Source organism: Phycisphaerae bacterium (assembly GCA_035384605.1).
Classification (GTDB): domain Bacteria; phylum Planctomycetota; class Phycisphaerae; order UBA1845; family PWPN01; genus JAUCQB01.
On record DAOOIV010000010.1, the window covers coordinates 1 to 81112 of the forward strand.

Here is an 81112-nt window from a genome sequence, read left to right on the forward strand (position 1 = left end):
GGTGGCTTTCAAAACTGGGATTCACGAGGGTCTGCCCGAACGATTGCGGCGCACCCGCGCTCAGCAGGGCCACGATCAGAACAGTCCGCCCAAGCCGCTCAATTGGCATGGTAGCCTCCATCTCGACTCCGATATGGTTCCCCACAACCGAATCCGGTAAATTAAGCAATCATCCGCTCTCAGGTTCCATTGTAAACAACTTTCCAGTCAGACAAAAGCCTTCGGCGGCGATCCGCTCTCGTGTACACGCGACGTTCCAATAAGGACTGGGGATGCAGACTCTTTCTGAACTCGCTCTCGGCTAGACGATTACCTCTGAGAGCCCAACTTTGGCCCATAGCCACCGGCCTGCCCGAGAACCGTTTGGCTCGGAGGTTTGCCACGGCCACCACGGCGACGTACGGGTAGCTTCCGCTGGCGCCAGAATCCACTCTGTGGCCTTCCGTGTGGAGGATTCCTATCCTCATGATCGACGAATGCCGAACGGATTCGGCAAGACTAGGCGGCCCGGAAGGGATTCCGGGCCGAGCGGAGAGGATTCCGGGCCGAGCGGGCCGAGTGGGAACGTGATCAGCCGCACAGAACCGGGGCGGGCTCGGGCGGTATCTCGACAACCGGTGATGGCCGGAGTTGAACACCAGGCGTGGTTTCGCGCGAGTTGATCCATTCGCGCACCTGCGGGCAGACGCGGGCGTAGATCGACTCGACCCGTCGCAAAACCACCGGCCAGGCATGGCGGCGGGCATGATCGCGGACTGTCTCGTGGTCAAATTGGATCCGGCCCGTGAAGAACTGTTCCAGGGCACGGGCAATGGCCTCGGGGCTGGCATCATCTGCGAAGAAGCCTGACTCGCCTTCCGCGATGGCGTCCGTCGTGCCGCCGAAGCGGGTGCCGAGAGACGGCGTTCCTGAGCCGGCCGCCTCCAGGTAGACCAGGCCGAAGCCCTCCACGTCGCCGGGCGTTGGACGCGGGGTCAGAACAAACAGACTGGCTGAGGCGTAGGCCGCGCGTAGTTCCTCCTGGGTCAGCCGTCCGAGGAAACGCACGCGATGCGAGACAGCCAAGTCCGCTGCAAGCTTCTCCAGTGCGGGCCGTCCGGTGCCGTCGCCGACGATACAATACTCAAGATCCAATCGGTCGCCGACCAGCGCCATCGCCCGAATCACGCCGTCGATGTTCTTGCGCTGCCAGCCATACAAGGCCGCGACCGACATCAGGCGATTGGGCCGCCGATCGACTCCCTCGCATCTTCCAGGTGTATCCCCGAACGAACGAACCTCGCCAAGCGCACCGCCGCAAGCCGCCCCGGCAGGGGCGAAGGTGTGTAGCCAGGGGCGCGAGCCCCCGGCAACCGTGTCACATTGGCTGGTCAGCCCCAGTGGGGCGGCAGATGCTCCTGAACGGATCGGGTCTTCTATTGCCCCTTCGGGGCACGAGGGCTGCCGGCACGGTGGAGGCACGGAAGAGTCGAGTAGCTGAAGGCGAGTGTCGCCCTCCTGAAGAAAAAACTCCTCGACGCCATTCGGCACGACCATCGGAGTCTGTCGCACCCGGCAGGTCCGCTGGAACAGGTCGCTTGTGAAGCGGCTGACGGCGATAATCTCATCCACGCGAGGCAGCGAAACCCAATCGACGAGCCGCTGGGTCCAGCCTCGCCCCCGCTCGCGTCGGGCCATACGCCACAGGAGCGGAGTCTTCTCGAACTTGAAACGCACCCAGGGGCTCAGAAAATCGTTTCCGTGCACCGTCAGGACCAGCGGTCGGCATCGCAGCGACAGCGGCGCATACCCGTAGTTCAGCGAGTGCCAGAGATCCAACTTGAAACTGGCCAGACGCGGCAGGTCGCGGGCCAGGTCGGTGGTCAGGATCGGGTATGTCGGAATGACCGGGTCGGGCTCGCATTGCTGGTTGGTGAACAGGTGCAGGTCGTACCCGCGGGCATACAGGTATTCGGCCGTCGCCCTCGCAACGGTTGACATGCCGCCGATCTGCTGCGAGTACTCGTTAACGACCAGTCCCAATCGCGGCCCGCGATTCACAGGCAACTCCTGCATGAATAGAGGCACTGGCGGCCCCGGCTTCGCACAAGGGCCCCGCGGGGGGCAAGCAAGCCGCCAGGGGCGCCCTCAAGGCCAGTGACGAACTCATGGCAGGTCTGCGTCGCCTTCGGCGACTTCGACCATGCGCTACCGTTTCTCAGACCATGGCCGGCTCTGGTACAGACGATCCGACCTCGCGCCCTCTGTGACCGCCGCCAGGTATCTTGCACGACTGCTCCAGCAGCAGCGCGTCGATGAAGAACTTGGCTCCCCAGTTGACTACCGATAGCGGCATGTAGTCTCCGGTTAGCGGGTACGAGCCTCGCACGCCGCCTCGCAACGCCGGTTCTGGGTTGTCCAGGTCGGCCAATCTTTCCAACACGCCCAGAGTCCGCTCAGCCGCCTGCTGCAGTATCGGTAATCCCGTCCGTTGGTAAATCCGCAGCCACAAAAAGGCCATCTGCGCGTATCCGGTCAGGCAAATCGACTTGCCCACCGGCTCGAAGCCCGGACCATATGCTCCGGACAGACGATCCTCGATAGCGTGCTCGGCCAATATCTCGACCGCGGGGAACACCGCCCGCCGATACGTTTCATCGTCGAGCAGTTCGCCCGATTCCCACATGCCGCCGAGCGTGTACTCGATCGGATGAAGAATCGGCGGCTGCCCGGGGGTCATCTCCATCTGGTCAAACCAACCATCCGAGCGGCGCTGAGCCAATACCCAGTCTAGATTGCGACGGGCTGCTTCCACGAAGTCCGTCCGCTCGGCTTGACGGCCCAGCTCGATCAACGGCCAGTCGACCCTCGAATGATAGGCATGCGGGAGCCCATGATACGAGGCGGTCCGCCACGCCCCGTCAGAATCCTGAACCTGGCACAACCACTCGCCTGCGGCAATTGCGGCGTCGAGATAGCGGGCCACGCCGAACTCGCGATAGCCGGCAACAAGTCCCTGGATAATCTGTCCGGTGTTGAAGATGCGAGGCTCGCGCGGCTGGCCATCGAGCGGCAGACCGGCCGGAAAAGCTCCGCTCTGCATTTGCGTGGTCAGCAGCCAATCCAGCATCCGACCGGCACGATCGCGCAGGTCTTGGCGGCCCAAATGCCTGGCCGCCTGCAGAAACGTCGGAACGATGTAGCCCGTCGTCTCCGGGTACGGCGGCGACCAGCCCTTGAGCAGGTCATAGAACCCCGCCACACCCCCGCTACCAGTTTGATCTTGTGCACGGCACAGCCAATCGATGGCGGCCTCCAGACACTGGCGGGCGGCGCGGCGATCCGCCTTGCGGCGTCGCAGGTCTTGCCACAAGAGCCGGGCATGTCCGGCCGGACGCTGCCGCAGCCACCACAGAAGCCGAAGATCCGATAACTTCACGTGCATCTGACGGGTACCTGAACAGCTTCAGGATTTATCGGAGTGCCGGCGACTCCCATGCAGCTATCGTCCGTCAGGAACCAAAACCAACTGCCTCTTCCCACTTCGTATGTGGCCCGCGTCGCCCGAGTGTCCGATAAGCAAGGGAGAACCGAGGCCGTTGCCCGGATTGAGGCGGGTTGCACGCGCAGAGACTCCAATGACGATGGTCGCTCCAGTAGCACAAGCGAAACGCACCGCAAAGCGGTGGGCCAGAACGTGCGCCGACGCCGTGGGACGGCTCGTTCGATCCACCACGCCGGCTGAGTTGACGGCAGCCCTGCGCGGCTTGGGCATCCGGCCCGGCCAAACCATGACCGTGCACAGTTCGTTCGACGGCATGCGGTATTTTAAGGGCACGCCGTTCCACGCCTTGCAGGCGATTCTCGATGTCGTTGGCCCCCAGGGCACCGTGGTGATGCCGACCTTTTCGTTCGACGGCCGAAGCTACGACTACCTCAGGAGCGGTCCCTCGTTTGACCTTCGCCGAACGCCGGCTCAGACCGGCCTGATCTGTGAGCTCCTGCGACGCCGCAAGGATGCGATTCGCAGCCTGAGTCCGACGCATTCGGTCGCGGCCGTGGGCCCGCTGGCCCGGATGATCGTCTCAGATCATGAAAACTCGCTGACCCCGTTTGACGAACACTCGCCCTGGCGATACCTGCTTGAACTCAATGCGTGGATGGTGTTCGTGGGCGTTCCAGACCGCCTTCTGCCGGTGTCGGCGTCTCCCCATTTCGATGAATTGCTGGAAGGCGAATTCGGGGTGCGGATTTACCACCCGGAACGTTTCGAGGTCCGCGTGCTCGATGGTGAAGGCCGCGAGCGATGCATCGGCACCTATGCCCACGACCCGGAGACCGGGCGGCACCGAGACTATGATCGAGTCTGCGAACACCAGGCGAGGATGGGTGTCTTGAAGCGATCGCGCGTCGGGGCAATCAGCTTGTGGGGGGGGCAGCTCCGGCCGTTGTTCGAATCCTACCGTGATCTGGCTCAAAAGGGCATCAAGGCGTATCGCTGAGACATGTCATCGCGATACCAGCTCTCGAGAAAGTGGGTCAGCCGAATGGAGGGCAGTGGGTTGCCGGTTGTCAGCGACGCACGAGAATCAGATCTTTCGTGTCCGTCCGACGGAACCCGTAGTGCTCGTATCGACGAATGGCGCTCTCATTCTCGGTACAGACCCACAGGACGATGCTCCTGCAGGTCCGACAGCGATTGAAGAAAACCTTGATCAGCTTCGCACCTATCCCCTGATCACGCCATGCCTCATCAACGCACCAGTATCGCAGTGTGGCCATCGCGCCGGCGGCCTCAAAGAACACCAGGCCCGCAATGGCGGCATCCCGCCGAACGATCAGGATTCTACCCGCCGATACGGCTTGCAGGATCTGATCCTGGTCCGGGATCTGCTTGGAATACGGGTCGAATGTCGTCTCGAGGAGACTGAGGATGGCAGGCGCATCGTCCGGCAAGGCGATTTCGACGTCCGGACTATCGCCGTGGCCCATCGGGTTGGGATCCATGCTTCGGACCATTCTCACCAGGACAGCCCGGTCGGCAAAGCCGTGCTTGCGGAACACGCGCGCCACCGGCGCCACGATGGCATCCTGGCCGACCAGATCGATCGCCAGCACGGCCCCCTCGGCAATCGCGTCAACACTTGCCAGCGACTCCTCGATCGCGTCCGCATCGGCAGCGAAATAGTAGAGATGGAAGAAGCCGCGGTCGCGGCGCCGGATCCAGACCCAGCGCTCGTCCTGCAGGAATGACAGCTCTCCACGGTTCACCCAGCTCTCGATCTGCTTGGGGCCGGCGAAGAAATTCGTCACAAAACCCCGACCGCCGTGCTTGACCTGCCGGACAGCCGCGGCAATCTGGTCGCCTTCGGTCACCTGAGCGACCGCAGGCAAATTCGCGGTTTCGGAAATGGTTTGCATCGGTTTTGCCCACGCTTTGCGAGGCCCAAGCCCGCGAACCGGACGGACGCCGCATTCATGCCGCACAGGGCGACACGACCGAAGCCACCAGGCCCCCCAAGGTAGTGAAGTTGTCCGAGCAGAACTGCCCGAAATCGACCTCGCAATTGAACCGTCTCTCGATGGCCGAGATCAGCTCCACAAATCCCATGGAGTCGACCAGGCCGCTCTCCAACAGGTCCGTATCGTCGGCAATGTCCGGCAGCGTCATCGCCCTGGCTTTCGCGTACTCCTCAAGTTGCTCGATGATGAATGCACGAACGTGTACCTGATCGGTCATCACACATTCTCCAGACTGCTTGCCAGCACGTCTCGATCGATCTTGCCGTTGGAGTTCAACGGCATCATGTCGCGGAACTGCACCGATCGCGGGATCATGTAGTCCGGCAGCCTTCGACCACATTCCGTCAGAACTCGTTTGCGCACGACGTCATCGGCCCGTCCGCAGATGAACACGTGAATGCCTTCCGCGCATCCGTCGCGAACCGGATAGGGGACAGCAACGGCCAGTTCCGTGCCGGCGGCCCGCCGAACCACGTGTTCGACTTCCTGCAGTTCCACACGGTACCCGCGGATCTGCACTTGGAGATCAATTCGCCCCAGGTAGTGAATGCATCCGTCCGGGTCGCGAATGACGCGGTCGCCCGTTCGATACCAGATTGCGTCGCCGCCGCCGGGGAGATGCACAAACTGAGAGGCGGTCTTCTCCGGTGCGTTCAAGTACCCCCGTGCTACCTGCGAGCCCGAAAGGCAAAGCTCACCGGGCCGGCCGTCCGGCACCGGTCGGAGATTCTCGTCTACGACCGCCGCCTTTTGCGTCGAGAACACCGTCCCGATCGGCACATTGCCGTTCAGACATCGGGCCATCGAGTCAGGTGTCCATCGATAATGTGTGATGGTGATCGTTGCTTCCGTCGGCCCGTACAGGTTCTCGACGATCGAATTCGGCGCAGCCGCCTGCCATTGCGAGGCCAGGCCGGCGGGCAGCACTTCCCCCGCAAAAAAGCTCATTCGTAGCGTCGGAAACATGCCCGGCTTGAGCATGCGCATCCGCGACAAGAACATGATCACCGACGGGACCGAATACCACAGCGTCAGGCGATTGTCCTGGATGAAACGGGCGGGAGCCATCAATTGCCGGTGCGGAATACTGCACAGGCATGCTCCGTGGCTCCAAGTCGTGAACAGGTCGTGGACGCTGACGTCAAAGGTCATCTGGAAAGCCTGGCTGGCGCGGTCTTCGGGGGTGATGTCATACCGCTTGGAGATGTACTCCAGGTACGAGCCCACGTTGCCGTGGCTGACCGGCACCCCCTTAGGTTGCCCGGTCGAACCCGAGGTAAACAACATGTAAGCACACGCATCGGTGTTGACCCTGTCGGGGACGACCAGCTTCCCAGATCGGACCAACTCACCGGCGCCGACAAATCGGTGCTTGTTCCACCGCTCTCGGAAAGGCGAGACATCCGTGGTATCCGGGCAAATCAGCAGCAGCTGCCGATCGATCCCCTCCAGTACCTGGTCCAGCTTGGCAGCCGCCTCAGCGCCGACGATAACCGTATCAGCTCCCGAAAGCATCAACATGTATCGGGTTCGCGCAGGCGGAAAGTGCGGATGAAGTGGAACGTAGCCCTTGCCGGACAGCAGAGTGCCGAGAACACCAGCGTAAGCGGCAACGCTTCGATAGCCATACACTGCCCCGACAGGCTGAGTGCCGGGCTTGAACGTCCGGATGGTTGCCGCCAGATCAGAGGCCCGCGCCGCCAGTTCCGCGTAGGTCAGAATAGACTCACCGACCTCCAGCGCCGGCCGCCGGTCGTGGGCTTCCACCGACTTGACGAAGCCCGTAACCAGGCCTCTATCAGTACTGGGCATTGCCAAATCCCCGATCCGTCGGGCTTGTTGGTCATGACGGGCGGGAGCGCGCCTTCTCGACGCGGACTACGAGACTCTCCTCGTCTCCGTCGCATACCGGGTTATCGGCACAAGCACCGGGCCGGTTAAGTAACCAGGCGCAGGCGGGAGCGACGGATCGTGCGGACCGAGAAAACACATAACGTGCACACTGATAAGTACTTGCGTGCATTCGTTCCCCCGGCAGATAGTCCGGCGACGGCATCGGTCGCGCCGGCGTTGCACTGGCAAGGGCGGAAGGTAAAACAGGCGATGTCGGCCGGCCGCCCGGACGCATCGAGCGCTCTGGCGCGGTCGAACGGCAGCCGGTGCCAGATTATGACCGCAGCGCATCGTGGAGTCCTGAATGGAAAGAGTCGGACCAAACCATGTAGTTCGCCGCGGGAGTCGCCGCAATCAGGCGGTCTTTTTCTGTATCCTCGGCCTTCCGGCCCTGTCTCTCGCGGCGTCGGCCGTCCCGGCAACGGAGCCGACGTGCAGTATCAGACCGGTACCGGCCATTGGCATGTGGTATACCGTGTGGTGGACAAAGGACGATCAGTTCAAGCACTGGGTCAACTGCCACGTGTTGCCCACGCGCGGCCCGTACACCGCCGGTGATCCACAGGTCATTGCCGCCTACTACGCTCAGCTTCGCGATCTCGGTGTTGACTTCCTGATCATGGACGACACCAACTGTGTCGGGAACGACGGCGGCCGAATCAACGACAACATCCGGGCATGGTTCGATTTCATGGACCGGCTTCCCTCCGCCGAGCGCATTCCCATCTGCATCGGCGGCGGGGGAGAGATGCGGGAGGAGGGAGTGAAGGGCCAGAGCCGGGCGGCGGATTTCTACTGGCAGGCATGGGCACAACGACCAAGCTACTTTCACCTCGACGGCAAGCCGCTGCTGTTGGTCGATACGGACGACAACTATGGGCCGGGCGACTGGGACGACTCGCGGTTCGCCGTTCGCTGGGCCTACAACGGCGACAACTACGAATCCATGGCCAAGCGCAAGACGTGGGGATGGGGATCATACGAACCGGCGCCGATCCTCGCCGAATCGATGAGCATCTGGCCCGGCCACCGCTTTCCCAAGCACGTGGCCGAGCAGGGACGGGATCCGCTGGAAGAGTCTCGCGAAGGCGGCCGGCTTTACGTCCGCATGTGGCTGCGCGTTCTCAAGGCGCGCCCTCGATTCGTTACCATCGCCGACTACAACAACTTCGAGGAAGAGACGGCCATCGAGCCCAGCTACACCTGGGAGGATCCCCATGGCCATGCGGTGCCCGACCTGTACCTTCGCATCACGCGGGCCTATGCCGCACTCCGAACCGAAACACCGGTGCGGGGCGAATACTATCGCGACGAGGCGAAACCGGAGGTGTTCCTTTTCGACGGCAACCGGTTCATCCATCAGCACGCCATGCCTCGGCGGGCCGTGATCATGCTCACGCCGACAGGTGTGCTCGAGCGCATGCGAAACAAACTCGGCGGCGGCTCGCCTTCGTCACAGCCGTCGTCCTGATAGGGTCGGGCCCGCCAATCAGGGACATCATCTTCACGGCGGCACGAGGAGGTGCCGGTGCGTCATGTGACAGGGGTCTCCGGTCGATAGAGACTATCGGTTTGAACCCGGGGGCAAACCGACGCACTGGCGTTGCGTAAAATACTCGGGTATGTTATCGGCCGCTTGAAGGGATCGGTCCGCAGTCGGAGGAAGCAGCAAACGGACATGGCACCAGTACTCCAGACCCCCGAAATGACAACCGGAGGCGCGCAGGTCAGGGTCGTGCTGCGCCCGGAAACCCTCAAGCCCGACGACAAGAGAGTCATCACGCGACTGTTTGATCCGCACAATCCTCGCCGGATACGGGCCATGTTCAACCGCGTCATGCGTCTGGACAAGCCGACGGTCGCAAGACTCCTCGCTTCGGTTATCGAGGACTTCGGCCCGCGACATCGCGACATCGAATCAGTCCTCCAGGAGAACTTCGAGGCCGTCATTCTGCCGCACTACCCGGACCTGAAGATCTCTCGCGAAAGGCAACTGCTCCTGGGTTCGTATTACACGATGGAGTACTCGATCGAATCGGCCGCTCTGTTCAACCCCGCCATCGTGCCGCATCCGGACCAGAGCGGTCTGCCGGCCGGCTCGGTCCGCTTCCTGATGAGCCTGCGGGCGACCGGCGAAGGACACGTGTCTTCCATCGTGTTTCGATGCGGCGTGCTCAGCGCCGACTGCGACATTCAATTCGACCCGCCGCCTCGATACGCCTATACGGCCAAGCCGACGCCGGATCGCTTCTTCGACAAGCACCTGTTCTTCCGTAAGTTGATGGAGATGGGCGTCTATGAGGAACTGGTCGCCCGGACGCTGGAAGGCCTGCCCGACCAGTTTATCCTCGACCAGTTGCGGGAAGCGATCAATCAGGTGCGCCAGCAGCCGGACACGCCGCGGGCTTACCGCAACGTGGCCGCCGACATGCTCTGGCTGGCGTATGCCAACTATGAGTTGGAGTTCCCGGCCGACTGCCCGGCCTCAGAGATCGTCATCTTCCCGGCCACCAAGAGCGAGAGCCACGGGATGGAGGATCTGCGCCTCACCTGCTTCACCGATGGGGACGGACAAACGCGTTATTGCGGCACCTACACCGCCTACGACGGCTTCCGGACCCTGCCGATGATGCTCGAAACCAGGGATTTCAGGCGATTCCAGGTCCATACGCTCAACGGTCAGCACGCCAAGAACAAGGGTATGGCCCTGTTTCCCAGGAAGGTCAACGACTGCTACATGATGATCGCCCGCCACGACGGCGAGAATCTTTTCCTGTTGACCTCCGACAACATTCATTTCTGGAACGAGGCCCGCAAGCTCCAGGGGCCGGTCGAGCCGTGGGAGTTGGTGCAGATCGGCAACTGCGGGTCGCCGCTTGAAACCGACGCCGGCTGGCTGCTGCTGACTCACGGTGTCGGACCGGTGCGGCAGTATTCCATCGGAGCACTGCTTCTCGACCGCGAAGACCCCGCCAAGGTTATTGGACGCCTCCGCACGCCGCTGCTGAGTCCGGTTCACGACCAGCGACAAGGCTACGTGCCGAATGTCGTGTACACCTGCGGTTCGATGATTCACCACGATCAGCTCGTGATTCCCTATGCCGTCGCCGATTCACGGACATCCTTCGCGATGGTCAACGTCCGCGAGCTGATCCGTGCCCTGTTGGACAGCGGCCCGTGATTCATGAGGAAACCTCACGATGAGCACCCGGAAGCTGACGAGACGAAAGGTTCTCAGGGCCGCCGCGGGAACCGCGATCGGTCTGCCGTACATGATCACCTCATCGGCGTTGGGCGACGCAGAAACGGCGCCGGCCGGCGAGCGGGTGACGCTGGGGCACATCGGCGTCGGAAACCGCGGAAAGGAGCTCTTGCGAGGCTTCATGACCTGCAAGGGCTGCCAGAGCGTGGCCGTCGCCGATGCTTACAGTGACCGGCGGGAAGCGGCGGCTCAGATGATCGGCGGGAAGGCTTATGCGGATTTCCGCGAGTTGTTGGCCCGTCCGGACATCGACGCGGTGGTGATCGCAACGCCCGACCACTGGCATGTGCCCATCGCGATGGCGGCCGCTCGGGCCGGCAAGGATGCCTATGTCGAAAAGCCCCTGGGCGTCAGCATCGAGCAGAACCTGGCCTGCCGGAAGCTCTTTCGCGAGAAGAAGCGGGTTTTCCAGTACGGCACGCAACAGCGGAGCCTCAAGCACTGCCGCTTCGGCTGCGAGCTGGTGCGCAGCGGGCGGATCGGCAAGGTCCACACGATCGAGGTGACCGCTCCGGACGGCAGCGCCGGCGGTTCCACGGAACCCGCGGACGTTCCCGACGAGCTGGACTACGACATGTGGATCGGTCCGGCTCCGATGAAACCCTACACCGAAGACCGCTGTGTCGTTCCCGGCACGTATTTCATCTATGACTACTCGATCGGCTATCTGGGCGGCTGGGGGGCTCATCCGCTGGACATCATGGTCTGGGGTTCGGATGCCGATCTGGCCGGGCCGGTGACGGTCGAGGGAACGGGGGTCATTCCGGACAAGGGCCTGTATGACACGGTGATTCATTGGGATCTCAAGGTTCAGATGGCCGACGGCGTCCGGATGACGTTCAAGCCAGGGGGCGATTCCACAAAATACATTGGCCCCGACGGCTGGGTGCGCATCTCGCGAGCAGGCATCGACGCGGAGCCGAAATCGCTGTTGGAATCCAAACTCGGCTCCGGCGACGTGCATCTTCCCGTAAGCGAGCGACAGGATCAGAACTTCATTGACGCGGTCAAGTCCCGCAAACCGGCGATCAGCACTCTCGACGATGCCGTTCGGTCCGACATCATCAGCCACCTCTGCGACATTGCCATCCGCACCAGAAGCAAGGTGACCTGGGATCCCAAGAAGGAAGTCATCGTCGATAACGAGGCCGCCTCGAAAATGCTGACCCGGCCGACGCGAGAGAAGTGGAGGCTTTGAACCAGGGTCTGTGCCAGTTCGGGCGGCTCTTTTAGAACCGCGACCGTCAGGGAGCAGCCCCCTGGAGCCGTTGCGGCTGCGAGAGAGGGTGCAAACGGGTCGGACCGAAGGTATAATACCAACAAGGAGGTACGCCATGACCTATCGCGGACGTGTCAAGAACGGCGTGGTCATCCTTGATCCGCCGGCCTGCTTGCCGGAAGGAGCCGAGGTGGAGGTCGTGCCTGCACAGCCGGAGCAGCCCCCGCCGACACTGGCGGAGCGTTACCGGGACATCATAGGCATCGCCGAGGGCCTGCCAGCCGATTCATCTCAGAATCACGATCACTACCTGTACGGTGCCCCTAAGCAATGAGCCCCTGCTTCGCCGACAGCTCGTACTTCCTTGGCCATACTCATTCCCGATGACGCGAATCATGAGGCGGCCATCAACCTCGCGGACCACATGACGCAGCCCGTCATAACAACTGAGTTCGTGGTGCTTGAGGTGGGCAATTTCTTGTCGGCAACGTCGGTACGAAGCAGGTTCGCCACTTTCCTTCGGGTCCTGCGTGAGGATCCGAACACCACCGTAGTCCCGGTGTCGGCCGAACTGCTTCGCCGAGCCATTGAGCTGTTTCTTGCCCGGCCCGACAAAGCCTGGTCGGTCACTGACTGCACATCGTTCGAGGTCATGCGAGAACACGGCATCACCGATGCTCTCACGGCCGATCACCATTTCGAGCAGGCGGGGTTCACGACCCTGCTCAAGTGATCTGCCGGGGCCCGGACAATCAGCGATGTCCCCTTTGGGGCCCCTCCGACGGCCGTCCTCCCGCGTGGCCATGAACGGACCGACCTTCTTGTTTAGTCCCTTCCGTCGCGACTGGTGCGCGTTTTGCGCGCATGTTTCTGGACCGCGGTACGCTTGGGTTGCGGCCCGCAAAAAGGCGGTCCGCCTTAGAGAATAGGACCGGGAGTACACTGTACCAGGGAACCGACCCGACAAGGACGAGGGCCGGGGGGATGACAGCCGCTGGATTGCCGATGGCCGTCAGGCGATCTCAACCGGAGAAGGAGAACAGCGATATGCCGACTATATCAATGTTTTACGGCATCGTTATTCGGCTCTATTTCGCGCCGGGCGAGCATAATCCCCCGCACTTTCACACGTTCTAGAACGAGTACAAGGCTTCCGTGGACATCCGCACGGGCGACATCATCGAGGGCTCCCTTCCCCCTCGGCAGCGCAAGCTTGTTGCAGCATGGGCCGAGCTGCACCAAGAGGATTTGATGGCAAACTGGAACCTGGTCATGAACGGTGATGAACCGTTCAGGATTCAGCCTCTGCAGTAGAGGACGCACCGATGCATCAGTCAATCGTGAGCGTTCGTCCGAACGAGGACTTCTCTCTCGCTGTCACTTTCGAGGATGGCACCGAGGGCGTTCTTGACATGAAACCCTATCTGGACTTCGGCGTGTTTAAGAAACTCCAGGACCTGGAGCAATTCAAACGGGTCCGCATCGCTTTCGACACGGTCCAGTGGGACTGCGGGGCGGATCTGGATCCCGAGTTCATCCGTGCGAGTTGCAGGGTGACCGAGAAGACGTGAACCCCGCCGCGAGCGCGGTCCGTCGCCGGCGACTGCTGAACCGCTGAATACGCGAACCACGCGAAAGAAGATACCATCCCCGGTCCCCTTTCGCGTATTGGGCGTATTTCGCGGTTGCAGGGTGCCCCATGCCGCGGGGGTGGGGAACCGAATCGTCAGGCTGGGCAATCGTAGAGATTACTGATCGATTTGGTAGTCGAGCAGATTGCGTTCCCACCGTTGCGTGACGAGGCACCCGCCGTAGTCTGCCGGTTGAGTGCCGCCGGGGCAAGCCCGGTGGCTCGCTTGTAGGGGAACTTGGCGCCCCGGGCCGATCAATAATCGTTCGGCAGCGTCTTGACCTGCTCGAGCGTGAAGACCGGGCCTTCCTTGCAGATGTAGACCGGGCCGGCGTTGCAGCGGCCGCACTTGCCGACGCCGCACTTCATGCGGTTTTCGAGGCTGGTGTAGATGTCCTTGTCGGTCAGGCCCATCTTGGCCAGGATCGGCAGCGTGAACTTGATCATGATCGGCGGGCCGATGACCAGGGCGGCGGCGTTCTTGGGAGTCAGACCGGCCTTCTCGACGACCGTCGGGACGAAGCCGATCTCGCCCTTCCAGTCGGGCGTCTCGCCGCCGGGGTCGACCGTCTGGATCACGCGCGTCTTGGGGCGCTTGGCCCACTCCGCCAGTTCGTCGCGAAAAACCAGATCCCCCACCGTGCGGGCGCCGTAGATGATGGTGATGTCGCCGTACTTCTCACGGTGTTCCAGCGCGTACCAGATGGCGCAGCGGATCGGCGGCATGGCGATGCCGCCGCCGATGAACATCAGGTCCTTGCCTTCCCACTCCTTCATCGGGTAGGCGTTGCCGTAGGGCCCGCGGAAACCGATGGTGTCGCCTTCCTCGAGCTGCCAGAATGCCTCGGTCACCCGTCCGGTGCGGCGGAAACAGAACTCGATGAAGTCCTTCCAGTCGGAGCTCGAACAGATGTTGAACGTCGACTCGCCGTGGCCGAACGCCGAGAAGATGCCGAATTGCCCCACCTTGAAGGAGAAGTTCTTGGCCCGCTCCGGATCGGCGAACTTCACTCGCATCGACTTGACGTCGCTGGTGTGCTGTTGAATCTGGATGATTTCCATCAGCTCCGGCTTGTAGATATTCTCCATGATCACGCTTTGGTCCCACCTGCAACGGAGAGGGTCTCAATGGTCTCCAGAACGGGGCGAACGCCCAGCTCCACGGGGCAGTTCCTCGTGCAGTTGCCGCAGCCCGTACACAGGATCTCGCCGAACTTGGTCGGGTAGATCTCGAACTTGTGATAGATCCGTTGGCGCTGGCGTTGGCCCTGGTTGGTTCGTGGGTTGTGGCCCGAGGCATGCGCGGTGAACATGCAGAACTGGCATGCGTCCCAGTTCTTGACCCGCGCCCCGCCGGCGGCGTTGCCTTCGTCGACGATGTCGAAACAGTGGCACGTCGGACAGGTGTACGCGCACGCCCCACACCCCAGGCAACGCAGGGTCATCTGCTGCCATTCGGGGTTATCATAACCGCCGGCGAAAAACGCGTCGATCGACTCCTTGGTGAAGATCTTCTTCGGACCGGGCGGAACCGTTCCGGTCTTGTCCGATGTCCCGGTCTTGCCCGCAAACAGGGCCTTGCCCTTCTCGGTCAGACAGCGAACCTCATAGCTGCCGTCGCCGAGATCCAGCAACATCGCATCCGAGCCCGACTCGGCGGCGGGTCCGAGCCCCACGGACGTGCAAAAGCAATTCCTGTCGTATTCCTTGCACGCCAAGGTGACAATCGTAGTCGCCTGCCGGCGACGGTTGTAGAACTCGTCCTTGTAGTCCCAGTTGAACACGTGGTCGAGAATCGGAAACGCTGCGGCATCGCAAGGCCGCGCGGCGATGATCAGTTGTTCGCCCACGGCCGGCTCTGCGTCAAAGAGCTGAATCTTGCGACCTTCCACCTTGTAGCCGTAGAGCTTCTCGTGGCGGGGAAAGATGAACTCCTTGATCGAGTTGCGGGGGCGGATGAACCCGTCCAACTGCACGTCGCTGGAAGAGCGGATCGGGGCATACAGAACCACGTCGGACTTGATCCGGGTCGGCCCGGCCGTCCGCTTGCCCTGCCCGATCCATTGATCGACCAGCCGCAATAGATCTTCTTTCGAGATGATCTCGCTCACCGGATGAAACTCTCCTTATCCTTGAGCGAGTACGAACCGATGATCGGCTCGGCCTCGCGGTCCACTCCAGCCCGGTAGCCGAACTCGTCCTCAGCCGCCTTGGCCAGGGACATATTCAGCAGCCGCAAATCGATGCCCGCCGGACAGACGCGCGTGCACTCATCGCACCCGACGCAACGGCCCGCCAGATGAAACGCCCGGGCGATGTGCCAGGCGAAATTGCCCTTGAGCGTCGGCGACGTATCGATGGCCTGGGGACGGTTCTTGTCCACGATGCATCGTTCACAGTAGCACATCGGGCAGGTCGCCCGGCAGGCATAGCACTTGAAGCATCGCGACAGCTCGTTCATCCAGTAGGCCATCCGCTCGGCCGGTGACCTCTTCATGAACGCCTCCAGGTCGGCATACCGGCGGTCGGCCTCGACCGGCGTATTCGCGGCCTGCCCAAGGACATGATCCGAAAACCTCGGCATGTGTACGTCGCAGGCGGCGCATTTGGGCTCGCGCGGTTGGCCGACGCCCTCGCAGGCCACGCCGATCACCACCATTTGCGTGCGGTCGATCTGCGATTCCTTCTCCAGCACCGCCAGGGCCCGCTCGTCGCAACCTTTGACAATGATCGCCGGCTTGCCCAGCGCCTTGACCTCCTTGCGTTTCAGATAAGTGGTCAGGTTGGCGAAACACTGATCGTTCCAGACCAGCCGGTCGACGTCAGCCGCGTCGGTGACGAATACCGGGTACGTTGGACCGTCGTCGGAGGACTGTCCGTACCCGATCACCACCTGGACGGTGCCGTCTTCAAGCAACCGGCGACAGAGTTGACGCAGTTCGTCCTGTATCACGACGCCTCACACACCTTCCGATAGTCCATGTAAGGACCCATTTGCCGGGTCTTCTCGGTAATCTCCGTAATGATCTGCTGGAACTTGCGACCCTCAGCCGCGGATATCCAGGTGAAGTGAATGCGGTTCATGTCGATGCCCATGGTTTCCAGCAGCTCGCGAAACAGCATCCAACGGCGGCGAGCGTGATAGTTGCCGGCGGTGTAGTGGCAATCTCCGGGGTGACACCCGGAAACCAGCACGGCGTCGGCCTTCATCTCGAACGCCTTGATGATCAGGTTGAAATCGATACGGCCGGTGCAGGGCAGGCGGATGATCCGCACGTTCGGCGGATATGCCAGCCGGTTGGTCCCCGCCAGGTCGGCGCCCAGGTAGGTGCACCAGTTGCACACGTAGGCGACGATCTTGGGCTCGAAGCCGTTTCCGTTGTCTCCAGCATGCTCACTCATACGAGGCTCCCGATCTGGGCGTAAATCTGCTGCTCGGTGAAGCCCTCCAGTTCAATGCTCTTCGACGGGCAGATCGCGACGCACGTGCCGCAACCCATGCACAGGCCGGGGTTCACGCGGGCCGTGCGTTTGACCAGGTTGCCCTTGCGGTCGCGAATCTCCGCGCGCTCGATGGCGTTGTACGGGCATGTTCGCACGCAGGCGAAACACGCCGCGCACGTCTGCTCGTTGACGATGGCAATTTCCGGCTCGCGGGTCAGTTCGGGCTTGCTGAACATGCCCAGGACCTTGCTGGCCGCCGCGGAGGCCTGAGCCACGGCCTCGGGAATGTCCTTGGGGGCCTGGCAGGCACCGCAGACGAACACGCCGGCGGCATTGGTCTCGACGGGGCGAAGCTTGGGGTGCGACTCGGACAGAAAGCCGTACTCGTCGTAGCCGACGTTGAGCTTCTGAGCCAGTTCCTCGACGCCGTCGGCCGGCCGCATGGCGCTGGCCAGCACCACCAGGTCCGCTTCGATCGTCACCGGTTCATTGGCCAGAGTGTCAACGCCGCGGACGATCAGCTTGCCGTCCTCTTCGGTGATCTTCGACACGCGGCCGCGATGATACTTGGCCCCGTCCTGTTCGATCGCCCGGCGGACGAACTCGTCGTAGTTCTTGCCGCCGGCCCGGATGTCCATGTAAAAAACGTGGGCCTCGCCATCGTGCACCTTGTGCTTGTAAAGCATGGTGTGCTTGGCGGTGTACATGCAACAGATCTTCGAGCAATAGGCCATGCCTTTGGCGTTGTCGCGCGAGCCCACGCACTGGATGAAAACGACGGTCTTGGGCGTCTTGCCGTCCGACGGCCGCTTGATTTCGCCGTTGGTCGGTCCCGACGCGGACACAATCCGCTCAAACTGCAGCGAGTCGATCACGTCCTTGTACTTGTCGTAGCCGTACTCGCCGTAGCCGGCCAGTTTGGCGCTGTCCTGCTGCTTGCCGATGCCGTAGAGCCTGTAACCGGTGGCGACCACGATCGCCCCGACCTCCTCGGTCACCACCTGGTCTTTGTCGTCGAACATGATCGCCTTGGCGGCGCATTTCTTTTCGCACAGGCCGCACTTGCCCTTGGTCAGCATGAGGCAGGCGTTGGCGTCGATCACCGGCCTCGCCGGCACCGCCTGCGGGAACGGCACATAGATCGCCGTCCGCGTGCCCATGCCGAAATCGAACTCGCTGAGCGTCTTCTTCGACGGACAGGCGTTCCAGCAGGCCCCGCAGCCCGTGCACTTCTTCATATCCACGTAGCGGGCCCGCTTGAGGATGTTCACCTTGAAGTTGCCGACGTAGCCTTCGACGCTCTGAACCTCCGAGTAGGTGTGCAGCCGGATCTTCGGATGCTGGCCCACTTCAACCATTCGAGGCGTGAGAATGCACTGTGAGCAGTCCAGCGTCGGAAAAGTCTCGGACAAACCGGCCATCTTGCCGCCAATGGACGGCTCGCGCTCGACCATCACCACTTCGTAACCGGCGTCGGCGATGTCCAGGGCCGCCTGAATGCCCGCCACGCCTCCGCCGATCACCAGGGCCCGCTTGGTCACCGGCACTCGGATCGGATCAAGAGGATGGTTGTACATCACTTTGGCGACGGCCATACGGACCAGTTCAATGGCCTTGGCCGTGGCTTTTTCCTTGTCATGGTGCACCCACGAGCAGTGCTCCCGGATGTTAGCCATCTCGACCAGATACGGATTCAGCCCCTCTTGCTCGGCCGCCTTGCGGAACGTCTTGAGGTGCATGTGCGGCGAACACGAAGCGACCACCACGCCGGTCAGCCTGTCCTTGATGATTCGTTCGCGGATCATCGCCTGGCCGGGATCCGAGCACATGTACTTGTAGTCCACGGAACAGACAACGCCCGGAAACCGGCTCGCGGCCTCGGAAACCTTGCCGCAGTCGACGTTCCGGGCGATGTTCTCGCCGCACCAGCAGACAAACACGCCTATTCTGGCCATAAGTCCCTACCGCTTTGAAACATAGTGCCGGTTGATGCCCAACGCCTCCTCATCCAGGCCCAGCGCCAGGCCGACCAGATCCGACAAGTAATAGATCATCATCCCATGCTGAACCCCGTAGCGTCGCTCGACGTCCGCCTGCTTCATGTCCAGGTTGACATGACACATCGGGCAGGCGACGACAACGCAGTTGGCTCCGTGTCGGGCCGCATTGCTGAGAATCTTGTGCGACAGGTTGAGCACCGTGTCTTCGTTGCACATGGTCATGCCGGCGCCGCAGCATTCCGTCTTGTAATTCCACTCGACCGGAGCGGCTCCCAGGGATGCCAGCAGCGTCTCCATGGAGCTCGGCTGTTCGCAGTCGTCGAATCGCAGAACCTCCGGCGGCCGCGTAAGCAGGCAGCCGTAGTAACAGGCCGGCTTGTAGCCCGACAGCGACACCTTCGCCGCCTCTTTCACCTTGTCATAGCCGATCCTTTGAAAAACCTGGATCAGATTAAGAACGCTGGTGCGGCCTTCAACGGGCAGTTCGACAACCTCGGACATCTCCTTCCGCAACGCCGCATCGCCCGAGATCAACATCTTCGCCTTGAGAAGTTCCATCGAGCACATCGGGCAGGGGGCCAGCAGATCGTCGTAACCGTCGCGTTCGGCGATTCCGAGGCTTCTGGCCGGTAACGCCACCGCCAGCTTCTGGTTGAGCGAGTGGGCGGCTGTAGCCCCGCAGCAGATCCAGTCGTCAAGTTCGCGAAGGTTCACGCCCAGCGCGTTCAAGCAGGCCCGAACCGACCTTTCATAGTCGTTCGACGAGCCGTGAAGCGCACATCCGGGGTAATAGCCAATCTCCATCGGTTCAACCCTTGTCATTCTTGCCCGACGAACTCATGCAGCGGTCAAAAATCCGACGCACAACGTCGCGGTCGTTCACACTTTCGCCGATCGGATGAAACTTGCCGCGGGCTATCATCTTCGGGGCCAGAAGCGAATCCTTGAAGAGGAAGGCAATGCTCGGATCCTTCACAAAAGCCCCTACCTTGAACAAGCCCACAAGTTCAAGTTCCTTCAGCCGGCCGTTGCGGCGGATGTTGCTCAGAAACGCCTTCTGGAACACCACTGTTCGCTGCTGCGCCGGCGAGGCCACATTCTGTTCGACCGAGAGCTGCCGCAAGGCGTCAATCACGCCCGCAACGTTCACCGACTTGGGACATCGAGTCGAGCACGTTTGACAAGAGACGCACAGCCAGATCGACTCGGCCTTCATGGCCTTGTCCAGTCGTTCCATCTGCACCAGCCGCATGATCTGGCTGGGAATCACGTCCATGTGGTCGGCCATGGGGCAGCCGGCGGAGCATTTACCGCACTGGTAACAGTCGTGTACCCGCGTGTGAGCGAGTTCCTCGATGACGTCGACCATGCTCGGCGACTTCTGCATCACGTCGTCACTCCCGAAACCTGCGAGCTCAAGCCTCGCGACCGTTTAGCCGCCGCCGTTCCGCGACGGCGACGTCTCGCTGACGGCGTTTTCCCCGATCGGCTGAGCCGCGGTCGCTCCAACAGCATTTCAACGACCACGTGCTCGGCCAGCGAGGCGGCCGTGAGCACCTCCGTCCGTCCGACGGCACCGCCCGCCGGATCCGGCTGGACCACCAGGCCGATCACCTTGCCCGCAAGCTCGGGCGGGACCGTCACGAGTTCGCCCCTGCTGTCTCGGACCAGACTGCCCGGCAGTCGTCCCGTGTCCCTGGCGGCCAGGACAACAAGACGGTCGCACCTATTTGCCTCATCCCGGATCACGGCCGGAGTGAGACCGCCTTGCCCGGAGATCATCTCGTATGGGATCAGTCGCTGCCGCAGCTTACGGCAGATCCATGCACCGAGTGCGTTGCCCTGCTGAAGCAGCCCCCCCGAAGTCAAAAGGCGAACCTCACGTCCCTCGCGGTTCGCAATGCGGATCCCACGGTACGATTCCGGCTTCCAGTCGCAAGTTTCCAGGGTCTCGACCGTCGGCCGGAAAGTCGCGCCCAGTATATCACTAATCTCGCCGTCTGCAAAAGGTTCGATCGCATAGTAGAATACGCCCAGACGGCGATATGCCGCCTCCCGTTGCGCGCCCACCGATGCGACAACCACTATTCTTACCTCCGGCGCTGCGGATCGCAATCTCGCGGCGATTTCAGGACCATTCTCGGCCACCGAAGCCGCATCTATGACGATTATAGTGCTATCGCGTTCCCAGAGTACTTGAATCGCCTCCGCCCAGCCCGAAACCACTTTGACCTCACAGCCCAGTTTCATCAGGGCGACGCGCTGCGCCGCCGCCGAAACCGGGTTGCTGTTCACCAAGACCACATGTCGCAGTCCGCAATGCGGCAGTTCCTCCGCCAACCGAGTCGGAAAAATCCATGCAAGCCAGGACTCGTCACATGAAGCCTCAAGCAATGCTTCAGGACGACAATCCAACTCCGCATTCACGTCGACGATCACACCCGTCAGCGGTGAGGCAACCAATCGCGGCGCCATTCCCTCGGCTTGGATGCTTGCTAGGGGTAAACCCTGATAAACGATTTCGCCGGTGCTCGGAAGACTCACCGATCTGAATGTGCCCAGTGGATGGACCGGGGGAAAAACACCGATCACCGCCAGACCGGTATGCGACATCTGGAACCAGGACTCATTCCGAAAGCAGTACTTGTCGCCCCGAATTCCTTGCTTGGAGGCAAACAAGGGGTCACCGCTCGCGAGCGACCCGGACACAGTGTTCCGCCTGCGAATCAGTCGCCACAGGGCTTGGGCCATCTCCTCGGGACTGACCGGTTCCGTCAGACATTGCGAGATGCCCGGGCTGGCCATGGAGAGAGCCAGTCCGCCGCCGCGAGAATCGGCCCAGAGAATAGTCGGTGTCTCGGGTTTCTTCTGCGCCAGGATGCGCAGACACCTGTCTCGATCCTGCTTCACCCGGGACGTTCTAAGGAGAATCCCGGCCACATCGGCGCTCGCCACAAGACGCAACGCCTCTTCGGTCCGACAGACCGTGCGGATTTCCGCCCCGCAGGCCTGAAGCAGCGCAAGATACCCCCGTCCCAGCGGATCCTTTTCGTCCGCCACAACCAGGAGCGTGCGCCGGCTGTCCATGCTTTGCCTCCGTGTCGCCGCCACAATCGCCTCTTGGTACCCGAGGCAACAAGCGTGCCAACGACTCCTGTTTCGGATGCCGATGTTTTCAGCGGCCGATGCCGGTACGGGCTCACCTGAGGCCTCGGATCTGACGAAACACGATGAAACGCGAGATTCAAACGCGGTATCTTGCGACGCAAGGACGAGCAGGACGTCGCGGCCTTCAAGCGCTTGCCCTGGAAGCTGTAAGACCAGACCGTACAGGTGTCCGTCGCGCGTACACGCTTTACCCGCCCGGTTCTGAGCTCAGATTGTGCTTGCGCATCAAGGCATGGAAGTGAGTTCTCTGCATGCCGACATGCTCTGCCGCCTTGCTGACGTTACCCTCGCATTGCTGAAGAGCGTTGCTCAGGAAGCGACGTTCCAGTTCCTGCACCGCCGCATCGCGAACCTGCTGCTTGAGATTCTTGAACTCTTCCCATGTCTTCGGCAGCGGAGCGGTACCGGCCGAAATCGGCGCTTGTCGAATCTCGAGAGGTAGATGCCTGACCTCGATCCGGTCGGAATCACAGAGAATGGCCAGCCGTTCGACGACGTTTCGCAGTTCCCGGACGTTGCCCGGCCAGGAATACGCCTCCATCATCGCCATCGCCTCGGGTGTAAAGCTCTTGAAGCTGATCTCATTCTGACGACAGCAGCGTTCCAGGAAAACCATGGCCAGCTTCGGGATGTCTCCCTGCCGTGCTCGCAGAGGCGGCAGGTCAATCGGCACGACGTTGAGACGGTAGTACAGATCCTCCCTGAAAGCCCCGTCTTTCACCATCTGCATCAGATCGCGATTTGTGGCGGCAATCAGCCGGATATCCACCTCCCGTTCAGAGGTGTCGCCGACCTTGCGAACTCTGCGCGTCTCCAGCACCCGCAACAGCTTGCCTTGCGTCTCAAGGCTGAGGTTGGCGACCTCGTCGAGAAACAAGGTGCCCTTGTCGGCCACCTCGAACAAACCCTGCTTCGTGGCAATCGCACCGGAAAACGACCCTTTGACGTGACCGAACAGCTCGCTTTCCAGAAGGGTCGGAGCCAACGAGCTGCAGTCGCAACCCAGCAGCGGCTGGTTCCTGCGGCGGCTGAGGCGGTGGATCGCTCTTACCACCATCTCCTTGCCGGTACCGCTTTCACCCCTCACCAACACCGTGCCGTCCGTCGGTGCAACCCTGCGAATCAGGCCGAATACGCGTTCCATGGACCGGCTTTCGCCGATGATGCCTTCGAACCCCTTATCGATTTCGAGAGCCCGGCGAAGCGCCGCGTTTTCCCGGATCAGGGCCGATCGCTCCGCGGCTTTTCTGAACACCAGACGCAGCTCGTCCGGAGTGAACGGCTTGCTGAGATAGTCGGCCGCTCCCTGTTTCATGGCCTCCACGGCGGACTGGACCGTCGAGTATCCCGTGATGATGATCACCTCCGCCGCGACGCCGGCGGCCTTGACCTGCTTCAAGACGTCCATGCCATGCAACCCTGGCATCATCAGGTCGAGAAAAATCACGTCGTAATCGCCCGTCAAGGCGGCTTCCAGGCCTCGCCTGGGGTCTTCGATGCAATCGACGCGGTGTCCATCCGGCTCCAGGCAACGGCGGCAACTCAAACCGATGACCACCTCATCGTCGATCACCAGCACACGCTGGCTTGCGAATGTCTTCTCCATGTCAGCCATGAGCATCGGCCTCCTGCGCCGGCTGCCGGCCCTCTTGATCGTTCACGCACAGCGTTATCGCGAACGTAGTCTCCGTTCCGGCTCTGCTTTGACACTCCAACATCCCTTGGCGCGGCAACACGATCGCGTCACTCGGGCCGAGCCCCTGGTCCCCGCTTTGATCGGCTATCTTGCCGGTGAGAAGCGGCCTGGCGGTCCGGTCCGCGCGCACCGACCCGAATCGCCGGGAGCAACTCGTCGGTGGCAGGCGATCTGACAGCCGTGCGCCGGCTGCCCGGATGCAACGGCCCTTAAAGCCGGCTGAACGCGGCTGTGCCGCCGCATCAGGCGCGTTCGATCTGAGCTGGTCAACGACCGCGACGGACACGGCTGACTTGCCGCCCGCCAGAGCGGTGTGGCCGCAAGTGCCGTATCTCAAACTGGTGGACACACCACTCTCCTGGCCTCGCGCGGGCCTCAAGTCGGCTACGACAACATCTGCACGAACTCAATGCTGGAAACATCAGGCCAGCTTGGCCATACACTGTATGGGCGAACCATACACAAAACCACCCCGAGACTGAGAAAAACGAGCCCTTCAAGGCGCGTGATTAACGTGCAAGTTCCTCTAGTGCAGAAATCGTGTTAATACCTTGCGGATTATCGGACCTTGTGGCCATTTGTCCGAACCGAGCAAGCTTCGGGGGCTAATCATTCGATCTGGCATGCAGCTTGCTCGTGAAAAAAGGTACGAAGTCTCGCCGCATGCTTGGGCGGGGGCTCGGGCTCCTGCCCGGTGCTGTGATCGCAAGGCCCGCTTCCGTCGCGGCCGGTGATCGAATCAGCCAATGAAAGGAGAGGTGTTGACTTGGTGACGCCGGACATTGATGCCATTCTGGCAAAACATCGCGACGCGAAACGCGACGCGCTGATACCCATCCTCCAAGACGTGCAGGAAACGCAAGGGTATCTCTCTCGCGAAGCCGTCGTTCGCATTGGCAGACATCTGGGTCTGCCGGCGAGCAAGATTTACGGCGTCGCCACGTTCTACAACCAGTTCCGGTTCCAACCTCAGGGACGCTTCCACATCCAGGTTTGTCGCGGGACGGCCTGCCATGTGAAAGGATCAGCGGCCGTCCTCGATGCGATCAGACGCGAGCTGAAAATCGAGCCCGGCCAGACCTCACGCGACGGCACGTTCAGTCTGGAGGTCGTGGCTTGCATCGGAGCGTGTGGCCTGGCCCCGGTGATCAATATCAGCGGTGAGTTCCACGCCGGCGTCACCACTCAGAAGGTCAAGGGGATCATCGATTCATACAGAGCCAGAGCGGCAGGAAGGGGCAGCAATGACCAAGCCGCCTGAGACAATCAGCGCATGCTGCCACGAACATGCCGCGGACCAGGGCTACCCGACCGTCCTCGCACACGTGATGAGCAGCGATCCCGCTCAACAGGATCGGCTTGCACTGCTCAGACACGACAGGGTGACGCGCCCGACGATCTACGTCGGCACGGGAACATGCGGTTTGGGCGCGGGGGCCCGGTTTACCGTCGGGGCGATCAAGGAGTATCTGAGGCAGAACAACATCGAGGCCGACCTGATCGGGGTGGGGTGCATCGGCTTGTGTTCGGCCGAGCCGATCGTTGATGTCCAGCTTCCCGGAAAGGCACGCGTCTCATTCAAGGGAATCACCGAGGACAGAGTCCCGACCCTGCTGGATGCGATGATGCAGGGGACCGTGCCCGCCGAGTCGGTCATCGGCCAGCATCGCACCGAGTTCGGTGAGATGTGGCCCGACGTTCCGTGTCTTGATGAGCACCCCTTTTTCGCTCCGCAGATGCGATGGGTGCTTGCCAACTGCGGGATCATGGATCCGTCCAGCATCGACGAATACATCGCCCGCGGCGGATATACCGCCCTGGCCAGGATGCTGTCCGCCCAAACCCCCGAGCAGGTCTGCGATCTCGTTGAAGCAAGCGGTCTTCGCGGGCGCGGCGGCGGAGGCTTCCCCACGGGCAGGAAATGGAAATTCGCGAGATCGGCTGCCGGCTCAGGGAAATACCTGGTCTGCAACGCCGACGAAGGCGATCCCGGAGCGTTCATGGATCGCGCGGTCATTGAAGGCGATCCACACCGCCTGCTTGAAGGCATGGCGATCGCCGCGTACGCGATCGGAGCCGACAAGGCTTACGTCTACATTCGGGCGGAATACCCGCTGGCAATTGAAAGACTCAAAGCGGCCATCAAACAGGCCCGCGATTATCGCCTTCTCGGGAACAACATCCTCGGCCGCGGCTTCTCCCTGGAAATCGTGATCAAAATGGGAGCAGGCGCGTTTGTGTGCGGAGAGGAAACGGCCTTGATCCACAGCATCGAAGGCAAACGCGGGATGCCCCGCCCTCGTCCTCCGTTCCCGGCCGTTCGCGGGCTTTTCGATAAGCCGACGATCATCAACAACGTTGAGACCCTCGCCAACCTCCCGACCCTGCTGACCATCGGGGCGGAACGATTCAGCGCCGTCGGCACAAAAAGCAGCAAGGGAACCAAGGTTTTCGCTCTCTCCGGCAAGGTCGCCCGCACCGGCCTGGTCGAAGTCGCCATGGGTACGACCATCCGACGGATCGTTTTTGACATCGGCGGCGGCATTCCCAACGGCAAGGCATACAAGGCCGTTCAGATCGGCGGTCCTTCCGGCGGTTGCATCCCGACCCAACATCTCGACATCGACGTGGACTACGAGTCGCTCAAAACCGTCGGCGCCATGATGGGTTCGGGCGGCCTGGTGGTCATGGACGAAGACACCTGCATGGTCGACGTCGCCAAGTTCTTCATGGATTTCATCCAGCGGGAAAGCTGCGGCAAGTGCATTCCGTGCCGTGAAGGGACCCGCCGGATGCTCGAGACGCTCCAGCGGATCACCCGCGGCCGCAAGAGCGAGAAGGATATCGACGCCCTCACCCGGTTCCAGAGCGTCATGCACCTGCCGAGGCTGGCTGAGGTGATCCGCGACACCAGCCTGTGCGGCCTGGGACAGACGGCTCCCAATCCGGTGCTCAGCACGCTGCGCTGGTTCAGAGATGAGTACGAGGCGCACATCTACGAGCGCCGCTGCCCGGCGGGCGTCTGCCAGGATCTGGTAACGTACCGTATTATCGCCGAGAAATGCAGAGGCTGCACCTTGTGCGCTAAACGATGCCCGGTGCAGGCCGTCATGGGAACGCCCAAAAGCCCGCACTACATCATCACCGACAAGTGCATCGCGTGCGGATCGTGCCTGGAGAGTTGCAGGTTTGAAGCCGTCGTCAAGGAATGAAACGGCAGCGCATTGAGACATCCTGCGGTGGTCGAGGGTCGAAGCGGCGGTGCAACAGCCGCGGAAAACGTGCCTCGATCAAGCGGCGGGAAACGGGAGCCTGAGAACGCCAATGATCACCATCGAAGTAAATGGCCGTCCAGTGGAAGCCGAACCAGGCGAAATGCTTCTTGCGGCGCTGCGACGTGCAGGCATCAAGGTGCCGACGCTCTGTCAGATCGAAGGGCTGTTTCCCACCGGCGCATGCCGGATGTGCGTCGTTGAAGTGGAAGGGCAGCGCGGACTGGTGCCGAGCTGCGCCTTTCCGGTTTCCGAAGGCCTGAAGGTACAGACCCACTCGCCTCGGGCTCTGCGAGCCCGCAAGACCATCGTCGAGCTTCTGCTGGCCAACCACCCCGACGATTGCCTCTACTGCGTTAGAAACGAGAACTGCGATCTCCAGCGGTTGGCGGCCGAGCTCGGCGTTCGCAGCCGGCGGTTTTCCGGCGGAAAGAACCGGCACGCCCTCGACACGTCGAGCCCGTCATTGGTCCGCGACCCGGCCAAATGCATCCTGTGCGGCAAGTGCGTGCGGGTCTGCGAGGAAATTCAGGGCGTCGCGGCCATTGACTTCATCGGTCGCGGTTCGAAAACCACCGTCGGCACCGCGTTCAACGAAGGCGTCAACGTATCGAGCTGCGTCTACTGCGGCCAGTGTGTCAGAGTCTGCCCGACGGGTGCGCTCCGCGAGCAGAGCCACATGAAGGAGGTGGCGGACGCACTCAACCATCCGGACCTCATGGTGGTGGTTCAGCACGCTCCCGCGATCTCAGTGACCCTGGGGGAGGAATTCGGGATGCCGCCAGGCTCCGACGTCAACGGAGCCATGACCACGGCCCTGCGTCTCCTGGGTTTCAAGCGGGTGTTCGACACCAGCTTCTCCGCCGACCTGACGATCATGGAAGAAGCCTCCGAGCTGGTTCACCGAATCAAGAACGGCGGGCGTCTCCCGATGATGACAAGCTGCTCTCCCGCCTGGATCAAGTTCGTCGAAACGTTTTACCCCGATTTGATGCCCAATCTGTCGACCTGCAAGAGTCCGCAACAGATGCTGGGGGCCGTCATCAAGAGCTACTTTGCCGAGCGCGAGGGCATCGACCCCGCCAGAATCTTCAGCGTCAGCATCATGCCCTGCACCGCCAAGAAGTTCGAGGCCGGACGCCCGGAAATGTGCCGCAACGGCCTGCCCGATATCGATGCGGTGTTGACCACGCGCGAACTGGCCCGCATGATCCGGATGCGGGGACTCGACTTGCGCGAGCTGCCCGGCGATACCGCCGATACACCCTTCGGTGAACGCACAACCGCAGGAAAACTGTTCGGTGCCAGCGGCGGAGTCATGGAAGCCGCGATCCGCACCGCCCATTACCTGATCACCGGCAAGGAGCTTGCGGACCTCACCGTGCAGCCCGTTCGCGGTCTGGCGGGCGTCAAAGAGGCTCGCCTGCAGATTGCCGGCATGGACATCGGAGTCGCGGTCGTCAGCGGCCTGGCAAATGCCCGCCGACTGCTCGATCAGATCCTGGCGGGACGCAAGGACCTGCACTTCATCGAGGTCATGAGCTGTCCGGGTGGTTGTGTGGCCGGCGGCGGCCAGCCGATCAACACCGACATGGACGCCGTTCGAACCAGAATGCAGGCTCTCTACCGGATTGACTCCGTCGAAAGCCGTCGGACCTCGCACGGCAACGCGTCCGTGCGGCGCATTTACGAGGAGTATCTCGGTCGACCGCTGAGTGAAAGGAGTCATCACCTGCTGCACACGCACTACGTTAAACGGGAAGTACTGGCCTGACGCGGCCGGAGAGCTGTCATGGGCACCGCATTCATCAGCACGATCAAAGAACACTGCCGTATGTGCTACACGTGTGTGCGCGAATGCCCCGCCAAGGCGATACGCATCGTGGACGGCCAGGCCCAGGTGATCGGAGACCGCTGCATCGCCTGCGGCAACTGCGTCAAGGTGTGTTCACAGGGAGCCAAGGAGGTGCGCAGCTCGATCAAGGAGGTCGAGGCTCTTCTGGCCTCAGGCCGAAAGGTGGCGGCCTGTGTGGCACCCAGCTTCCCCGCGGAGTTCGTCGACGCCGACCCCCACCAGGTGGTGGGCATGCTCTGGGCTTTGGGGTTCGAGTTGGTGAACGAGGTGGCCTTCGGCGCTGATTTGGTCGCCCGCGAGTATCGCCGTCTCCTGTCCCGAAACGACGACAAACGATACATCACCACGAGCTGCCCGGCCATCGTCGGCTACGTCGAACGCTACTATCCGGATCTTCTCGACTCTCTCACCCCGGTCGTTTCGCCCATGATCGCCACGGCCAGGGCGCTCCGACAACTGCACGGCAACGACCTCAAGATCGTTTTCATCGGCCCTTGCATTGCCAAGAAGGCTGAGGCCGAAAGCAAGCCTGTGGCGGGCGAGATCGATGCCGTCCTGACGTTCCCCGAGTTGCGGGAAATGCTCGCCGCGCGCAACATTCGCCCGGACAACGTGGAACCCTGCGAATTCGATCCGCCGCACGGAGCGACCGGCGCAATGTTTCCCGTCAGCCGCGGCGTCCTCCAGGCCGCCGACATCCGCGAGGATCTGATGACCGGCGAGGTCGTCGCCACCGCCGGCCGTATGCATACCTTGGAAGCCATCAAGGAATTCGCCTCCGGCGACCTGGGAGCCAGACTACTCGAGGTCCTGGCCTGCGAGGGTTGCATCATGGGGGCGGGCATCAGCAACGACCTGCCGCTGTTCAACCGCCGCCGCCATATGAGGAAGTACTTCTGCAAGCGGATCGAATCGCTCGATCTGGCACGCTGGCACGAAGATATGGAACGCTTTGCCGGGCTTGATCTGCGCCGCTCCTACGTGGCCAACGATCAGCGCATTCCGACGCCCGCCGACGAACAGCTCAACCAGATCCTCATCCGCATGGGCAAGTTCTCGCCGAAAGACGAGCTCAATTGCGGGGCCTGCGGCTACGACACGTGCATGGAGCACGCCATCGCGATCTATAAAGGGCTGGCCGAGACGGAAATGTGCCTGCCGTACACCATCGAGAAGCTCAGGCAAACCATCAAAGAACTGGCCGCGTCGCACGAACAGTTGGCCAGCACGCAGGAAGCCCTGATCCAGGCCGAAAAGCTCGCCAGTATGGGCCAGCTTGCCGCGGGTATCGCCCACGAAGTGAATAACCCCCTCGGCGTCGTCCTGATGTACGCTCACCTGATGCTCGAGGAGTACAGGGACAAAACCAAGATGCGCGAAGACCTGGCGATGATCGCGGAACAGGCCGATCGCTGCAAGAAGATCGTCGCTGGCCTGCTCCACTTCGCACGCCAGAACAAGGTGGTGCGCTATCCCACCGATGTCCGGGAACTGGTGCGGCGATCGATCAAGACCTTCACCATCCCGCCCAACGTCACGGTGAAGATCGACACGGAGATCGCGGACCCCGTCGCCGAGATCGACCGGGATCAGATCATCCAGGTGTTGACAAACCTGATCAGCAACGCCGTCGCGGCCATGGAGAAGGGCGGCACGCTGACCGTCCGGGTCACGGGCGATGCCGACAATATCAGATTCGTCGTCGGCGATACCGGCGTGGGCATTCCTGAACAGAATATGAAAAAGATCTTTGAGCCGTTCTTCACCACTAAACAGATCGGCAAGGGAACCGGTTTGGGACTGGCGGTCACATACGGTATCGTGAAGATGCACTGCGGAGATATCCGCGTGGAATCCAACGCCGACCCGGCCGCCGGCCCGACCGGGACAACCTTCACGGTGACGCTGCCGAGACGCGAACAGAGAGAGATGAACCAGGTTTCGGGGACCGAGATGATACGGGGCCTCGGACAGGTCGAATCAGCCCCAACGGGGCAGAACTGAGACGGCATACGGGAACATACGAACATGGCTGACACTAAGAAAACAATCCTTCTGGTGGACGATGACGCGGACTTCCTGATGCAGGAGGAAATCGCCCTGAAAGCCGGCGGCTATGACGTCCTCACCGCGGACAGCGGGAAACGTGCGGAGGAAATCATCGCCCGCACCCGTCCCGACGCCGCCATCGTGGATGTGATGATGGAGGATACCGATGCCGGCTTCATGCTGTGCTACCACATCAAGAAGAAAGACCCGTCGATTCCGGTCATCATGGTGACTTCCGTGACCGGTGAGACCGGCCTGGACTTCGACGCCGCCACCGACGAGGAGAAGTCCTGGATCAAGGCGGATGCGTTCCTGGCCAAACCCATCCGCATCGAGCAGCTTGAAGCCGAGCTCACCCGGCTGTTGAAGGACAAGACATGATGGATACGCTGCGGATTCTGGTTACCGACGACGAACGGGGCATGAGGCTCGGAGTCGAGCGCACGTTGCGAGACTTCAGGGTGATGGTCCCCGACGTCCACGAAGAGGTGGCCTTCGTTGTTGACCAGGCCGAAACCGGCGAGCAGGCCATCGAACAAATGGCCACACGGCCGCCGGATATCCTGCTCCTGGATCACAAGCTCCCGGGTATCAGCGGGCTGGAGGTCTTGGACCGGGTGTCCGGGACGCGCCCGGAGCTGCTGACGATCATGATCACCGCCTACGCCTCGATCGAGACGGCGGTCGTCGCCACCAAGAGAGGAGCCTACGATTTCCTGGCCAAGCCGTTCACCCCCGACGAGCTGAAAAGCACCGTCCGCAAGGCGGCGATCCGAATCATGCTGGCCCGACAGGCCCGCAAACTCGCGGAGGAAAAAAGGCAGGTCCGCTTCCAGTTCATCCGCGTTTTGGGCCACGAGCTCAAGGCGCCCCTGAACGCCATCGACGGGTTCCTGCAACTCATTAAGAATCACACCCTCGGCGGCGACGTCGGAGCCTATGATGAGATCGTCGGCCGGTGCAGCGTCCGCGTGGACCACATGCGGAAGTTGATCGTCGATCTGCTGGATATGACCCGGATCGAGTCCGGCCAGAAATCCCGCGACCTCGGCACGGTCGACGTCCGCGAGATCGCCCGGACGTCCATCGAGACGATCCTGCCCACCGCCCAGCCGCGGAATATCGCCATCGAGCTTCATGCGGACGGGCCGGTGACCATGACCGCCGACCGCGGCGAGATCGAGATGATACTGAACAATCTGATTTCCAACGCGGTGAAATACAACCGTGACAACGGCCGGGTCGACGTCCGAGTCGACCGCTCCGGCCAGGTCGTGACCATCGCGGTGACCGACACGGGCATCGGAATGTCCAAGGAGGAAACCGCAAAACTCTTCGGCGAGTTTGTCAGAATTAAGAACGCCAGAACCCGCAGTATTCTCGGCAGCGGCCTGGGATTGTCGATCGTCAAGAGGCTGGCCATGCTCTATGACGGCAGCGCCACCGTCGAAAGCGAACCGGACGTCGGCAGCACATTTACCGTGGTCCTCAAGGATTCCCCCGGGCCGCCCCCGTCGGCGGTCCCTGCGGCAACAACGATGAACGAGGCTTGATGTGATGAGACAGGAGACTGTGGGCTTACCCGCTTCGGATATCATCCGTGAGAGACGGATCGAGGAGATCCTCGCACACAACCGCGACCAGGACGCGTCCCTCGTGCGAGAGATCCTCGCCAAGGCCCGGCAACTCAAAGGCTTGCCGATGGAGGACGTCGCGGTCTTGGCCGAGATCAGCGATCCCGAACTCCTCGCCGAACTGTTCGCCACCGCCAGGCAGGTCAAGCAGGACATCTATGGCATGCGCCTGGTTCTGTTCGCCCCGCTCTATGTATCCAACTTGTGCGGCAACAACTGCCTCTACTGCGCTTTCCGTTCGGGGAACAAGTCGATCAAACGCCGGGCGCTCACTCAGGACGAGATCGCCCGCGAAACGAGGATTCTGGTGGAGCAGGGGCATAAGCGGGTGCTGCTGGTTGCCGGCGAGTCTTATCCGAACGAAGGTTTTGATTACATCCTCAGGGCGATCAAGACCGTCTACTCGGTCCGCAGCGGCCGGGGCGAGATTCGCCGCGTTAACGTGAATATTGCTCCGCTCGAACTCGATCAGTTTCGCCAACTCAAGGACATGGGTATCGGCACCTATCAGCTTTTCCAGGAAACATATCACCGCGAAACGTACGCCCGCGTCCATACCGGCGGCCGAAAGAGAGATTACGATTGGCGGGTCACGGCCATGGATCGGGCCATGGAGGCCGGCATCGATGACGTCGGCATCGGCGTGCTGTTCGGATTGTTCGATTGGCGATTCGAGATACTCGCCCTCTTGCAGCACGTTCAGCACCTCGAAGCCGCGTTCGGCGTCGGACCCCACACCATCAGCGTGCCGCGCCTGGAACCGGCGACGGGGGCGGATCTGGCCAGTCACCCCCCTCACCCCGTATCGGATGTCGATTTCCGCAAGATCGTCGCCATCCTGAGGCTGGCCGTCCCCTACACCGGGATTATCATGTCCACGCGCGAGACGCCGAACCTGCGCCGGGAGACTTTTGCCCTGGGTGTGTCGCAAATCTCGGCCGGCAGCCGAACCAACCCCGGCGGTTACACAGAGGACGAGGACATCGATGCCTCGCAGTTTTGCCTCGGAGACCATCGACCGCTGGATGAGGTCATACGGGACGTCGCGCAACTCGGGTATATTCCCTCATTCTGCACGGCCTGCTATCGGCTCGGCCGAACGGGCCAGGATTTCATGGACCTGGCCAAGCCCGGCGAGATCAAGCATCATTGTGACCCCAACGGACTGTCAACGTTCTTGGAGTATCTCTTGGATTACGCCTCCCCGGCCACTCGCGAGGTCGGTGAGCAACGAATTGCGTCCGTACTGGCTGAGATGGACGATCGGGCCCGGCGAACGGCGGAAAAGCTCATCGAGCAGGTCCGCGCGGGGAAACGCGACGTCTTCGTCTGAGCCGATGCCCGCAACAACACGGGGGACCCGCTATTCATGAGCAGCGCGTGGCGCACCGAGCATGATCTGATCGGCAGCCTGCCCGTTCCGGCCGATGCCTTGTACGGCATTCACACCGCCCGGGCACTGCGGCATTTCACGCTGGCCGGCCGGCCCGTACACCCTCAAATGATCCGGGCCTACGGAACCGTGAAGCTCGCCTGCGCGATGACCAACCGGGCCTTGGGATGCTGGACCGATGACCCAGCCAAGGCCGACGCCATCGAACGCGCATGCCGCGAGATGGGCGAGGGATTGCTCGACGGCGGCGTACAGGTTGACCTGCTGCAAGGCGGAGCCGGCACCAGTACCAACATGAACGTCAATGAAGTCCTGGCCAATCGCGCCCTTCAAATCCTGGGCGAACCGCTCGGTGAATACCGGCGAGTCAGTCCGCTGGACGACATCAACCTTCACCAATCCACGAATGACACTTACCCGACGGCCCTCAGACTGGCCGCCATCCGCATGCTTGCCGGGCTGGAAGAACGCGTAGTCGGTCTACAAGAAGCCTTCCAGGCCGCCGAGAAGCGCTTTGCCCACGTGGTCAAGGTCGGACGCACCCAGATGCAGGATGCGGTGTTGATCACGCTCGGGCGGGAAATGGCCGCGTATGCCGAAGCGTTCAGCCGTGATCGCTGGCGCATCTACAAATGCCAGGAGCGGCTGAGAGTTGTCAATCTGGGCGGCACGGCAATCGGAACGGGGCTTGCAGCCCCTCGGGATTTCATCTTTCGAGTTGCAGAGACGCTGCGAGACCTGACCGGCATCGGCTTTGCGCGAGCCGAAAACCTTGTCGATGCCACACAAAACGCCGATGTCTTCGTTGAGGTCTCCGGGATTCTCAAGGCTTGCGCGGCGTCGCTCCTCAAAATATGCACGGACCTTCGTTTCATGTCTTCTGGCCCGGAGGCGGGCGTGGGTGAGATCCGTCTGCCACAGCTTCAGGCAGGCTCTTCGATCATGCCCGGCAAGGTCAACCCGGTCATCCCCGAGGCCGTCAGCCAGGCGGCGATGCTGGTCATGGGGCATGACGCGACCCTGACAATGGCTTGTGCCGCCGGAAACCTGGAACTGAATCCCTTTTTGCCGCTGGTGGCCTGCTGCCTGCTGGAGAGCATCGAACTACTCGAGCGAAGCTGCGACGCGCTGCGAAGGTATTGTGTCGAAGGTATCGAAGCCGACGAGGCCCGTTGCCGTCGCCATGTGGATGCCGCCACGGCCACGGTGACCGCCCTGCTGCCGGCTCTGGGCTATGAACAAGCGTGCCGCATCGCGCTCAAAGCACGCCAGGGCGGACGTTGCATTCGCGATGTCGTTGTCGAAGAGGGGTTGTTGACCGCCCAGGCATTCGATGAGATGGTCAGCCCCGAGGCCGTCTGTCGTCTCGGCTCGCCCATGATCAGGCGGCCGAACGCTGAGTATGGGCCTGTCGGCCAAGGCGGGGCGCCATGACCACTTCGACACCCAAAGGATTTCGGCTCCATATCGGCATTTTCGGACGCCGAAACGTCGGCAAATCCAGCCTGCTCAACGCCGTTACCCGGCAGAACGTGTCCATCGTGTCCGAATTCGCCGGAACCACGACCGACCCGGTCGAGAAGCCCATGGAGCTGCTGCCGCTCGGTCCGGTGTTGTTCATCGACACCGCCGGAGTGGACGACGCGGGGGCCTTGGGCGAATTGCGCGTCGGAAAAACGCGCCAGGTGTTTGATCGCACGGACCTGGGCGTGATCGTCGCCGAGCCGTCAATCTGGAGTGATTTCGAGGAACGCATCCTCAATGAACTGGCCTCGCGACAAATCCCGGTGCTCGTGGTGTTCAACAAATGCGACGTGGCGATGCCGGACGCGGCGGTTGTCGAGCGGCTTGCCGCTCGAAAGGTGCCCGTGGTTCGGACGGCGGCAACCTCCGGCCAGGGCATCCTCGATTTCCGCCAGGCCCTGCTGGACAACGCTCCGGCCGACTTCGTGAACAACCCGCGTATCCTCGCAGACATCGTCGGGCCGGGCGAGATGGCGGTGCTGGTCGTTCCCATCGACAAGGAAGCCCCAAAGGGTCGGTTGATCCTGCCGCAGGTTCAGGCCATTCGCGACCTGCTGGACGGCGATGCTTACTGCATGGTGGTCAAGGAGCGGGAGCTCCGCAATGCCCTGGACCGGCTGAAATCGCCGCCCAAGCTCGTGGTCACCGATTCGCAGGCCTTTCTCAAGGTCGCGGCGGATACGCCCGCTGAGGTCATGCTGACCAGCTTCTCGATTCTGTTTGCGAGGTTCAAAGGCGACCTGATCACCCAGGTCGAAGGGACGCTGGCCGTCGACTCGCTGGTTGCCGGGGACCGGATCCTCGTCGCCGAAGCATGTTCGCATCATCCCATCGGCGAGGACATCGGTCGGGTGAAGATTCCTCGGTGGCTGACGCAATACGTCGGCGGGAAGATCGAGTTTGTCACCGTTCAAGGGCACGATTTCCCCGAGGACCTCTCGTCCTACAAGCTGATTATTCACTGCGGAGCCTGCATGTGGAACCGCCGCGAAATGCTCAGCCGAATCATGCGATGCCGGCAGGCCCGGATACCCATCACCAACTACGGCCTGGTCATCGCCCACAGCCTGGGAATACTGGAGCGGGCGTTGCAACCATTCCCGGCCGCACTCGAAATACTCCGTCGTGCCCGCGATTTCGGTGCAGCCGCATCGCGTCAAGCGCAGGGCCTGCCGTGAACCGGACTCCTCCCGCCGCCGCACCCACACCCACACGCGAGGAGCTCTTGCGATGGCTTCGCGAGGATGACGCATCGCGGCTGGGGCAATTGTGGACGATGGCCGATGAAACGCGCCGCCGAAACGTGGGTGACGCCGTCCACCTGCGCGGGTTGATCGAAATATCCAATCACTGTGTGCGCGAGTGTGCCTACTGTGGCCTGCGGGCGCCGAACCGATCCTTGCGACGATATCGGATGACCGCCGACGAGATCATGGCCTGCACGGCCGCCGCGGTCGAGTTCGGATACGGTACGGTCGTGCTCCAATCCGGCGAGGACGATGGCATCAGGCAACAATGGCTGGCCGACGTCATTCGCAAGATCAAGAGCGAAACGAGTCTAGCCGTCACGCTCAGCCTCGGCGAGCGGCCCGAGGAGGACCTGGCTGCCTGGCGCCAGGCCGGCGCCGACCGCTACTTGCTGCGGTTTGAAACGTCCGACCCCGTGCTATACAAGCTCATTCACCCGCCGCGCCCTGGGCGGTTATCCGACCGCTTTGCCATTCTGAACCAGCTCCGGGAACTGGGCTATGAAGTCGGCAGCGGCGTTATGATCGGCATCCCTGGACAGACGTACGACAGCCTCGCGGATGATCTCGAAGCTTTCCGGCGGCTTGACCTCGATATGATCGGCGTGGGACCGTACATCTCTCACCCCGCGACGCCTCTGGCCAAACACTCAGGCCTCCGCCCGATACCCCCCGAGCAACAGGTGCCGAACACCGAATTAATGACCTACAAGGTCCTTGCCCTGACGCGTCTGGTCCGCCCCGACGCGAACATCCCCAGCACCACCGCCCTGGCAACGCTCAACAAGGACGCCGGACGGGAACTGGGCCTGTCACGCGGGGCCAACGTGGTGATGCCCAATCTCACCCCCCCGCAATACCGCACCCTGTACGAAATCTACCCGTCGAAAGCCTGCCTTTTTGAGAATGCGGAAGACTGCCGATCCTGCCTCAAGAACCGCATCCTGGCCATGGGACGGACCATCGGCCAAGGACCGGGCAGCCGGCGGCAGACCGCCTGATTGACTGCCCCCTCGTAAGTTGTGTCAACCGCCCAATCCGCTAAACTGTGCATGGCAACCATCACCGGAGCACAGAAATGGACATGCAGCAGATCGCTCGTTTTTTCGACCGTGACAAGCTGGCCAAGCACCTGGACATCGAGCTGGTCGACGTCTCGCCCGGCCAGGCGACGACTCGGATGACCATCCAGGACAAACACCTCAACGGAGTCAACATCACCCACGGCGGGGCAATCTTCTCACTCGCCGATTTTGCCTTCGCGGTGGCCTCGAATTCCCATGGCACGCTGGCGGTCGCGATCAACGCCAACATCTCCTTCCTGAAAGCCACCACCAGTGGCGTGCTCACCGCCAGAGCACGGGAAGTCGCCCGCAGCAAACGGCTCGCCACCTATCAGATCGAGGTAACCGACGAGGAAGGCGCGACCGTCGCCGGCTTTCAGGGAACCGTCTACCGCAAGCAGGAACCGCTCCCGCTCGAAGAAGACCTTACTCCACCTTCATCTGGCGGCGGTCGATGACCCGTTTGGCCTTGCCCTGAAAGCGCTCCAGCGACTGCGGCTTGACCAGCTCGACGTTCATCCGCAGCCCGGTAATGGCGTGGATCTCGCGATCGATGCGGTCGCGAAGGGCCTGCATTTCCCGCATACGGTCGGAAAAATCCTCCGGCCGGACCTCGACACGCACGGTGACCTGGTCAAGGGCCCCCGGACGCGACAACTCGATCTGGTAGTGCGGCGAAGTGCCCTCGACACGCAGCAGAGCCTCTTCGATCTGAGAGGGAAAGACGTTGACGCCGCGAATGATCAGCATGTCGTCGGTCCGACCGATGACCCGGCTCATCCGCACCGTCGTCCGCCCGCAGCGGCAGGGCGTATCGTCCAGTCGGGCGATGTCGCGGGTGCGGTAGCGGATCAGCGGCAAGGCCTCCTTGGTGATGGTGGTGAAAACCAGTTCGCCGGCTTCGCCCGTGGCCACGGGCTCCAGCGTGTCGGGATCCACGCACTCGACGATGAAGTGATCCTCCTGAATGTGCATGCCCTGCTGAAGAGTGCACTCTCCGCTGACGCCCGGACCGATCACCTCGCTGAGCCCGTAGTTGTTGAAGGCTACGATGCCCAGCTCCTGTTCGATCCGGGTCCGCATGTCCTCGGTCCACGGCTCGGCGCCGAAGTGCCCGAACTTGAGCGGTATCTGCTCGGGGGTCATGCCCTGATCCCGGGCCGCCTCGGCGATGTTGAGGGCGTAGCTCGGCGTGCAGATCAGCACCTGCACGTTCAAGTCGCAGATCAGCATGAGCTGACGAGGGGTGTTCCCGGCCGACGCCGGCACGATCGCCGCCCCGACCTTCTCGACGCCCTGGTGCAGACCGAAACCTCCAGTGAACAATCCGTAACCGAACGCAATCTGCACGAAGTGCTCCGGCCGAAGCCCGCCCGCGACCAGGAAGCGGGCGCACAGATTCGACCAGATGTCCATGTCCTGGGCCGTGTAGGCGACAAACGTCGGTTTGCCCGTCGTGCCGGATGAACCGTGAATACGGACCAGTTTTTCACGCTCTACGGCCAGGAAACCCAAGGGATAATAACGTCGAAGGTCGTCTTTAGTGGTGAAAGGAAGACGTCGAAGATCGTCCAGCGAACGAATCGAATCGGCGCTCACGCCGGTGCTGGCGAATGCCTCCCTGTAGAAGGGAACGTCTGCGACGCGCCTGACGCAATCCTTGAGCCGCTCAAGCTGCAGCCGACGAAGCTCGGCCCGCGGCATCGTCTCGGCAGGATCCCAGATCCGATTCTCCACCTTGAACTGGGCCATCACACTCACCATCCGCTTTCCCGGGCCGGCGGCACAAGCCCGACGGAAACCCCGATCGCAGGACTTCGCCCGTCGGATTCGCCCGACTAGACGTTCGCCTGTTCGTATATTTCCACGCTCGATACCGGGTTGATACCCTTGGCTTGAAAGGCCTCCACCGCCGCGTCCATGTCCTCGAAGCGGAACACCAGGACCGCGCGGTTGCCCCGCCGGAACGTGAACGAGTACGTGTACTCGATGTTCAGCGAGAATTCCTCGATCACCGCGAGGATGTCGTCCAGCCCGCCGGGATGGTCGGGAACCTCCAGGGCGATCACCTCGGTGACATTGACCACGCAGCCGCCCTTCTCCAGCGCCGCCTTGGCCTTCTGCCAGTCCTGCACGATCATCCTGAGAATGCCGAACTGCTGGGTGTCGGCCAGGCACAGCGTCAGGATGTTCACCCCCGCCTCGGCCAGGATGCGAATCGGGCTCCGCAACTGCCGCGGTTTATTCTCAATGAACAGTGAAAGCTGGTGAAGTTTCATGGTCCGACCTCTTTCTACTCGTTCCTGCGATCGATGACTCTCTTGGCCTTGCCCTGGCTCCGCTCAATGGTGTGCGGCTCCACCAGACGCAGGTTGACCCGAATTCCGATGATATGCTCGATCGAACTGGCCAGCTTCTGCTTCAAGGCCTCCAGCGACCGCACCTTGTCACTGAACCACTCGGCGAGCACCTCGACCTCGACGGTGATCTGGTCGAGCCCTTTCTCGCGGGTGAGAATGATCTGGTAGTGCGGCAGGGTACCTTCCACCGCCAGCAGGGCGGCCTCGATCTGAGACGGATAGACGTTGACGCCGCGAATGATGAACATATCGTCGCTGCGCCGGGAGATCCGGCGGATCCGCCGGATCGTGCGCCCGCAGCGGCTCGGGCCGCTGATGAACGCCGTGATGTCGCGGGTGCGGTAACGAATGACCGGCATGGCCTTCTTACTCAGGGTCGTCAGCACCAGCTCCCCCTCCTGGCCCTCCGGCAGAACCTCACACGTCTCCGGATCGATGATTTCAGGATAGAAATGGTCCTCGAAGATGAACAGGCCCTCCTGGTACGGCGTCTCGGACGCCACGCCCGGACCGATGATCTCCGAAAGACCGTAGATGTCCATCGCCTTGATGCCCGATTCCCTCTCGATGTACTGGCGCATCGCCTCGCTCCAGGGTTCCGCTCCGAAAACACCGGCTCGCAGGGGCAGTTGGCGAATATCCACGCCCAGTTCCTTGGCCCGCTCGATCAGGTGGATGAAGTAGGTCGGCGTGCAGCATATCGCCGTCACGCCGAAATCCTTCATCACCATGATCTGCCGGTCCGTGTTGCCCCCGGAGATGGGAATGACGGTGGCCCCGAGGGCCTCGCCGCCGTAGTGGGCCCCCAGACCGCCCGTGAACAGGCCGTAACCATACGCGTTCTGAATGATGTCGCCCCGGTGCAGTCCGCACGCCGCGAAGGTGCGCACCATGACGCTGGCCCAGACCTCCAGGTCTTCCTGAGTGTAGGCCACCACGATCGGCTTGCCCGTCGTCCCGCTCGACGCGTGTAACCGGACGATTTCCTGCATGGGGCTCGCAAAAAGACCGAACGGATATGTGTCCCGCAGGTCCGTCTTGACCATGAACGGCATCTTGGCGACGTCGTCCAGTGACCGGATGTCGGCCGGCGTCAGCCCTCGCTCCTGCATGCGCTGGCGGAAAAGCTCGACGTGATCGTAGGCCCGCCGGACGACGGCCGTGAGCCGACGAAACTGCAGATCTCGCAACTGCGGTATCGGCAGAAAGTCCGGAGCGCTGGCCGGGTGAAAACCGCCCGGCAAATCATTCCACATTTCCTTGTACATTGGTCTTCTCCCGTGCGATAACGCCGGTCTCAGCAGGCCGACGAAGCCTGTTTCTCGCGCCCGACCGATCGACCGAGCAGAAAAGCCTTGATATTCGCTTCGTGCAGTTTCTCCGCAAGGCTGCCCTTCACCGCCGATAACCAGGTCGACTCCGGCAGCGGCAAATACGCGCTCAGCACGCCGAGCAGGGCAACGTTCAGGCTGCGCGGGCTGTCCAGCGATGTGACCGGCACGTCGTCCGGGACGATCATCACCCCTCCCGGCTTGAGATGCCGCTTGCTGCCCTCAACCTCTTCAGGGGCCATCACCACGACGAAATCGGCCTCGCCTGCCGGAACCATCGGGCTGAAAACCTCGGCTCCAAAGCGAACGTCGCTGGTCACCGATCCGCCTCGCTGCGCCATGCCGTGGACCTCGCTCTTCTTCACGTCGAGGCCCTCGTCGAAAGCCACTTGGGCCAGGATATCCGAGGCCTTGAGCACTCCCTGACCCCCGAGTCCGGCAATCACGACGTTGGTCACACCACTGGCCACGTTTTCCTCCGTCATCTATTTGTTGCCTCCCGACGAGGCCGCCTGTTCATATGCCTTGATTCTGGCCGTGGCCAGCAGACAAGGACGTCGCGCGATGATCAACGTCAACTCGTCGGCCGCCAAGCTGTCGCTCACCAGCTTCTCGAACGCCGACTCGTCCTTGGTGGCATCCACGACGTGGACATTGCGAATCCCCAGCGACCGGGCCAGGTCCTCGTACGAGACTTTCCCCGTCGGTTCGTGCATGAGCGTGCGGCCGGTACCCGGATGCTCCTGCAGGCCCGTCATCGCCGTCGTGCCGTTGTCCAGAATCAGTATAACGTGGCCGGTGGGAGGAGGATTGTAGACCATCTCAACCAGGCCGGTGATTCCGCTGTGAACGAAGGTGCTGTCCCCGATGACGCTGACCACCCGCCGCGCCTGCTCGGGGGGCAGTACCTGCCGCAAACCCAGACCGACCCCGATGCTCGCCCCCATGCACACGCAACTGTCCATCGCTTGGTAGGGGGGCAGAACGCCCAGCGTGTAACAGCCGATGTCGCCCGCCACGATGCATTTCAGCTTGCTGAGCACGCCGAAGACCGAGCGGTGCGGGCAGCTCAGGCACAGCGCCGGCGGCTTGCCTCGCGGCGGAGCCGGCTCGGGCGTGGTGTCACCGGCCAGGATCCGGCGAACCCGGGCAACGTTCAATTCCCCGAAACGATACATCTCCGGCTTGCCCGCAACCTCAATGCCGCCGGCCCGGAGCGACTCAACCAGGTACGGATCGCCTTCCTCGATGACCAAGCAGCGATCGACTCCGGCGGCGAACTTGCGAGCCGTCTCCATCGGCAGCGGATGGGTCATTCCCAGCTTCAGCACGCTCGCTTGCGGGGCCGCCTCGCGAACGTGAACGTAGGAGATGCCCGAGGTGATGATGCCCAGGCCGTGATCTCCGTCGATGACCCGATGAAGCCCCGAGGTCTCATTCCATGCCGCAATCTGGGCGATCTTTTCCCGCAGCCGCCGGTGTGCGGGACGGGCATGGGCCGGAATCATGACCCGACCTGCGATATCGTGTTCGAACCTCGGCGCCGGCGCCGGCATCTCGCCGACCGGCCGCACGACGGTTTTGGAGTGGCATACCCGCGTGGTCATCCTCAGGATGACCGGAATCTTCCACTTCTCAGAGATCTCCACGGCCCGCAGTGTGAAATCAAAAGCCTCCTGCGAATCCGAAGGCTCGAGCATCGGCACGGCCGCCGCCGCCGCATACCTGCGGTTATCCTGCTCGTTCTGGCTCGACGCCATCCCCGGATCGTCGGCCGAAACCACGAGCAGCGCCCCGACCACCCCCGTATAGGCGGCCGTAAACAGCGGATCTGCGGCCACGTTCAAGCCGACGTGCTTCATCGTCACCAGAGCTCTGGCTCCGCCGAAGGCCGCCCCCAGGGCTACTTCCAAGGCCACCTTCTCATTCGGCGCCCACTGAGCCTTGCCACCCATCTCCCCGAAGGTCTCCAGGATTTCCGTCGATGGCGTGCCAGGGTAGCCGCTGCCGAGGGCCACACCTGCGCGGCGGGCGGCTAAGGCAACCGCTTCGTTCCCGCTCAATAACACACGATCAGTCTGCTGCATTTACTGCTCCGAACTGGCCGAAAAGATACGGACCAGCCACGAGGGAGGCCGAACCGGCTTCCCATCGGCGCCCGTAATGGCGTGAACAGTATAACCTTCTGCCACGCCTTGGCCATTGTGGGCCTGCCTTATACGAACGTCGAATCGAACGCTTGCCTTCCCTGACATGCCGGCCGATACGCACATTTCCAGCTCGTCATCATAACGAGCCCGGCCAAGATAGCGAACATGGGCCTCCACCACCGGCAAATATGTGCCGTCGGCTTCCATCTCCGCGTAGGGTATCCCGACGCTCCGCAGCCATTCCGTCCTCCCGCATTCGAACCATTCCAGAACGCGGGAGTTGTAAAAGGTGCCCATCTGGTCGGTCTCACTGTAGCGTACTCGAAACCGAACCTGATGCCCGTCACCTGCCACGCCGCATTCCTCGTCCGCGCCAAGGTTCGCACGCCTGTGCCGCTCGGCCCCTTTTCGCCCGATGGAACCGCGTTCTTTTAGCAAATCGCGCCTCCGTTGGCAACCGCCGCCAGACCCGACCGATGAGCCCCGCTCCCTGACCGCCATCGTGCGCGGCGGACATCGTATAAGATCGCCGTCTTGCCGGTCGACGCGCGGACAATGTGATAGAAGGGAGGGTCATTTTGCCGGTCCAATGAGAGGCGCGAAGGGGGCCCTGAAACTCGAGGTCGTTCGGAAACAACCCCCTGAAAAAGACGATGGCGATTGCCGGTCAGTCCCGTTGCGACGCTCGGGGCAGATGATGCAATCCCGGCCTGGCTGTTCAAAAAAAACAGAGCGGCAGGAACGGCGCATCTGCCGCTTCTGCCGCTTCTGTTTCCGAGCCGTCGGGAGCGCGCCCGACGCCACGCCTATTCCAGATCACTTACCAGGTGAGGTTCAACTCCAGACGCAAGAACGTCAGCGGATCGTTGCGAGCATCCGTGTAGTAGTTGCCCGGGAAGACAAACTCGGGCATGACCCTGAGGAACGCATGTTTGTTGAAGACGTACTTGAAGTACGGCACCAGAATCTGCCCGCGGAAGCAGCCGCTGTTGCTGAACCCGGCCCTTCCAGCGTAGGTGTTCTCATCGGCAAACAGGAACTGGTAGTACAGACCCAGGTCCATATCCTTCGTCGGCTTGCATCGCCAGCCGGGGCCGACGCGATGCGTATTGCCCAGATCCCAGATGCGATTCTCGATACCGTATGAGAATCCGTAGCCTTCCGTCCATCTTGGATACCGGCCCCACAGAATGTCGAAACGCTCGTCCGTTCCCCGAGTGCTGGGATCGTCACCTGAGGTGAACTCGTACTCCAGGTAGACCTGGTTCTTGTATTTGTCATTGAAATGATAGGTCAGGCTGTTGAGCGTGCCCAACGCGCAGATGTCGCGCCCGTCACGCTGGCCGAACTGGCCGGCCAACTGGACATCATATTTCCAGTTGTCCGTAATGTCACCGGCAACGCGGCCGCCGAAGGTGTAAATGTCTGCGTTGTCGCCCGACCGACGCGGTTCGTCGGTATTCGGGTTATTCCTGACGGGGATAAGCTCGGCTTCGTTATGCTTGTAGAAGAAATACCCGTCGATCTGAGTCTTGGCCAGCGACTTGTTGGTCACATATACCATCACGCCTTGCTCATCCTGCTCCGTGGCCAAGGCCGGGACGCGCTTGTTGGCGATCCGCGGAAACCAGTGGTCCCACTGGGCGTCCACTTCGAACCACGCGACGTCGAATTTTGTCTTGATGTCTTCGGCATCGTATTCGAAGCGGACCCCGTCCACGAAGAACGTCCTGGATCCATCCAGCGGAGTCCCATCACCCGTAAGCCACGCGAACGGCAGGTCCTGCCGGCCCGCGGTGATGGTCAGCGGCAGTCCGAACGCCTTCTTGTACTTCAAATACATGTTGTCAAACAGAACCTGGTCGCGGGCCTGTTCCTAGTCGCTGATCGTCGGATGCTCGCACCAGCTTCGGCCTTCCCAAGTAAGCTTGAGGTGGAACTCGAGATCCTCGAAGTTGAGGGGTTTCAGGGGCTGCAACGTGCCCCACCATCTGCCGCGGAAGCGCAGGTAGGACGTCTCATGGCCCGTGGCATGCTTGTCGAACCCGGTGTTGTTGAGGTACTCCCAACGATTGCGAAGGTCCATGCCCCAGTTGAAACCCGGGAAAGGATTCTTCGTCTTCTCGACAAATTCATCAAAAGGATCTTCTGCTGCTGCGGCCGGCTGGGTGGCCGGCTGGGCCGTCGCCATCCTGGCCGTACAGGCGACCAGCAGCGCCACCAGAAACACAGAGGTCACGACTGTCCACTTGCTTCTCATAGGTTTTTGCGCTCCTGTGCTAGAATTTCTCCGTGCTTGATCCGTCGTTCCTGAGCCGTCTCCGTCACGACGGCGTTATTCGGCTACCGTTCCGATTGTGCGACAAACCCCCGCGTTTTCTGATCGACTGACCGCCCTAATCGACCAACGCCGGGATCGAAGCCGCACCGCTTCGATACGAACCTGAATACTTTCAGGTTACATCGGCAATTGAATGGTGCCTATCGTTAGAAGATTTCATGGTTTCTGTCAAGTAGTCCCTGCATCATGGCGCGAAAAAATCGCCCAGACGGAATACCGACGACCTTCCGGACGCTATCGTGTCTGACCAAGTCTGTTGACGCACATCCGTCTCTCGGAGCACTTGCCGGGAAAGAGACTGGTCCTTTCTTGCTCCCTTTCTTGGGTTCCGCAGCCATGCCAAGCCAGCAGACGCCTACGCACCTCGGCCATTTCGCCGTATCATGAGGACCAACCTGACACTCTATGGATCTGAAAACATCCACAACCATTCGGCTCACCTGTGCCCCCGGATTGGCACCCCTGCTGGAAACCGAGGTTCGCCAACTGGGCTGGCCGATCACATCGGTGGACGACGCCGGAATCAACACCACCGGCACCCTGATCGACGCCATGCGTCTGAACCTGCATCTGCGAACCGCGTTCTACGTGCTGTACCTGATTGATGAGTTTCCCTGCCAGACGCCCGAAGACCTGTACCGTCACGTTTCTTTCCTGGAGTGGGAAAAGCTGCTTCCCTCTGACGGGTACCTGAGCATCATTTCCCGAACGGACACTCCGGCGATCAACAACTGGACCTACGCGACGATGAAGGCCAAGGATGCCATCGTGGACCGACTGGCCGAGAAGACGGGTCGCCGTCCGGACTCCGGGCCCCAGCGGAACCGGTGTGTGATCAACCTGTATTGGCGAAAGGATCATTGTTGGATCTATCTGAACACCTCAGGGCAGAAGCTCTCCGATCGCGGTTATCGCCGGATCCCGCATAAGGCCCCGATGCAAGAGACGCTGGCGGCCGGCGTCATTCTGTCGACGGGCTATGACGGCTCAATGCCGCTGGTTAACCCGATGTGCGGCAGTGGTACGCTGGCCGTCGAGGCGGCATTGATCGCCACGAATCGTCCGCCGGGACTGCTGAGAAGCAACTTCGGTTTCATGCATACCCTGGGGTTTGACCGCGACATCTGGGATCGGCTCCGCGCCGAGGCCCGCAAGCAGCGGTCCAAGTCCCCGCCGGCCCCGATTATTGCCACGGACATCGATGAAGCCGCCTTGCAGGCCGCCCGCAAGAACGCCATGACCGCCGGTGTCGAGCATCTGATCCAGTTCGAGAAATGCGACTTCGCCGACACGCCCCTGCCGCCGAGCCCCGGAATCGTCATCCTTAACCCTGAGTACGGTGAGCGGATGGGCCAGGTCAGCGAGCTTGAAGGCACCTACAAGCGAATCGGCGATTTCTTCAAGCAGCGCTGTCCCGGATGGACCGGATACGTGTTCACCGGCAATCTGGACCTGGCCAAGAAGATCGGCCTGAAAGCCAACCGTCGGATCCCGTTCTTCAATGCCAAGATCGAATGCCGATTGCTCAAGTACGAGTTGTATGAGGGAAGCCGAAGAACAAATGCCCGGTAGAACCGCCTCCCGCTGCCTGGATCCTCCAGTTGCGTGCTACCCGACCAAGGACAATCAGAGGGAGCCCTGGAGAGGGCCTTCTTGCCGCGTTTCTTGGCTTCAACCGAAACACTACCCCCCAGTGTATTTCACCCTTCGCCACAGGACATGCCCTCTTCAATCTCCGTTCGCCGTTCTTCATAAACCAGCCTTGCCGTGTGCCAGGTAGGAGTGGACATCGAACCGCTCTCCCTTTTGTGCTCAGCCTTTAATCCTTTTCGTCGGGACTGGTGCGCATTTTGCGAGCATGTTTCTGGATCGCAGATCGCTTGGGTTGCGGCCCGCAAAAAGGCGGTCCGCCTTGGCTTTCCTTCCTTCTCCCCGCTCGGTTCCCGCCGGTTTCTCCGGAGCACCCCGCATGTTATGCCGGCAAAATACCCAAAGGAGATCCTGCGCGCGGGTCCCCTGGCCCTACGGCCTTCAATTAAACTGATTTCCCGGCGGCTCAAGGAGCCCAAAGCATGCCCCAGGCAACTCGGACAACGGCCGCTTTCGACATCAGTAACCACGCTGCGAAAAAGCTGTTACATGCAATACCCGTCACTCGTACCGCGTCCCGCTACCGGCGAAAACTGTCTTGGCGCCAAACGAACCCAGGTTTCAGTTCCACGTTAATCCGCCCACCATCCGCAACCTGGACTGTGGCTCACCTTTGGCCTCCAGGGCCGCATGAACATGGTCGCACACAGCGCGGTCTGCAATCTCATTCGCCTGCTTATGCGGCTTGCTGCCTGCGAGCAGGGGGCCGGCGTGCGGCGGTTGAGCCCTGCCGGCGAGCTTTATCCTCACGTTCTCCATCCGGCTTTGGCACATCATTCGCTGCTTCACCTTCAAGCCTTCGTTTCTTTTGTGATCCCCTTTCGCAGCCCGCAATCCGCCTGGATTCTCCCAATTCCGAAAATAGCTTGCCGTGTTGTCGGAAAATGTGGTACACTACCACCGCGTCAGATGACCGATCGCATCATTTCCGCGGAGGATCAGACATCCCCGCAAGACCAAACAAGTCGAGGAGAAGAAGCATGAGCACGTCTCGAATGCTGATAGGGTTTTGCGTTTTGGCCGCCGGCCTGCTCGGCGGTACGGCCGTGGCTGTGGTTCCGGCAGACTTCGACGGCGACGGCGATGTGGATTCCGTGGATCTTGACCTTTTTGAGGACTGCGCTACAAGCCCCGGGGTGCCTTGGGCAATCGGGTGTGACGACAAGGATCTGGATGCCGATGGGGATGTGGACCAGGCAGACTTTGGCATCTTCCAGCGGTCCTTGGGTTCGGGCGTGCCTATGGTCTTGATCCCTGGCGGCGAGTTCGTGATGGGCGATTCGTTCGATGAGGGCAATGCCGACGAGCTGCCTCGGCATGTGGTCTATGTCGACGCTTTTTATATGGATCGCTACGAGGTCACCAATCAACAGTACGCTGATGCCCTCAACTGGGCGAACAGCCAAGGCAACCTCATCACCGTGACCGGCGGCGTCGTCTACAAGTATGGCGGCGATGCCGGCTACCCGTATTGCGATACCACCGCCAGCTCCTCCGGCAGCCGGATTACCTGGGACGGCATGACGTTCGGCGTGACGCCTGGAAGAGAAAACCACCCAGTAGTCAGGGTTTCCTGGTATGGTGCGGCGGCCTATGCCAACTGGCGAAGCGCGATGCAGGGCAAGGCGCCGGCGTACGACCTGTCCACGTGGAACTGCGAGTGGAACGGCGGTTACCGACTTCCGACCGAGGCCGAGTGGGAGAAAGCGGCTCGCGGCGGCGCGGCCGAGACTCGGTTTTCATGGAGCGACAGTAACGACATCCGGCACTCCCGGGCAAACTATTACAGTGATTGGTCCGACGGCGTTCCCTACTACCCCTACGACAAAAGCCCCACTCAGGGGTATCACCCGGCCTTTGATACGGGCGCGCCTCCGTACACCAGCCCGGTAGGCTACTTCGCGGCCAATGATTACGACCTCTGCGACATGGTGGGCAACGTCTGGGAGTGGTGTAATGACTGGAGCAGCGGAACGTACTACGGCAGCAGTCCGTACTCCAATCCGACCGGTCCAAGCAGCGGCACGTACCGTGTTCTTCGCGGGGGAGCTTGGGACTACGACGCATTTCACTGCCGGGTTGCGTGCCGCTACGGCTTCGGTCCGGCCTACCGAAGCTTCTACATCGGCTTCCGCCTGGTCCTGGATTCTCCGTGACGCTTTGCGCCCCGTTCTCTTGTGCGTCTTGTCTCGCTCGCAAGCGGGGGACCACCGATAAGCCCGGTGTGCGTCACCCGGCGGCGTCAGCGATCCGACGACCGGTTTGCCGAACGGGGCGCGGCGGTACGCGGAGCGGCTTGTCTCGCTTCCCGACGGCGGCCGGGTTGTGCTCGCTTCGCCTGTGTCCGACCGAGCCCGATCCCGGCAACCCTCCCGGTCCACGCTCCGAGAGATTTCCTGCCTTTTTACACTTTTGTGAGATACGACGGGCAACTGGGGGCTTCTCAGTCCCCAATGATCTTTACCAGCACGCGCTTCTTTCTCCGTCCGTCGAACTCGGCGTAGTGGATCTGTTCCCACGGGCCGAGGTCAAGCTGCCCGGCGGTGATGGCCACGACCACCTCGCGGCCCATGATCTGACGCTTGAGGTGGGCGTCGCCGTTGTCCTCGCCGGTCCGGTTGTGGCGGTACTGCGAAACGGGCTCGTGCGGGGCGAGCTTTTCCAGCCAGTCGTCGTAGTCGGCAATGAGTCCCGACTCCGCGTCGTTGATGTACACGCTGGCCGTAATGTGCATGGCGTTGACCAGGCAGAGGCCTTCGCGGACGCCGCTTTCCCGGACGGCCTCGGACACCTGGTCGGTGATGTTGATGTAGTCGCGGCGACGGGGAGTGTTGAACCACAATTCCTTACGATGAGATTTCATTGCTGGGAATCCTTTCTGGATGTTGGCTATTAGCTATTACAACCTTACGGCCAGATATCTGTGCGACTTGCGCGCATGCTTCTGGATCGCAGAACGTTTGGGTTGCGGCCCGCAAAAAGGCGGTCCGCCTTAGATCTCAGTTATTGGGTCTTGGCTGTTAGCGGTTGGTGCTTGCCCACGGTCGGTGCCCTGTTCATCCTTCATCCTTTCGCCTTCAGCCTTTCGTCTTGCTCCTCGCCCCTTTATTTGTCCCGGCCTTCCCGCTTACACTGTTGGGCCCGTTAAGTAGTGTATTGTCCGGCTCGGGGCGGGAACATCAAGAGCAAGAGGCTGATAGTGGTACTCAAAGAGAAACTGGCGGGTAGATTCATTGTTTTTGACGGTCCTGACGGCTCGGGCAAGGGCACGCAAATCGAGTTGCTCACCCGCAAGCTGGTGGGCGAGGGTCTGCCCGTTGTTTGCACCCGCGATCCGGGCGGCACCGCCATCGGCGATCAGATCCGCGAGATCCTGCTGCACAGGAACCTCCTGACCGCGATGGATGTCCGCTGTGAGACACTCCTGTTTATGGCATCGCGGGCCCAGCTTGTAGGTGAGGTGATCGGCCCGGCCGTCCGTGAGGGCAAGACCGTCCTTTGCGACCGGTTCGTATCGGCAACGTGCGCGTATCAGGGAGCGGCCGGGTACGACGTCAGGAAGATCATTGAGCTGGGACGCTTCGCGGTGGGGGACCTCTGGCCGCAGCTCACCTTCGTTCTTGATCTCCCGGCCGATGAAGGTCTCAAGCGGGTCGGGCGGCGGCAGGACAAGACGACCGGTGCTCGCCACGACGCGATGGAGGCCCGGCCGATCGATTTTCACCGACGTGTCCGCGAGATCTTCCTGAAACTGCCCGGGCTTTATCCCGGCCGCGTCGAGATCGTGGACGGCGGGGGCTCACCGGACGACGTTCACCAGCGCATCACGGAGGTGTTGAAACGTGTCGTTTTTTGACGTTCGACACCAGAACCGGGCCCACCGCGTTATTCAGCGGGCGCTGGACTCCCGGCGCATGCCACACGCGTACCTGTTTGCCGGGCCCGAGGGCGTGGGCAAGGAAATGCTCGCCATGCGCCTGGCGAAGCTGCTGTTGTGCGGATCGCCCAGGCGGGTGCCGATGCCGGAAGAGATCTTTGCTGAGGAGCTCGATGGCCGAGAAGACATGCCCACGCAAAGCCGTGGACATGGCACCCGTGAAGCAGTGGACGCCTGCGGGCAATGCCAGGACTGTATCCTCGTCGATGCCGGGACCCACCCCGACTTATTCCTGATCTATCGCCGGCTCAACAAGCACCATCCCGACGGCACAATCCGGAAGCAAAAGGCCCTCGTTCTGGGCGTCGAAATCATCCGATATTTCTTGATTGAGCCTGCGGGCAGAAAACCAAGCCGCGGGCGTGCCAAAGTGTTCGTGGTTCGCGAGGCGGAGCGCCTGAACGAGTCGGCCCAGAACGCGCTGCTCAAGACGCTTGAAGAGCCCCCGCCGGATACGTTCATCATTCTTTTGACGGATGCCCTCGACCGGATGCTCCCAACGACGCGGTCGAGATGCCAGCAGGTACTCTTTCAGTCGCTGCCCGGCGAGTTTGTGGCCGATCGTCTGAAAGCTCTTCGGCCCAAGGCGGGGGCCGAACAAGTGACCTACGCCGCCCGCCACGCGGGGGGCAGCCTCGGGGGGGCGCTCAGGATGATCGACGACGGCTTGTTTGAGCTGAAACGCTCCTGGGGCGACCGACTCGTCAAGTTGCGGAACGACGCCGGGATCGCCCCCAACGAGTTGGCCAAACCTTTCGTGGAAGATGCCGGCTTGCTGGCCAGGTGCGCGGCGGAGCGCGACCCCGAAATGTCTGATACGGACGCGTCTCGCGTCGGGTTGCAGATGCTCCTGGCAGCCCTGGCGGATTTCTACATGGATGCCTTGCGGCGGCGTTGCGGTGCGGCTATGGTGCCGGTCAACGAGGATCAGCCGGCTGTGATCGACTGCTTGTCCGACATGAGCGAGCGGGCCTTGCGCGGTTGCCTCAAGCATCTGGCGGACGCCGATTCGAGTCTTGGCCGCAACGCGAACATCGAGTTGACGATCGAGGCCATGTTCATCGGTCTTTCGCAGGGCCGAACGCTCGCACAGGCCGGCAGCCGGGCTCATTGACAGGGAGGTTGCGGATATGATGCTGATCCAGTGGCTGTTGCAATTGCTTGTGATGTTGGCGTATATGTTGGTCGGTGGGGCGTGAGCAAAGAGACCCGCCCCGCTGATAGTGCACGGAGGTACAAGGCGATGTTCATCGCGCTTTTCCGGTGCGTTTGGTCGCACGGATGAACCGCCAGGTTTCTTAACGTGAGGGCTTCGTGATGCCTTGGTTTGAATGGCTCGTTCAGTTGTTGACGTTGCTGCTGAGTATCTTCGGCGGCGGGAGCTGCGGGAGCTGCGGATGACGCCGCGGATCTGTCCGTAACCCATCGGGCCGGCAGGGGCATGTGAGGTGTCTCTGCCGGCCCGATAGCGTCTCAGCGCACAGACGCCGATAATGTTCGCTCGAAGCACAAAGATCTGCTTGCGTGGGCGGTCCGCGAGGGACTATAATAGATGACACAAGTGCCCTTTTTGGGGGCGATTTGGGCTCGACCGGGCAAATGAGGTCGAGGCGGCGTGTCCAGGTTGTCAGGAGGCCTGGCTAAACACCTGGCAAAAGAACACAAATGCCAACTCACAGTTGCGCATGGCCGCCTAAATGAGGCGACCCGTCTTGTCAACGACGCCTGCTAGTTGACCGGACGCAGACAGCAGGCACGCCCGCGAGGGTAGGCGACGTGACACGCGGGTAAGACTACCACGACGCTGGGACGGCCGAAGCCTGCCGCTGGGCGACGGGCGTCTGAGAACAAATCAGACGGCTACACACGTAGAAACCTCGGTCGAATTGTCACGGGACGCGGGTTCGATTCCCGCCGCCTCCATCCTGCATAGCTGCGGCCCGGTTCCGGTCCGGAGCTATGCAGGATGCCCTGCGTAGCGCGAGCGAAGCTCGAGCGAAGCAGGGCGGGCACAGGCAGAATCCAGGCGAAGCAGGGCGGGCACAAGCGGAGCTCGGGCAAAGCAGGGCGACCCTCGCGCTATGCAGGGGCTTCGACCGATTGGGTGTGCATGAAGTACGTGTACCTGATCGAGAGCGTCTCACATCCCGGGAAGCGCTGCGTGGGTTCGAGCACCGACTTCAGGCAACGCCTGGCTGAGCATAACGCCGGGAAGTCTCCGCATACCTCTGAGTACAGACCCTGGCGGGCGGTGGTTGTCCTTCGATTCCACGACGATAGGAAGGCAGAAGCCTTCGAGGAGTATGTCAAGCAGGGCTCTGGCCACGCGTTCGCCAAGCGGCATTTGTGGTAAAACGAGGTCCGCTTCCGTCCGGGCGTTCGCGAGGAGGCACCTCCGACCATCTGTCCTCCTCGCGATCTCCGGTTACAATCTCCCCAGCCGGCGCGTGCCCGTTTTTGTCAACTCACTGGAGGTTCTGCGATGCGACGAATCGTGCTTTCGACGACGGTGTTCTTGTGGGCGGCTGGTGCCTGTGCGGCTCAGAGCGCGGCTCACAGTGATTCAGACCCCCGATGGTCCGATTGGCCGGATACCGACACGGTGTTCAAGCCGACAAAGTACGGCTCGCTGGACGAGTGGAAAAAACGGCGGGAGTGGCTGCGCGGGCAGGTGCGGTTCGCTGCCGGGTTGGATCCGGAGCCGCCGCGGACGCCGCTGAACGCCAAGGTCTTCGGCAAGATCGAGCACGACGACTACACCATCGAGAAAGCGTACTTCGAGAGCATGCCGGGGGTGCTGGTGTGCGGCAATCTTTACCGGCCGAAGAACGCTTCCGGCAAGTGCCCGGCGGTGGCCTGTCCCCACGGACACTGGGACAAGGGACGCATCACCCACGAGGAACGCGGATCGATTCCCGCACGATGCATCACCCTCGCTAGACTTGGCGCGGTCGTATTTGCCTATGACATGGTCGGGTACAACGACAGCGGCAAGCAGTTCGAGCATCGAGCGGCCGTCTGGAATGAACCCTCGAACGCGTTGTGGGGCTTCAGCATTCTCGGTTTGCAGACCTGGAACAGCATACGGGTGATCGATTTCCTGCAGTCGCTTCCGGATGTCGATCCGCAGCGGATCGGCGTAACCGGAGCCTCGGGCGGCGGGACGCAGACGTTCATCCTGTCGGCGATTGATGATCGGGTTTCCGTGGCCGCACCCGTGAACATGATCTCCAGCACCATGCAGGGTGGTTGCATCTGCGAGAATGCGCCGCTGCTTCGGATTGGGACCGACAACATGGATATCGGGGCGCTCTTTGCCCCCAAGCCCCTGCTGATGGTCAGCGCCACCGGCGACTGGACCAAGCTCACGCCGCAGGTCGAGTTCCCGATGATCCGCCACATCTACGAGTTGTACGGCGCCGCCGATCGGGTGGTCAATGTCCACGTCGATGCCGAGCACAACTACAACAAGTCCAGCCGCGAGGCGATGTACAGGTTTTTCGGCAAGCACCTGCTCGGCCGGCCGGACGCGGATTCTTTGAAGGAAGGCGACATCCGGGTGGACAAGGACGAGGACATGCTGGTCTTTGCCAAGGATGCCCCGCCCGCGAACACGTTGACGTTTGATGAGTTTCGGCAGCATTGGAAGGACCTGTGCCGCCGGCAGATCGAGGCGATGAGGCCGGAGAGTGCTGAAAGTGCCCAAAAACTCGGCGACTTCGTGCGACGTGCATTGGGTTACATGGTCGGCAGTCGCTTCCCGAAGGCTGGTGAGGCCGTTCGCAAGGAGCTCAGCTCCACCACAGACCAGTTGTGGCCCTGCAAGGAGTGCGTCTACGTTCGGGACAGCCGGCCGGTGCGTGTAACAGAAGTGAGCTCGATGATGGCGTCGGATGGCCGTGGGCATCGTGTAACGATCATCGTGCCGGCCGAGGGGCTCGCGGTGTTGGAGGGGATGAAGACTGCAAAGGCCGGCGACGGATCACAAACACTCGAGCTGATACGGCGCCGGGCCAACCTGTCGGACCGCGTGCTGGTGGTTGAGCCTTTCGGTCTCCGCAAGCCGGCCACCCAGCCCGCTCCCGGCCGTGGGGCGACGAAGTTCTTCACCTGCTTCAACCGGACGGACCCGGCCGAGGCGGTGTACGACATTGTGACCGTGCTGGGAATGGTCATGAATGAGGACCGTACCAGACGGGTGACTCTGGTCGGGTTCGGCAAGATGGGACCGTTATGTCTCGTCGCCAGGGCGATGGTCCCGGACGAGCCCGTCGAGGAGAAGAACGTGGCCTGCATCGTTGATATGAACGAGTTCGACGAGGGAGCCGACGACGCGTATCTCAAGCATCTCGATATCCCAGGCATCAGGCGAATCGGCGGACTGCAGGCGGTTTCGGCGGCGGCCGCGACCGGACCGATGTATCTGTTCAATACCGGTGGCAAGTTCGATGGAACCTGGACGCAGAAGGCCGGCGAGGTTCATAAGGCGAGTGTTCGCGTGGAGCGGGAGGCGGTCGGCTTCGAGGAAATCAGCACCGCGATCAACAAACTGTCCGAACCGTGATCCTGGTACCCCTCCTGCAGCAGTGCCCGGCACCGTCGCTTGGACCCGCGCCACCGGCGTGTCGCATCAGCCTCCGCTGCGTGATTGAGGTGCGCCGTTGCCGTCGGCCAGTTCCGGCACAAACGGCCTGAAAGGCTGAGCCTGATATACTTCGCGCAATTGTTCGGTGGCCATGAGTCTGCTGCCGCGGTTCGATCCTGCCGCGTCCAGTCAACGGATGTCAACCAATTGACTCTCCGCTTTGTATCGCCTCAAGAAGAGCTAAGCAATGACGGAAACAGAACTTCCGTTTGTCGGGGGATTCGCGACCGATTGCTCTTGCCAGATTCTCGCACTTGGTGCTATGCTGAAACCCCAATCGCCGCGTGAAGTACCGCGGAGCCGCCATGAAGAGCCATTACCTTGAACGATTATCATAAACGGGTCCTCATCGGGGTCGAATTGGAAGCCTACAGCATCGGATCGGCGGACTATCAGATCGGTCGCCGTCTGTCCCGGCCACGACCGGGCTTGTCCGAGGATGGGGAGCGCTTCAGCCGCGATACGTCGATCGGCAGCGAATACAACAGCCGGCCATTCGAGACCGTGCGCGAGGCCTCCTTCCTGTTGAAGTCGGGGCTGCGCAAGTACATACGGAAGCTGTACCGAAGCCACCATCCCGACCGCAAGCACACGGTGCCCCTGCTGGTCGGCGGCTGGAGCGACCGTTTCGCGGGTGCCCACCTCCATATCTCGCTCGCGGGGCGGACACTCGAGCGCCGCGAAGCCTGTTCACTGGCTTGGCACATTCACGACCACATTCCTTTCCTGATCGCGATCGGCTCCAATTCGCCCATCTGGGCCAAGCAGATTACCACACAGGCTTCCAACCGCTTTTTGCGGGCAACAGATATCTACTTTCGCCCGGTCATGCGCGGCGAGTTGACCTCGGACAATACTCATGAAATGGTTTTCAGCCCGGGGCGCAAGCGCAAACCGCCCACCCTGGAGCTTCGTGTCCTCGACTCCAATCTGCCGCAGTACGTCGTCGTGGCATTGACCCTCGTTAAGGCCATCGCGCTGCGCTGGTTGAAACATAAGGGGGCCACCAATCGTATCCGTCACTCCGAGTACATCTGGGCTCGGCTCGACGCCGGCGTTCGTGGAATACGCTGCACGCTTCCGTGGCAAGGTGAGTGGATACTTGCCCGGCAATACCTCGACCGGTTTCTGTGGGAGTATCGCGAGGAGCTGCAGCAGATGGACGTTCCTCCGGAGGTCTACGATGTGCTCCGCCTTATCAAGCGAGGGTACACCGGTGCGCGCCTGATTCACGAGGCGGCCCTGATTGCCAGGCGCGAGCACCCCCAGACGTGGCAGCGGCGCTTCGCCAAGCGCTACAGCGAAGGGCTCGAGGACTTGTTGAGCGGCAACTCTCTCTGGGACTTCGCGGCCGCCCTGCAGGTCAACCTTCCCGACGTCAGTAACGTCTGGCTTGGGCGTCGCAATGCGCCGATAGGGGGGTAGCAGGGCGGCCCGCTGGCGCCGTGAGATGATCACGGCCTTTGCCCGCAACCCAAGTGAATGACGAATGACGAAACCCGAATGACGAATGAATGACGAAGGCAGGGTGGCCCATTCTCGCCGCAGCGAGGGTGGGGTCTCGATGATGTGTGGAGAAGGGTGTATCGAGAGGAACGTCACCCCCGTTGCTGAGTTCGGCACCACCAGTAGGGCCGACGCCCTCGTCGGCCATTGTCCGCGAATAGCCGGATACGACTTCGTGGCCGCGAAGAGGCACGAAAAGCACGGAGAAGACTGCCCGGAGACTGTGGCGGCCGCGCGCCGGCGTCCTCTGCGGTCAAGAGGGTTTTATCCCCCGCCCCTTGTCATGGCGAGCGATAGGGCAGCCGCATGCGTTCCTGCCGAACATGGCCGCGCAAAGGCCGTAGCCATGGCACTCGGCACCCGGCATGGCAAGGATCAGGCACTCGCCAAGAGTTAACAGCGTCCTCTTGGTATCGTTGCCCCCGGAACGGCAGGTCTCCGCCGCCTCGGCGGCTCCGACCGTGCCCTACCTCGTGAACACTCAGAACAGTCCGGTGATCCGTCCGTCTTCGTCGACGTCAATGTCCATCGCGGCCGGGTGGCGCCCGAAGGCAGGCATGGTCTGAATCGTGCCGACCAGCGGCGTGAGGAAGCCCGCGCCGCCGGCCAGACGAACGTCGCGGACCGGTACGCGGAACCCGGTGGGGCGGCCGAGGCGAGTGGGATCGTGTGAAAGCGAATACTGGGTCTTGGCCATGCAGACCGGCAGGTTGCCGAAGCCCAGCCGTGTCAGCGACTCGATGGCCGCGTTGGCCGTTGGTTCATAGTCGACCCCCTCTCCGCCGTAGATCTCCTTGACGATGGTTTCGATCTTCTTCTTGACGGGCCAGTTGTCCTCATAGAGCATGCGGAAGGGAGCTCTGCCAGGTGCGTTTGCAGCCTTGACCACCGCCTCAGCCAAGGCCTGCCCACCGCCGCCGCCGCGGGCATGGACTTCGCTGACGGCCACTTCGAAAGCCCCGGCCTGGCGCGCGGCCTCCGCGATGGCCGCGATCTCCTCGTCGCTGTCGGTCGGAAAGCGGTTGATTGCCACGACGCACGGAAGATTGAACTTGCCCACGTTCTCGAGGTGCTTTTCCATATTGGGCAGACCGGCCCGTAGGTTTTCGACGTTTGGCCGGAAGATGGTCTGATCGATTGGACGGCCGGGCACCACGCGGTACTGGCCGCTGTGGGCCTTCAGTGCCCGGACGGTAACCACCAGCACCGCCGCGTCCGGCGCTCGGCCCGAGACCCGACACTTGATGTTGCAGAACTTCTCAAAACCCATGTCCGCGCCGAAACCTGCTTCGGTGATGACGTAGTCGACGCAACGAAGGGCGATTTCGTCGGCCAGGATCGAGCTGTTGCCGTGGGCGATATTGGCGAACGGTCCGGCATGCACGAACGCAGGAACGTGCTCGATGGTTTGAAGGACGTTGGGCATGATCGCGTCTCTGAGCAAGGCGGTCATGGCCCCGGCGGCGCGGATCGCCTCGGCAAAGACGGGGATGTCCTGGTTGGTGTAGCCGATGACGATCCGACCGAGACGGTGACGCAGGTCTTTGAGTGAACGGGCCAGGGCCAGCACGGCCATCACCTCACTGGCGCTGGTCAGATCAAAGCCGGTTTCCCGCGGAAAACCGTGGCCCCCAAGCCCCACCACGATGTCCCGTAGTGCCGCATCGTTCATGTCCACGCAGCGGCGCCACACCACTTTCATCGGATCCAGGCGGCCGGGGTTGCCCTTCACCATCGTCGTGTCGATCAGGGCGCTGAGCAGGGCGTGGGCGCTGTTGACTGCGTGCATGTCGCCGGTGAGATGGAGGTTCAGGTCCTCCATCGGCAGGACCTGCGAATACCCGCCGCCGGCGGCGCCTCCTTTGATTCCAAAGACCGGCCCCATGGATGGTTGTCGGATGCAGCACGCGGCGCGCTTTCCGATGCGCGCCAAGGCCTGGGCCAGCCCGACCGTTGTGACGGTCTTGCCTTCACCGAGCGGCGTGGGAGTGATGCCCGTCACGACGACGTACTTGCCGATTTGCTCTTCTCCGAGGCGCTCGATCGCCGACAGCCGGACTTTGGCCTTGTATCGGCCGAACGGTTCGACTTCCTCATCCAGCAGACCAAGCCGCGCGGTGATCTCGTGTATCGGCAGCAGTTTGGCACTCTGTGCAATCCCCAGATCGGAATCCATGGCAAATCATCCAGGAGGTTCGGAAGAGGGAGCGGAAGCTGCGGCCGGCATGGTCTCTGTCCCGCCCATCGGTGATGCAGAAGCTTCGACGCTCAGTGCGACAACGATCTTCTGCGGGTTGTTCGTCGCCGCCGGGTCAACAATACTGATCGTCGCATGATGTGCACCCGGCTCCAGCCACGACGTCGCGTAGTTGATCGTGATGGTCACGGCTTCGCCGGAGCTGGTTCCGCCGGCCGGCGAAAGGAACAACCAGGTCTGGTCTGCGCTGAGCGAAAACTTGAGGACACCCCCGCCGCTGTTACGCACCGTGAAGCCCTCGCTTTTGGCGTCGGTGCCCCGGACGCAGGAAGAAGAAAGCTTTGTTACCGAACAAGCGATCGTCGGCTGCGCGAAGGTGACTTTCGCCACCCGCCAATACGACAAGGCGCCCTCCGGCTCCATTGTCAGCTCGATGTCGATTGTCGCCTTTTGCTGCCTGGCGGGGTCGGTTTCGGCCGGGTCGTGGCACACATCGTACAGGACATGGACCGCGCTGGCGGTTTGGGAGTGGATCCGCATTTTGCGACCGGCCGCCTCCACGTCGGTGTCGAAACTGCGGATATAGTGGGCGGCAATCGGGGCCCAGTCCTTGACGAAGCTGTAAAGCCGCTTGTCCCGGGCTTTCGATCGGGCGGCATCCGCCGGTTTGGCCGCGGATTCGCCAATTCTTGGGGCGATGGTCGAGTAGGCCGCCAGTGCGTACGTGAGCTGCAGGGCTTCCTTTTGCCGCTTGGCGTCCTGCGCCTGGGCGGCCCGCACGTCATCGGCAATCGAGCGAAGCAGAACAAAGGCAACCTGCTGCGGTGTGGCGGTGGTGTCGAGACTCAGCCCATAGGCCGTGACAGGTTTCACTACGGCCGGCGGAATGTCCTCTTCCGGAGCGCTACAACCGGACAAGCCGGCCACAATCATGACGCCAACGAGCCCCGCCACGGGCAGGAGGAGCAACCGTGATCTCGATGGCAGGATCGATAATCGCACTTGTTTACTCATAATAGGCGGGAAGTCTAACAGATCCGCCGACGACTGCAAAGGCTTGCCCCTGCGGATGCCGCCAGTTAAACTTCAGCTCGTTATGGCAGAGTTCAGTCGCAATTTGTGGGCTCCCTGGCGCATGGAGTATATCCGTTCGCTCGGCGGCGATCGGCCGGATAATGGCTGTTTTCTTTGCCGGTATGCCGCTACCCCCCAAGCCGACGGCGAGAACCACGTAATCTGGCGCGGCTCATGCTGCCTGACGGCATTCAACAGCTTTCCGTACAACTCCGGACATCTGCTCGTGGCTCCCCTCGGGCATGTGGCCGATCTGGACTTGATGGACGACGTTTCGCTGAGCGAGCTGATGTGCCAGATCCGTGATGCCAAGCGCCTCCTGACGGCCGTACTTGCCCCGCAGGGGTTCAACATCGGAATGAATTTCGGAAAGTGCGCCGGTGCGGGCTTGCCTGGCCATCTTCACGTTCACATCGTTCCTCGTTGGGAGGGAGACACGAACTTCATGCCCGTCGTGGGCGACACCAGAGTGATCCCCGAAAGCCTTGCGGCCATCCACGATCGAATGAAAGCCGCGGCCGCCGACCTGGGTCTGCCGGGAATTCGCGGATGAGCCAATTCCGCCCCTGAATCACCTGCATCCAGCGGTCTTGCGAGGCGCCGGTTATGAACGCCAGTATCGGTTTCCAGATCAGCCCGAGCGAACAAGGGCTCAAGCCCTATGCGGTTACGTCGGTCAACACCCGCGGCCGGGATCATCCGGAACGGTTCGGTCGGAACATGGATCCCTATGCCATTGACCGGCAGCGAGTGTTGCACTCGGTTGCCTTCCGGCGTCTGGCTCACAAGACTCAGGTCTTCGTCACCGGCGAGCATGACCATCTGCGGACCCGGTTGACCCACACGTTGGAGGTGACCAGCGTTGTCCGCCGGTTGTGCGTGGCACTGCAAGTCAACGGGGCGGTCGGCGAACTGATCGCCATGACTCACGACCTCGGGCATCCACCCTTCGGCCACGCCGGGGAGGTCGCCCTCCACCGACTGATGGCCCATCACGGCGGTTTCGAGCACAACGCGCAGTCGCTTCGGATTGTCGAGTATCTCGAGCATCCTTATCCGGCCTTTCGGGGACTGAACCTGACCTATGAAGTGCGCGAGTCCCTGGCCAAGCACTGCACGATCTATGATCGGCCGGGTCTGCATCGGTTGGCCGACGGTTCTCAAGCTCCGCTGGAGGGGCAGATCGCCAATCTGGCCGACCGCGTGGCATACGATTGTCACGACCTGGAAGATGCGATGGGCGAGGGGCTCCTGGACGAGGCCGTTTTGAAAGAGGTCGACTTGTGGTCTGAGGCCGCGGCTCCGATCCGGGCCGAGCACTCCGATTTGCCCCTGGCGGCGGTCAGACGTCCGATTCTCGACCGGTTGGAGGCGATCTTGCTCGAAGATATCGTCGCGGAATCACGGCGGCGGATCGCCTCAAGCGCGGTCGCGTGCGTCGATGATGTGCGGAACTGCCGACAGCCGCTGATTGCCTTTTCCAGGAGCATGGAGCCGCGCGTTTCCGGTCTGGAAGCCTTTCTGTCCGAACGAGTCTACCGGCATAGTCGGCTGATTCGTATGGACGACAAGGCCGGCCGTCTGATCGATCAGCTTTTCAACGTATACCTGGCGGAGCCCAAGCTTCTTCCTCCGCGGTTCGAACGCCGAGTCAAGGAACAAGGGCTGCACCGGGTCATCTGCGACTACATTGCGGGCATGACCGATCGCTTCTGCCAGGAGGAGTTCCGTAGGTTGTTTGAACCTTTCGAGAGAGTGTAAGATACCGAACCCGGCGGCCAGGGTGTCGTCGGATTGTCCATGCGATAGGAGACCGCGACGTGAGTGATGCTCAGGCGACCGCACTGCTGGAGAAGCTTCATTCCCTTCAAGGGGTGTTGAGTCAGGTGTACGGCATGATCAATATGGTTCGCCCGGTGGCTTCAGATGTCTGCTTTCAGTGTATGCAGTCGGCGACGCTGGCGAACACAAGCGCCATCCCCGGCCGGACTCTTGCTCAGGTGGGGGAAGAATTCGCGGATGCCGTTGAATCGGTTGCCAATTCCATGGCGACGGCTTCGGGCAGTCTGGCCATCCTGATCGGGGCGCTCAGTGCCGGTAATGCTGAAATGGCGTGATTGCTCCGGGGGACGTCACAGTCCGGACCTTCGTGCCGCAACCCGTGAACGGCACATCAGCATAATCCCACTTCCTGATGCGAGTACTTGATCGCCTCCTGACAGACCCTTTCGTCGGCCAGTTCGAACTCGCACCCGATGAGGTGGCCGTGTTCCGTTGGCGTCGAATGGCGGACGACGGCCGGCACATACGGGCAACTTTCCTCATAGCAGAACAGTTTGATGAATACGATGCGACCCGGCTCGATCGGTCCGCAGGACAGAAAAGCGATTCCTTCGTCGGAGGCATTATGCAGGGCGGCACTCATCTCCACCCCGTCGTAAAGCACGGCCAGCGGCCAGGAGCGGTGGTATCGACGCCTGGATCGCCGGCGATGCACGGGATCGCATTCGCTCCTGCGGCGGGCGGCATCCGCGAATCGCTCGATTTCAGTTCGGATCAGATCGACGGCACGGAGTTCTACTGCGGTGGCCATGCTTGTCCCCGGATATGGATATACGATTCGAGCGGGACCGATGCCAAACTGGGAACAGACGTCCGGTAAGAGCGGCCGGGAGCGGCCCGAGGGGCCGCAATAGGGGCTTAGCCGCCCGCGCGAGACGAGATTGTCATTACCTCTTGAGTCCGATACACTCCATCCGGCCGCTCGACGATTCCCGTGGCGCGACAGGAGGGCACGATTCTGCACACGATCAAGAATGATTCGTCCATGCCGGTCGAGACGGACTCTTCCCCCGGCGGAAAACCACGAGGAGCAAGACGGGCGGTCGTGCGCCTCCTTGTGTCGCTGACGGTCGCATACCTCGGCTGGTGCGCCGTGCTTTTCTTCTGGCAGGATGAGATGCTCTTTCCACGCTACAGCGCTCCCTCGCCGTCGTCGCCGCCGCCTTCTGCAAACGTCCAGATTGTGCGGATCGACGTCGGCGAAAAGCGGCACATGGAGGGTTGGTTCTTCCCTGCGGCTTCGGCGAGTCTGTCCTCGCCGGCCCCCGTGGTGATCTACTGTCACGGTAACGCCGAGATCATCGACCAGCAGGAGTGGTTCGTGGAAAACTACCATCGGTTGGGTTGCTCCGTTTTCCTGCCGGAATATCGAGGCTATGGGCGTTCGCCTGGCAAGCCCTCCGAGAAAGCAATCGTTGAAGACTGCGTTCGATTCCACGACGAGCTGCTCAAGCGCGAGGACGTGGATCCCGGCAGGATCGCGATTCACGGCCGGTCGCTGGGCGGCGGGGTGGCGGCGCAGATCGCTGCCAGACGCAAGCCCGCGGCCCTGATCCTCGAATCCACGTTCACCAGCGTGGCCTCGTATGCGCAAAAGTACTGCGTGCCCAAGTTGTTGGTCAGGCATCCTTTCAGAACGGATCTGGTGCTGCCCGAGCTGGATGTGCCCGTCCTGGTATTTCACGGCACACGCGACGATATTGTGCCTGTTAAGCACGGGCGTCGGTTGGCGAAACTGGCTCGCAACGCGGTGTACGTCGAGTACGATTGCGGGCACAACGATGCTCCCGGCCCCGGCAATGAGGCGGACTATTGGGGGAGAATCGAAGCGTTTCTCGAAGAAGCGGGGATCACTCGGCCGACTGCCGCCCAAGCGGTCGATTGAGGCTCGATCACGTGGAGTATCGACCGGTTTTTCCGGTTCCGCTTTGACCGGCGATCATTGGTTGCCGTGCGCGCCGCCGCGGACTAGCATAAGAAGCGTGTCGGCCTGGATGTGACACGGTTGTTTCGGAAGGGGGCATATGAGTACCATTCGTCGCCGTGAGTTCCTGGGCAAAGCTGCGGGGGTGTTGGGGTCTGCTCTTGCGCCCGCCGCCTTCGGTGAACCGCCGATAGCCGCTCCGGCGTCCCGCCCGACGAGCGCGCCGGCAAAACTGAAAGCTGGCGACGTGATCACCCTTGGCCGAACGGGCATAAAAGCTTCTCGTCTCGCCATCGGCACCGGCACCGAGTCCGGGGCGGAGCAGCGACGCCTGGGCATCGAAGGGCTGGTCAAGTTGCTCCGTCACGGATTCGACCAGGGCGTTCGCTGGTGGGACGTGGCGGATTCATACAAGACCCATCCCCATGTCAAGGCGGCCCTGAAGGAAATGTCCCGCGACGAGGTCACGATTACCTCCAAGACCTCCGCGAAGGACGCCGGAGGCATCAAGGCAGACATCGAGCGTTTTCGACGGGAGATGGGCACCGACTACATCGATATCGTCCTTCTTCACTGCATGATGGACGGCGATTGGCCCGAGAAGCTCAAAGGGGCGCGGGATGCCCTCAGCGAGGCGAAACAAAAAGGGCTCGTGCGAGCCGTCGGCTGTTCGTGCCACACGTTTGACGCCCTGCAAGCCGCCGCCGACAGCGACTGGGTGGACGTCGATCTGGCGAGGATCAACCCGTTCGCTGCCGTCATGGACATCAACAGGAAAGATGACGTGCCGCAGGTGTTGCAGATTCTGCAGCGCATGCACGAACGAGGCACCGCGGTTTACGGAATGAAGATTCTGGGGGCGGGCACGTTCAAGGGCAATATGATCGAGCGGTCGATCCGGTTCATCTTGCAGCAGAAGTGCGTGAGTGCTTTTGTGATCGGGTTCAGCAAGGCCGAGGACATCGACGACATCGTCCGTCGTATTGAACGGGTTCAATAGCGGGTGATGCGTCGCAGCAGGTCAGTTCTCGGTCTCGTCGTCGTCGCCTGGGTCGACTCCTGACAGTTCTTCCCATGGGGCGGGCACCGGTTGCGGGACGGCGGGCTGGTTCCTCTTGCACAATGCCGCGTGACACGCCAATCGGATCGCGGACTTCATACTCTCGGGGTTCGCGATGTTCTGGCCCGCGATGTCGAACGCCGTTCCATGGTCCACGCTCGTGCGGATGATCGGCAGGCCGAGCGTTGTCTGACATGCACTCTCGAATGCCAGCAGTTTGACGGGTATGAGCCCCTGATCGTGATACATGGCCACCACGCCGTCGAACCGGCCGCGGGAAGCGTGCCAGAAGACCGTGTCGGCCGGGTAGGGGCCCTCAACGAACCATCCGGCCTCGCGGGCCATGACGATCGCCGGCTCGATGACGCGCTTCTCCTCGTCCCCGAACAGCCCGTTCTCCCCGGCGTGAGGATTCAGCCCACACACCGCGATTCGCGGATACTCGATGCCGAACCAGGTCCGCAAGGCGCCGGCCATGAGGTCGATGGGCTGGAACACGCGGCCGATCGTAAAGGAATTACGCAGATCAAACAATGCCTGATGAATACTGGCCAAGGCTACGCGCAGCTTCCCCCCGACGAACATCATGGTAAGACGCTCCGTCTTGAAGGCATGGCCCAGCTTCTCGGTATGGCCGGGGTAACGATATCCGGCCAGGTGCCAGCTTTCCTTGCAGATGGGAGCGGTCACGATGGCTTCGATCACCTCCTCGCGTGCCGACTTGATGGCCGCGTCAAGAAAACGCATCGAGGCGTGCCCCGCCTCGGCGGTGGGACAGTGGGTGTGCGGGTTGAAGACGGGGCAATCGTCGAAGTCGGCCACGATGACGCCGCTCTCGATGCGGGTGGCCGCCTCATGAGGCACTCGGAACCAGAAGGGGTTGATCTCAGCCTGGTCGGCGGCGAATTCAAGCGATTCGTCCAGGCCGAAAATGATGAAGCGCCCAAGGCGGCGAACCTCGGGGTCGCACAGGGCCTTGACGATGACCTCCGCGCCGATTCCGGCCGGGTCGCCCATGGTGATACCCACCAACGGCTTGGGGTTGCTTTCATTGGACACGGAGTTGGTCGGAGGCGCCTCGCTCATGATGAGGTCACGCGTATCCTTGCCGCTGGAGCAGATCCATCGTGATCCCGTGCCCGCAGGACCCGTCACGCCATCGCCGAAGAGTGGTCACGACCGTACGGGCCAGGATATCCGTTTCGATATTGACACGGTCGCCGACGCGCAGGTTGCCCAGCGTCGTTTCGGCCAGAGTGCTCGGGATGAGTGCCACGCTGAAGTGTCGTCCGGAGACGTCCGCGATAGTCAACGAGACGCCGTCGATGGCGATCGAGCCCTTAGGGATGATATACGTTCTGAGGTCCTCGGTGGCTTCGAACGTGGCGGTGTGATCGCTGCTGATACCAGAAACGATGGCGGTGCCGTCAACATGCCCCTGCACTATGTGTCCATCAAGGCGGTCAGCAGCCCGCAGGCTGCGCTCAAGGTTGACGCGGTCGCCCGGTTTCAGCCCGCCGAGCGTGCTGCGCGAAAGGGTCTCTGCGACCACGTCGAATTCGATGGTCTGGGCGTCGCACCGGGTGACAGTCAGGCAGACCCCGCTGACACAGACGCTGGCGCCGTTGGATATCGGACGCGGCAAACCGGGAGCGTCCAGCACCAGCCGGACTCCGTTACCGGTGGGACGAACCGAACGTACGGTTCCCTTGGCTTGTACGATGCCCGTGAACATGGCCTTTCACCTGTTGACGACTGGATGCGGCCTGCCACTTGCCTGCCTCATGCTAGCTCCGTGCGCATTGTAGTGTCAAGGTTGGAGCTGACTGCCGAGGCTGACGATGACACTGCCCGAGGAACAGTGTCTTTGGAAGGTGCCGATGGCCATGGACATTGACGTTCTGTTTTCAGCCATCTACTTCATATGGTATAATGCCTGCGGAGATCGGGGATCGTCGTCTCGGGGAGGCGGAGGGATGATTTCATGCAAGTGCGGCATGGCTGTTGGTGTCAGTGTTGTGTGACAGCGGTTATCGGTCTGGCATCAAGCGCCGGGTTGTGCTTCGGTGAGGTTTCGCCTTCTTACGTACTTGCCGATGCCGACGGGAATGCCCTGGGAGCCGCGGAGGCCGGAATCGAGGACATCGAAAACCGGCTTGCGGTCGCTGTCGAGCGCGCGGGCGCGCCGGATCCACAAAGCGGCGAATCGTTACTCCCGGCCGGAACCGGTCTGGATAGGTTCGAATGGGTCGATGACCGGGCTCACGTTGACTTGACGTTCCCGGCCGAGACGGCCCCGGACACGATTGGGCCGCTTCGGCTTGAGGACATTTACGAGGTTCTGGCCAACGCGGTCGATCCGTTTCGGATGAGCCGCGGCCTGGTTATTCGAGCCCGCCGAGGGCCGACAGCCGAATACCTTCCTCTAGAGGCGTATACCCCCACCGTTGTGCTGCCCCCCGAGCAGGATGTTCGCGAGGAGTCCGGAATCGTCATCGAGGAGCGGTCCCGCGCGTTCGCCGAGGCTTCCACCGGCGAGCAGGTCGTTGAGGCCTGGATCGGAGGCCCGGTTGAGCATGCCGGAACCCAACCGGTCGGCGCACTGACCGGCGTGACCGTGTTCTGTTCGGCCGGCCACGGCTGGACCGCCGGATCGTCGTCCTGGTATCTCCAGCGTTCCCTGTTGCTCGACATGGTCGAGGACTACGGCAACATCGATCAGCTCAACTATTTCGTCCAGTATCTCTACAACGCCGGGGCCACCGTCGTGCCCTTCCGGCCCGTCGGATACCAGGCCGTCGAGGTTGTTCTGGACAACGATGACCCGGGCGTGACCTACAGCGGAACGTGGACCAATAGCACTGCGACAACTGAGTATTACGAGAACGGCACCACCGTCAGCGGTGTACCCTACCGCTGGGCCACTGCCGCGGTCACCGAATCGGCCACGGCTCGCTATACGCCCAACATACCTGCGACCGATTTCTACCCGGTCTATTGCTGGACACGCGATGGCACCGACCGCGTGCGCCAGACCTACCGCATCGCGCACAGCGGCGGGGTCAGCTCGGTTACGGTGGACCATCGCCTGGTTGGCAAGGGCTGGATCTGGCTGGGCGACTACTATATGCTGGCTGGAGCCAGCAGTTACGTCGAGATCACCAATGCGTCGCCGGACACGGGCGTGGTCATCGCCGATGCCATCCGTTTCGGCAACGGCATGGGTGACATCGTCCGGCCTGGCCCGGGCACCATCAGCGGCTACCCTCGCGAGGAGGAGTGTTCCCGGTATTGGGCTCAGAGCGAGGCGGGCAACAACGCGGTGGGCCTGCCCCAGGTGTGGGAGACAAGCGGAGACGACGGAAGCGACAACGTCGGGACGGCGGCCCGCTGGTCCGCCGTTATGAACCGCCAAAACGTTAACAACGACCGCTGGCGGCGCATTTACATCGAGTTCCACACCAACGCCGCCGGGTGCAGCCCTCCGCCGTGCTCGGCCAAGGGGACCATTTGCCTGGTCACCAACACCGGTGCCACCACTTACCAGACTGAGTACGCCACCATTCTCGGCGACAAGGTCGAGGCCGACATGAGGCTGATCGACGACGACCTGTTCGAGTATCTCTGGGGGTTGCGATCGAATCCGTACACTTCAGCCTATGGCGCGATCTCCACTAGCAACAACAACGACGAGTTCGACGCGACCATCATCGAGGTGGCCTTCCATGACAACGTCGAGGACACCGCCAACCTCCTCAACGCCAAGGTCCGCAATGCCGTTGCCCGCTCGACTTTGCAGGGCATGATCATGTTCCTCAACTCACTGCCCGGCAGCACGGTGCCGTTGGTCTTCTTGCCCGATCCCCCGGAGAACGTCCGGGCGGTACACAACGGGCAGGGGAGTATTGTCGTGTCATGGAACGCTCCGCCAAGCGGTGGGGCCAACGGCGGGGCGGCCGCCGGATATCGCGTGTATCGCTCGAGCAACGGCTACGGGTTTGGACAGGGATTGGATGTGGGTAACGTGCTCACCACGACGTTGACCGACGTTCCTGCGGGTACAACGACTTACCTGCGAGTCACCGCTTACAACGCCGGGGGCGAGTCGCTGCCCTCACGGACAATGGCGGTGCGTCGGGAGCCGGATGCGTCTACGCAGCTTTTGATCGTGGACGGGTACAATCGCGTGAGTCGGCATCAGAACGTCGTTCAGGTGATACCGGCCGGACCGATGCAGCGACCGATCGCCAGGAAAGTCAACTCGTTTGACTACGTCGTCCAGCACGCGACGGCGATGTCGGACAGCGGCGTCGCGTTTGACTATGCCGAGAACAGCGCCGTCGCCGGCGGGGCCGTTTCCCTCAATAACTACCGGGCGGTGATTTGGATCCTGGGCCAGGAGTCGACCGCGGACAAGACGTTCGATTCGAACGAGCAGATGATCGTGACAGCCTACCTGAATGCGGGCGGGAACCTCTTCGTGACCGGGTCCGACATCGGATACGAGCTGGACGGCCAAGCAGCCGGCCGGCCGTTCTATGAGAACATGCTCAGAGCGAACTACGAAGCCGACAACGCCGGCACCTACAGCGTGCTGGGAGCGGGCGGCATCATGGCCGATGTCGGGCCGTTTGATTTCAATCCGAACAACGGCGCCGCCTATGTGGTCAAGACGCCGGACCGAATCTCGCCGCAGTCCGGTGCGGCGGCCATTCTGTCCTACGGCGGCGGTAATGGGACGGCAGGTATCCAATACGATTCGGGCGTATACCGAGTGGTGATGTTCGGATTCCCCTTTGAGGCGATCAGTACGTCTTCCGCCCGGTCGGCCGTCATGCAACGCGTGCTGAACTATATCCTGCCGCCTATGGGTTGCCCGTATGGGCCGGATGCGATCACGGGTTTCGAAGGATATGCTGACGGGACACACGTCATGTTCCAGGATCCTCGATATTCCGGATCCACACTGGCCCACCTTGCCGCGACTCCGAACTCGGCCGTCGTGACCAGCGAGGTGCAGGCATACAGCGGGGGCAAGACATGCAGAGTGGATTGGGCCTGGCTCGACGCGAGCCCGACCCGGTGGCTCCGTCTCACGACGCACAACGTTGCCAATGTGCCCAACCCTACCATCGATCTGCGGCGCCCGGTGAGGGTGCGACTGAGACTCGACAGCGGGTCGTTCCGAATCAGTTTGGGCGTTCGCGAGACGGGGGCCGACGTGCCGATCGGCGAGAACGGCGGCACCAGCGGGACCATCGAGTGGGTGGGGGCCACGTCGGTCGTGCCCGGCGGCGGTCCGGTGGGGACGCTGGTGTCGGCCGCGCCGGGTGTCTGGCAGACCATCACCTTCGCCCCCTACGTAGGTTACATTCAGCCCATGACCGGCGACGGTGTTCTGAACGCTGCGCATGATAAGGGTGTACTCGAACACCTGGCATTTACGATCACCGACACGGTCGGGCCGATCACGGTGTACCTGGATAGCATCGAGCAGCCCTGCCCGCCGAAGGCGGACTTCGACCTTGATGGGGACGTCGACCTGATCGACTTCGGCCTTCTCCAGGCATGTATCAGCGGCGCCAGTAAACCACAGACTGCCGCCGAGTGTCAGGTGGCGAAACTCGACGGCGATGGCGATGTCGACCAGGATGACTGCAGCCTGTTCCTGATGTGTCTCAGCGGGCCGGGCGTTCCCGCGGTTCCGGAATGCCTGAATTGAGGGGTCGGGTGGGGGCCGCGCTCCCGGACCTTCGTCCCTGAAGGATTCGCAACCGCAAACGTATCCGTCGCCCAGCCTTGGCGAAAGAGGAAGCGAGCAGCCCCCGCCGCATGGGCTTGCGACCGCCTCGCGCGTTGGCTTGGCGCAAGTCCCTCTGTTTTCGCAAGTCAAGCAGCTCCCTGCGACCGCCTCGCGGGTTGGCTTGGCCTTGACCGACTTACGGGGATTGGGCAATGGTCCGTCGCTTACGTTTCGGTTTCTGTAACAGGCAGCCAGGTTAACCGCCCCAAACGGCACAGCCTCCCCCATCGCTGCAACAAACCGAAGTTGGCGAGCCGCCCGGAAACGGTGTAGAATGACCTTGCTTAGGCCCTGCGGCCAGCGGCCCAGAGCCTGCCGATACCAAAGGACGCCGGTTGTCATGCCCACAAGCGGCCTCTAGCCGGACCGCTCCACGCATGTGCGGTAAGTCCTTATACTGCAAGATCTTGAGGGCGTAGCTCAGTAGGTAGAGCAACGGCCTTTTAAGCCGTGGGTCCAGGGTTCGAGTCCCTGCGCCCTCAATCCTTTCCCCTCGGTGCCAGTCGGTGCAAGAGCGTGCAAGTGGGTGTCCAAGTTGTCCATCTTCCTGATGGCGTAAGGTCAGCCACCGGAAACCCGGGCGGTGGGCCTCACCCGACGGTAATGGCCGCTACGGGCCTTGCCGCGAGTACCGCCGCCGCATCCCCAGCCCCCGAAGGCCACGAGCAGGGGCGTGGCGAGTCTGTTCTCGGTAGCGGCTGGGCACGAGACGATTACGCTTTTCGTCGCCGATGCGATATCCGCACCAGACAGCTTCCCAGCAACAGCCATCCCTGACTCGGCAACACTGCGGCGGGCGGTCTGCTTGCCTTGTTGCCGCGTGATCGCTGCATTCCCATCGTCCGAAGGCCGAAGGTTTCCAACCAAGCGTGGTTTAGGCCTTTCAGGGACGAGTGCTCCGGCCCCGGCCGGAAACCTGGTTATCGATCCGCCCGAGCTTCCTCGGCAAACGCGACAACGTTGGCCCACGGCGTCTCCGGCTGAATCTTGTTCGACGGGCAGAGAATGCAGCGACGATCCGCTTGGCAGAGTTCCTTCAGCCTTCGCACCTGCTCGCGAACCTGCTCGGGTGTTCCGAAAGGGAAAAGGTGTTGCGAGCTGATGGTGGCACAAAGCGCGATCTGCCGGCCAAACTCGCGGTACACCTCCGCGAAGTCCATACACTCCGGCTGTATCGGATGCAGGATGTCAAAGCCAAGCTCCACGATGTCGGGAATGATTTCGCGGATGTTGCCGCAACTGTGCAGGAAGGCCCGGACGTGAGGTGCGTTGCGTCTGAGGTGCTCAAGAATCGTGTGCCATCCCGGCTTGATAAACCGCCGCCACATCTCAGGCGAGATCTGCATGCCCGTTTGCATCCCCGCGTCGTCATAGAAGCACAGCACGTCGATTCCCGCCTGGGCCGACGCCAGTGCAAGCCGCAGGGTGTAATATGTGACTTTGGCAATGATCGCCTCCGCCAGCGCCGGAGCAAGAATCAGGTCCTCCAGAAACTGTTCCATCCCTCGGAGCCACCAGGACCACTCATAGATGCTCCCGGCATAGCCGAAGACCGGGTATCCTCGCGCGTGATAATCTGCGATTGGCGACCGATCGACCGTCCCGTCGATGGCCGGGGAGGGATAGGCTTCAATATCCCGCACCGATGTCGCCGTCGCCAGGGGCGGATAAGTACGGCCAACGGTACCCTCGACTTCACAAGATCCGTGCCCGATGCCCCATTCATCAAAGGTTGTGCCCGCCTCGGTGCCGGCATGATAGCTGCGAGGATCGTCTCCGCCGAATGCGGTCTTGAGCGAGAAAGTGCGGAAGTCGTAGTCAAAGTACTCGGCCGGGTCGGTCTGGCCGGTCATCTCTTCAAACTGCCGCAGGATCGGCGAGGTCAGCCCCCCAATCGCTCCGACATCCAGCGTGAAGGGCATCCAGCCAGGCGAGCCATGGTCCAGCAGCTCTCGCAGATTCTGCATCGGGCTGGTGGACATCTCGCGTTGACCTCTCCTGATGAGTTGCCCGGAGCAGGCCGGCCGTGAGCACGGTACTCCCGCCCGACAAGCCGCCCGTGACACGCCACGAGAAGGCTGCGGCTATGTTGGATGCCGGCGGTTACCGGCCGTATTCGGCCAGCACGGCCGCCGCTTTCACGGCCGTCTCCCGTTCAACGCTGTAAGCCAGGCGTATATGTCCCGGACGGCCGAAGCCCGATCCCGGCACCACAATGACTCCCTTGTCCCTCAGTGCGGCACAGCAGGCGACGTCATCCGGTTCCGGGCACTGCGGGAAGATGTAGAAGGCGCCTGTCGGCTCAACCAAACGGAATCCTCCGCGCCTCAACCCGTCGCAGAGAACCGCCCGGTTGTGCCGATACAGGTCCATGTCCACCCGCGCGTCCAGACAAGCCAGAATCGACCGCTGCATCAGCGCCGGCGCGTTCACGAACCCCAGAACGCGCGTCGCCGTCACACAGGCGCTGAACAAGGCCTCCAGCTCGCCGACCGCCGGAGAGATGGCGATGTATCCGATCCGCTCGCCCGCAAGGCCGAGATCCTTCGAGAACGAACTGACGATGATCGAACTGGGGTACTCCGCAAAAATGGCCGGCAAGGGAGCATCGTCATACACGATGTGGCGGTACACATCGTCGGAAATAAGGTAAATCTCCCGCCCATGTCGTTGCGACGCCTCCATGAGAACCGCCGCCATCTCTCTTATCAGTCTGCCTGAGTAGATGACACCCGTCGGATTATTGGGACTGTTGATGATGACCGCTTTGGTGCGATCCGTAATCGCTTCCGCCAGGCGACCAGGGTCCGGCTGAAAGCTCGCGTCCGACTCGACGATCCTGGCGACGCCGTTGTGGTTGTCAATGTAGAAAACATACTCGACGAAAAACGGGGCGAAGATGATCACCTCGTCTCCCGGGTCGAGAATGGCCTTCAACACCACGTTCAGTGCTCCGGCCGCACCACAACTCATGATTACGTGATTCTCGTTAAGCTGAACGCCTTGTTCCCGCGAGACCTGTTGAGCGACGGCCGCACGCGTTTGCGGATACCCGGCGTTGTTCATGTATCGGTGGGTTCCTGAAGCAGGGTCGCCGGCGGCCGATCGCATGCTTTCGAGAAACCGGGAAGGGGGTTCCTCGATCGGATTGCCGAGTGACAAATCAAAAACGGCACCCGCCCCCCGTTCCTTCTTGATTCGCTCGGCGTCCTCGAACATCCTGCGAATCCATGACGAGCGCTGCATCTGTTCCCGCATCTTCTGCGAAATGCTCACGGCTGCCGTCTCCTGCGGCCCAGTTGTAACAGTGTGCGTGAAGACCGTAGGGCATGGTCCAAGCCTTGCGAAGTCCTATGGACGAAGCAGCGCGCAGACCTGCCGGTTCTCGCTGCGGAATCTGGCAGGTCCCGGTCGCACCCGCGACCCCGCCCGTGGCGAGGCAGGCTCGACGTTGCCCTGTCGAACGAATCCGTCGACTTTCGCACACATGCTCGGGCTGCCGGCCGATGGGCGGCGGTCGGCAACCGACATCAGACAATCGGCGAGACGCGCCGCCAGGCCTTCTCGCCGCACACTTGGCATATTACTCGCTGTGATACGGGCAATCCAGCCGGCCCCATGGTATCCTTTTCCGGAAGCTTGGCGGCTTGCCGGCCGCAGCATCAGCGGCCCGAAAGCCCTGTCGCTGCATACGCCCCTACGTGAACGGCTGCTTCCGGGGTGCACGGTTGACTTGGAACATGGAGCTGGCACGAGGTACACTCGCAATGAATCGTGGAACAAAGGGTTTACGGCGCTTGCTTGTCGCCTCGGCGATGGGTGCGGTTGCCGTTGTTCTTGGCGGCTGTTCGGCAGCGCAGTCGCCCGGAGGGCACGCGGTGATCACCCCCGCGACAGAACCGAAAGCCGTCGTCATGACACCAAAGGGCACGGAGCTTCATCGTTCTCTCCTTGTGATAGACGGCCACAATGATTTGCCCTGGCAGATAAGGACCAAGGCGGACTCTTCGTTCGACAAGATGGACCTGCGTCAACACCAGGAGTCCGTCCAGACCGACATTCCGCGACTGCGGCAGGGGGGTGTTGGGGCTCAATTCTGGGTCGTTTATGTCCCCGCGGAGACTGAGAAGAATGGCGGCGCCGCAAAAATGGCCCTCGAGCAATTTGACCTCATCGACCGAATGATCTCGAGGTATTCCGACGTCTTCGAACTGGCACGAACGGCGGCGGACGTCGAGCGCATTTATCGACAAGGCAAGATCGCGGCCCTGATCGGTATCGAGGGCGGCCATACGATCGAAAACTCCCTTGACAACCTGTCGCTGTTCTACGGACGCGGCGCCCGCTACATGGGGCTGACTCACTCGGAAACGACCGACTGGGCGGACTCCGCCACCGATGAGCCTCGTCACGGCGGCCTGTCGGAGTTCGGCAAACGCGTGGTTCAAGAGATGAACCGCCTGGGCATGCTTGTCGATCTGGCCCACGTCTCGGCTGACACCATGCGCGACGCCCTGCGAATCAGCAAGGCTCCCGTCATCGTTTCGCACGCGTCGGCCCATGCGATCGCCGCCCATCCGAGAAACGTGCCCGATGACGTCCTTCGGATGATCGCAGCCGGCGGCGGCGTCGTCATGGTGACTTTCTTCCCCGGCTACGCACATCCGCAAGGCGCACGCGCCATGGCCGGTTACTTTGAGCAGGAACGGGCACTCAAGGCAAGGTACCCGGACCCCCAGGAGTTCAAGAAAGCCTGGCAATCATACAGAAAAGCCAATCCGATTCCCTCCGGCGACGTAGGCATGGTGGTCGATCATATCGACCACATCGTGCGCGTGGCCGGCATCGATCACGTCGGTCTCGGTTCCGACTACGACGGCGTGGGCATGATGCCGCTTCAGCTTGAGAACGTGTCAGGCTATCCGTATATCACGCAGGAACTGCTCAACCGCGGATACTCGGTCGCCGACATTCGCAAAATCATGGGGGAAAACTCGCTTCGCGTCCTGCGCCGCGCCGAGCAGGTCGCTCGCCAATGGTCGAAATAGCACGTCGGTGATCAACCGCACGCCGCATATCCGGAACCGGATGATCTCACCCGCTCAGTTGAGGCAGGCAGCAGGTGCCGCAATTCCGGGACCCGAGAGGCATGCCTCGAAAATCCCGAAATCCGCCTTGTCGACGTCGCTGTCGCCGTCGAGATTGGCATTCTGACAATCCGGATTCTCCTGAGGAACGGACAGGCCTGATAGACAGGCCTGGAAATGACCGAAATCCTCCAAGTCCACGTCGCCGTCGCGATCGAAGTCGCCGGTTACGGGCGTCGGACACCCATGGGCGTCAACGGGCGCCCCCGTAGCGGTGCCAGGGCAGGCGTCGCAGGCGTCGCCCAGTGCGTCGCCGTCGGAATTCTCCTGTTCCGGGTTCACGATCAGCGGGCAGTTGTCCTGCGGGTTGAGGATCCCGTCGCCGTCTACGTCGTCGTCACAAACGTCCCCGACCAAGTCCCCGTCCAGGTCTTCCTGGCCGGGGTTCGCGACGGCCGGACAATTGTCGCACGCATCGCCCAGACCATCTCCGTCTTGGTCTTCCTGCCCGGGGTTGTAGACGCCCATGCAGTTGTCCAGGTGGTCGAATACGCCGTCCAGATCGTCGTCCACCGGCGCAACCTCCAGCACCAGCAGAGTGATCTCGGCATCCTCCATCGTGAAGGCGAAATCCTGCGGTGTAAAACCGGAGGTCACATCCTCCTCCTCCCACCCCAGGCCGCTGTAATCCGTCAGGCTGGTGTCGCCACCGGCGTCGTCGTCGCCGGGCTTGCCAAGATGCCTCAGCTTGGCTGACGTGACCTGGCAGGGGATCAGGCCCATGTTCACAGTGATGGGTTGAGTGTCGTCAAAGTTGAGCCCCCAGATCATGATCGTCGAATCGTCGCCTTCGTTCTTGGTCACGTAAAACCGGAAGTTGCTGTTCGCGGGGTCAAACCCCATCTGCGCGCCGGTGGTGATCAGAACGTTGCCCATATGGCTGACCAGCCCTTGAAACGCCAGCTTTGGGCCAAGTTTGCTTTGCGGTTGCTCCCAGAAGGTGCCTGCCAGCACGCCGTCCTCGGCGAAGGTGAAACACGTCTCAACAACGCCGATGGCATTCGCCACGGAGGCCTGCAGCGTGCCAGGGGCGTCCCAGTTGACGGGGTTCCATTCGGAGGCGATGAAATCACAGCTTGTACGGCCGTTCTGGGCCAGGATCGATCGCATACCGGCCGTGTGGTCATTCAGATACTTCTTGTAGTCACGCAAGGCCGTTGCCAGGCCTTCGAACCAGCCCCAGTTGCTCTTGATGGCCCCGTAGTAGGGATGGTAGGCCACAAAATCCAGTCGAACGCCCGGGTCCGCCGCGAGCGCCGACAGCCACTGTCCGCTGCCGTTCGGATCGGACGGATTGATCAGGCAGGGCCCGAACTTCAGTGAAGGATCCACCGCCAACATCGCCGCACTGATCGTCTTGTACCGGTCGCGATAGTCGGCCGGGCCCAGATAGTGGTTGGTGAGGAAATCACCGTAGCCCCCGAGCTCGGGCTCGTTGCCGATTTCCCAGTATTTGACCGGAGGAACGCTGCCTTCAGCCGGCGTCAGCAATTTGGGCTTGGTGCCCCAATTCACGATCGAGTTGTAGACCCGCAGATCCTCTCCAGCGAGACTCGCCTCGTCACCCTGCCGGTACGATTGAACGATGAAGTTCGTGTACCGAACCCAGTCGGCGGCCAGCCCCTCCGGATTGGCGGTCTGGCAGACGAACACTCCAGGATAGTTCGGGTTCGACCAGTCTCTGTACCCACCGCCGAAAAGGTTGGCTGTCAGCACCGGCGCGGCATTGCGGTCGCGTGCGGCCTGCAGGAACTCCAGGGTGGTGAACGCACCGCTCCAAGTGGGCGTGCCCCAGCCGGAGCCGCTATCGACGTTTCGCCAGTCGTAGGTGTCCGCATCCAGACCTCCGGCCAGGCCGCGTCCCATCGAACCGGCAGCCAGGTCCCACAGCGGACTCCACGCCGAGGTGCTGACTGACCGGTAGGGGCACTGTCCGCGAACCCATGAGCTGAACGCCTTGCCCTGGTAGTAGTCGATAATTGGAATATCGCCCGTCGTGGTGACTTGGCTGCCGGGCCCCCACGCCGAGGGACAATAGCCGGCCAGACTCCTTGAGGCCCGCACGCTGAATGTGTACGTCCTCCGTGGCAGCAGGCCGGTAACGGTTTTGTTGCCCCAGGTGCTTTTCGTGCTCCACTGCGGCCGGGGACCCAGTGTCCCGTCGGACTGAACGTACGTCTTTCCGCCCAGACCGGGTGAAATCATGATCGCATAAACGTCGTCAGGGCTGTCACCGGGATCAATCGACACGTCAACGGCGTTGTTTCTTGGATTCGACACCACGGGTGCTCGCGGCGTCGTGCAAGTGGCGGAGCAAGGCTCGGAAACAACGTCAAAGGACATCTGCCCGTCGATCCAGCCGACAATGTACGATGTTCCCCCGATGACACCGTCGGCAGCCCATGCGTCAGCGTCGTTCATCACCGGGTTGAACGCCCAGGCCGGTTTGACGGTGAAGGTCCAGGTCACCGTCCGTGCGCCGCTTCCGCCCGTGGCTTTGCCGGTGACGGTCGTTTCGCATGAGAGGGGCGTGATGTACGTGATGCCACCCCAAGCATCCGTTCGGTAAGCCCAACGCCCGCCGCCCGTGGCATCCGCAATGACCCACGTTCCGCCCCATTGGGTGACGTCGGCATCCGTCTTGCCCCAATTCATGTAGCCGCGGCCTTGGCTCTGGTCGCCGCCGGCCTCGGTGTAATTGAAGAGCACGCGAATACACCGAATGCTGTCATATCCGTCAGGGTCGGAGAAGGTCGTTGAGACCGTGTAAGGAGTCGCGTCGTCGGCAACCACCGTTGAGGAGTTCACGACCGGGAAACTGGTCATGATGGGCGCGCCAGCCCCCCAGCTTGAAGCAGCGAACACCGTAAGCACGACGCATGCCTGCGTCAGCCAAGCCCAAAAACCTTTGTTCACCGGCTCAGTCTCTCCGACATCCGCGACGCGACTACCATGAGTATTGTAACACATGGAGCAAAAACGTCTTGTGGGTGAGAAGGATCTGCGGCCGGATTCTTTGCCTGACCGAAGCCAGGTTATCAGCCGTCCGTCATTCGGCTGGCGAGAGGGCAGAACTGTCGGCTCCTGCTACGCCTGCGCCATCGTCCTTTGCGGACCTTTGCCATGCGGACACCAGGAGACGATCTTAACATACTCCCGCCAAAGGATTTAGGTTGATTGCCGCAAAGTGCTCTGCGTTGCAGGCGAATGCCGGACTCAGCTTGTTTCCTAGGCCCTGAAAATGATATCGAGCCTCTCCTCGGTTTTCAGGACGTGTACTGCGTCGAGAGTGATGGTAACCCGAGAACCATCCTGGCTCATGCTGGCCGGCAGAGATTGACCCGCTGCCGAGACTGCGACGGACCCCGGGCGAAAGCCGGCGGCCAGGTCGAACGCCAGTTTGCGAAGAGTCAGACGGCCGTGCCGAACAACGATAGTTTCGGTTTGGGAGTCGTTCTGCCTGTTCTGCTCGAACGTCCCCCAACCCTCAGCCGATGTGAAGGCGGACCGGAAGTGATCGGGCGACATGCGAGGGGCAAACGCCAGGTAGCCCTGCGGCCCGTGATACTCGAAACCGCAGACGGCAAGGAAAACCCCGTAGCTGGCCATAGCTCGGGCATAGTGATCACCGCACTCAATCTCGTTCCAGGGGTTGCGCTTGCGGGCATGATAGCGGTCGTGGATCATCCGGGTGATGGCCAGGCCTTCCTGCACCATCCCTTCCCAGATCATATGAGCCGCGACCTGGTACTCGAACCCAGTCATGCACTCGTTGAAATAGCCGGCGAAGCCCGCATCCTTGCCGCCGCCGCTGGCGGTTTCCATGCCGCCCTTGGGCCACGTGCACATGAGCAAGCCGCCCTCGCCGGGCATGGCATACCATCGCCCGCCGGGAATCTTGTCCGCAGCCATCAGGCGATAAGGGCCGACGTCGGGTGCGAAGTTGTATCGCCACAACGATCGCAAAGCAGAAAGGGTCGGCTCAAGGGGCACTATTCGTCCCAAGCCGACTTGGTGAGCCCATGATTGCCCGAACAACTGGTCAATATGGCACCCATCGCCCGTGCGAACCGTCTGTGGCTTGTCGGGATCAGGAATGTGAATGAAGTACTCGCCGTTGTAGAGGCGTTCGACCAGTCGCTTTCCGCCGCGATCGACAATCTTCCTGCATCGCTCGGCGAACCCGGCATCGCCCATCTCGACGGCCATCTTCGCGCCGGCGCGCACGGCCGCGAGGTCATGCGAGGAGATCCACGCGATCTGCCCGTACCAAGCGGCGTCGAGGGTGTTGTA

64 protein-coding genes, 1 tRNA gene, 1 other RNA gene and 1 pseudogene are annotated in these 81112 nt (G+C 61.9%); 35 read left to right on the forward strand and 32 right to left on the reverse strand.

Going from position 1 to position 81112, the window contains the following annotated elements; genetic code table 11:
* Positions 1 to 570: 570 nt before the first annotated feature.
* Together PLL20_04365 and PLL20_04370 are read right to left on the reverse strand one after the other, a co-directional pair.
* A complete protein-coding gene (locus PLL20_04365; protein HPD29205.1) occupies positions 571 to 2040 on the reverse strand; it encodes a glycosyltransferase family 4 protein in 1470 nt (489 codons plus the stop codon).
* A gap of 157 nt (positions 2041 to 2197) precedes the next feature.
* The gene (locus PLL20_04370; protein ID HPD29206.1) at positions 2198 to 3424 is read right to left on the reverse strand and encodes a hypothetical protein; all 1227 of its coding nucleotides are present in this window, start codon (positions 3422 to 3424) and stop codon (positions 2198 to 2200) included.
* 193 nt (positions 3425 to 3617) lie between these two features.
* Here PLL20_04370 and PLL20_04375 point away from each other — a divergent pair, with 193 nt between their 5' ends.
* Positions 3618 to 4481: an AAC(3) family N-acetyltransferase gene (locus tag PLL20_04375; GenBank protein ID HPD29207.1), complete on the forward strand. Its 864-nt coding sequence runs from the start codon at positions 3618 to 3620 to the stop codon at positions 4479 to 4481.
* Between the two features lie 70 nt (positions 4482 to 4551).
* On the opposite strand, the gene PLL20_04380 is transcribed toward PLL20_04375, so the two are convergent.
* The 3 genes from PLL20_04380 to PLL20_04390 are packed head-to-tail and all read right to left on the reverse strand — an operon-like array spanning position 4552 to position 7314.
* Complete coding sequence (locus tag PLL20_04380) at positions 4552 to 5400, reverse strand: GNAT family N-acetyltransferase (GenBank protein ID HPD29208.1); 849 nt, start codon at positions 5398 to 5400, stop codon at positions 4552 to 4554.
* Between the two features lie 55 nt (positions 5401 to 5455).
* A complete protein-coding gene (locus PLL20_04385) occupies positions 5456 to 5719 on the reverse strand; it encodes an acyl carrier protein (GenBank protein HPD29209.1) in 264 nt (87 codons plus the stop codon).
* Complete coding sequence (locus tag PLL20_04390; GenBank protein ID HPD29210.1) at positions 5719 to 7314, reverse strand: amino acid adenylation domain-containing protein; 1596 nt, start codon at positions 7312 to 7314, stop codon at positions 5719 to 5721. The genes PLL20_04385 and PLL20_04390 overlap by 1 nt, the downstream gene beginning before the upstream one ends.
* Positions 7315 to 7699: 385 nt before the next feature.
* Here PLL20_04390 and PLL20_04395 point away from each other — a divergent pair, with 385 nt between their 5' ends.
* From PLL20_04395 to PLL20_04425, 7 genes and pseudogenes are all read left to right on the forward strand, one after another.
* Positions 7700 to 8866, forward strand: coding sequence for a hypothetical protein (locus tag PLL20_04395; GenBank protein ID HPD29211.1), 1167 nt, complete (start codon positions 7700 to 7702; stop codon positions 8864 to 8866).
* A gap of 207 nt (positions 8867 to 9073) precedes the next feature.
* Positions 9074 to 10576, forward strand: coding sequence for a glycoside hydrolase family 130 protein (locus PLL20_04400; protein HPD29212.1), 1503 nt, complete (start codon positions 9074 to 9076; stop codon positions 10574 to 10576).
* Positions 10577 to 10595: 19 nt separating this feature from the next.
* Positions 10596 to 11855: a Gfo/Idh/MocA family oxidoreductase gene (locus PLL20_04405; GenBank protein ID HPD29213.1), complete on the forward strand. Its 1260-nt coding sequence runs from the start codon at positions 10596 to 10598 to the stop codon at positions 11853 to 11855.
* A gap of 136 nt (positions 11856 to 11991) precedes the next feature.
* Positions 11992 to 12210, forward strand: coding sequence for a hypothetical protein (locus tag PLL20_04410; GenBank protein ID HPD29214.1), 219 nt, complete (start codon positions 11992 to 11994; stop codon positions 12208 to 12210).
* A gap of 30 nt (positions 12211 to 12240) precedes the next feature.
* Positions 12241 to 12609, forward strand: coding sequence for a PIN domain-containing protein (locus PLL20_04415; GenBank protein ID HPD29215.1), 369 nt, complete (start codon positions 12241 to 12243; stop codon positions 12607 to 12609).
* A gap of 314 nt (positions 12610 to 12923) precedes the next feature.
* Positions 12924 to 13190, forward strand: a pseudogene (locus PLL20_04420) (DUF4160 domain-containing protein).
* An 11-nt stretch (positions 13191 to 13201) separates the two neighbouring features.
* A complete protein-coding gene (locus PLL20_04425) occupies positions 13202 to 13447 on the forward strand; it encodes a DUF2442 domain-containing protein (GenBank protein HPD29216.1) in 246 nt (81 codons plus the stop codon).
* A gap of 314 nt (positions 13448 to 13761) precedes the next feature.
* On the opposite strand, the gene PLL20_04430 is transcribed toward PLL20_04425, so the two are convergent.
* The 9 genes from PLL20_04430 to PLL20_04470 all read right to left on the reverse strand — a co-directional run bounded on the left by PLL20_04430 (position 13762) and on the right by PLL20_04470 (position 23733).
* Complete coding sequence (locus PLL20_04430) at positions 13762 to 14595, reverse strand: FAD/NAD(P)-binding protein (GenBank protein HPD29217.1); 834 nt, start codon at positions 14593 to 14595, stop codon at positions 13762 to 13764.
* A gap of 2 nt (positions 14596 to 14597) precedes the next feature.
* Complete coding sequence (locus tag PLL20_04435; protein ID HPD29218.1) at positions 14598 to 15617, reverse strand: 4Fe-4S dicluster domain-containing protein; 1020 nt, start codon at positions 15615 to 15617, stop codon at positions 14598 to 14600.
* Positions 15614 to 16459 (reverse strand): 4Fe-4S dicluster domain-containing protein, encoded by an 846-nt coding sequence (locus PLL20_04440; GenBank protein HPD29219.1) that lies wholly within the window; start codon positions 16457 to 16459, stop codon positions 15614 to 15616. The genes PLL20_04435 and PLL20_04440 overlap by 4 nt, the downstream gene beginning before the upstream one ends.
* The gene (locus PLL20_04445) at positions 16456 to 16908 is read right to left on the reverse strand and encodes a hydrogenase iron-sulfur subunit (protein ID HPD29220.1); all 453 of its coding nucleotides are present in this window, start codon (positions 16906 to 16908) and stop codon (positions 16456 to 16458) included. Before PLL20_04445 ends, PLL20_04440 begins: the two co-directional genes overlap by 4 nt.
* Positions 16905 to 18905, reverse strand: coding sequence for a CoB--CoM heterodisulfide reductase iron-sulfur subunit A family protein (locus PLL20_04450; protein HPD29221.1), 2001 nt, complete (start codon positions 18903 to 18905; stop codon positions 16905 to 16907). The genes PLL20_04445 and PLL20_04450 overlap by 4 nt, the downstream gene beginning before the upstream one ends.
* A gap of 6 nt (positions 18906 to 18911) precedes the next feature.
* On the reverse strand, positions 18912 to 19772 hold the full coding sequence (locus tag PLL20_04455) for a CoB--CoM heterodisulfide reductase iron-sulfur subunit B family protein (protein ID HPD29222.1): 861 nt from the start codon (positions 19770 to 19772) through the stop codon (positions 18912 to 18914).
* Positions 19759 to 20337, reverse strand: coding sequence for a 4Fe-4S dicluster domain-containing protein (locus PLL20_04460; protein ID HPD29223.1), 579 nt, complete (start codon positions 20335 to 20337; stop codon positions 19759 to 19761). Before PLL20_04460 ends, PLL20_04455 begins: the two co-directional genes overlap by 14 nt.
* On the reverse strand, positions 20337 to 22037 hold the full coding sequence (locus PLL20_04465) for a hypothetical protein (GenBank protein HPD29224.1): 1701 nt from the start codon (positions 22035 to 22037) through the stop codon (positions 20337 to 20339). The genes PLL20_04460 and PLL20_04465 overlap by 1 nt, the downstream gene beginning before the upstream one ends.
* A gap of 268 nt (positions 22038 to 22305) precedes the next feature.
* The gene (locus tag PLL20_04470; GenBank protein ID HPD29225.1) at positions 22306 to 23733 is read right to left on the reverse strand and encodes a sigma-54 dependent transcriptional regulator; all 1428 of its coding nucleotides are present in this window, start codon (positions 23731 to 23733) and stop codon (positions 22306 to 22308) included.
* 847 nt (positions 23734 to 24580) lie between these two features.
* On the opposite strand from PLL20_04470, the gene nuoE reads away from it, so the two are divergent.
* From nuoE to PLL20_04525, 11 genes are all read left to right on the forward strand, one after another.
* Positions 24581 to 25075, forward strand: a complete 495-nt coding sequence (gene nuoE, locus PLL20_04475) for an NADH-quinone oxidoreductase subunit NuoE (GenBank protein ID HPD29226.1) — start codon at positions 24581 to 24583, stop codon at positions 25073 to 25075.
* Complete coding sequence (locus PLL20_04480; protein HPD29227.1) at positions 25059 to 27026, forward strand: NADH-ubiquinone oxidoreductase-F iron-sulfur binding region domain-containing protein; 1968 nt, start codon at positions 25059 to 25061, stop codon at positions 27024 to 27026. Before nuoE ends, PLL20_04480 begins: the two co-directional genes overlap by 17 nt.
* A 112-nt stretch (positions 27027 to 27138) precedes the next feature.
* Positions 27139 to 28860, forward strand: a complete 1722-nt coding sequence (locus PLL20_04485) for an NADH-dependent [FeFe] hydrogenase, group A6 (protein ID HPD29228.1) — start codon at positions 27139 to 27141, stop codon at positions 28858 to 28860.
* An 18-nt stretch (positions 28861 to 28878) separates the two neighbouring features.
* The gene (locus PLL20_04490) at positions 28879 to 30945 is read left to right on the forward strand and encodes a [Fe-Fe] hydrogenase large subunit C-terminal domain-containing protein (protein ID HPD29229.1); all 2067 of its coding nucleotides are present in this window, start codon (positions 28879 to 28881) and stop codon (positions 30943 to 30945) included.
* A 24-nt stretch (positions 30946 to 30969) separates the two neighbouring features.
* A complete protein-coding gene (locus tag PLL20_04495) occupies positions 30970 to 31371 on the forward strand; it encodes a response regulator (GenBank protein HPD29230.1) in 402 nt (133 codons plus the stop codon).
* Positions 31368 to 32543 carry an ATP-binding protein gene (locus PLL20_04500; GenBank protein HPD29231.1) on the forward strand — a complete coding sequence of 392 codons (1176 nt, stop codon included), beginning with the start codon at positions 31368 to 31370 and terminating at the stop codon, positions 32541 to 32543. The genes PLL20_04495 and PLL20_04500 overlap by 4 nt, the downstream gene beginning before the upstream one ends.
* Positions 32544 to 32547: 4 nt before the next feature.
* Positions 32548 to 33957: a [FeFe] hydrogenase H-cluster radical SAM maturase HydG gene (gene hydG, locus PLL20_04505; GenBank protein HPD29232.1), complete on the forward strand. Its 1410-nt coding sequence runs from the start codon at positions 32548 to 32550 to the stop codon at positions 33955 to 33957.
* A gap of 36 nt (positions 33958 to 33993) precedes the next feature.
* Positions 33994 to 35451, forward strand: a complete 1458-nt coding sequence (locus PLL20_04510) for an aspartate ammonia-lyase (GenBank protein ID HPD29233.1) — start codon at positions 33994 to 33996, stop codon at positions 35449 to 35451.
* Positions 35448 to 36719: a [FeFe] hydrogenase H-cluster maturation GTPase HydF gene (gene hydF / locus PLL20_04515; GenBank protein HPD29234.1), complete on the forward strand. Its 1272-nt coding sequence runs from the start codon at positions 35448 to 35450 to the stop codon at positions 36717 to 36719. The genes PLL20_04510 and hydF overlap by 4 nt, the downstream gene beginning before the upstream one ends.
* Positions 36716 to 37789 carry a [FeFe] hydrogenase H-cluster radical SAM maturase HydE gene (gene hydE, locus PLL20_04520; GenBank protein ID HPD29235.1) on the forward strand — a complete coding sequence of 358 codons (1074 nt, stop codon included), beginning with the start codon at positions 36716 to 36718 and terminating at the stop codon, positions 37787 to 37789. Before hydF ends, hydE begins: the two co-directional genes overlap by 4 nt.
* A 77-nt stretch (positions 37790 to 37866) precedes the next feature.
* Complete coding sequence (locus PLL20_04525; GenBank protein HPD29236.1) at positions 37867 to 38310, forward strand: PaaI family thioesterase; 444 nt, start codon at positions 37867 to 37869, stop codon at positions 38308 to 38310.
* Here PLL20_04525 and PLL20_04530 read toward each other — a convergent pair.
* The 8 genes from PLL20_04530 to PLL20_04565 all read right to left on the reverse strand — a co-directional run bounded on the left by PLL20_04530 (position 38279) and on the right by PLL20_04565 (position 45953).
* The gene (locus PLL20_04530) at positions 38279 to 39604 is read right to left on the reverse strand and encodes a phenylacetate--CoA ligase (GenBank protein HPD29237.1); all 1326 of its coding nucleotides are present in this window, start codon (positions 39602 to 39604) and stop codon (positions 38279 to 38281) included. The two genes, PLL20_04525 and PLL20_04530, sit on opposite strands and share 32 nt — an antisense overlap.
* Before the next feature lie 86 nt (positions 39605 to 39690).
* Positions 39691 to 40131, reverse strand: coding sequence for an amino acid-binding protein (locus PLL20_04535; protein HPD29238.1), 441 nt, complete (start codon positions 40129 to 40131; stop codon positions 39691 to 39693).
* 14 nt (positions 40132 to 40145) lie between these two features.
* Complete coding sequence (locus tag PLL20_04540; protein ID HPD29239.1) at positions 40146 to 41480, reverse strand: phenylacetate--CoA ligase; 1335 nt, start codon at positions 41478 to 41480, stop codon at positions 40146 to 40148.
* Between the two features lie 29 nt (positions 41481 to 41509).
* A complete protein-coding gene (locus PLL20_04545) occupies positions 41510 to 42028 on the reverse strand; it encodes an indolepyruvate oxidoreductase subunit beta (GenBank protein HPD29240.1) in 519 nt (172 codons plus the stop codon).
* A complete protein-coding gene (locus PLL20_04550; protein ID HPD29241.1) occupies positions 42029 to 43630 on the reverse strand; it encodes a thiamine pyrophosphate-dependent enzyme in 1602 nt (533 codons plus the stop codon).
* Positions 43631 to 44131, reverse strand: a complete 501-nt coding sequence (locus PLL20_04555; protein ID HPD29242.1) for a thioesterase family protein — start codon at positions 44129 to 44131, stop codon at positions 43631 to 43633.
* A gap of 382 nt (positions 44132 to 44513) precedes the next feature.
* A complete protein-coding gene (locus PLL20_04560) occupies positions 44514 to 45548 on the reverse strand; it encodes an alginate export family protein (protein ID HPD29243.1) in 1035 nt (344 codons plus the stop codon).
* 21 nt (positions 45549 to 45569) lie between these two features.
* Entirely contained in the window at positions 45570 to 45953 is a 384-nt protein-coding gene (locus tag PLL20_04565) for a hypothetical protein (protein HPD29244.1), read from the reverse strand.
* A gap of 486 nt (positions 45954 to 46439) precedes the next feature.
* Here PLL20_04565 and PLL20_04570 point away from each other — a divergent pair, with 486 nt between their 5' ends.
* Together PLL20_04570 and PLL20_04575 are read left to right on the forward strand one after the other, a co-directional pair.
* Complete coding sequence (locus PLL20_04570; protein ID HPD29245.1) at positions 46440 to 47606, forward strand: class I SAM-dependent RNA methyltransferase; 1167 nt, start codon at positions 46440 to 46442, stop codon at positions 47604 to 47606.
* Positions 47607 to 48664: 1058 nt separating this feature from the next.
* Complete coding sequence (locus tag PLL20_04575; GenBank protein HPD29246.1) at positions 48665 to 49840, forward strand: formylglycine-generating enzyme family protein; 1176 nt, start codon at positions 48665 to 48667, stop codon at positions 49838 to 49840.
* A 287-nt stretch (positions 49841 to 50127) separates the two neighbouring features.
* On the opposite strand, the gene PLL20_04580 is transcribed toward PLL20_04575, so the two are convergent.
* Entirely contained in the window at positions 50128 to 50547 is a 420-nt protein-coding gene (locus PLL20_04580) for a secondary thiamine-phosphate synthase enzyme YjbQ (GenBank protein ID HPD29247.1), read from the reverse strand.
* Between the two features lie 336 nt (positions 50548 to 50883).
* On the opposite strand from PLL20_04580, the gene tmk reads away from it, so the two are divergent.
* The 6 genes from tmk (at position 50884) to PLL20_04610 (ending at position 57691) form a co-directional block, all read left to right on the forward strand.
* The gene (gene tmk, locus PLL20_04585; protein ID HPD29248.1) at positions 50884 to 51540 is read left to right on the forward strand and encodes a dTMP kinase; all 657 of its coding nucleotides are present in this window, start codon (positions 50884 to 50886) and stop codon (positions 51538 to 51540) included.
* Positions 51527 to 52735 (forward strand): DNA polymerase III subunit, encoded by a 1209-nt coding sequence (locus PLL20_04590; protein HPD29249.1) that lies wholly within the window; start codon positions 51527 to 51529, stop codon positions 52733 to 52735. The genes tmk and PLL20_04590 overlap by 14 nt, the downstream gene beginning before the upstream one ends.
* A gap of 458 nt (positions 52736 to 53193) precedes the next feature.
* Positions 53194 to 53547, forward strand: a transfer-messenger RNA (tmRNA) gene (ssrA, locus tag PLL20_04595).
* Positions 53548 to 53587: 40 nt separating this feature from the next.
* Positions 53588 to 53974, forward strand: a complete 387-nt coding sequence (locus PLL20_04600) for a GIY-YIG nuclease family protein (protein ID HPD29250.1) — start codon at positions 53588 to 53590, stop codon at positions 53972 to 53974.
* A 129-nt stretch (positions 53975 to 54103) separates the two neighbouring features.
* A complete protein-coding gene (locus PLL20_04605; GenBank protein ID HPD29251.1) occupies positions 54104 to 56185 on the forward strand; it encodes an acetylxylan esterase in 2082 nt (693 codons plus the stop codon).
* Between the two features lie 402 nt (positions 56186 to 56587).
* Complete coding sequence (locus PLL20_04610) at positions 56588 to 57691, forward strand: hypothetical protein (protein ID HPD29252.1); 1104 nt, start codon at positions 56588 to 56590, stop codon at positions 57689 to 57691.
* Positions 57692 to 58253: 562 nt separating this feature from the next.
* Here the strand turns inward: PLL20_04610 and PLL20_04615 are convergent.
* Positions 58254 to 59948: a formate--tetrahydrofolate ligase gene (locus PLL20_04615; protein HPD29253.1), complete on the reverse strand. Its 1695-nt coding sequence runs from the start codon at positions 59946 to 59948 to the stop codon at positions 58254 to 58256.
* A 6-nt stretch (positions 59949 to 59954) separates the two neighbouring features.
* A complete protein-coding gene (locus PLL20_04620) occupies positions 59955 to 60971 on the reverse strand; it encodes a hypothetical protein (protein ID HPD29254.1) in 1017 nt (338 codons plus the stop codon).
* 94 nt (positions 60972 to 61065) lie between these two features.
* Here PLL20_04620 and PLL20_04625 point away from each other — a divergent pair, with 94 nt between their 5' ends.
* The 3 genes from PLL20_04625 to PLL20_04635 are packed head-to-tail and all read left to right on the forward strand — an operon-like array spanning position 61066 to position 63160.
* Positions 61066 to 61596 (forward strand): HIT domain-containing protein, encoded by a 531-nt coding sequence (locus PLL20_04625; GenBank protein ID HPD29255.1) that lies wholly within the window; start codon positions 61066 to 61068, stop codon positions 61594 to 61596.
* A 53-nt stretch (positions 61597 to 61649) separates the two neighbouring features.
* Entirely contained in the window at positions 61650 to 62804 is a 1155-nt protein-coding gene (locus PLL20_04630) for a deoxyguanosinetriphosphate triphosphohydrolase (GenBank protein HPD29256.1), read from the forward strand.
* 59 nt (positions 62805 to 62863) lie between these two features.
* Complete coding sequence (locus PLL20_04635; protein HPD29257.1) at positions 62864 to 63160, forward strand: hypothetical protein; 297 nt, start codon at positions 62864 to 62866, stop codon at positions 63158 to 63160.
* 56 nt (positions 63161 to 63216) lie between these two features.
* On the opposite strand, the gene PLL20_04640 is transcribed toward PLL20_04635, so the two are convergent.
* A complete protein-coding gene (locus PLL20_04640) occupies positions 63217 to 63636 on the reverse strand; it encodes a PilZ domain-containing protein (protein HPD29258.1) in 420 nt (139 codons plus the stop codon).
* 183 nt (positions 63637 to 63819) lie between these two features.
* On the opposite strand from PLL20_04640, the gene PLL20_04645 reads away from it, so the two are divergent.
* Positions 63820 to 64770 (forward strand): alpha/beta hydrolase, encoded by a 951-nt coding sequence (locus PLL20_04645; GenBank protein ID HPD29259.1) that lies wholly within the window; start codon positions 63820 to 63822, stop codon positions 64768 to 64770.
* A 139-nt stretch (positions 64771 to 64909) separates the two neighbouring features.
* Positions 64910 to 65809 (forward strand): aldo/keto reductase, encoded by a 900-nt coding sequence (locus tag PLL20_04650; GenBank protein ID HPD29260.1) that lies wholly within the window; start codon positions 64910 to 64912, stop codon positions 65807 to 65809.
* A 21-nt stretch (positions 65810 to 65830) separates the two neighbouring features.
* Here the strand turns inward: PLL20_04650 and pdxA are convergent, their stop codons facing one another.
* Entirely contained in the window at positions 65831 to 66955 is a 1125-nt protein-coding gene (gene pdxA / locus PLL20_04655) for a 4-hydroxythreonine-4-phosphate dehydrogenase PdxA (protein ID HPD29261.1), read from the reverse strand.
* Positions 66956 to 66962: 7 nt separating this feature from the next.
* Positions 66963 to 67604 carry a riboflavin synthase gene (locus tag PLL20_04660; protein ID HPD29262.1) on the reverse strand — a complete coding sequence of 214 codons (642 nt, stop codon included), beginning with the start codon at positions 67602 to 67604 and terminating at the stop codon, positions 66963 to 66965.
* A gap of 285 nt (positions 67605 to 67889) precedes the next feature.
* Here PLL20_04660 and PLL20_04665 point away from each other — a divergent pair, with 285 nt between their 5' ends.
* The gene (locus PLL20_04665; GenBank protein ID HPD29263.1) at positions 67890 to 71591 is read left to right on the forward strand and encodes a fibronectin type III domain-containing protein; all 3702 of its coding nucleotides are present in this window, start codon (positions 67890 to 67892) and stop codon (positions 71589 to 71591) included.
* A gap of 490 nt (positions 71592 to 72081) precedes the next feature.
* Positions 72082 to 72154: transfer RNA gene (locus PLL20_04670), tRNA-Lys, on the forward strand.
* Positions 72155 to 72592: 438 nt separating this feature from the next.
* On the opposite strand, the gene PLL20_04675 is transcribed toward PLL20_04670, so the two are convergent.
* Together PLL20_04675 and PLL20_04680 are read right to left on the reverse strand one after the other, a co-directional pair.
* Positions 72593 to 73654 carry a uroporphyrinogen decarboxylase family protein gene (locus PLL20_04675; protein HPD29264.1) on the reverse strand — a complete coding sequence of 354 codons (1062 nt, stop codon included), beginning with the start codon at positions 73652 to 73654 and terminating at the stop codon, positions 72593 to 72595.
* A gap of 121 nt (positions 73655 to 73775) precedes the next feature.
* Positions 73776 to 74948, reverse strand: a complete 1173-nt coding sequence (locus tag PLL20_04680) for a pyridoxal phosphate-dependent aminotransferase (protein ID HPD29265.1) — start codon at positions 74946 to 74948, stop codon at positions 73776 to 73778.
* 491 nt (positions 74949 to 75439) lie between these two features.
* Here PLL20_04680 and PLL20_04685 point away from each other — a divergent pair, with 491 nt between their 5' ends.
* Positions 75440 to 76720, forward strand: a complete 1281-nt coding sequence (locus tag PLL20_04685; GenBank protein ID HPD29266.1) for a dipeptidase — start codon at positions 75440 to 75442, stop codon at positions 76718 to 76720.
* 54 nt (positions 76721 to 76774) lie between these two features.
* Here the strand turns inward: PLL20_04685 and PLL20_04690 are convergent, their stop codons facing one another.
* Together PLL20_04690 and PLL20_04695 are read right to left on the reverse strand one after the other, a co-directional pair.
* A complete protein-coding gene (locus PLL20_04690; GenBank protein ID HPD29267.1) occupies positions 76775 to 79735 on the reverse strand; it encodes a thrombospondin type 3 repeat-containing protein in 2961 nt (986 codons plus the stop codon).
* Positions 79736 to 80047: 312 nt separating this feature from the next.
* The coding region (locus PLL20_04695; protein ID HPD29268.1) for a GH116 family glycosyl hydrolase at positions 80048 to 81112 on the reverse strand (1065 nt) is incomplete at its 5' end.

Bases quoted from the DNA above. Each gene is read 5' to 3' on its own strand.
- PLL20_04490 (HPD29229.1), top strand. From the start codon at position 28,879: ATGGGCACCGCATTCATCAGCACGATCAAAGAACACTGCCGTATGTGC.
- PLL20_04450 (HPD29221.1), bottom strand. From the start codon at position 18,905: ATGGCCAGAATAGGCGTGTTTGTCTGCTGGTGCGGCGAGAACATCGCC.
- pdxA (HPD29261.1), bottom strand. From the start codon at position 66,955: ATGAGCGAGGCGCCTCCGACCAACTCCGTGTCCAATGAAAGCAACCCC.
- PLL20_04430 (HPD29217.1), bottom strand. From the start codon at position 14,595: ATGGAGAATATCTACAAGCCGGAGCTGATGGAAATCATCCAGATTCAA.
- PLL20_04510 (HPD29233.1), top strand. From the start codon at position 33,994: ATGAGCAGCGCGTGGCGCACCGAGCATGATCTGATCGGCAGCCTGCCC.
- PLL20_04495 (HPD29230.1), top strand. From the start codon at position 30,970: ATGGCTGACACTAAGAAAACAATCCTTCTGGTGGACGATGACGCGGAC.
- PLL20_04500 (HPD29231.1), top strand. From the start codon at position 31,368: ATGATGGATACGCTGCGGATTCTGGTTACCGACGACGAACGGGGCATG.
- PLL20_04530 (HPD29237.1), bottom strand. From the start codon at position 39,604: ATGGCCCAGTTCAAGGTGGAGAATCGGATCTGGGATCCTGCCGAGACG.
- PLL20_04625 (HPD29255.1), top strand. From the start codon at position 61,066: ATGGCAGAGTTCAGTCGCAATTTGTGGGCTCCCTGGCGCATGGAGTAT.
- PLL20_04575 (HPD29246.1), top strand. From the start codon at position 48,665: ATGAGCACGTCTCGAATGCTGATAGGGTTTTGCGTTTTGGCCGCCGGC.
- PLL20_04410 (HPD29214.1), top strand. From the start codon at position 11,992: ATGACCTATCGCGGACGTGTCAAGAACGGCGTGGTCATCCTTGATCCG.
- hydG (HPD29232.1), top strand. From the start codon at position 32,548: ATGAGACAGGAGACTGTGGGCTTACCCGCTTCGGATATCATCCGTGAG.
- PLL20_04390 (HPD29210.1), bottom strand. From the start codon at position 7,314: ATGCCCAGTACTGATAGAGGCCTGGTTACGGGCTTCGTCAAGTCGGTG.
- PLL20_04385 (HPD29209.1), bottom strand. From the start codon at position 5,719: ATGACCGATCAGGTACACGTTCGTGCATTCATCATCGAGCAACTTGAG.
- PLL20_04650 (HPD29260.1), top strand. From the start codon at position 64,910: ATGAGTACCATTCGTCGCCGTGAGTTCCTGGGCAAAGCTGCGGGGGTG.
- PLL20_04570 (HPD29245.1), top strand. From the start codon at position 46,440: ATGGATCTGAAAACATCCACAACCATTCGGCTCACCTGTGCCCCCGGA.
- PLL20_04480 (HPD29227.1), top strand. From the start codon at position 25,059: ATGACCAAGCCGCCTGAGACAATCAGCGCATGCTGCCACGAACATGCC.
- PLL20_04630 (HPD29256.1), top strand. From the start codon at position 61,650: ATGAACGCCAGTATCGGTTTCCAGATCAGCCCGAGCGAACAAGGGCTC.
- PLL20_04675 (HPD29264.1), bottom strand. From the start codon at position 73,654: ATGTCCACCAGCCCGATGCAGAATCTGCGAGAGCTGCTGGACCATGGC.
- PLL20_04400 (HPD29212.1), top strand. From the start codon at position 9,074: ATGGCACCAGTACTCCAGACCCCCGAAATGACAACCGGAGGCGCGCAG.
- PLL20_04485 (HPD29228.1), top strand. From the start codon at position 27,139: ATGATCACCATCGAAGTAAATGGCCGTCCAGTGGAAGCCGAACCAGGC.
- PLL20_04685 (HPD29266.1), top strand. From the start codon at position 75,440: ATGAATCGTGGAACAAAGGGTTTACGGCGCTTGCTTGTCGCCTCGGCG.
- PLL20_04425 (HPD29216.1), top strand. From the start codon at position 13,202: ATGCATCAGTCAATCGTGAGCGTTCGTCCGAACGAGGACTTCTCTCTC.
- PLL20_04550 (HPD29241.1), bottom strand. From the start codon at position 43,630: ATGCAGCAGACTGATCGTGTGTTATTGAGCGGGAACGAAGCGGTTGCC.
- PLL20_04380 (HPD29208.1), bottom strand. From the start codon at position 5,400: ATGCAAACCATTTCCGAAACCGCGAATTTGCCTGCGGTCGCTCAGGTG.
- hydF (HPD29234.1), top strand. From the start codon at position 35,448: ATGACCACTTCGACACCCAAAGGATTTCGGCTCCATATCGGCATTTTC.
- PLL20_04660 (HPD29262.1), bottom strand. From the start codon at position 67,604: ATGTTCACGGGCATCGTACAAGCCAAGGGAACCGTACGTTCGGTTCGT.
- PLL20_04600 (HPD29250.1), top strand. From the start codon at position 53,588: ATGCCCTGCGTAGCGCGAGCGAAGCTCGAGCGAAGCAGGGCGGGCACA.
- PLL20_04525 (HPD29236.1), top strand. From the start codon at position 37,867: ATGGACATGCAGCAGATCGCTCGTTTTTTCGACCGTGACAAGCTGGCC.
- PLL20_04445 (HPD29220.1), bottom strand. From the start codon at position 16,908: ATGAGTGAGCATGCTGGAGACAACGGAAACGGCTTCGAGCCCAAGATC.
- PLL20_04465 (HPD29224.1), bottom strand. From the start codon at position 22,037: ATGGACAGCCGGCGCACGCTCCTGGTTGTGGCGGACGAAAAGGATCCG.
- PLL20_04545 (HPD29240.1), bottom strand. From the start codon at position 42,028: ATGACGGAGGAAAACGTGGCCAGTGGTGTGACCAACGTCGTGATTGCC.
- PLL20_04580 (HPD29247.1), bottom strand. From the start codon at position 50,547: ATGAAATCTCATCGTAAGGAATTGTGGTTCAACACTCCCCGTCGCCGC.
- PLL20_04640 (HPD29258.1), bottom strand. From the start codon at position 63,636: ATGGCCACCGCAGTAGAACTCCGTGCCGTCGATCTGATCCGAACTGAA.
- PLL20_04405 (HPD29213.1), top strand. From the start codon at position 10,596: ATGAGCACCCGGAAGCTGACGAGACGAAAGGTTCTCAGGGCCGCCGCG.
- PLL20_04370 (HPD29206.1), bottom strand. From the start codon at position 3,424: ATGCACGTGAAGTTATCGGATCTTCGGCTTCTGTGGTGGCTGCGGCAG.
- PLL20_04470 (HPD29225.1), bottom strand. From the start codon at position 23,733: ATGGCTGACATGGAGAAGACATTCGCAAGCCAGCGTGTGCTGGTGATC.
- PLL20_04605 (HPD29251.1), top strand. From the start codon at position 54,104: ATGCGACGAATCGTGCTTTCGACGACGGTGTTCTTGTGGGCGGCTGGT.
- PLL20_04375 (HPD29207.1), top strand. From the start codon at position 3,618: ATGACGATGGTCGCTCCAGTAGCACAAGCGAAACGCACCGCAAAGCGG.
- PLL20_04460 (HPD29223.1), bottom strand. From the start codon at position 20,337: ATGCAGAAGTCGCCGAGCATGGTCGACGTCATCGAGGAACTCGCTCAC.
- PLL20_04395 (HPD29211.1), top strand. From the start codon at position 7,700: ATGGAAAGAGTCGGACCAAACCATGTAGTTCGCCGCGGGAGTCGCCGC.
- PLL20_04540 (HPD29239.1), bottom strand. From the start codon at position 41,480: ATGTACAAGGAAATGTGGAATGATTTGCCGGGCGGTTTTCACCCGGCC.
- PLL20_04565 (HPD29244.1), bottom strand. From the start codon at position 45,953: ATGAGAAGCAAGTGGACAGTCGTGACCTCTGTGTTTCTGGTGGCGCTG.
- PLL20_04455 (HPD29222.1), bottom strand. From the start codon at position 19,772: ATGACAAGGGTTGAACCGATGGAGATTGGCTATTACCCCGGATGTGCG.
- PLL20_04535 (HPD29238.1), bottom strand. From the start codon at position 40,131: ATGAAACTTCACCAGCTTTCACTGTTCATTGAGAATAAACCGCGGCAG.
- PLL20_04615 (HPD29253.1), bottom strand. From the start codon at position 59,948: ATGGATTCCGATCTGGGGATTGCACAGAGTGCCAAACTGCTGCCGATA.